Source organism: Thauera sp. 27, assembly GCF_000310125.2.
Classification (GTDB): Bacteria; Pseudomonadota; Gammaproteobacteria; order Burkholderiales; family Rhodocyclaceae; genus Thauera; species Thauera mechernichensis.
Genome location: NZ_AMXB01000002.1, coordinates 115,344 through 203,596 on the forward strand (window position 1 = coordinate 115,344; position 88,253 = coordinate 203,596).

General features: G+C 66.0%; 91 protein-coding genes and 1 tRNA gene (1 of these 92 only partly in view). 44 read left to right on the plus strand and 48 right to left on the minus strand.

What is annotated here, in order from left to right; genetic code table 11:
* The 3 genes in view from cydB to B447_RS01455 are tightly spaced (at most 27 nt apart) and all read left to right on the plus strand, a layout consistent with a single transcriptional unit that may run on beyond the window.
* On the plus strand, window positions 1-335 hold the final stretch of the coding sequence (cydB, locus tag B447_RS01445) for a cytochrome d ubiquinol oxidase subunit II (RefSeq protein WP_002935792.1). Its footprint begins 808 nt before the window's first position; the window shows 335 of its 1,143 coding nt (coding positions 809-1,143); the start codon falls outside the window, past its left edge; its stop codon occupies window positions 333-335.
* Between the two features lie 27 nt (window positions 336-362).
* Entirely contained in the window at window positions 363-533 is a 171-nt protein-coding gene (gene cydX / locus B447_RS01450) for a cytochrome bd-I oxidase subunit CydX (protein WP_002923724.1), read from the plus strand.
* 19 nt (window positions 534-552) lie between these two features.
* Window positions 553-864: a cyd operon YbgE family protein gene (locus B447_RS01455; RefSeq protein WP_002923722.1), complete on the plus strand. Its 312-nt coding sequence runs from the start codon at window positions 553-555 to the stop codon at window positions 862-864.
* A gap of 250 nt (window positions 865-1,114) precedes the next feature.
* Here the strand turns inward: B447_RS01455 and B447_RS01460 are convergent.
* Window positions 1,115-1,208, minus strand: a tRNA-Ser gene (locus B447_RS01460).
* 421 nt (window positions 1,209-1,629) lie between these two features.
* Between B447_RS01460 and B447_RS01465 the strand changes: the two genes are divergently transcribed.
* Window positions 1,630-1,923 carry a helix-turn-helix domain-containing protein gene (locus B447_RS01465; protein ID WP_002923721.1) on the plus strand — a complete coding sequence of 98 codons (294 nt, stop codon included), beginning with the start codon at window positions 1,630-1,632 and terminating at the stop codon, window positions 1,921-1,923.
* 17 nt (window positions 1,924-1,940) lie between these two features.
* On the opposite strand, the gene B447_RS01470 is transcribed toward B447_RS01465, so the two are convergent.
* Window positions 1,941-2,825 carry a radical SAM protein gene (locus B447_RS01470; RefSeq protein ID WP_002935793.1) on the minus strand — a complete coding sequence of 295 codons (885 nt, stop codon included), beginning with the start codon at window positions 2,823-2,825 and terminating at the stop codon, window positions 1,941-1,943.
* An 87-nt stretch (window positions 2,826-2,912) separates the two neighbouring features.
* Here B447_RS01470 and queD point away from each other — a divergent pair, with 87 nt between their 5' ends.
* The gene (queD, locus tag B447_RS01475; RefSeq protein WP_002923714.1) at window positions 2,913-3,356 is read left to right on the plus strand and encodes a 6-carboxytetrahydropterin synthase QueD; all 444 of its coding nucleotides are present in this window, start codon (window positions 2,913-2,915) and stop codon (window positions 3,354-3,356) included.
* A 25-nt stretch (window positions 3,357-3,381) separates the two neighbouring features.
* Here queD and B447_RS01480 read toward each other — a convergent pair whose 3' ends face one another.
* The 6 genes from B447_RS01480 to B447_RS01505 form a co-directional block, all read right to left on the minus strand.
* Entirely contained in the window at window positions 3,382-4,551 is a 1,170-nt protein-coding gene (locus B447_RS01480; protein ID WP_002923713.1) for a DesA family fatty acid desaturase, read from the minus strand.
* Between the two features lie 162 nt (window positions 4,552-4,713).
* Complete coding sequence (locus tag B447_RS01485; protein WP_002935795.1) at window positions 4,714-5,307, minus strand: phospholipase D family nuclease; 594 nt, start codon at window positions 5,305-5,307, stop codon at window positions 4,714-4,716.
* Complete coding sequence (locus B447_RS01490; RefSeq protein ID WP_002935797.1) at window positions 5,294-6,667, minus strand: RsmB/NOP family class I SAM-dependent RNA methyltransferase; 1,374 nt, start codon at window positions 6,665-6,667, stop codon at window positions 5,294-5,296. The genes B447_RS01485 and B447_RS01490 overlap by 14 nt, the downstream gene beginning before the upstream one ends.
* Window position 6,668: 1 nt before the next feature.
* Entirely contained in the window at window positions 6,669-7,418 is a 750-nt protein-coding gene (locus B447_RS01495) for a DUF3108 domain-containing protein (protein WP_002923707.1), read from the minus strand.
* On the minus strand, window positions 7,415-8,080 hold the full coding sequence (purN, locus tag B447_RS01500) for a phosphoribosylglycinamide formyltransferase (protein ID WP_002923706.1): 666 nt from the start codon (window positions 8,078-8,080) through the stop codon (window positions 7,415-7,417). Before purN ends, B447_RS01495 begins: the two co-directional genes overlap by 4 nt.
* Before the next feature lie 60 nt (window positions 8,081-8,140).
* A complete protein-coding gene (locus B447_RS01505) occupies window positions 8,141-8,893 on the minus strand; it encodes a hypothetical protein (RefSeq protein WP_232431421.1) in 753 nt (250 codons plus the stop codon).
* A 170-nt stretch (window positions 8,894-9,063) separates the two neighbouring features.
* Between B447_RS01505 and mutL the strand changes: the two genes are divergently transcribed.
* Entirely contained in the window at window positions 9,064-10,932 is a 1,869-nt protein-coding gene (gene mutL, locus B447_RS01510) for a DNA mismatch repair endonuclease MutL (protein ID WP_002935799.1), read from the plus strand.
* 52 nt (window positions 10,933-10,984) lie between these two features.
* On the opposite strand, the gene B447_RS01515 is transcribed toward mutL, so the two are convergent.
* Window positions 10,985-11,563: a YqaA family protein gene (locus tag B447_RS01515; protein WP_037982184.1), complete on the minus strand. Its 579-nt coding sequence runs from the start codon at window positions 11,561-11,563 to the stop codon at window positions 10,985-10,987.
* Window positions 11,564-11,763: 200 nt separating this feature from the next.
* Here B447_RS01515 and B447_RS01520 point away from each other — a divergent pair, with 200 nt between their 5' ends.
* The 4 genes from B447_RS01520 to B447_RS01535 all read left to right on the plus strand — a co-directional run bounded on the left by B447_RS01520 (window position 11,764) and on the right by B447_RS01535 (window position 15,802).
* Window positions 11,764-13,533 carry a diguanylate cyclase domain-containing protein gene (locus B447_RS01520; protein ID WP_002935809.1) on the plus strand — a complete coding sequence of 590 codons (1,770 nt, stop codon included), beginning with the start codon at window positions 11,764-11,766 and terminating at the stop codon, window positions 13,531-13,533.
* A 314-nt stretch (window positions 13,534-13,847) separates the two neighbouring features.
* Window positions 13,848-14,795, plus strand: coding sequence for a tRNA (adenosine(37)-N6)-dimethylallyltransferase MiaA (miaA, locus tag B447_RS01525; protein ID WP_002935819.1), 948 nt, complete (start codon window positions 13,848-13,850; stop codon window positions 14,793-14,795).
* Between the two features lie 62 nt (window positions 14,796-14,857).
* Complete coding sequence (locus tag B447_RS01530) at window positions 14,858-15,403, plus strand: DUF1415 domain-containing protein (RefSeq protein ID WP_002935821.1); 546 nt, start codon at window positions 14,858-14,860, stop codon at window positions 15,401-15,403.
* Window positions 15,404-15,580: 177 nt separating this feature from the next.
* Window positions 15,581-15,802 carry a YdcH family protein gene (locus B447_RS01535; protein ID WP_002935824.1) on the plus strand — a complete coding sequence of 74 codons (222 nt, stop codon included), beginning with the start codon at window positions 15,581-15,583 and terminating at the stop codon, window positions 15,800-15,802.
* 67 nt (window positions 15,803-15,869) lie between these two features.
* Here B447_RS01535 and B447_RS01540 read toward each other — a convergent pair whose 3' ends face one another.
* The 5 genes from B447_RS01540 to B447_RS01560 all read right to left on the minus strand — a co-directional run bounded on the left by B447_RS01540 (window position 15,870) and on the right by B447_RS01560 (window position 21,471).
* Window positions 15,870-18,944: an efflux RND transporter permease subunit gene (locus B447_RS01540; RefSeq protein ID WP_198291735.1), complete on the minus strand. Its 3,075-nt coding sequence runs from the start codon at window positions 18,942-18,944 to the stop codon at window positions 15,870-15,872.
* A 10-nt stretch (window positions 18,945-18,954) separates the two neighbouring features.
* Entirely contained in the window at window positions 18,955-20,079 is a 1,125-nt protein-coding gene (locus tag B447_RS01545; RefSeq protein WP_002935827.1) for an efflux RND transporter periplasmic adaptor subunit, read from the minus strand.
* A 160-nt stretch (window positions 20,080-20,239) separates the two neighbouring features.
* Entirely contained in the window at window positions 20,240-20,665 is a 426-nt protein-coding gene (locus B447_RS01550; protein ID WP_002935829.1) for a VOC family protein, read from the minus strand.
* A 10-nt stretch (window positions 20,666-20,675) separates the two neighbouring features.
* Complete coding sequence (locus B447_RS01555) at window positions 20,676-20,933, minus strand: hypothetical protein (RefSeq protein ID WP_002935830.1); 258 nt, start codon at window positions 20,931-20,933, stop codon at window positions 20,676-20,678.
* A 61-nt stretch (window positions 20,934-20,994) separates the two neighbouring features.
* A complete protein-coding gene (locus B447_RS01560; RefSeq protein ID WP_232431422.1) occupies window positions 20,995-21,471 on the minus strand; it encodes a hypothetical protein in 477 nt (158 codons plus the stop codon).
* A 267-nt stretch (window positions 21,472-21,738) separates the two neighbouring features.
* Here B447_RS01560 and B447_RS01565 point away from each other — a divergent pair, with 267 nt between their 5' ends.
* Window positions 21,739-23,823 carry a cation:proton antiporter gene (locus B447_RS01565; RefSeq protein ID WP_232431423.1) on the plus strand — a complete coding sequence of 695 codons (2,085 nt, stop codon included), beginning with the start codon at window positions 21,739-21,741 and terminating at the stop codon, window positions 23,821-23,823.
* A gap of 215 nt (window positions 23,824-24,038) precedes the next feature.
* Here the strand turns inward: B447_RS01565 and B447_RS01570 are convergent, their stop codons facing one another.
* Together B447_RS01570 and purM are read right to left on the minus strand one after the other, a co-directional pair.
* A complete protein-coding gene (locus B447_RS01570; protein WP_002935836.1) occupies window positions 24,039-24,398 on the minus strand; it encodes a DUF2784 domain-containing protein in 360 nt (119 codons plus the stop codon).
* Window positions 24,399-24,484: 86 nt separating this feature from the next.
* Window positions 24,485-25,543 (minus strand): phosphoribosylformylglycinamidine cyclo-ligase, encoded by a 1,059-nt coding sequence (purM, locus tag B447_RS01575; RefSeq protein ID WP_002923667.1) that lies wholly within the window; start codon window positions 25,541-25,543, stop codon window positions 24,485-24,487.
* A 141-nt stretch (window positions 25,544-25,684) separates the two neighbouring features.
* Here purM and B447_RS01580 point away from each other — a divergent pair, with 141 nt between their 5' ends.
* The 10 genes from B447_RS01580 to B447_RS01625 all read left to right on the plus strand — a co-directional run bounded on the left by B447_RS01580 (window position 25,685) and on the right by B447_RS01625 (window position 33,627).
* Complete coding sequence (locus B447_RS01580) at window positions 25,685-26,791, plus strand: AI-2E family transporter (protein WP_002935842.1); 1,107 nt, start codon at window positions 25,685-25,687, stop codon at window positions 26,789-26,791.
* Window positions 26,788-27,480, plus strand: coding sequence for a DnaA regulatory inactivator Hda (gene hda, locus B447_RS01585; RefSeq protein ID WP_002935849.1), 693 nt, complete (start codon window positions 26,788-26,790; stop codon window positions 27,478-27,480). Before B447_RS01580 ends, hda begins: the two co-directional genes overlap by 4 nt.
* A gap of 58 nt (window positions 27,481-27,538) precedes the next feature.
* The gene (locus B447_RS01590) at window positions 27,539-28,201 is read left to right on the plus strand and encodes an HAD family hydrolase (RefSeq protein ID WP_002935851.1); all 663 of its coding nucleotides are present in this window, start codon (window positions 27,539-27,541) and stop codon (window positions 28,199-28,201) included.
* An 83-nt stretch (window positions 28,202-28,284) separates the two neighbouring features.
* The gene (gene pcnB, locus B447_RS01595; RefSeq protein WP_002935853.1) at window positions 28,285-29,643 is read left to right on the plus strand and encodes a polynucleotide adenylyltransferase PcnB; all 1,359 of its coding nucleotides are present in this window, start codon (window positions 28,285-28,287) and stop codon (window positions 29,641-29,643) included.
* Between the two features lie 7 nt (window positions 29,644-29,650).
* On the plus strand, window positions 29,651-30,136 hold the full coding sequence (gene folK / locus B447_RS01600; RefSeq protein ID WP_002935855.1) for a 2-amino-4-hydroxy-6-hydroxymethyldihydropteridine diphosphokinase: 486 nt from the start codon (window positions 29,651-29,653) through the stop codon (window positions 30,134-30,136).
* An 80-nt stretch (window positions 30,137-30,216) separates the two neighbouring features.
* Window positions 30,217-30,600, plus strand: coding sequence for a DMT family protein (locus B447_RS01605; protein ID WP_037982186.1), 384 nt, complete (start codon window positions 30,217-30,219; stop codon window positions 30,598-30,600).
* A 14-nt stretch (window positions 30,601-30,614) separates the two neighbouring features.
* Window positions 30,615-31,253, plus strand: coding sequence for a deoxynucleoside kinase (locus B447_RS01610; RefSeq protein ID WP_002935859.1), 639 nt, complete (start codon window positions 30,615-30,617; stop codon window positions 31,251-31,253).
* Window positions 31,254-31,362: 109 nt separating this feature from the next.
* Window positions 31,363-32,178 carry a 3-methyl-2-oxobutanoate hydroxymethyltransferase gene (gene panB / locus B447_RS01615; RefSeq protein ID WP_002923649.1) on the plus strand — a complete coding sequence of 272 codons (816 nt, stop codon included), beginning with the start codon at window positions 31,363-31,365 and terminating at the stop codon, window positions 32,176-32,178.
* 60 nt (window positions 32,179-32,238) lie between these two features.
* Window positions 32,239-33,066 (plus strand): pantoate--beta-alanine ligase, encoded by an 828-nt coding sequence (panC, locus tag B447_RS01620; protein WP_002923645.1) that lies wholly within the window; start codon window positions 32,239-32,241, stop codon window positions 33,064-33,066.
* Window positions 33,067-33,180: 114 nt separating this feature from the next.
* The gene (locus tag B447_RS01625) at window positions 33,181-33,627 is read left to right on the plus strand and encodes a CBS domain-containing protein (protein WP_002923644.1); all 447 of its coding nucleotides are present in this window, start codon (window positions 33,181-33,183) and stop codon (window positions 33,625-33,627) included.
* A 97-nt stretch (window positions 33,628-33,724) separates the two neighbouring features.
* Here B447_RS01625 and pepN read toward each other — a convergent pair whose 3' ends face one another.
* Together pepN and B447_RS01635 are read right to left on the minus strand one after the other, a co-directional pair.
* Window positions 33,725-36,400 (minus strand): aminopeptidase N, encoded by a 2,676-nt coding sequence (pepN, locus tag B447_RS01630; protein ID WP_002935864.1) that lies wholly within the window; start codon window positions 36,398-36,400, stop codon window positions 33,725-33,727.
* Between the two features lie 135 nt (window positions 36,401-36,535).
* Window positions 36,536-37,057, minus strand: coding sequence for an RDD family protein (locus tag B447_RS01635; protein ID WP_232431425.1), 522 nt, complete (start codon window positions 37,055-37,057; stop codon window positions 36,536-36,538).
* A 248-nt stretch (window positions 37,058-37,305) separates the two neighbouring features.
* Between B447_RS01635 and B447_RS01640 the strand changes: the two genes are divergently transcribed.
* The 5 genes from B447_RS01640 (at window position 37,306) to B447_RS01660 (ending at window position 43,181) form a co-directional block, all read left to right on the plus strand.
* Entirely contained in the window at window positions 37,306-39,018 is a 1,713-nt protein-coding gene (locus B447_RS01640) for an acetolactate synthase 3 catalytic subunit (protein WP_002923639.1), read from the plus strand.
* 34 nt (window positions 39,019-39,052) lie between these two features.
* Window positions 39,053-39,544 (plus strand): acetolactate synthase small subunit, encoded by a 492-nt coding sequence (gene ilvN, locus B447_RS01645; protein WP_002923638.1) that lies wholly within the window; start codon window positions 39,053-39,055, stop codon window positions 39,542-39,544.
* A 74-nt stretch (window positions 39,545-39,618) separates the two neighbouring features.
* Window positions 39,619-40,635 (plus strand): ketol-acid reductoisomerase, encoded by a 1,017-nt coding sequence (ilvC, locus tag B447_RS01650; RefSeq protein ID WP_002923637.1) that lies wholly within the window; start codon window positions 39,619-39,621, stop codon window positions 40,633-40,635.
* A gap of 189 nt (window positions 40,636-40,824) precedes the next feature.
* Complete coding sequence (pssA, locus tag B447_RS01655) at window positions 40,825-41,643, plus strand: CDP-diacylglycerol--serine O-phosphatidyltransferase (RefSeq protein ID WP_002935866.1); 819 nt, start codon at window positions 40,825-40,827, stop codon at window positions 41,641-41,643.
* Window positions 41,640-43,181, plus strand: a complete 1,542-nt coding sequence (locus B447_RS01660; protein WP_002923631.1) for a 2-isopropylmalate synthase — start codon at window positions 41,640-41,642, stop codon at window positions 43,179-43,181. The genes pssA and B447_RS01660 overlap by 4 nt, the downstream gene beginning before the upstream one ends.
* 80 nt (window positions 43,182-43,261) lie before the next feature.
* On the opposite strand, the gene B447_RS01665 is transcribed toward B447_RS01660, so the two are convergent.
* The 4 genes from B447_RS01665 to B447_RS01680 form a co-directional block, all read right to left on the minus strand.
* Window positions 43,262-43,744, minus strand: a complete 483-nt coding sequence (locus B447_RS01665; RefSeq protein ID WP_002935868.1) for a cytochrome P460 family protein — start codon at window positions 43,742-43,744, stop codon at window positions 43,262-43,264.
* A 207-nt stretch (window positions 43,745-43,951) separates the two neighbouring features.
* Window positions 43,952-44,305: a DUF2069 domain-containing protein gene (locus B447_RS01670; RefSeq protein ID WP_002935870.1), complete on the minus strand. Its 354-nt coding sequence runs from the start codon at window positions 44,303-44,305 to the stop codon at window positions 43,952-43,954.
* Window positions 44,302-44,901, minus strand: a complete 600-nt coding sequence (wrbA, locus tag B447_RS01675; RefSeq protein ID WP_002923628.1) for an NAD(P)H:quinone oxidoreductase — start codon at window positions 44,899-44,901, stop codon at window positions 44,302-44,304. The genes B447_RS01670 and wrbA overlap by 4 nt, the downstream gene beginning before the upstream one ends.
* 81 nt (window positions 44,902-44,982) lie before the next feature.
* Window positions 44,983-46,497: a hypothetical protein gene (locus B447_RS01680; protein ID WP_002935871.1), complete on the minus strand. Its 1,515-nt coding sequence runs from the start codon at window positions 46,495-46,497 to the stop codon at window positions 44,983-44,985.
* 191 nt (window positions 46,498-46,688) lie between these two features.
* Between B447_RS01680 and rpsP the strand changes: the two genes are divergently transcribed.
* The 4 genes from rpsP (at window position 46,689) to rplS (ending at window position 48,823) form a co-directional block, all read left to right on the plus strand.
* A complete protein-coding gene (gene rpsP / locus B447_RS01685; protein WP_002923624.1) occupies window positions 46,689-46,940 on the plus strand; it encodes a 30S ribosomal protein S16 in 252 nt (83 codons plus the stop codon).
* 31 nt (window positions 46,941-46,971) lie between these two features.
* Window positions 46,972-47,490 carry a ribosome maturation factor RimM gene (gene rimM, locus B447_RS01690; RefSeq protein WP_002935874.1) on the plus strand — a complete coding sequence of 173 codons (519 nt, stop codon included), beginning with the start codon at window positions 46,972-46,974 and terminating at the stop codon, window positions 47,488-47,490.
* On the plus strand, window positions 47,484-48,323 hold the full coding sequence (trmD, locus tag B447_RS01695; RefSeq protein WP_002935879.1) for a tRNA (guanosine(37)-N1)-methyltransferase TrmD: 840 nt from the start codon (window positions 47,484-47,486) through the stop codon (window positions 48,321-48,323). The genes rimM and trmD overlap by 7 nt, the downstream gene beginning before the upstream one ends.
* A gap of 98 nt (window positions 48,324-48,421) precedes the next feature.
* A complete protein-coding gene (gene rplS / locus B447_RS01700) occupies window positions 48,422-48,823 on the plus strand; it encodes a 50S ribosomal protein L19 (protein WP_002923618.1) in 402 nt (133 codons plus the stop codon).
* Window positions 48,824-48,949: 126 nt separating this feature from the next.
* Here rplS and lptG read toward each other — a convergent pair whose 3' ends face one another.
* Together lptG and lptF are read right to left on the minus strand one after the other, a co-directional pair.
* On the minus strand, window positions 48,950-50,026 hold the full coding sequence (lptG, locus tag B447_RS01705) for an LPS export ABC transporter permease LptG (protein WP_002923616.1): 1,077 nt from the start codon (window positions 50,024-50,026) through the stop codon (window positions 48,950-48,952).
* Window positions 50,023-51,105 carry an LPS export ABC transporter permease LptF gene (gene lptF / locus B447_RS01710; RefSeq protein ID WP_002923610.1) on the minus strand — a complete coding sequence of 361 codons (1,083 nt, stop codon included), beginning with the start codon at window positions 51,103-51,105 and terminating at the stop codon, window positions 50,023-50,025. The genes lptG and lptF overlap by 4 nt, the downstream gene beginning before the upstream one ends.
* A gap of 182 nt (window positions 51,106-51,287) precedes the next feature.
* Between lptF and B447_RS01715 the strand changes: the two genes are divergently transcribed.
* The 4 genes from B447_RS01715 to B447_RS01730 all read left to right on the plus strand — a co-directional run bounded on the left by B447_RS01715 (window position 51,288) and on the right by B447_RS01730 (window position 56,944).
* Entirely contained in the window at window positions 51,288-52,793 is a 1,506-nt protein-coding gene (locus B447_RS01715) for a leucyl aminopeptidase (RefSeq protein ID WP_002935889.1), read from the plus strand.
* A 23-nt stretch (window positions 52,794-52,816) separates the two neighbouring features.
* A complete protein-coding gene (locus B447_RS01720; RefSeq protein WP_002935891.1) occupies window positions 52,817-53,257 on the plus strand; it encodes a DNA polymerase III subunit chi in 441 nt (146 codons plus the stop codon).
* Window positions 53,254-53,838 carry a hypothetical protein gene (locus B447_RS01725; protein WP_002935894.1) on the plus strand — a complete coding sequence of 195 codons (585 nt, stop codon included), beginning with the start codon at window positions 53,254-53,256 and terminating at the stop codon, window positions 53,836-53,838. The genes B447_RS01720 and B447_RS01725 overlap by 4 nt, the downstream gene beginning before the upstream one ends.
* Window positions 53,839-53,959: 121 nt before the next feature.
* Window positions 53,960-56,944, plus strand: a complete 2,985-nt coding sequence (locus tag B447_RS01730) for a valine--tRNA ligase (protein WP_002935895.1) — start codon at window positions 53,960-53,962, stop codon at window positions 56,942-56,944.
* Between the two features lie 97 nt (window positions 56,945-57,041).
* On the opposite strand, the gene B447_RS01735 is transcribed toward B447_RS01730, so the two are convergent.
* Window positions 57,042-57,272, minus strand: coding sequence for a sulfurtransferase TusA family protein (locus tag B447_RS01735; protein ID WP_002923597.1), 231 nt, complete (start codon window positions 57,270-57,272; stop codon window positions 57,042-57,044).
* Between the two features lie 93 nt (window positions 57,273-57,365).
* A complete protein-coding gene (locus tag B447_RS01740; protein WP_002935896.1) occupies window positions 57,366-58,805 on the minus strand; it encodes a M48 family metalloprotease in 1,440 nt (479 codons plus the stop codon).
* 167 nt (window positions 58,806-58,972) lie between these two features.
* On the opposite strand from B447_RS01740, the gene moaC reads away from it, so the two are divergent.
* Window positions 58,973-59,470 (plus strand): cyclic pyranopterin monophosphate synthase MoaC, encoded by a 498-nt coding sequence (gene moaC, locus B447_RS01745; RefSeq protein ID WP_002923592.1) that lies wholly within the window; start codon window positions 58,973-58,975, stop codon window positions 59,468-59,470.
* Between the two features lie 18 nt (window positions 59,471-59,488).
* On the opposite strand, the gene B447_RS01750 is transcribed toward moaC, so the two are convergent.
* From B447_RS01750 to B447_RS01820, 16 genes are all read right to left on the minus strand, one after another.
* Window positions 59,489-60,025: a response regulator gene (locus tag B447_RS01750; protein ID WP_002935901.1), complete on the minus strand. Its 537-nt coding sequence runs from the start codon at window positions 60,023-60,025 to the stop codon at window positions 59,489-59,491.
* Window positions 60,022-61,344, minus strand: a complete 1,323-nt coding sequence (locus B447_RS01755) for an HD domain-containing phosphohydrolase (RefSeq protein ID WP_002935903.1) — start codon at window positions 61,342-61,344, stop codon at window positions 60,022-60,024. The genes B447_RS01750 and B447_RS01755 overlap by 4 nt, the downstream gene beginning before the upstream one ends.
* A complete protein-coding gene (locus tag B447_RS01760; RefSeq protein WP_002935907.1) occupies window positions 61,341-63,074 on the minus strand; it encodes an ATP-binding protein in 1,734 nt (577 codons plus the stop codon). The genes B447_RS01755 and B447_RS01760 overlap by 4 nt, the downstream gene beginning before the upstream one ends.
* 14 nt (window positions 63,075-63,088) lie before the next feature.
* Window positions 63,089-63,850: an HDOD domain-containing protein gene (locus B447_RS01765; RefSeq protein WP_157384615.1), complete on the minus strand. Its 762-nt coding sequence runs from the start codon at window positions 63,848-63,850 to the stop codon at window positions 63,089-63,091.
* A 75-nt stretch (window positions 63,851-63,925) separates the two neighbouring features.
* Complete coding sequence (locus B447_RS01770; protein WP_002935913.1) at window positions 63,926-64,252, minus strand: hypothetical protein; 327 nt, start codon at window positions 64,250-64,252, stop codon at window positions 63,926-63,928.
* Window positions 64,239-65,060, minus strand: a complete 822-nt coding sequence (locus B447_RS01775) for a response regulator (RefSeq protein ID WP_232431433.1) — start codon at window positions 65,058-65,060, stop codon at window positions 64,239-64,241. The genes B447_RS01770 and B447_RS01775 overlap by 14 nt, the downstream gene beginning before the upstream one ends.
* A gap of 154 nt (window positions 65,061-65,214) precedes the next feature.
* On the minus strand, window positions 65,215-65,451 hold the full coding sequence (locus B447_RS01780; RefSeq protein WP_002935914.1) for a hypothetical protein: 237 nt from the start codon (window positions 65,449-65,451) through the stop codon (window positions 65,215-65,217).
* Window positions 65,448-65,645 carry a hypothetical protein gene (locus tag B447_RS22475; protein ID WP_157384616.1) on the minus strand — a complete coding sequence of 66 codons (198 nt, stop codon included), beginning with the start codon at window positions 65,643-65,645 and terminating at the stop codon, window positions 65,448-65,450. The genes B447_RS01780 and B447_RS22475 overlap by 4 nt, the downstream gene beginning before the upstream one ends.
* Entirely contained in the window at window positions 65,618-66,352 is a 735-nt protein-coding gene (locus B447_RS01785) for an ABC transporter ATP-binding protein (RefSeq protein WP_002923569.1), read from the minus strand. Before B447_RS01785 ends, B447_RS22475 begins: the two co-directional genes overlap by 28 nt.
* An 8-nt stretch (window positions 66,353-66,360) precedes the next feature.
* Window positions 66,361-67,065 carry an ABC transporter permease gene (locus tag B447_RS01790; protein WP_002935919.1) on the minus strand — a complete coding sequence of 235 codons (705 nt, stop codon included), beginning with the start codon at window positions 67,063-67,065 and terminating at the stop codon, window positions 66,361-66,363.
* Between the two features lie 69 nt (window positions 67,066-67,134).
* Window positions 67,135-67,443 (minus strand): hypothetical protein, encoded by a 309-nt coding sequence (locus B447_RS01795; protein WP_002923565.1) that lies wholly within the window; start codon window positions 67,441-67,443, stop codon window positions 67,135-67,137.
* A 3-nt stretch (window positions 67,444-67,446) separates the two neighbouring features.
* Window positions 67,447-67,716 (minus strand): sulfur carrier protein ThiS, encoded by a 270-nt coding sequence (gene thiS, locus B447_RS01800; RefSeq protein ID WP_002935920.1) that lies wholly within the window; start codon window positions 67,714-67,716, stop codon window positions 67,447-67,449.
* A 10-nt stretch (window positions 67,717-67,726) separates the two neighbouring features.
* On the minus strand, window positions 67,727-69,019 hold the full coding sequence (locus B447_RS01805; RefSeq protein ID WP_002935921.1) for an NAD(P)/FAD-dependent oxidoreductase: 1,293 nt from the start codon (window positions 69,017-69,019) through the stop codon (window positions 67,727-67,729).
* Window positions 69,020-69,078: 59 nt separating this feature from the next.
* The gene (locus tag B447_RS01810) at window positions 69,079-70,926 is read right to left on the minus strand and encodes an aldehyde ferredoxin oxidoreductase family protein (protein WP_002935928.1); all 1,848 of its coding nucleotides are present in this window, start codon (window positions 70,924-70,926) and stop codon (window positions 69,079-69,081) included.
* 12 nt (window positions 70,927-70,938) lie between these two features.
* Window positions 70,939-71,418 (minus strand): 4Fe-4S dicluster domain-containing protein, encoded by a 480-nt coding sequence (locus B447_RS01815; protein WP_002935931.1) that lies wholly within the window; start codon window positions 71,416-71,418, stop codon window positions 70,939-70,941.
* A gap of 133 nt (window positions 71,419-71,551) precedes the next feature.
* Entirely contained in the window at window positions 71,552-73,624 is a 2,073-nt protein-coding gene (locus tag B447_RS01820; RefSeq protein ID WP_002935933.1) for a sigma-54-dependent Fis family transcriptional regulator, read from the minus strand.
* A gap of 293 nt (window positions 73,625-73,917) precedes the next feature.
* On the opposite strand from B447_RS01820, the gene pedF reads away from it, so the two are divergent.
* On the plus strand, window positions 73,918-74,367 hold the full coding sequence (gene pedF, locus B447_RS01825) for a cytochrome c-550 PedF (RefSeq protein ID WP_002923553.1): 450 nt from the start codon (window positions 73,918-73,920) through the stop codon (window positions 74,365-74,367).
* On the plus strand, window positions 74,354-75,205 hold the full coding sequence (locus B447_RS01830; RefSeq protein ID WP_002935936.1) for a substrate-binding periplasmic protein: 852 nt from the start codon (window positions 74,354-74,356) through the stop codon (window positions 75,203-75,205). Before pedF ends, B447_RS01830 begins: the two co-directional genes overlap by 14 nt.
* Before the next feature lie 74 nt (window positions 75,206-75,279).
* Here B447_RS01830 and B447_RS01835 read toward each other — a convergent pair whose 3' ends face one another.
* The 3 genes from B447_RS01835 to B447_RS01845 all read right to left on the minus strand — a co-directional run bounded on the left by B447_RS01835 (window position 75,280) and on the right by B447_RS01845 (window position 78,247).
* On the minus strand, window positions 75,280-76,110 hold the full coding sequence (locus B447_RS01835; protein WP_002935937.1) for a cache domain-containing protein: 831 nt from the start codon (window positions 76,108-76,110) through the stop codon (window positions 75,280-75,282).
* A 189-nt stretch (window positions 76,111-76,299) separates the two neighbouring features.
* Window positions 76,300-76,947, minus strand: coding sequence for a response regulator (locus B447_RS01840; RefSeq protein WP_232431436.1), 648 nt, complete (start codon window positions 76,945-76,947; stop codon window positions 76,300-76,302).
* Window positions 76,922-78,247, minus strand: coding sequence for a sensor histidine kinase (locus B447_RS01845; RefSeq protein ID WP_002935941.1), 1,326 nt, complete (start codon window positions 78,245-78,247; stop codon window positions 76,922-76,924). The genes B447_RS01840 and B447_RS01845 overlap by 26 nt, the downstream gene beginning before the upstream one ends.
* Window positions 78,248-78,429: 182 nt before the next feature.
* Between B447_RS01845 and B447_RS01850 the strand changes: the two genes are divergently transcribed.
* From B447_RS01850 to B447_RS01860, 3 genes are all read left to right on the plus strand, one after another.
* On the plus strand, window positions 78,430-80,325 hold the full coding sequence (locus B447_RS01850) for a methanol/ethanol family PQQ-dependent dehydrogenase (protein WP_002923543.1): 1,896 nt from the start codon (window positions 78,430-78,432) through the stop codon (window positions 80,323-80,325).
* Between the two features lie 72 nt (window positions 80,326-80,397).
* Window positions 80,398-81,003, plus strand: coding sequence for a pentapeptide repeat-containing protein (locus B447_RS01855; RefSeq protein WP_002935943.1), 606 nt, complete (start codon window positions 80,398-80,400; stop codon window positions 81,001-81,003).
* On the plus strand, window positions 80,985-81,440 hold the full coding sequence (locus tag B447_RS01860) for a c-type cytochrome (RefSeq protein WP_002935946.1): 456 nt from the start codon (window positions 80,985-80,987) through the stop codon (window positions 81,438-81,440). The genes B447_RS01855 and B447_RS01860 overlap by 19 nt, the downstream gene beginning before the upstream one ends.
* Before the next feature lie 122 nt (window positions 81,441-81,562).
* Here the strand turns inward: B447_RS01860 and B447_RS01865 are convergent, their stop codons facing one another.
* Window positions 81,563-83,356, minus strand: a complete 1,794-nt coding sequence (locus B447_RS01865; RefSeq protein WP_002935949.1) for a methanol/ethanol family PQQ-dependent dehydrogenase — start codon at window positions 83,354-83,356, stop codon at window positions 81,563-81,565.
* Window positions 83,357-83,729: 373 nt separating this feature from the next.
* Between B447_RS01865 and B447_RS01870 the strand changes: the two genes are divergently transcribed.
* Window positions 83,730-84,527 carry a quinoprotein dehydrogenase-associated SoxYZ-like carrier gene (locus tag B447_RS01870; protein WP_002935951.1) on the plus strand — a complete coding sequence of 266 codons (798 nt, stop codon included), beginning with the start codon at window positions 83,730-83,732 and terminating at the stop codon, window positions 84,525-84,527.
* A complete protein-coding gene (locus B447_RS01875; RefSeq protein ID WP_002935952.1) occupies window positions 84,524-85,477 on the plus strand; it encodes a quinoprotein relay system zinc metallohydrolase 1 in 954 nt (317 codons plus the stop codon). The genes B447_RS01870 and B447_RS01875 overlap by 4 nt, the downstream gene beginning before the upstream one ends.
* Window positions 85,478-85,487: 10 nt before the next feature.
* On the opposite strand, the gene B447_RS01880 is transcribed toward B447_RS01875, so the two are convergent.
* Window positions 85,488-85,946, minus strand: a complete 459-nt coding sequence (locus B447_RS01880) for a tetratricopeptide repeat protein (RefSeq protein WP_002923529.1) — start codon at window positions 85,944-85,946, stop codon at window positions 85,488-85,490.
* A 66-nt stretch (window positions 85,947-86,012) separates the two neighbouring features.
* On the opposite strand from B447_RS01880, the gene B447_RS01885 reads away from it, so the two are divergent.
* Both B447_RS01885 and B447_RS01890 read left to right on the plus strand, forming a co-directional pair.
* Window positions 86,013-86,540, plus strand: a complete 528-nt coding sequence (locus B447_RS01885) for a DUF302 domain-containing protein (protein WP_002935960.1) — start codon at window positions 86,013-86,015, stop codon at window positions 86,538-86,540.
* Window positions 86,541-86,598: 58 nt separating this feature from the next.
* On the plus strand, window positions 86,599-87,168 hold the full coding sequence (locus tag B447_RS01890) for a cytochrome b (RefSeq protein ID WP_002935970.1): 570 nt from the start codon (window positions 86,599-86,601) through the stop codon (window positions 87,166-87,168).
* Window positions 87,169-87,201: 33 nt separating this feature from the next.
* On the opposite strand, the gene B447_RS01895 is transcribed toward B447_RS01890, so the two are convergent.
* Window positions 87,202-88,253, minus strand: a 1,052-nt coding sequence (locus B447_RS01895) for a sigma-54-dependent Fis family transcriptional regulator (protein WP_232431437.1), incomplete at its 5' end; no start/stop codon positions are given.

Below are 88,253 nucleotides of genomic sequence, written 5' to 3' on the forward strand. Positions count from 1 at the left end.
CGGCGCTGGGCTACGCCGGCGGCATTGCCGCGCTGTTGCTGGTCTGGAAGGGGCGCACCCTGGCCGCTTTCGTTGCTTCGTCGTTCGCCATCGTGGGCGTGATCGGCACCGCTGGCGTATCCATGTTCCCCTTCGTGATGCCCTCCTCGACCGTGCCGGGCGCCAGCCTCACCGTGTGGGATGCGGTCTCAAGCCAACGCACGCTGGGCATCATGTTCTGGGCCACGCTGATCTTCATGCCGATCATCGTTGCCTACACCAGCTGGGCCTACAGCGTGATGGCAGGCAAAGTCACCGCAGCCTACATCCGCGAGAACGAGCACTCCGCATACTGAGCGCGCACACGAAACAAGGAGAACGACATGTGGTATTTCGCCTGGGTCCTGGGCATCGGCTTCGCCGTGCTGCTGGCCATCCTCAACGCCCTGTGGGGCGAAAATGAACAGGCGCGCGAAGAGGCACGCGCCGACGCGCTGCGACAGCCCCGTCTCGACGCCGATCCGGTTCACCCGAACGGCAGCGGCGCACACTGAAGGCGGCAAGGAGGCAACGATGAACACGAAGGTCGCCCCCCACCCGCCCGCCGCGCCGACCGGCGGGATCAGCCTGCTGCCGCTGCTGACAGCCATCGCGATCATGCTCGGCATCACCGCCTGGCCCGCCGCCCTCTCCGGTCCGCAGGGCGGCGCGGACCACTGGGCCGCTATGGCACTGTTCTGGGCCATGAGCGCGGGCTTCGTGCGTGGCGTCGGCTTCGTACCACGACACCTGGCCTGGCGCCTGATGTTCTCGGGTACCGCCTGTCTGCTCGGCATCGCCCTGGCCGTCGTACGCCTGGCGTCCTTGCACGGCAGTCCTGTGTAACCTCGGTGACATAGCGCTGATCACGCCGCCTTTCTGCGCGAGAGCGGCTTTGCCAACGCACGCCACGTCATCAACGGTTTCCAGGGCGAAGTGATCAAGGAAGGGACACAGGCCGGATTCCGCCAAAAGAACGGCTGGCAGAACAGCGGCCTACCGTGGTCGCCCAAGATGAACGCTGACAAGGTCCATCGCCTCGACCTGCGCCGCGTAAACGCAAAAAAGCCCCTCGAAACAAGGGGCTTCAGTGCTCTGGCGGAGACGGAGGGATTCGAACCCTCGATGCGAGTTTTAGCCCGCATGCTCCCTTAGCAGGGGAGTGCCTTCGACCTCTCGGCCACGTCTCCATCAGGAAGGCGCGATCATAGCGAGTTCGGGGCTATCGGTCAAACACGTTCACGCGCCTTTTTCATGCATCGCACCATTGGCCGAATCGAGCCGCCACCCCCCGAAGGAAGGTCAGCACACGACGGCGTCAAGCTGAACTATTAGTGCCATTGTCGTATCCAATTTGACGTGAAAGTGCCTCGTCACTACCGTCGAAGGCGTCCGGACAGGAATTTGCCGGAGGACGCCGGCAGACAGAGCACATCAGGCAAAAAATCACAGATTTCAACTAAAACAACAAAAACCACATTGTATGAGGAAAGGATAGTGATCTATACTTCATACACCCTATGACTTAGGTCATAGGAAACCCATTCACCCCATGCCAGAGTCGACCCCGTTGCCGTGTCCACCTTGGTCAAGAGAAAAAGGAATACCGTAATGAAAGTCACCGAAAAAATCGATGTTCGCGAAATTCGCCGAAAGCTCGGCCTGAACCAGTCGCAGTTCTGGTCCAAGATCGGCGTGACCCAGAGTGGCGGGTCGCGTTACGAAAGCGGGCGCAACATCCCTCGCCCCGTGCAGGCGCTGCTGCGCCTGGTGCATGTCGAGCAAATCGACATCAACAAGGTCAAGCGCGACGACGTGGATGTCGCCGAGTACCTCAAGGCGACCAACCCCGAGCTTTACAAGACGCTCAAGAAGGAAGCCCGTGCCAAGCGCAAGGAGCGCTGATCACCGGGCAATCGAGCTCAAGGGCTGACGGATACCGTCAGCCTTTTTTTTCTGATGCGCTCGGCAATCGCTTCGAGTTCGTCGCTGGTCAAGGCGCTGAGTCGTGACGCCTCCGCCTGCATGGACGGACGTGCAACTCCGTACAGCAGCACCCCGCGCAAGTGCTCCAGTCCGGCCGCCTCGAGCACCCCGAGATAAGCCTCGATGTCCGCGTCCGCGGGTACCTGACCATCCCAACGGAACATGCAGGTCTGAACCCAGGTAGGACAGGCCAGCGCGCAGCGCTGCAAGTTGCGTGCGACGGCCTCCGGCTCCAGGTGTACGCCATTGATGCGCTCGATACCGTCCACCGTGCCTGCATCGACCTTGAACCACACTTCTCCCCCCGCATCCGCCAGCCGGCGCACTGCGGAGAGGACGCGCGCCTGACCCAACAGGCTGCCATTGGTGATCAACCTGAGCGGCACGGCATCCGCCGCAAGGCCAAACTCCGCCTTGAGCCCGGCAACCAGTTCGACCGCCTCGCCGAAGACCGCCGCACTCGTCGGCTCGCCGTTTCCAGAGAAGGCAATGTCGCGAATGACACGCGCACCATCGGGAACGTGGCGCGCCATCCAGCTGCCGTGGATGAGGTCGGCGAGGAAGCCGCGCAATTCGTCCTGCAGTCGGGCAAGATCGATCTCCGGTGCCTTGCCCCGCACCAGGCCAGGCACCTGGCAATACACGCAATGCCAGTTGCAGGCATTGTTCGGGTTGAGGTTGATGCCGATCGACACCCCACCCGCTCGCCTTGACAGCACCGGATACACATAGGTGAGCCCGGCGAGATCGCGGTCGTGGTTTCGGATGTCCAGGGTGCTGGCGCGGTTTGCCGGCGCCCCCGAAGAAATGGAAGAATTCATCGTCAGCTCAGAGACTTGCAATTTCCGTGGACACCGGCAGCAGCGCCCCCGGTGCTATAATCCGCGCCCCCACAAGAGAGAGTCGCCATGCGCATCACCCGCCGCCTCGAGTTCGATGCCGGTCACCGGATCCCCGACCATGCCAGCCAATGCCGCCACCTTCATGGGCATCGCTATGCGCTCGAGATCACCCTTTCGGGCGAGGTGATCAAGGCCGACGGCCTTCCGGTCAATGGCATGATCATGGACTTCGCCGACGTCAAGCGCATCGCCAAGGAGCTCGTCGTGGACCGCTGGGACCACGCTTTCCTGGTCTATCGTGGCGACACCCGGGTGCTCGACTTCCTCACCTCGATGCCCGAACACAAGACCGTCGTGCTGGACCTCGTTCCCACCGCCGAGAATCTCGCCGCGGAGGCATTCCGCCTGCTCGATCCCGCCTACCGCGACACCTACGGCAACCACCTGCGGCTCGAGCGCGTACGACTTTACGAAACGCCCAACTGCTGGGCCGACGCCGTACGCACCTGAAGCCCGGCCTGCCGGGCGCCGCTGTTCAGACAGCGTAGCGGCGCAGGCGCAGGGCGAACTCCTGCAGTTGGGCAATCCCGCTTTGCTCGGCGCGCGTAACCCAGTCCTGCAGTTGCGCCAGCAGCTGCTCACGCGATGCATTGGAGCGTGCCCAGATCGCCGCCAGCTCCTCGCGCATCGCAACCACGGTTGCCAGCGCCGGGCTCATGCCGACGGCGACGCGCACCTGCTCCTTCTGCGCGTCGCCAAGGTGGCGCTCCTCGCCGGACAGCACCCAGCGCCGCACTGCCCTGACGTCCAGACCGCTCACCGCATCGCGCTTGACGCGCTTCAACTCGGCAGCGCAAAGCTTGCGCAGCGAATGCATGTAGTTCGTCATCACGTCGTAGCGGTGGGTGACGACCGCCTGCAAGGTATCCAGGTCCGGCACCGCCTTGGCCTCGACCAGGCGCGGCTTGGGGATCGTCTTCTTGACCTTCGCCAGACCAAGCATCTCCAGCATGCGGATGTACATCCAGCCAATGTCGAACTCATACCAGCGCGCCGACAGCTTGGCCGACGTCGCGAAGCTGTGGTGGTTGTTGTGCAGTTCCTCACCGCCGATCAGGATGCCCCAGGGCAGGATGTTGCGCGATGCATCGCTGCAATCGTAGTTGCGATAGCCCCAATAGTGCGCGAGCCCGTTGACCACGCCTGCCGCCCAGAAAGGGATCCACACCATCTGCACCGCCCAGATCGTCAGGCCGATCGGACCGAACGCAATGAGATCGATGACCAGCATGATCGAGACGCCGAGCACGGAATGGCGATACACGTTGCGCTCGAGCCAGTCGTCCGGCGTACCGTGGCCGTAGCGTGCGAGCGTTTCGGCATTCTTGGCCTCGGCACGATAGAGCTCCGCCCCCTGCCATAGCACCTTCGCCAGGCCACGCGTCTGCGGGCTATGAGGATCTTCGACCGTCTCGCATTTGGCGTGGTGCTTGCGGTGGATCGCCGCCCATTCGCGCGTGACCATGCCCGTCGTGAGCCAAAGCCAGAAGCGGAAGAAGTGACTGGGCACAGGGTGCAGGTCCAGCGCACGGTGCGCCTGGTGGCGATGCAGAAAGATCGTCACCGCAGCGATGGTGACGTGGGTGAGCGCGAGTGCGACGACGACATAGCCCCACCAGGGAAGATCGAACAGCCCGTTATACATGCGTGACAACACCTCTGAGGAACACAGCGCTTGGATTCTACGCCAGCGCGCGCAGCAAACCAGAAACCACTACCCGGAACGCGCCGCCGCGCGCATACGCCAGCTTGAGACCGGCGCGCACGACCAAGCGTTCAATACGCTTTCACGCCGTCCACAATCGGGTCAAGGCCGCCATGGCAGCGACTTGACAGGCGCAGCTTCGGCACGGTGGCGCAGCCAATTGTCGCGGTAGGCGCGTGCCAGCTCGCAATGTCCGCGCACGATGAGCAGATTTTCCGCGTTGCGATTGTGTGCCGACCAGGTGAAGTTGTAGGAGCCGGTGAGCACCGCACAGGCCGGCCCCTCGGCATCGGCAATGATGAGCTTGTTGTGGGCGGCGTTGTACTTGGTCTCGAAAGCGACCGGCACCCCGCCCGCCAGCAAGCGCGGGATGGCATTGCCCTTCTCGCGGCGGTTCATCTGCGCGTCGGCCAGCACCTCCACCTTCACGCCACGCTGGCGCGCCGCCACCATGGCATCGGCGATGCTGCGGCTGGTAAACACGTAGGCCTGCACTTGCAGGCTTTTGCGCGCAGCCGCAATGAGGTCGATCACGACCTGCTCGGTATTGTCCCTGGGCGAGAAGGCCAGCTCAACCTCGCCCTTGGCGGCAAAGCGCTGGCTGGCCAGCGCCGGCGTAACGAATACCACACTGGCCGCGAGCAGCACTCCGGCGCAGATACCCAGGCCGCAGCGCGCGTGCTCAAGCCTCGGCACGGCGCTCCATCACCGCAGCAAAGAACCCGTCGGTGTCGTGCACATGGGGCATCAGGCGCAGGCGCTCGCCAGTGGCGACGGCCACCCCCTGCTTGTCGAGGATGTCCTGGGCCGACAGCTGCGCGAAACCAGGGTGCGCAGCCAGGAAGGCGTCGACGATGGCATCGTTCTCTTCCGCGAGCAGACTGCAGGTGGCATACACCAGGCGGCCGCCCGGGCGCACCAGACGCGCCGCCGCAGCCAGGATCGCCCCCTGCTTGGCGACCATCTCCTCGACTGCTGCAGGCGACTGGCGCCATTTCAGGTCCGGATTGCGGCGCAAGGTACCCAGGCCGGTGCATGGCGCATCGACCAGCACGCGGTCGGCCTTGCCGGCCAGGCGCTTGACCTTGGCATCGGCCTCATGGGCAATCAGCACCGGGTGCACGTTCGACAGACCGGCGCGGGCCATGCGCGGCTTGAGCTTGGCCAGCCGCTTGTCCGACACATCAAAGGCATACAGGCGGCCCGTCGAGCGCATCAGCGCCCCCAGCTGCAGCGTCTTGCCACCCGCGCCAGCGCAGAAATCGACCACCAACTCCCCGCGCCGCGGCTGCACCAGCAGGCCAAGCAGCTGGCTGCCCTCGTCCTGGACCTCGAAGCTGCCGTCCAGGAACAGCGGGTGCTTTTGCAGCGCCGGTTTGGCCGCGAGCCGGATGGCCTGCGGCGACAGCCTGCCGGGCTCGGCGGCAACACCACCGGCCTGCAGCTGCGCCAGCACCGCGTCGCGGTCGGCCTTGAGCAGGTTCACCCGCAGGTCGAGCGGCGCCGGCCGGTTCAGCCCATGTGCAAGCGCCACCAGCTCGGCTTCGTCCATCTGCTGCAGCAGTCGCTCGGCCAGCCAGTCGGGCAGGTCGACGCGCTCGGCGAGACTCATCTCGCCAGCGTCGGCAGCCTTGACGGAAGCAAGCCAATCGCTCTCGGTAGCGCTCACCAGGCCCTCGAAATTACGCATCGGCCAGCCTTCACCACGCGCGAACCAGGCCAGCAGCAGCATGCGCGGCGTGGCCTCCGCACCGGCCAGCCGGCGCAGCCAGCGCAAGCGGCGTAGCACGCCATACACCGCCTCGGCAATGAAGCCGCGGTCGCGATGTCCGAGCTCGCGGTTGTCACGGAAATGGCGCGACAACACCGCATCGGCCGGGTACTCGAAGGCGAGCACTGCCCCCAGGGCCTGGGTTGCCTGAATGAATAGCTGCCGCGAAATCCCCGCACCGGTGACAGCGCCGGCCTCTTGCGGGCGCGCCGCCCTGTCGGTTCGGCCGGTCGTGGCAGTTCTGCCTGCCGTGCGCGGGCGGCCGGGTTTGCTCGTCTTGGTCATGTCAGTTCTTGGTTCCTGTTGCGGTCGCCGCCGGGCGTCCCGTTTCAATCGCGGCGGCGCGCTGATCCAGCACTCCGCCCTTTTCGTCCTCGATGCGGATGCGCACCGGCAGCAGCCCATGGTCTACCGACAGCCAGATCCGGATGTTCAGCCCGCCATCCTCGGCGTGCGCGCGCAGGCGCAAGGTCTCCACCTTGCCGATGGGCAGGCTCAGAGACTCCTTGCCGTCCGGCTCCAGCACTGCGTCCTTGACGCTCTTGTTGGTGATGACCTGAAGACTGACAGGCCTTCCATTACGGGCGACGTGGCTGGCCTGGTGCCACAGGCTGAGCAGATCCTGCGCCCCCGCCTCGAGCGTACCGCTGCGCCGCTCCGCACCATCGCGGCGGATGCTGACACGCCCCGCCGGCCAGTCGAAATGCGCTGCCTCGCTCTTGCGTCCGCGCTGCTCGACACTGAACAGCTCGGGCCGCAAGCCCGCCCCGCTCAGCAGCCCACGGCTGTGCTGACGGTACTGCAAGCCGAACAGACCCGCGAGCCCGCGCGCCTCAAGCTCGAGTTCGAGCTCATAGCGTCCATCCGCAAGGGACCAGCTGTGCTGGGCACTGCCAACCTTGAAGCCTTGAGAGCCGTAATGAACGTCGAAACGCATGCTGCCAGTCGCCGGCGGATCGGCAAAACCCGCTGCTGCGGCCGCGGGCACCAGGCAGGCCAGGCAGAGCAGCACGACAAAGCGCAGGCTGCCGCTCACGACACGCCCCCACCCGAGGGCTCGAGGCGCGGCGAAACAAGTGCAGGCAGCGGCTCATCAGGCGCGTCGCGCAGGCTCACCCGTCCGTGCGCATCAATGGACAGCCGCCCGTCAACGAACCAGCGCACAGCCTGCGGATAGATGCGGTGCTCCTGCTCGAGAACGCGCGCGGCCAGTGCCGCCTCGTCGTCACCGCAGCGCACCTCGACCGCCGCCTGGACGACGATCGGGCCGCAATCGAGTTCGGCAGTTACGAAATGCACCGTCGTGCCGTGCACCCTCACCCCGGCCTCGAGGGCGCGGCGATGCGTGTTGAGCCCGGTGAAAGCAGGCAGCAGCGAAGGGTGGATATTGAGCAAACGGCCCTCGTAATGGCGCACGAAGCCGGCCGTGAGCAGGCGCATGAAACCGGCAAGCACCACGAGATCCGGACGGTGGGCATCAATGGCCTCGATCAGCGCCGCGTCGAAACCCTCGCGATCCGGATAGGCGGTGTGGTCGACCACCGCGGTGTCGATGCCGTGCTCACGCGCAAAGACAATGCCCGGCGCCTGCGGCCGGTTGCTGATCACCGCGGCGATGCGGGCGCCGGGTATGCGTGAACGCACAATGGCTTCCATGTTGCTGCCGCGGCCGGAGATAAGGATGACGATGGACTTCATGGCAATGAGGGAGTCGGGAAACAGGCTCCAGCACGGGCACTTTCAAAGTAGCTGGCTGGCTCAATACACAGGCAGGAAGACCGCGGTGCCGAGGTTCTGGACCACGCGTGTGACGGTGCGGTCGGTTTCGTCCTCGACGATATCGGCGAGCGCATCGAGCAGCCCGATGATGCGACCGAACTCGCGCTCGAAGCTCAGGTTGGCAACCTCGCCCATCTCGTTGGACAACAACAGCGGGCGCCCCGAAGGGTCGCGCGCCGTCGCGAGCTTCCACGCTGCAATCTCTACGTTACGGGCGGCATTGTAGATGTGCTGGGGCTCCAGATCATCCAGCATGTAAAAAACTTCGCGATCGCCGAGGGCGGCCTGCACCATGCTGGCGAGCCCGACGACGAGGGCCTGGACCCGGTCGCCGCGATACTCCGGATGCAGCGCAATCTGCATGGCGTCGAGGTCGCGACGGTTACCTAGCGATGCAAAACGCCAGCGATGCTTCTCGTCGAAGATCCTCGAGATCGCTGCCTCGGCACTGCCCGCACCACCCTTGCGCCACTCATCGGGATTGCGCTTGTACAGCTTGTCGGCAAGGCGGCGCAAGCTGGCGAACACATGTTGCTGATGGCGCTCGGCGACGCGGTTGATGTCGGTCTTGAGCAGCTGGCGCAGGTCGAAACCACGCGCGCGCTGCTCAGAAGGCGCCGTCCCCGGCGACGAGCAGCCTCCGAGCGCCACCGCTAGCACCAACATCAGGCAGACCACACCGAGGTGGACGCCTGTGGCCCGTGCCGGCAACCCCCGCTCAGCTTGATGCATCTGCCCTGCGCCCCCGCTATTGCCCCTGACCCTGGATCATAACCGAGCGCTTGCCGATCATGCCCTGCCCCTCGAGCCAAGGCGCGCACGGCCGGCGCCGCGGCCCGGCCTGCAGCTCAGCGCCTATAATGCGAGGCCGCCCAGCCGTCGGCTCATCATCCAAGCACGCCATGCCCCACATACACCGCCTTCCCGACCTGCTGGTCAACCAGATCGCCGCAGGCGAGGTTGTCGAACGCCCGGCCTCGGTCCTCAAGGAGGTACTCGAGAACGCAGTGGATGCCGGCGCGCGTGCGATCGAGGTCCAGCTCGAACAGGGCGGCGTGCGCCGCATCAGGGTCACCGACGACGGCTGCGGCATCGATCGCGAGGAGCTTGCCCTCGCCCTCGAACGTCACGCCACCAGCAAGATCGCGTCGCTCGACGACCTCGAGCGCGTCGGCACCATGGGCTTTCGGGGCGAAGCGCTCGCTGCAATTGCCGCCGTCGCCCGCACCACGATCACCAGCCGCGCCGAAGCTGCGACTCACGCCTGGCGCATCGACGGCAGCGATCGCAGCATCGCGCCTGCCGCGCTCAACCAGGGCACCGTGGTCGAAGTGGCCGACCTCTATTTCAACACCCCGGCACGACGCAAGTTCCTCAAGACCGAGGCCACCGAGTACGCGCACTGCGACGACGTGTTCCGCCGCGTCGCACTCGCCCGTCCGGACATCAGCCTGCAGCTCGCACACAACGGGCGCGTGACCCACCGCCTGCCGCCCTCACCTGCCGCGCAACGGGTCGCAGCCTTGATGGGGGACGACTTCGTTGCCCAGGCGCGCCAGGTGGAAGCAGATGCCGGGCCGCTGAGGCTGGCCGGCTTCGCCTCACTGCCCGCCTACTCGCGGTCGAGCCGCGACGCGCAGTTCTTCTTCGTCAATGGCCGTTTCGTGCGTGACAAGCTGCTCACCCATGCAGTGCGCGAAGCCTATGCCGACATCCTGCACGGCAGCCGCCATCCGGCGTATGTCCTTTTTCTTGAGCTCGACCCGGCGGGCGTCGATGTGAATGTGCACCCAGCCAAGATCGAGGTGCGCTTTCGCGAGGCGCGTGCGGTCCACCAGTTCATCTACCACGCGCTGAAGCGCACGCTCGCCGAAAGCGGTGCAAACCGCATCGAACCGGACGCGAGCTCGACTGCGCCGCATCATCGGGCAGTGTCCGCCGACAGCATGCTTGGCATGGCCGCCACGTCTGCGCTCACCGGCAGCAGCACGGGCAACGCCGGGACTCAGACCTGGCACGCCTGGTCTGCCGCCCCAGCGCGCCAGGGCCAGCTCGCCATGGAAGCCGCAAGCCGCAGCTACCTGGACTTCGCCGCTGGCGCCCGCCCTGTCGGCGGCGCTGCGCCAGTCCAGGCCGCGGCAAGCACAACCGCATGGCCAACCAGGACCCTGTCTGCAGACGAGGGCGCAGCGCCACCGCTCGGCTTCGCGCTCGCCCAACTGCATGGGGTCTATATCCTGGCGCAGAACACGCATGGCCTGGTGCTGGTGGACATGCATGCAGCGCACGAACGCATCCTTTACGAGCGCCTGAAGACGGTGCTCGATGGCCGGCCCGCCGTCCAGCGCCTGCTCATTCCAGCCGTGTTCTCGGTCAGCGCCAAGGACATGGCCGCCGCAGAGGAATGCCGCGAAGTCCTCGCCGGCATGGGGTTCGACGTGAGCACCGCCGGGCCGCAGGAACTCGCCGTACGCAGCGTGCCTGCCCTCCTCGCCGCCGCCCCCGTGGCCGAACTGATGCGCCAGCTCCTCCAGGAACTGCGCGAATACCCCGCCACCGAGGTGGTGACGACGCGCCGCAACGAACTGCTCGCTACGATGGCCTGCCATGGCGCAGTACGTGCCAATCGCCAGCTCACCCTGCCCGAGATGAATGCGCTGCTGCGCGACATGGAGGCCACGGAGCGCGCAGACCAGTGCAACCACGGACGGCCGACCTGGACGCAGTTCAGCATGGCAGAACTCGATCGCTTCTTCATGCGCGGCCAGTAGCGCCGGCACCCCAGTAGCGCCGGCGCGCCAAGACGCAAGCCCCTGCGCGTACCTATAAGCTGTAGATCAGCGCCCCCACCACGACCACGGCGACCGTCGCCCACCCCAGGCGGTCGACGTAGCGATGCAGCACGGCCTCCATGCGCTCGCCGCCCCAGGCCATCAGCCCGGCTACAAGGAAGAAGCGCGCCCCACGGCCCACCAGCGAGGCCAGCACGAAGGGCGCCAGCGCCATCGACGCCACGCCCCCTGCGATCGTGAACACCTTGTACGGAATCGGCGAGAAGCCCGCGACGAAGATTGCCCAGAAACCCCAGGTATCGAACCAGGCTACCGCCTGCTCGTAGGCCGCCCAGTAGCGTGTCTCGCGCAGCCACGGCTCAATCGCGTCGAATGCGAAGTACCCGATGAGATAGCCAAGCAAGCCGCCCGCAACCGAAGCCAGCGTCGTGAGCAAGGCGAACCACATTGCCCGCCGCGGGTTTGCCAGGCACATCGGCGCCAGCATCACATCAGGGGGAATCGGGAAGAATGACGACTCCGCAAAGCTGAGCCCACCTAGAAACCAGGGGGCGCGTCGATGCCGCGACCATGCCATCGTCCGCGCGTACAACGGCGAGAAGATCTTCAAGACAACACTCCGGGGGATTTCGAAGACGAACCCGGTTCCAGCAGCGACCGGGCGAGGCGCGATGATAACCGCAAGTCCATGACCTGCGCTTGTCGGCTTCGTCGGCACCGCCTTGCGGATGACCCTGGCTTGCGCACTTCCCCACAAGGTCCGAGAATCAGGGCCTTAGCGACTGCCAGTCTGTAACGCGAACCAACGCCATGCCGACCCGCCTCCTGCAATCCATCTCCCTGCGGCTCGTGCTGATCGTGCCCTATGTGCTGCTCCTCGTTGGCCTCGCCGTGGCCCTCGGGGTGCTCTCCTATTCGGCGGGAAGCCGCGCCCTGTCTACAGTCTCGGGTCAATTGCTGCTCGAAACCGTCGGTCGGATCACTCAGGCCGTCGACCGGCACGTCGTCGGTTCGAGCGCAGTGCTCGAGTCGGCCTTCCCCGAGGGCATGCCCGCACCACCGACCATCGAGCAGGACTTCCACGACATCCGCAACCGCTTCTGGGTGGCAACCTCCATCCATACCGACCCGAACGACTACGTTTACTATGGCAACGAAGCTGGCCAGGGGCTGGGGCTGTATCGCCGCTCGAGCGATGAGGTCGAGCTGCGCATGAAACTGCGCGCGGACGAACATCGCGCCATCTACCGCTACCAGGGTGTCGACGGCCACCTCGAGTTCGTCCGCCGGGAAACCACGCTGTTCGATCCGCGCACACGCCCGTGGTATGCAAACGGCAAGACGACCGACGGCCACACCTGGACGTCGGTTTACATCGATTTCGGCACCCTGCAGCTGGTGGCGACGCGTGCGCGCCGCGTGCTGGGACCCGAAAATGAATTCGCCGGCGTGGTCGCCACCGACGTCGCGCTCAAGGCGCTCAATGACTTCGTCGGCCGCCTCAAGGTATCGCCCAACGGCATCGCCTTCATCGTGGAGCCGGACGGCAATCTGATCGCCTCGTCAGCGAGCGCCAACGTGGTCGTGCTGCCCGATGGCAGCTACGGGCGGCTGCAAGCGGCGGAGAGCGACCACCCCTTGCTCAAGGCGAGCTACCTGACGGTACGCGACCGCATTGCGGTCGTCAGCGACGAGAAGCTGCCGCGGGTATTCGAGTTTGTCGACCCAGAGGGCAACCAGATCCATGCCGCCATCGACCGCGTACGCGATGCAGCAGGCCTCGACTGGGTTACCGTGGTCGCAATGCCAGCCAGCGACTTCCTCGGCGACGTCATCGAGAACGTACGCCGCACGGTCGTGCTGGCGACCATCGCCGTGATGGTCGCGGTCGCGATCGGCCTCGGCATCCTGAGCTGGGTGTCGCGCGATCTGCGCAGCTTGGCGGCAGTCGCCAGCCGCATCGGTGACGGCGACCTCGAGACGCCGGTCGGCATCGTGCGCCGTGACGAGATCGGCGAGCTTGCACGCAGCTTCGAGCGCATGCAGGACCGCCTGCGCACCGACCGCCTGACCGGGCTCGCCAACCGCGAGGCCCTGCTCCAGCAGTTGCAGCGCCGCATCGAGCACGCACGCAATGACCGGCGCAACCCACACGTCGGCGTGCTGTTCATCGACCTCAACCGCTTCAAGAGCATCAACGACAACCACGGTCACGAGATCGGCGACCAGGTGCTGCAGGAGATTGCCAACCGTCTCGCGCACAGCGTTCGCGCGGAAGACCTCGTCGCCCGCTACGCCGGGGACGAGTTCGTGATCGTCACCGACAACGTCACCGACCGCCCCGCACTCGATCAGGTTCGTCTCCACGTCGAAGCGGTACTGCGCGCGCCCCTCACCACACCCCAGATCGCAGGCCTCGGACTGAGCGTCGGCGGCGCGATCGGTGGCGCACTCTATCCCGACGATGGCGACAGCCCGGAGAGCCTGCTCCGCCATGCCGATCACGCGATGTATGCGGACAAGCTCGACCGGCGCAGATCCGAGCCCTCGGGCGTGGTCCGTTTTCCCCAGCGACCGTGAGCAGCCCTCGGGACAAGCTGTGGATAAATGTGGCAAGCCCTTGACGCATCGAGAGTCAGTCCCGCTGCCTCTATTTTAGGCAGCGGCATTCCAGGCATGTGTGTCCGCAACTGCAGCGTTCAACACCCATTCCTGGCACGGGTGGAGGATAATCCGCGCCAACGCACTCATCTCCAGCGCAGCATGCGTGCCCCGGCCTCCATGACCCGCACGCCGACTGCTGCTACCGGATCCACTTGAGCAACTCGACCCCCTGTCGCGCAGAAGCCGCGGACACCGCCCCCTCCTCCCTCGCCGCATGTGCAGTTGAGGGATTGCCGCGCCCACCCGCCCTCCTCCTCCTCGGGCCGACGGCCAGCGGCAAGACGGCCTGTGCGCTCGCGCTTGCGCAACGGCTCCCGGTCGAGATCATCAGTGTCGACTCGGCCCTGGTGTATCGCGACATGGACATCGGCACGGCCAAACCCAGTGCCGAAGAGCAGGCCTCCTGCCCGCATCACCTGATCGACATCATCTCCCCGGAAGAAAGCTATTCCGCGGCCCGCTTTCGCGCCGACGCGCTGCGTCTGATGTCAGAGATCACGGCGCGCGGGCATGTTCCATTGCTCGCAGGAGGCACCATGCTGTACTTCAAGGCCCTGCGCGACGGCCTGTCGGATTTGCCGGCGGCAGACGCGACCCTGCGCCGCGCCATTGACGACGAAGCGGCTGCGCGTGGCTGGCCAGCCATGCACGCCGAACTCGCCCGCCTCGACCCCGGGGCCGCGGCCCGCCTGGAACCCGGTGACGCCCAACGCATCCAGCGTGCCCTGGAGATCGTGCGCCTGACTGGCCGGCCGCTGGCCGAGAGTTATGAGCGCAAGGAAGACAGCGCCCTGCCCTGCAGACTGCTGCCCATCGCACTTGCACCCTCGGCTCGCGAGGTGCTCCACACTCGCATCGAACAGCGCTTCGACGCCATGCTGCATGCCGGTTTCATTGACGAGGTCCGCCAGCTGCGCCACGACTATCGGCTCGACCCGGCCATGCCGTCGATGCGCTGCGTCGGCTATCGCCAGGTCTGGGAGTATCTTGACGGTGACCTCGGCTACGATGAACTGCGCTTCAAGGGCATCGCTGCCACCCGCCAGCTCGCCAAGCGCCAGCTCACCTGGCAAAGACAGTTCCGCGAAACATGGCCGGACCTGATCGAGCTCGACTGCCTGCGCCCGGACCTCACCGAGGCCGTGCGCGCGGCGGCATTCAGCCTGCTCGACAGCTGAGCGCAAGTACCCCGCCGCCCCACTCCCTCCAGCCCATTTCTTACCCCAAGCAACGGAAACCCATGGACGAACAGATCATCAGCGACGTCGAGCAGTGGCTCGACGAAGTCGTCATCGGCCTCGAGCTCTGTCCCTTCGCCGCCAAACCACGGCGCGAGGGGCGCGTGCGCATCGCCGTCAGCCATGCGCGCGACGAGGAAGCGCTGCTCAACGACCTGCAGGCCGAACTCGAGCGCCTGTCGGACACCCCGGCGGAACAGCTCGAGACCACGCTGCTCGCCATCCCCGACATGCTCGAGGACTTCGCCGACTACAATGATTTCCTCGATGCCGTAGACCTCTGGGTCGAGCACTTCGGCTGGGAAGGCGAACTGCAGGTCGCAAGCTTCCATCCCCAGTACCAGTTCGCCGACACCGACAGCGATGACCCTGGCAACCTCACCAACCGCTCGCCGTGGCCGCTGCTCCACATCATCCGCGAAGAGAGCCTGGAGAAGATCATCGCCCACTACCCCGACGTGGATGCCATCCCTGAGCGCAACGTCAAGCGCATGAAGGCGCTCAGCGCCGAGGAGCGCAACAGACTCTTCCCCTACCTGTTCGGTTGAACGCCCGCGTCGCGCCCCACAGCTCAGCGGGGCCGCGTACAGGTCGGCTGCAGTGGGCGCGGCGCCAGCCGCGGGGGCTTTCAGGTCACGGGCAGACACTCGCGGAGGCACAGGGAGAGGAGTAGACTGCAGCTAACAGATCGCGACTTTTCCCAAGCCTGAAATGCAGGAGAGCCTATGTTTCCCGAATACCGCGAACTGATCACCCGTCTCAAGAACACCGACCGTCACTTCACCCAGCTCTTCGAGCGCCACAACGAACTGGATCACAAGATCAAGAACGTCGAGGCGAACATCGAGCTCGGCACTCACGAAGAAGTCGAAGTGATGAAGAAGGAAAAGCTGCTGATCAAGGATCAGATCTATGCGCACCTGAAGAAGGCCGAGACCGCAGGCTGACAACGGCACACACGGTCAACCGGGCCCGCACTCGCGCCACGGGCGGGGTGCGGGCCCGATCGCTTGTTCAGGTCTGGATCTGTGCCGATGCCCCGTCTGGCAGCGCCTCACGCTCACGACGCGCCAGCAGCGTGTAGACGGTCGGCACCACGAACAGCGTGAAGAAGGTACCGATCAGCAGCCCGCCGACAATCACCCAGCCGATCTGCTGGCGGCTCTCGGCACCAGCACCGGTCGCCAGCGCCAGGGGCACCGCCCCCAGCACCATCGCCCCAGTCGTCATCAGGATCGGGCGCAGTCGCAGCACCGCGGCTTCGACCACGGCCTCGCGCAGGGCTTGCCCCTGCTCGCGCAGCTGGTTGGAGAACTCCACGATCAGGATGCCATGCTTGGTGATGAGGCCGACCAGGGTGACCAGGCCGATCTGGCTATATACATTGAGGGTGCCGCCAGTCAGCCACAGCGCACCAAGCGCCCCGGTCATCGACAGCGGCACGGTGAGCATGATGATGAAGGGATCGCGAAAGCTCTCGAACTGCGCCGCCAGCACCAGGTAGATGAAAGCCAGCGCGAGCACGAACACCAGCGCCAGGCTAGCCGAGCTCGACTTGAACTCGCGCGACTGGCCGTCGTAGTCGGTACCGTAGCCCGGCGGCAGGAGGCGCTCTGCAGTCGCCTCCATCCACTTCAAGGCCTCGCCCAGCGTGTAATCGGGCGCCAGGTTGGCCGAAATCGTCACCGAGCGGCGCTGGCCGAAGTGATTGAGTTCGCGCGGCGCGACGCGCTCGCTCACCTTAACGACGCTCGCCAGCGGCACCATGTCGCCGTTGCGCGCCCGCACATAGATGTCGCGGATGTCACGCGGGTCGCGGCGATCATCCGCCGCCACCTGGACGATCACCTCGTACTGCTCGGCGTCCTGCTTGTAGCGCGTGACCTGGCGGCCGCCGAGCATGGTCTCCAGCGTACGGCCGATGACATCGACGGCCACCCCGAGGTCTGCAGCGCGGTCGCGATCGACCTCCACCGCCAGCTCGGGCATGGTGAGCTTGAGGTCGGTGTCGGGCGACACCAGGCCAGGGTTGTCGCGCATCGCATCGAGAAAAGCCTCGGCGACGGCGGCAAGCTCCTCGTAGCTGTCCGAGGTCGACACCACGAAGCTCACCGGCCGCGAACGTGCCCCCTGACCGAATGACGCCGGCAGGCTGGGAAAGGCATTGACCCCGGTCACGGCACGCATGCGCGGCTGCAACTCGGAGGCGATCTCGGATGATCTGCGCGCGCGCTCGCTCCAGTCGGCGAACCCGACAAAGGAGATACCCTGCGACACCGTCGGGTTGCCGGTGATCACGAGGTAGCGGTCTACTTCCGGAATGCTGGCGTAGATCTCCTCGAGCTCGCGTGCGTAGCGCGCCATGTAGTCCAGCGTCGCGCCTTCCGGGCCGTTGAACAAGCCGACCACGCGCCCTCGATCCTCGAGCGGAGCGAGCTCGGTCTTGAGCTGCCCCATCAGCCACACCGAGCTCCCGGCAACCACGGCAAACACCAGCATCACCAGCCAGCGCAGCTCCAGCGAGGCCGACAACACGCCACGGTAGCCATGAGTCAGCCCGCTCAGGAAACGTTCGATGGCGTTGTACACCGGTCCATGCGTGCGCTCGTGGCGCAGCAGCTTCGCGCACATCATCGGCGACAGGGTGAGCGCGACAAAGCCCGACACCAGCACCGCCCCCGCCAGAGTGAGTGCGAACTCGGTAAACAACTTCCCCGTGCGCCCGGTCATGAAGGCCACCGGCGCATAAACCGCGGCCAGGGTGATCGTCATCGCCACGATCGCGAAACCGATCTCCCTGGCACCCTGGAAGGCTGCCGCCAGCGGCGCCATGCCTTCTTCGATATGGCGATAGATGTTCTCCAGCACCACGATCGCATCGTCCACCACCAGCCCGATCGCCAGAACCAGCGCCAGCAGGGTCAAGGTGTTGATCGAGAAGCCCAGGGCATACATCAGCGTGAAGGCGCCGACCAGCGACACCGGGATCGTTACCAGCGGCACCAGCATCGCACGCCAGCTGCGCAGGAAGAACAGGCACACGCCGGCCACCAGCAGCACCGCCTCCCAGATCGTGGCGAACACCGCATCGATCGAGCGCTCGATGAACACCGTGGTGTCGTTGGCAATCGTCATCGACATGCCTTCCGGCAGCTCCGCCTGCAGGCGTGGCAGCATCTCGTCAAGGCCGCGCTTGAGGTCGAGCGGATTCGCAGTGGCCTGCTTGATGAGGCCGATAGAGATCGCCGGCCGGCCCATGAAGCGTACCGAAGTGCGTTCGTTCTCGGGCGCCACCTCGACACGGCCGACGTCGCGGATACGCACCGGGTAGGCGTCGGGCGTGCCGGCCTGGCGCAGCACTACCGCCTCGAACTGCGCCGGCTCGACCAGGTCGGTCTGCGCCACCACCGCGAACTCGCGCTCGCGACTCTCGATGCGTCCGGCGGGCAGCTCCACATTCTGGCGCCGGATGGCGTCTTCCACATCCTGCACGGTGAGCCCGAAAGCCGCCATGCGGTCGCGGTCGAGCCAGATCCTCATCGCATAGCGACGCTCACCGAACACGCGCGCATCCGCTGCGCCAGGCAGGGTCTGCAGGCGCGGCTTGATGATGCGGCTGGCAAAGTCGCTCATCTCCAGCGGCGAGTGGCGGTCTGACGAGAACGCAACCCATATGATCGGGCTGGCGTCAGCCTCGACCTTGGCGATCACCGGCTCATCGATATCGTCGGGCAGGCGCTGGCGTACGCGCGAAACGCGGTCGCGCACGTCGGCCGCGGCGCTGTCGGCATCGCGCTCGACGCGGAAGCGTACGGTGATCTGGCTGCGCTCCTGGCGGCTGATCGAGGACAGCACATCCACGCCCTCGATACCGGCGAGCGAATCTTCAAGCGGCTTGGTGACCTGGGACTCGACGATCTCTGCGCTCGCACCGCGGTAACGGGTATCGACCGTCACCACCGGCTCATCGATATTGGGGTACTCGCGCACGGTAAGCCGCGAGTACGACATCATCCCGACCAGCAGCACGAGCAAGGAAAGCACGGTGGCGAACACCGGACGGCGAATGCAGATGTCTGAGATGCGCACGCTGCCTGCCTCAGTCCGCCGCCAGCGCCACGCCGCTGGGCGCATCCGCGAGCGTCACCTGCGCACCGTCGCGCAGCTTCAGTTGGCCGGCCGTCACCACGACCGCACCTGCGGACAAGCCCTCGGTGATCTCGACGACAGCATTGCGGCGCACCCCGGTACGGACATCCACCCTGCGCACTGTGTCATCGACGACCTGATAGACGTACTGCACATTGCCCGGCGCCGGCACCAACGCCGCCTCCGGCACCACCAGCACGCCACTACGCTCGGCGAGGATCAGGCGCACACGCGCGAAAACCCCGGGGCGCAGACGGCCGTCGGGGTTGTCCAGGTTCGCACGTAGCCGCACTGCCCGCCCCTGGGCGTCCACGAGCGGATCGACTGCATCCACGACAGCATTGAAGCGCTCGCCCGGCAGCACGTCGCTCGATACCTCGACCACCTGGCCACGACGCACACGGTCCAGATACTGCTCGGGAAGGCGGAAATCCACCTTGAGCGTCGCGATATCCTCGAGGTTGATCAGCGCATCGCCGTCCTTCACGAAATCGCCCGGGCTCACGCTGCGAATGCCCACTACGGCGTCGAAGGGCGCACGGATCTGCATGCGCTCGAGCCGCGCCTGCGCCAGCGCCACACCCGCGCGTGCCACCTCAAGTTGAGCACGCGCGGTATCGAGGCTGCTCTGACTGACGAACTTGCGTGCAAACAGATCCTGGGTCCGACCGAAATTGGACTCAGCAAGGGTCAGGTTGGCGCGCGCCTGTTGTAGTTCGGCGCGCTGCACCGCGGCATCGAGCTCGACCAGCACCTCGCCACGCTCCACTGCCTGGCCGTCGCGAAAGCGGATCGCTGCGATCCTTCCCGACACTTCGGGGCGCAGCACGACCGACTCGTTCGACACCAGCGAGCCCACCGCCGCTACATCGTCTGCGAGGGCCAGCGCCCGTACCGTCTGCGCCTCGACCCGCACAGGCGCGGCGGCGCCCGTTGCAGTCACGGTCGCCGCGAGGCCCGGACGATCGGCCTTCAGCCCCCCCGACTGCTCGCGGTTGACATACCAGGCGAGCGCAGCCACGACGGCAAGGCCAGCGAGGCTCAGTGCCAGGACGGGAGTACGACGTGAAGACATGATGCCTCTATGGTTTTCATTGCAAAGCGCAGGCGGGCTGGGATGCTACGCCGCCAACGGCGCCCGGCGCCATCTTGGCACCAGCCCAGAAGACGGACCGGCCTGTGCGCCATTGGTTTCCCGGCACGCAAGGGCCTCTCGGTGCCGCAACACAAAGTATTCAATCCTCGGGAAGCGGCCACTGCGGGTTCCAGGCCACTTCCCAGAGGTGACCGTCGGGGTCCTGGAAGTAAGCGGCGTAGCCCCCCCAGAATGTGTCGCGCGCGGGTTGCGGAATGGGCGCACCGGCCGCCTTCGCCTGCGCCACCACGGCGTCGACCGCATCGCGACTGGCCACGTTGTGGCTGAGCAGGCACTCGGTGGAACTCCTCGCGCCGACTGTCACGCCCGCATCGTGGGCCAGGCTCGCGCGCTCAAAGAGCGCCAGCTTCAAGCCCGGCTGGAGGTCGAAAAAGACTACGGCGCCATGCTCGAACTCGGTGCCGACGATCCCCTTGGTCGGCCAGCCCAGGCCATCGCGGTAAAAGCGCAGCGCGCGCTCGAGCTCATCCACCCCGAGGGTGATCACCGTGACGCGCGGCTTCATGAGGCAGACCTCATCGACATTGCAGGTGGCCCGACTGTACATGTACAACGCACTGCATCGCACCGCACTGGCAGTTGCGCAAGGTGGACACGGCAGCGCCCGCGGCGCCGAGCTCGACACCGCGCGAGCACACGCAGTCGAGCGGCTCCAGGCTGGGCAGGCCCTGCGCCCGGCTTTCGGCGGCCGACGGCGCAGCGCTGAGCACGACGACCGACGCCGCGGTCGCAAGCACTGCGGCACCACTCATGAGCAAGGTCCGGATGTTCATGGTCTGATACTCCCTGATGTTGAGGGCTGGACTGGCGGACAGCGTAGCAGCAATCCCCGCCTCAGTCCTCGCCGCGGGCGCACGCCCACAGGAGCAGCGCCGCAAACACGAACAGCAGCGCCCACTTCAGGGACGAACATGCGGTCGACAACAGGTAGGTCAGCGGCGTATCGAATCGCGGCACCTCCGTGAGCCAGGCATGAAAGGCATTCTCCGCCGCATCGAAGGCAGCCGCCAGCGGCAGGCACACGCGCGCAAACGCCCTCCCTGCCCGCCCCAAGGGCTCGAACGCACGGGTACGCGTGGCGAGCAACCAACCGAACGCCGCGTAGGACAGCAGCAAGACATGATCGACGACGAGATGGCGGCGGTAACGTTCAAGATCCTCGGGCGGCCAAAGGTGAATGATCTCGCCGAACGTGCGCGGCGACCAGGCGAACTGCAGTGCCAGGACACCCGGGCTGAGCGGCCAGAGGTAAACCGTGATGGCGGCAGACAGGACCAGCGCAAGCAGACCGCTCATCCAGACCCATCTCATCGAGCTAGCGCCTCCCCGGGGCGTCATGCGGCATCCTCCGCGCTCGGCAGGTCGCACGCACCCCTCACCACTTCGATCACATCGCCCGATACGCTCAGCATCCCGCCCTCTCGCTGCAGATCCGCGGCCGAGTCTAACCGACGACACCGCAACGTGCAGGGCGATTGCCTTCTTTGCGCGGCGCCCTCCCACGCGACACCAGGCTTGCTTGCGAGCGCCGGAGCGGCGCTATGATGCAGCCTTCGCTCCCGGATGGTGCGGCGCAAAATGAACGACTATCTCCCGATTACGGACCCCGTCCTGGTGTTCGCACTCGTCGCGTTGCTGATCCTGCTTGCCCCCATCGTTATGGGGCGCTGGCGCCTGCCTGGCACGATCGGTCTGCTGCTGGCGGGCGCCATACTCGGCCCCAATGCCCTCGGCGTACTCGCCCGCGACCAGTCGTTCGTGCTGTTCGGTACCGTCGGCTTGCTGTACATCATGTTTTCCGCCGCGCTCGAGATCGACCTCGTCGTGCTCAAGCGCTACCGCATGCACAGCCTCGTCTTCGGCCTGCTCACCTTCGCCATTCCGCAAGGTGTGGGCACGCTGGTGGGGTACTACGTCCTCGGCTTCAGCCTGCCCGCAGCGATTCTGCTCGCAAGCCTGTTCGCATCGCACACACTGCTGGCGTACCCGGTCACCCGACAGCTCGGCATCGCACACAATCAAGCCGTCACCACTGCCATCGGCGGCACGATCATCACCGACACCCTCGCCCTGCTCGTACTCGCCGTGATCGCCGCGTCGACACGTGGCGACACTGGGGACTACTTCTGGCACACGCTGGTCGGCAGCCTCGTGCTCTATGGCGTGATCGTGCTGTTCGGCCTGCCCAAGCTCGCACGCTGGTTCTTCCGCAATGTCGGACGCAACGGGGTGTCGGAGTTCGTCTTCGTGCTGTCGACGGTGTTCGGCTGCGCCGGCATGGCGCACCTTGCCGGTTCGGAACCGATTGTCGGCGCCTTTCTCGCCGGCCTCGCGCTGAACCGGCTGATCCCGCACAACAGCGCACTCATGAACCGGATCCAATTCACCGGAGAAGCGATCTTCATCCCCTTCTTCCTGCTTTCGGTCGGCATGCTGCTCGATGTCAGCGTGCTTGTCGCAGACGTGCGCTCACTGTCGATCATGCTCGCCATGCTCACCTCCGTGCTGGTGACCAAGTGGCTTGCCGCCGCCGCCACTCGCGTGTTGCTCGGCTACAGCCGCGAGCAGGCCGGCCTTGTATTCGGTCTGAGCGTCGCTCAGGCCGCGGCTACGCTGGCGGCAACGATCGTCGGCTACGATCTGGGCCTTTTCGACGATGCGGTGGTCAACGGCGCGATCATGATGATGCTGGTGACCTGCATCGTCGCCCCACTGCAGGTCGATCACCACGGCCGCAAGATCGCCCGCCAGAGTGCAAGCAACGACAACGCGGTGATCGGCTCGAAGCAACGCATCCTCGTCAGCCTGTCCAGCCGTGCGCCACACAAGGCCTTGCTCGACCTGGCGATGATGCTGCGCGAACCGGACCAGCAGCAGCCCATATTCCCGTTGACGGTCATCGAGGACAGGGAGGACGCGAACGAAAAGGTCGTAGCGGCAGAACGTGTCCTGTCACGCGCAACGAGCTACCTCTCCGCTGCGGACGTGGGCTCGCAGCCGACCACACGCATCGACCTGAACCTTGCATCGGGCATCCTCAAGGCGAGGCGCGAGCTAAGTGGAACCGACGTCATCGTCGGCTGGAGCGAACGCACCACGGCACCCGAGCTGTTCTTCGGCTCGCTGGTCGAGAACATGTTGACCGAGCGCGAATACAACCTGATCGTAAGCCGCCCCAGGACACCCCTGAACACCTGCAGCCGGCTGCTTTTCGCCATTCCACCCGACGCCCGCCACGAACCCGGCTTTCCGCTCGCCGTGCGTCTGGTCAAGCGCCTTGCCAGACAGCTCGACGGCACGCTCGTGATCCTCACCGAAACCAAACAGGAGACCGAGGTCAGCAAACGCGTCAAGGGCATTGCACCACAGTGCGAGGTACGCACGCTGGGGCTGGCGAAGTGGTCGAATCTGATCCGCGTCATCAGCGACAAAAAGGGCCCGGGAGATGCCCTCGTCCTTTATGGCGCGCGCGTCGGCGGTCTCGCCTGGCGCCCCGCGATGCGCTTGCTGCCCGGGCGTCTGGCCGGCATCTTTCCGGAGACGAACATCCTGCTCGTCTATCCAGCCATACCGCGTGACGAGCGTGGCGACGACCTCGCCCTGGGGGCGGGCGCGCAAACGGTGATCGATGTCAGCGATTCGAACCGGAGAGTAAGCATCTGAACGCCCCGCCCCTCGGTAGGAGCGGCGCAAGCCGCGAGGGGTTGAAGGCGACCACGCCGGATGACCGCTCAAAAAAGCTCGCGGCTGGCGCCGCTCCTACAGGAGAGCGCCGCAGCGTATGTTCCCGCCGTAGGAGCGGCGCAAGCCGCGAGGGGTTGAAGGCGGATATGCATCTATCTGCTGCGGGCGGCCGACGCTGCACCTGGCCGACCGGATCAATGCCGCCGCCTCAGCACGAAGGCATAGATGAGCACATTGGCAACGATCACGACGCCTGCGAGCACAACCTGGATCTGCGGCGTCAACCCGGGCGGGTAGATCAGCGCCAGCAGGTAGTGCTCGATGAAGCCGGCCGTGTAGCCCGCTTGACCGGCCTTCGCGCGCAAGAGATTTTCCAGCGGCGTGAGCGGGCAGATACCCCCGCTCAGCTCGATGAACACGCCCCAGGCCACGGCCGGCAGGTGCAGAAGCGGCGCCCACCGCCAGCGCAGCGTAAACAGCCCGCCCAACACCACGAACAGGATGAAGCCGAGGTGCAGTACCAGCACGCCGTCGGCCGCCACGCGGTAGATCACGGTCGAGCCTCCTCAGGCATCCTGCCCGGCACACGGCGCCCGCCGGAGTGCCATGCGCCGGCCCCCCGCCGCCGCCGCTGTCGACCTCAGCCGACGATGGTCTGCGCCTCTCCAGCCTTGCGCGCATCGATGCGGCCGATCCGGTACACCGCCTCGCCCGCCGCCTTGAGCGCAGCCTCGGCCGCATCCGCATCCGCCGCTGCAACGACGACCGCCATGCCGATGCCGCAGTTGAACACGCGGTACATCTCCTGCATGTCGACGTTGCCTTCCTTCTGCAGCCACTGGAACAGCGGCGGCAGCGTCCAGCTCGCGGCGTCGATGCGGGCGGTGAGCTCGTCGCGCAGGATGCGCGGCACGTTCTCGGTGATGCCACCGCCTGTGATGTGGGCCATGCCCTTCACCACACCGGGTTGCGCCTGCATCAGCGCCAGTAGCGGCTTGACGTAGATGCGGGTCGGCTCCATCACCACGTCGCGCAGCTTGCGGCCGTGGAAGTCGGCGTCGAGGTCGGGCTGGGCGACGTCGATGATCTTGCGGATCAGCGAGTAGCCATTGGAGTGCGCGCCGCTCGAGGCGAGGCCGAGAACCACGTCGCCCGGTACGATCCTGCTGCCGTCGATGATGTCGGCCTTCTCCACCGCGCCAACGGCAAAGCCGGCGAGATCGTACTCGCCGGCCGGGTACATGCCCGGCATCTCGGCGGTCTCGCCGCCAATCAGCGCGCAACCGGCCAGCTCGCAGCCCTGGGCGATGCCCTTGACCACGTCGGCGGCAGTGTCTACGTCGAGCTTGCCGCAGGCGAAGTAGTCGAGGAAGAACAGCGGCTCGGCACCCTGCACCAGGATGTCGTTGACGCTCATTGCCACCAGATCCTGGCCAACGGTGTCATGCTTGTCGAGCTGGAAGGCGAGCTTGAGCTTGGTGCCGACGCCGTCGGTGCCCGACACCAGCACCGGCTCCTTGTACTTCTTCGACAGTTCGAACAGTGCGCCGAAACCGCCGATGCCGCCCAGCACCTCGGGACGCATGGTGCGCTTGGCGAAAGGCTTGATGCGGTCGACCAGGGCGTCGCCGGCTTCGATGTCCACACCGGCGTCGCGGTAGGAAAGGGAGGCTTGATTGGGAGAGGTGGGTGCGCTCAAGGTCGGTCCTCTGGGCTCGCAAGAAATGCAGGGCGGGGCCACCCGGCGGCGCACTCAACTTGAGGCCGCCACGCCAAGTGGCTACATTTACGGGTTCCGCGGGCGGCTGACGCCCGCGCCAAGTCCGCGATTTTACTTGAAATGAACACTGCCCGCGCCGATCGCCTGCAAACCCGCGTCTGGATGGCGACCGGTATCGCACTGGTCGGCCTGTTCTGGCTGCTCGGCCCGATCCTGACGCCCTTCGTGATTGCCGCGGTGTTCGCCTACATCTGCGACCCCGCCGTCAATTGGATGGTCGCGCGCCGCGTGCCACGCGCGCTCGCCGTACTGCTGGTGATCATCGGCCTCGGCCTGCTACTGGTGGCCCTGGCCTTGATCCTGCTGCCAATGGTGTATCGCGAAGGCGTACTGCTGGTGCGCCGCCTGCCCGAGCTGATCGAGCTCTTCAATGCCGAGGTCGCCCCCCTGCTGCAGGCCCGGCTGGGCGCAGAGATCAAGCTCGATGCCGAGCAGTTCCGCAAGCTCCTGACCGACCACTGGGACAGTGCGCAGGACCTGCTGCCGATCATGCTCGGGCACCTCAAGACCGGGGGCATGGCGGTGATCGCCTTCGTCGCCAACCTGTTCCTGATTCCACTGGTAATGTTCTATCTGCTGCAGGAGTGGCCGCGCATCCTTGCCGAACTGCAGCGCATCGTGCCGCGGCCGATGCTCGAGCGCACGCTGCGCATCATCGGCGACATCGATTCGGTGATGTCCGAGTTCCTGCGCGGCCAGCTCTCGGTGATGCTGCTGCTCGCGGTCTTCTACAGCGTCGGGCTGTGGCTGGCCGGACTCAAGTTCGCCCTGCCGGTGGGCGTGCTCACCGGCCTGCTGGTGTTCATCCCCTTCGTCGGTTTTGGTGGCGGCCTGTTGCTGGCGATCATGGCCGCGCTACTGCAGGGCGAGGGCATCACGCCGCTGCTCGGGGTTGCCGTGGTGTACAGCCTCGGCCAGCTGCTCGAGAGCTTCCTGCTCACCCCCTACCTGGTCGGCGAGCGCATCGGCCTGCACCCGCTGGCGGTCATCTTTGCGCTCATGGCGTTCGGCCAGCTGTTCGGCTTTGTCGGCGTGCTGGTGGCGCTGCCAGTGAGTGCAGCATTGCTGGTGGGTCTGCGCGAGATACGAGGTGCCTGGTACGCCAGCCCGGTTTACCTGGGCCGCGACGGTGCTACGCCACCTACCGCTGACGAGGGCGAAAAATGAAACAGCTCGTCCTCGACATCCGCCCTGACACGCCACCGACCCTGGAGAATTTCGTCGCCGGCACCAATGCCGAGCTGGTCGCAACCGTGTCGCTGCTCGCCAGCCTGGGTACGGCGCGGCAGCTGCCGGTGCGCCATGTCTACCTCTGGGGCGCGCCCGGCAGCGGACGCAGTCATCTTCTGCGCGCAGCGGCGGCCCTCGCGCGCGAAAGCGGCCGCCCCGCTCACCTGTTCACCGCTGCCGACATCGACGACAACCTGCCCGAAACGCCCGACGCCATGGTGGCGGTGGACGATGTAGACCAATTGGGCGCCGAGGCCCAGATCGCGCTCTTCAACGCCTTCAACCGTGCCCGCGGCAACGGCCAGTCGCTGCTGCTCGCCGGTCCGTCAGCCCCGCTCGGCCTGCACTTGCGCGAAGACCTGCGCACCCGCATCGGCCAGTGCCTGATCTACGAGGTACAGCCGCTCGACGACGATTCGCGCGCAGGCATCCTTGGCACGCTCGCCGAGCGGCGCGGCCTGCGTCTGTCGGACGAAGTGATCGACTTCCTGTTGCGCCATGGCCGCCGCGACCTCGCCAGCCTGCGCACCGTGCTCGATGCGCTCGACGCCGCCTCGCTCGAACGCAAGCGTCCGATCACCCTGCCCCTGCTGCGCGAGATGATGCAGCACGGGCTCGAGATCTGAGCCCTCTCACGCACTCAGCCCCTCACCAATACGACCTACCAGCCAACGGAGCACCGCCTTGAACCTCGCCCTCTTCGACCTCGACAACACCCTGCTTGCCGGCGACTCGGATTTTGCCTGGGCCCAGTTCCTGATCGGCAAGGGCGTCCTCGACCGCGAAGTCCAGGAAGCGAAGAACATCGAGTTCTACGAGCATTACAAGGCCGGCACGCTGGACATCTTTGCCTTCCTCGACTTCCAGCTCGCACCGCTGGCGCGCCACCCGCGCGCCCAGCTCGACACCTGGCATCGCGAGTTCATGGACGTCGTGATACGCCCGATGATCACGGCCAAGGCACGAACGCTGGCCCGCCAGCACATGGACGATGGCGCTCTGGTTGCGGTGGTGACCGCAACCAATGCCTTCGTCACCGGACCGATCGTGCGCGAGTTCGGCATCCCGCACCTGGTCGCGACGATCCCCGCCCAGGAGGGCGGCGCCTTCACCGGCAAGCCCCGCGGCACGCCGGCCTTCAAGGCCGGCAAGATCGAACGTGTCGAAGCCTGGCTGGAATCGCTCGGCCTGCACATGGGCAGCTTCGAGCACAGCTGGTTCTACAGCGACTCGCACAACGACCTGCCGCTGATGGGGCGCGTGTCCAACCCGGTCGCGGTCGATCCGGATGACACCTTGCGCGCCCATGCCACCGCGCAGGGCTGGCCGGTGATCTCGCTGCGCTGAATGCGCGGGCGGGGGAAGGCGCACCGCCGCAACGGGGCGATCGGTTATCATTGGCGGCTTATGCAAGCACGACGCCTTCCCCAATGATCCGCAAGCTGCTGCGCAAGGTCTTCAAGCGCCCGGCGCCCACCGTCCGCCACCAACCCGCCCGCATCCCGCTCGAACGCCACGGCATCCGGCGCGAGCAGCTGTCGCCTGCCGCGCGCAAGGTGTGCATGACACTGCAGGAGCAAGGCTATACGGCCTTCGTCGTTGGCGGCGCGGTGCGCGACCTGCTCATCGGCCAACCGCCGAAGGATTTCGATGTCGCCACCAGCGCCACCCCCGAACAGGTGCGCGCGGCTTTCCGGCGTTCGCGCATCATCGGCCGCCGCTTCAAGATCGTGCATGTGATGAGTGGGCCGGAGACCATCGAGGTCTCCACCTTTCGCGCCAGCCAGGACGCCGAATCGGCCGAAACCGACGAACACGGCCGCGTGCTGCGCGACAACGTCTTCGGCAACCAGGAAGAAGACGCCACCCGCCGCGACTTCACGGTCAACGCCCTGTACTACGACCCGGGCACCGAGACCATCATCGACTACCACCACGGCGTTGCCGACATCGAGCAGCGCACCCTGCGCATGATCGGCGACCCGCGCACACGCTACCGCGAAGACCCGGTTCGCATGCTGCGCGCCGTGCGCCTGGCCGCCAAGCTCGGTCTGACGATCGACCCTGCCGCGCGCCACCCCATCCGCGAGATGGGCGTGCTGCTCGAGAACGTCCCGGCGGCGCGGCTCTTCGACGAAATGCTCAAGCTGCTGTTCTCGGGCCACGCCGTCAAATGCCTGCAGCAGTTGCGCGAAGAAGGCCTGCACCACGGCCTGCTGCCCCTGCTCGACGTCATCCTCGAGCAGCCTATGGGCGAACGCTTCGTTTGGCTGTCGCTGCAGAACACCGACGAGCGCGTCCGCCAGGACAAGTCGGTGTCGCCCGGCTTCCTGTTCGCCACCCTGCTCTGGCATGAGGTCCTCGCCGCCTGGGAGCGCAGGAAGGTGGCAGGCGAGGCCGGCCAACCTGCACTGTTCGAGGCCATGGACGAAGTCCTCGACGCTCAAGCCGGCAAGCTGGCGATCACGCGCCGCATCGCGGGCGACATCAAGGACATCTGGGCGCTGCAGCCGCGCTTCGACAAGCGCAGCGGCAAGACGCCCTACCGCCTCATCGAGCAGCCGCGCTACCGCGCCGGATGGGACTTCCTGCGCCTGCGCGCGCAGGCAGGTGAGATCCCGATGGAGATCGTCGACTGGTGGAACGACTTCGCCCATGCCGGTCATGATGAGCGTGAGGCATTGCTGCGCCAGGCGCCTGCCGAAACCAGTCCGGCGAAGAAGAAGCGCCGCCGCCGGCGCAAGCCCGCGGGGGGCGGCGAGGCCGGCACGGCGCCGGAAGGCGCCTGAACGCCTCATGAGCCCCCCGGTACGCGCGTTCGTCGCCTTCGGCGCAAACCTCGGCGACCCTGTCGCCGCTTTTGCACTTGCCCTACAGCGCCTGGACGCGTTGCCATCAACGCAGGTCCTGGCCCGCTCCGCGCTGTACCGCAGCGCACCGGTCGGGGTGGTAGGCCAGCCCGACTACATCAACGCGGTCATCGAACTGTCCACCAGCCTCGAAGCACGCGTCCTGCTCGAGGCCTTGCTGATGATCGAGCGCGAGGGCGGACGCACGCGCGATTTTCACATGGCACCGCGAACGATGGATCTCGACCTGCTGCTGCATGGCGAGGCGATCATCGACGAGCCCGACCTGCAAGTCCCGCATCCGCGCATGCATCTGCGCGCGTTCACGCTCGTGCCGCTCGCCGAGATTGCGCCGGGCCTGCACATTCCGCGCCGTGGCGCGGTCAGCGACCTGCTCGCGGGCGTTGCCGACCAGGCCATCAGCCGCCACTGAACAGCCGCCGCCACCGCAGCAGCACGCCCCCCACCCCGCCCAAGAAATACCGACGCACCACTGCGCCTTCCGAGGTTCCCATGCCTGTCTGGCTCCAGTCCGCTACATCGGCCGCAACCGCTAGCCCGGTATGGTTGCAGACCGCCCTGCTGCTCACCGCCTCCAACGTGTTCATGACCTTCGCCTGGTACGGACACCTCAAGAACATGCAGAGCAAGGCGTGGTACGTAGCCGCTCTCGTGAGCTGGGGCATCGCACTGTTCGAGTACCTGCTGCAGGTGCCGGCAAACAGGATCGGTGCAACCACATTGAGCCTCGCGCAGCTCAAGATCATGCAGGAGGCGATCACGCTGCTCGTGTTCATCCCCTTCGTCGTGCTGTACATGAAACAGCCGCTCAAGCTTGACTATCTATGGGCGGCGCTGTGTATGCTCGGTGCCGTCTATTTCATCTTTCGCAGCTGACGAAGGCGCCCCGCATGCTCGACAAAGCCCGCTACATCGTCGTCGAAGGCCCTATCGGCGCCGGCAAGACCTCTCTCGCCCGTCGTCTGGCCGAACGCCTTCAGGCCGAAACCCTGCTCGAGCAGGCCGAACACAACCCCTTCCTCGGGCGCTTCTACCAGAACGCGGAGCGCTGGGCGCTGGCGACGCAGGTGTCCTTCCTGTTCCAGCGCCTGGACCAGCTCGCCGCACTCGGCCCGGTCGACGGCGACCGCCGCGTGGTGTCGGACTTCCTGCTCGACAAGGACCGCCTGTTTGCAGAGCAGAACCTGGGGGCGGACGAACTCGCGCTCTACCAGCGCGTGCACGACAGCGTGCAGCAGGTCGAACCGCCCCGGCCCGACCTCGTGATCTATCTGCAGGCGCGCCCGGACACCCTGATGGAGCGCGTCCGCAAGCGCGGACTGGACGCCGAGCGTCGCATCACCGAGCTCTACCTCGAGCAGGTCGCCAACCGCTACACGCGCTACTTCTACCAGTACGACGCCGCACCGCTGTTCATCGTCGACGCTGGCGTCCTCAACCCGGTCGACAAGGACGAGGATTTCGAGCTCCTGCTCGAACGCCTGCGCGAGATGCGGGGCTATCGCGAGTTCTTCGGCTACGCGGGCTGAGCCCCCTGCCCGGGCCCGGATTCGCCACCGGACACCCAGCCGGCGCAGCGTCACACTTGTGCAATGCACCACTTTGGTGAAAACTCCGGGCTCCCTTCAGGAGTGACCCATGAGCTACCTCCAGGACCAGAAACCCGTCAGTCTGTTCGAACTTGGCAAGATGCGCGCCGAAGGCCGCAAGATCGCCATGCTCACCTGTTATGACGCAAGCTTTGCCGCTCTGCTCGGCCGCGCCGGCGTCGACAGCATCCTCATCGGCGACTCGCTCGGCAACGTGCTGCAAGGCCAGAAATCCACGCTGCCGGTCACACTCGAGCAGATGGCCTACCACACCGAGTGCGTGGCGCGTGCCAATGCCCGCCCGTTCATCGTCACCGACATGCCCTTCGGCAGCTATCACGAGAACCGCGAGCAAGCCATGCGCAACGCCGCACGCCTGATGGCGGCCGGAGCCCAGATGGTGAAACTCGAGGGTGGCGAGTTCATGGCCGACACGATCCGCTTCCTGGTCGAGCGCGGCGTACCCGTCTGCGCCCACATCGGCCTCACCCCGCAGGCAGTACATCAGCTTGGCGGCTATCGCGTACAGGGTCGCAGCGAGGAAGGCGCGGCGCGGCTCAAGGCCGACGCCCTCGCCCTCGAGCAGGCCGGCGCGGCGCTGATGGTGATGGAGATGGTGCCCGCCGAGCTTGCCAGCACGATCACGCGCAGTCTGAGCAGTATGGCCACCATCGGCATCGGCGCGGGGGCAGGCTGCGATGGCCAGGTGCTGGTGCTGCACGACATGCTCGGCGTATTCCACGGCAAGACCGCACGCTTTGTGCGCAACTTCATGGACGGCGCGACCAGCATCGAGGACGCCGTGGCGCGCTACGCCGCCGCCGTCAAGGACGGCAGCTTCCCGGCCGCCGAACACTGCTACTGAACGGCCGGTTCGCCGGCCTCGCCCCCCTTTCCAGCACACCCTACGCAAGACCAGGACGCAATGCAGATCCACCACACCATCGAGAGCCTGCGCAGCGCGCGCGCACAGGCAGGCCGAGTGGCCTTCGTGCCGACCATGGGCAACCTGCACGAGGGCCATATTGCGCTGATGCGACAGGCCCGCGCGCACGCCGACTGTGTGATTGCGAGCATCTTCGTCAACCGCCTGCAGTTCGGCGCCGGCGAGGACTTCGACCACTACCCGCGCACCTTTGCCGCCGACTGCGAGAAGCTCGAAGCGGCCGGCGTGGCGCACCTGTTTGCGCCCGACGAGCAGGTCATGTACCCGCAGCCCCAGCGCTACCATGTGGAACCCGCGCCGGCACAGGTCTCCATCCTGGAGGGCGAATTCCGCCCGGGCCATTTCCGTGGCGTGGCGACCGTGGTGATGAAGCTGCTCAACATCGTGCAGCCCGACGTCGCCCTGTTCGGCAAGAAGGACTACCAGCAACTGATGGTGTTGAGCAACATGGTGCGCGAGATGGCGATGCCGGTCGAGGTGTTGCCGGGAGACACGGTGCGCGCCGACGACGGCCTTGCGCTGTCCTCGCGCAATGGCTACCTGAGCGCCGAAGAACGCCGCCGCGCGCCCCTGCTCCACCGCCTGCTGTGCCGCATCCGCGACGCGGTGCGCAGCGGCGACCATGACCTGCTCAAACTCGAGACCGAGGCCATGGCAGAACTCGAGGCCGCTGGCTGGCAACCGGACTACATCGCGGTGCGCCGGCGTGCCGACCTGCAACCGCCGGTGCACCTGGACGATGCACTCGTGGTCCTCGCAGCCGCGCGTCTGGGCAAGACACGGCTGATCGACAACCTGGAGATCTGACGCCCGTCAGGGTTCCTCCGGCCTTGCGTCCATGCCCAGTTATGGTTAAAAACGGGGTACAAGAACACCGCGCACCTGCGGCCTGCACATAAACAAGGATGGGGGATTGAAAAGATGGCGACGAGCGTAAGACAGATCCTGGAACAAAAGGGCGCAACCTTTCATGCGGTGCGGCCCACCGATTCGGTCTTCGATGCCCTCTCCCTGATGGCGCAATTCGACGTTGGCTCGGTGCTGGTCATCGACAACGATCGCCTGGTCGGAATCTTCACCGAGCGTGACTACGCCCGCAAGGTCGTGCTCAAGGGCCTGATGTCGCGCGACGTGAAGGTGGGCGACCTGATGACGGCAAACCCGCACACCGTCTCGCTCAGTCACCAGGTGGACGAGGTGATGTCGATCATGACCGAACGCCGCTTCCGTCACCTCCCCGTGGTCGAGGAAGGCAAGGTGCTCGGCATCGTGACGATCGGCGACATGGTCAAGTCCATCGTCAGTCACCAGAAAGAGACGATCAAGCATCTCGAGAGCTACATCGCCGGCGACCTCGCCGCCGAGTGAGAGCGCTCGAGCGGGTTTGATACCCCGCTGAACGCAACCAGCAAGACGCCGGACACCGTCCGGCGTCTTGCTTTGCACCCTGGTGTTGCAAGCAGACCTACTGCTGCAGCGCCTTGCCGACGATCTCCGCCACGTCAGGCGACAGCCCCGGGCTTGCAAGCACACGCTCGAGCTGAGGCCGGATACGCGCCTGCAGCGCAGGCGCATAATGGCGCCAGTTCTCGAGCGCACGCGCCATACGCGCGGCGACCTGCGGATTGCGCGCATCGAGCGCGATCACCTGGTCGGCCCAGAAGGCATAACCGCTACCGTCGGCGAGGTGGAATTCACCCGGGTTTGCACGGAAGTAGGTGCCGAGCAGGGCATAGACCTTGTTCGGATTGGCGAGACTGAACGCAGGATCGCTCAGCAGTACCCTGACCCGATCCAGCGCCGGCTCTCCGCCCTCTTCCCAACGCCATGCACCGGCCTGCAGTGCGAACCACTTGTCGAGCACCAGCGCGTCATTGCGATAGCGCGCATGGAAGGCAAGCAGCGCCGCGCCGCGTGCCGGGCTGCTGCTCTGCACCAGCGCCGCGAGCGCGCCAAAGCGCTCGGTCATGTTGGTCGCCGCCGCGAAGCGCGCCTCGGCGAGCGCCAGGCCACTCGCCTGCCCACCCGCGCACAGGTAGCGCAAGGCCAGGTTGACCAGCGCACGCTTGCCAGCGTCACCGGGGTGGTAACGATAAGGGCCGCTCACCTGCATGCCATCGACCACTCGCAGCCAGTCGCCTGCGAGCTCGCGGCCAAGTGCTCCCATCACCGCGATCAGCGCCGTGCGCAGCGCCCCCGGATCAGCCGGGGACATGCGCTCGAGCAGATAGGGCTCGGCCGGCAGGGCGAGCGCCTGGGCGCGGAAGGCCGGATCGAGGCGCGTATCGGCAAGCAGCGCCCGGAAGGCATTGACGAAGGCCTGCGGCAGGCCGGCACTGGCGCCGCCCGCCATCGCCAGGACGACGCGCTCGGCATAACGCTGGGCGGCATCCCAGCGGTTGAAGGGGTCGGCATCGTGCGCCATGCGGAAGGCCAGGCGGGCGTCGTCCTCATCGAGCTCGAGGATGACCGGCGCCGAGAAGCCGCGCAACAGCGAGGGCACCGGCTCTGCAGCAAGGCCGATGAAGCGGAACACCTGTGCTTCCTCGGTCAGCTTGAGCACCCGCGTCGTAGCGCCCGCCTGGGTCTCGCCTTCGAGTCGCAGCGGCAGGTCACGGCCGTCCGGACCGATCAGCCCGACCGCGACCGGGATCACCAGCGGCAGCTTGTCGGGCTGGCCAGGCGTCGCCGGGGTGTGCTGCGACAGGGTCAGGGCGTAGCAGCCATCGGCCGCGTTCCATGTCCCGCTCGCCTTCACCCGCGGGGTGCCGGCCTGGCTGTACCAGCGCATGAACTGATCGAGATCGAAGCCGTTGTTGGCCTCGGACATCACCTCCACGAAGTCGTCGCAGGTCACCGCCTGGCCGTCGAAATAGCTGAAGTAGAGATCCATGCCATTGCGAAAACCTTCCTGCCCGAGCAGGGTGTGCAACATGCGGATGACCTCGGCACCCTTTTCGTACACGGTGGCGGTATAGAAGTTGTTGATCTCCTGGTAGCTGTCGGGGCGGATCGGATGCGCCATCGGGCCGCCATCCTCGGGGAACTGCGCCGCGCGCAGCACACGCACGTCGTCGATGCGCTTGACCGCGCGCGCCGAGGCCGCGCCCTCCGGCCCGGCAGCGCGCGCCAGCATGTCGGCCGAAAACTGCTGGTCTCGGAAGACGGTGAGACCTTCCTTGAGGGTGAGCTGGAACCAGTCGCGGCAGGTGACGCGGTTGCCCGTCCAGTTGTGGAAGTACTCGTGCGCAACGACGCTCTCGACGTTCTCGTAATCGACGTCGGTGGCGGTGTCCGGTTTGGCGAGGACGAACTTGGTGTTGAAGATGTTCAGCCCCTTGTTCTCCATCGCCCCCATGTTGAAGTCGGCCACGGCCACGATCATGAAGCGGTCGAGATCGAGTTCCAGGCCGAAGGTCTCCTCGTCCCAGCGCATCGAGTTCACCAGCGCCTCCATCGCATGCTCGCAACGGTCGAGGTTGCCCTCCTCCACCCACACCTGCAGCAGCACCTCACGGCCGGACAGCGTGCGCACCTTGCGCTCGAGCGCGACCAGCCTGGCCGCCACCAGCGCGAACAGGTAGGACGGCTTTGGAAAGGGGTCTTCCCACTTTGCGTAGTGACGCCCGTTGGGCAGCTCGCCCTGCCCCACCAGGTTGCCGTTCGACAACAGCACCGGGCAAGCCTCGCGGTCGGCCTCCAGCGTCACCGTGTAGCGCGCCATCACATCCGGCCGGTCCGGGAACCAGGTGATGCGGCGAAAGCCCTCGGCCTCGCACTGGGTGAAGAAGCCGCCTGACGACAGATACAGGCCGGACAGCGTTGTATTGGCGCGCGGATCGACTCGCGTGCGCACTTCGACCATGACGGACTCGCCGGCGGCATCGATCTCGAGCAGCGCCCCCGTCTCGCGCAACGCCACCGGCTGCGCGCCATCGACGGTCAGCTCGAGGCGCTCCATGGCCTCGCCCCAGAGGCGGATCGGCCCCGGCGCGGCATCAGGATTGCGCACGCAGCGCATGCGGTTGGTCACCACTGTCGCACCGGCATCGAGGGCGAAATGGAGGTCAACGGTGTCCACGGTCCACGAAAGCGGCTGGTAGTCGGCGCGCTGGATGGTCTGGGGCTGATCGTTCTGCATATTGTTCTCCGTGCAGCCAGGACTGCGGTCCGCAGGCTGGCGTTGGGGTCGGTTCCGGGGCGCTTGCCTGGCGCCGGACACCAGCGTCGAGCGGACCGACTGGTTGCGCCAGGGGAGGCCCCGAAGATCACTGCATCAGGTTTTGGGCGAAGACGGCAGGAGCACGATACAAGTCCCGGCCAGGCGGTCATGCAGGAACTGACGGTCACGATCGATCAACGCCCACACCAGGCCACCACCGAACAGCATCAGCGACGGCCACGCAAGCGCATAGCGCAGCCAGGCCTGCCCACGGCCCACCGCACGGCCATCGTCGGCGCGCACGAGCTTGAGCCGCCACGTCTGCATCGACAGGGTCTGGCCGTTACGGCGCCAGTACCAGACGAAATAGGCGCCGAGTACGGCGAAGATGTGTGCCCAGGCAAACCAGCCCGGCGGCGCGAACTCGAACACCACGCCAAGCACCAGATAGGGGATCAGGAAAGTCAGCGCAAGCACGCCGAGCAGCAGCAAGGACTCATAAAGCATTGCTGCCAGCCGTCGGCGCAACCCGGCAAGCTCGACCACCGGCCTTCCGGCCCGCGCCGAGCCCTCTGCCACCCCACCCTGGACTGGTTCAGGGCGGACAACGGCAGCCTTGCTCTTCCTACGTGTCATGAGGTCATCCGCAAAGCGCGCCTGGCCGATGGCACGGCAAGGCTGAAACAGAAAGGTGGAGCTCAGGACGGACCCGAGGCGGCCCGCCGACAGCGTGCCGGCCGCCCTGAGACGGGGTCGGACGCGCCCCGCCCATCGGAAAACCCGGATTTACAGGCACACGCACCAGGGACGCAGCCTTGACCAAACCGCGGACGGCCGGTAACGTTCTGCGTTTATTCAAACCCCAACAAACAAGCGAGCTTTCGATGGTGCTGTCCGGAGCCGAAATTGTAATCAGGTGCCTGCAGGAAGAAAAGGTCGAGTATGTCTTCGGCTATCCGGGCGGTGCGGTGCTGTTCCTTTACGACGCGCTGTTCCAGCAGGATCAGGTGCGCCACGTGCTGGTGCGCCACGAGCAGGCCGCGGTGCACGCTGCCGACGGCTTCGCGCGCAGCACCGAAAAGGTCGGCGTCGCACTGGTGACCTCCGGCCCTGGCGCCACCAACGCAGTCACCGGCATCGCCACTGCCTACTGTGATTCGATCCCGATGGTGATCATCTCCGGCCAGGTGCCCACGGCGGCGATCGGCCAGGACGCCTTCCAGGAAGTCGACACCGTCGGCATCACCCGTCCCTGCGTGAAACACAACTTCCTCGTCAAGGACGTGCGCGACATCGCGGCGACGATGAAGAAGGCCTTCTACCTGGCGCGCACCGGGCGCCCCGGGCCCGTGCTGGTCGACATTCCCAAGGACGTGTCGATGCACAAGTGCGAGTTCGAGTATCCGCGCGAGATCTCGATGCGCTCGTACAACCCGGTGGTCAAGGGCCACTCCGGCCAGATCAAGAAGGCCGTGCAACTGCTGCTCGAAGCCAAGCGCCCGATGATCTACACCGGCGGCGGCGTGGTGCTGTCCAACGCCGCCGAACAGATCACCCGCCTCACCCGCCTGCTCGGCTACCCGATCACCAACACCCTGATGGGCCTGGGCGGCTACCCCGCCAGCGATCGTCAGTACCTGGGCATGCCGGGCATGCACGGCACTTTCGAAGCCAACATGGCGATGCACTACTCCGACGTGCTGCTCGCCGTCGGCGCCCGCTTCGACGACCGCGTCATTGGCAACCCGGCGCACTTTGCCGAAGAGCCGCGCAAGATCATCCACGTCGACATCGATCCCTCCTCCATCTCCAAGCGCGTCAAGGTTGACGTCCCCATCGTCGGCGACGTCAAGGAAGTGCTCGAGGAGATGATCCGCCAGCTCGAGGCAGGCGAGGCTCGCCCCAACCCCGATGCGCTCGCCGCATGGTGGAAGCAGGTCGACGAGTGGCGCAGCCGCAAGTGCATGGTGTACAAGAACTCGGACGAGATCATCAAGCCGCAGTTCGTCATCCAGAAGCTCTGGGAAGTAACCGGCGGCGAGGCCATCGTCACCTCCGACGTTGGCCAGCACCAGATGTGGGCCGCGCAGTACTACGCCTTCGACAAGCCGCGGCGCTGGCTCAACTCTGGCGGCCTCGGCACCATGGGCGTGGGCATGCCCTACGCCATGGGCGCCAAGCTCGCCAACCCGGACCGCCAGGTGGCCTGCGTGACCGGCGAGGCCTCGATCCAGATGAACATCCAGGAACTGTCGACCTGCAAGCAGTTCCGCCTGCCGATCAAGATCTGCAACCTCAACAACCGCTACCTGGGCATGGTGCGCCAGTGGCAGGAACTGTTCCACGGCGGGCGCTACTCCGAGTCCTACATGGATTCGCTGCCCGACTTCGCCAAGCTGGCCGAGTCCTACGGCCACGTCGGCATCCGCGTGGACCGCCCGGCCGACGTCGAAGGCGCGCTGCGCGAGGCCTTCACCACGCACAAGGACGAACTCGTCTTCCTCGACTTCCAGGTCGACCAGACCGAGAACGTGTACCCGATGGTGCAAGGCGGCAAGGGTCTCACCGAGATGATCCTGTCGGCCGAAGACCTCTGAACGCCCTCCCGCTGAACCCGGACCCGAACACACCATGCGTCACGTCATCTCCCTCCTGATCGAAAACGAAGCCGGTGCGCTGTCGCGCGTGTCCGGCCTGTTCTCGGCGCGCGGCTACAACATCGAATCGCTCACGGTGGCCCCCACCGAGGACGCCTCGATGTCCCGCATGTCGATCGTCACCACCGGCTCGGACGACATCATCGAGCAGATCACCAAGCAGCTGAACAAGCTGATCGAGGTGGTCAAGGTGGTCGACATCTCCGAAGCGGCTCACATCGAGCGCGAGCTGATGCTCATCAAGGTGCGCGCCACCGGCAAGGACCGCGAGGAGATCAAGCGCACCACCGACATCTTCCGCGCCCGCATCATCGACGTCACCGACACGTCCTACGTCGTCGAACTGACTGGCAACCAGGGCAAGCTCGACGCCTTCATCGGCGCGATCGACCCCTCGCTGATCCTCGAGACGGTGCGCTCGGGCGTGTGCGGCATCGGCCGCGGCGACCGCGTACTCAAGCTCTGAGGCTGCGCGCGCTCGCATCCACACTCGCAGAACCCCGCACCACCTCCAGACCCGCTAAGCAAGAAAGGAAAGACATGAAGGTTTATTACGACAAGGACGCCGACCTCTCCCTCATCAAGGGCAAGAAGGTCACCATCGTCGGCTACGGCTCGCAGGGCCATGCCCACGCCCAGAACCTGTCCGACTCCGGCGTCAAGGTCACCGTCGGCCTGCGCAAGGACGGCTCGTCGTGGGACAAGGCCAAGGCTGCCGGCCTCAAGGTCGAAGAGATCGCCAAGGCCGTCAAGGGCGCCGACGTCGTCATGATCCTGCTGCCGGACGAGAACATCCCGCAGGTCTACAAGGACGAAGTCGAACCGAACATCAAGAAGGGCGGCGTGCTCGCCTTCGCCCACGGTTTCAACGTGCACTACAACCAGGTCGTGCCGCGCGAGGACCTGGACGTGATCATGGTCGCCCCGAAGGGCCCCGGCCACACCGTGCGTTCCGAGTACCTGCGCGGGGGCGGCGTGCCGTCGCTGATCGCCGTTTACCAGGACAAGTCCGGCAAGGCGCGTGACATCGCCCTGTCCTACGCCGCAGCCAACGGCGGCACCAAGGGCGGCGTGATCGAGACCAACTTCCGCGAAGAGACCGAGACCGACCTCTTCGGCGAGCAGGCCGTGCTGTGCGGCGGCGCCGTCGAGCTGGTGAAGATGGGTTTCGAGACCCTGACCGAAGCCGGCTACGCGCCCGAGATGGCCTACTTCGAGTGTCTGCACGAGCTCAAGCTGATCGTCGACCTGATGTACGAAGGCGGCATCGCGACGATGAACTACTCGATCTCGAACAACGCCGAGTACGGCGAGTACGTGACCGGTCCCGAGGTCATCAACGAGCAGTCGCGCGAAGCCATGCGCAACGCGCTCAAGCGCATCCAGACCGGCGAATACGCCAAGATGTTCATCCTCGAGGGCCGCACCAACTACCCGAGCATGACCGCCCGCCGCCGCCTGAACGCCGCCCACCCGATCGAGCAGGTCGGCGCCCAGCTGCGCGAGATGATGCCCTGGATCAAGGCCAAGGCCCTGGTCGACAAGTCGAAGAACTGATCTTCGCCTTCGGCTGACAGAGGCCGGTGCCGCGCAAGCGGCGCCGGCCTTTTTCATTGCATCGGACCGTGGCCCCACACAGAAGCAGCGGACGCGCCCGGCCCCTTGTCCGCATGCGCTAGAATCCAGGCTTCGGAACTCCACGAAGCGACGCCGAACGTGTCCTACCCAGATCAAGAGCCGCTGCCGATGCTAGACAAGCGCCGCCGCGGCATCTACATCCTGCCCAACCTGTTTACAACCGCAGCGCTGTTCGCCGGCTTCTATGCGATCGTGCAGGCCATGAACGACCGCTTCGAGTATGCCGCGGTGGCGATCTTCGTCGCCATGGTGCTCGACGGACTGGACGGCCGCATCGCCCGCCTCACCAACACCCAGAGCGAGTTCGGCGCCGAGTACGACTCGCTGTCGGACATGGTGTCCTTCGGTGCCGCACCGGCCCTGGTCATGTACGAATGGGCCCTGCAGGACCTGGGCAAGCTGGGCTGGATCGCCGCCTTCATCTATTGCGCTGGCGCCGCGCTGCGCCTGGCGCGCTTCAACACCAACATCGACGTCGTCGACAAGCGCTTCTTCCAGGGCCTGCCCAGCCCGGCTGCCGCTGCGCTGATCGCAGGTATGGTCTGGGTCGGCCTGGACAACGGCTTCGCCGGCCCCGAACTGCAGTGGTACGCCTGCGGTCTCACCATCTTCGCGGGCGTTTCCATGGTCAGCAACGTGCTGTTCTGGAGCGGCAAGGATATCAACCTGCGCAAGAGCGTGCCCTTCATCGTGTTGATCGCGCTGGTGCTCGCCTTCGCACTCATCTCCAGCTATCCGCCAGGCATCCTGTTCGCACTCTTCCTCGCCTACGCAGCGTCCGGCTACGTCTTCGCACTGGTGCGCTGGCGCCGACGCCGTCAGAATCGGTTGGAGGCGACGACGACAAGCACCACGCAGGCGGTCGAATCCGCCACGCCTGCAGCGCCCGAGCAGGGCGATTCCTCCGACCCCGGGAGCAAATCATGAAAGACAAGCTGATCATCTTCGACACCACCTTGCGCGACGGCGAGCAAAGCCCGGGCGCGTCGATGACGCGCGACGAGAAGCTGCGCATCGCCCGCCAACTCGAGCGCATGCGGGTCGACGTCATCGAGGCCGGCTTCGCCGCCGCCTCGAATGGCGACTTCGAGTCGGTGCGCGCGATCGCCGAAGCGATCAAGGAGTCCACCGTCTGTTCGCTGGCGCGCGCCAGCGAAGCCGATATCCGGCGCTCGGGTGAAGCGATCGCCCCCGCAGCACGCGGCCGCATCCACACCTTCATCGCCACCAGCCCGATCCATATGGAGAAAAAGCTGCGCATGACGCCCGACCAGGTGGTCGAGCAGGCAGTCAAGGCGATCGGCTGGGCGCGCCAGTTCACCGACGACGTCGAGTTCTCGGCCGAGGACGCCGGGCGCTCGGAACTCGACTTCCTCGCGCGCATCTTCGAAGCCGTGATCGCAGCCGGCGCCAGGACCATCAACGTGCCGGATACGGTCGGCTACAACGTGCCCGACCAGTTCGCCGCGACCCTGCGCAGCCTGATCGAACGCGTACCCAATGCGGACAAGGTCGTATGGTCGGTGCACTGTCACAACGACCTCGGCCTCGCGGTGGCGAACTCGCTCGCCGCCGTGCGCGTCGGCGCACGCCAGGTCGAATGCACGATCAACGGGCTCGGCGAACGCGCCGGCAACGCCTCGCTCGAGGAAATCGTCATGGCGGTACGCACGCGCGCCGACATCTTCCCGGTCGAAACCGGGATCGACACCACCCAGATCGTACCCGCCTCCAAGCTGGTGTCTCAGATCACCGGCTACCCGGTGCAGCCCAACAAGGCCATCGTCGGCGCCAATGCCTTCGCTCACGAGTCGGGCATCCACCAGGACGGCGTGCTCAAGCATCGCGAAACCTACGAGATCATGCGTGCCGAGGACGTCGGCTGGGGTGCCAACAAGCTGGTGCTCGGCAAGCTGTCCGGGCGCAACGCCTTCCGCGCCCGCCTGATCGAGCTCGGCATCGAGATCGAGAGCGAGGAGCACCTCAACCACGCCTTCGCGCGCTTCAAGGAACTCGCCGACAAGAAGCACGAGATCTTCGACGAGGACCTGACCGCGCTGATGCGCGACGAAGCCGTCACCCCAGAACTCGAGCACTACCGCCTGCTGTCGAGCCGTTTCCACTCCGAAACCGGAGAGACCCCGCTGGCGGCAATCACGCTGGCCGTCGGCGGCGCCGAGAAGCACGCCGAAGCCGAAGGCTCGGGACCGGTGGACGCGGCTTTCAAGGCCATCGAGTCGGTGGTGTCGAGCGGCAGCGAGCTGCTGCTCTACTCGGTCAATGCCATCACCACCGGCACCGACGCCCAGGGCGAGGTCACCGTACGCCTGTCAAGGAGCGGACGCGTCATGGACGGCCAGGGCGCCGACACCGACATCATCGTCGCCTCGGCCAAGGCCTACCTGAACGCGCTCAACAAGCTGCACGCCGGTACTGCACGCCTGAACCCCCAGGTCGGCCCCTGACGGAGCACAGGACGCCTGCAGTTCCGCTCGGAGGGCCCGTTCGCCGCTGACCCTCCGGGCGTGCCGGGCGCGGCCCGTCCTTAGCCCGCGTTGCGCGTGATGACGAAATCGTTGTCCTGGTACGGAATGTGGCAAGAGAAGCAAGCTGTGCCGCCGTCCTTGACGGCCTTGACGTTCGGATCGCCGCCCTTGAAGGCCTGGAATCCCCAGCCGCCGGTTCCGGGGTATTTCGCGGCATCCTTGATCATCACTGCCACGACCTTGAGCTTGCCCTGCGAGATCGAGCTATTGAGACCTTCGACGTAGGCGAAGCGGTCGACGACGAAGGTCGCACCGTCCTCGAACTTGCCCGCCTTCAAGCCGGCGACGGCTGCTGGGTTGGCATAGACATGCTGGATGCCGACGTTGCCCTCTGGCTCGTGGCCCTGCATGTTCAGCGTCGAATGATGGTGGAACCAGCTGCGGTAACCTTCGGGAGCGGCGATGTCGCTGGTGTCCTGCGCGGCGAATACGGGTGCGGTCAGACAGCCGGCGATGCAGCCGGCGAGAATCAGGATTTTCATGTCGGTCTCTCTCTCACAGGTGGCCGACGCGAGGTCGGCATCGTGTATGTGCAGAGATCGGCCATGACCGATCTCTGGAGACAGGATCGCCCGCCGGGCGCAGGACGTCATCATGATCGGCTGTGCCCGCGACTCGCGAAAATCTTGAACCGGCCACTACGCGTGCACAGGGGCGTGCGAGTACCGGCGTGCCCGTGCCGCGCGTGCTCAGTCTCTACGCTGGCGGGACGGCGCGGTATAGCGCGCATGGAAGGTCGTGCTGACGAACAGCGCTGTGGCCAGCGTAGCCTCGATGATCGCGAACACCCCCATCAGGCCTGGATCAGTGGCGCGCAACACACCCTCGGTGAAGTACAGCAGCGACAACATCGACACCCACTGCGAGGTGTAGCGCTTGCCGCGCAGGATACCGAACACCGCGGGCAGCAAGGGCACGGCCTTGAGAATCATCCACGAGCCGCCGGGGCGCAGCGGCGCAAGCCAGCCCTCCCACACCACGCTCAGCACGATCAGACCGAGCAGTGCGAAGCTGGAAACACGTACGAAGATCTGCGGGTTCATGCGTTCCTCCCCAGCCGAAGCGCGACTTCAGCGAGCCGGCGCCCCTGGGCCCTGGCCAGCGTGATCTCCTCAGTGCTCAGCAGCGGCGCGCCATCGATGCCGGCCACGTGGGTCGCCCCATAGGGCGTCCCGCCACTTCGCGTATGCGCGAGCGCGGGCTCGGTGTACGGCAGGCCCATGAGCAACATGCCGTGGTGCAGCAGGGGCACCATCATCGTCAGCAAGGTGCTCTCCTGTCCACCATGCAGCCCGCCGCTCGAAGTGAACACACAGGCCGGCTTGCCTGCCAGGACGCCGCCGACCCAGGCGCCGGCCAGGCCGTCGAGGAAGTACTTCATCGGTGCAGCCATGTTGCCGAAACGGGTCGGACTGCCCAACGCCAGGCCGGCGCACTGCTCGAGGTCAGCCGCTTCGACGTAGGGCGGACCGTCGGCCGGGATGTCGTCCTCGACCGCCTCGCATACCGTAGACACCCGTGGCACCGTCCTGACCCTGGCGCCAGCGCCAGGAACCTGATGGATACCGAGCGCGATCTGCTCGGCGAGCGCACGCACGGAGCCACGATGGCTGTAATAAAGAACAAGGATCTCTTGCATCGGCATCTGCATTCCAGGGCGGGGGGCCGAATTATACCCCTCACGCGCGTGCGCCTCCGGCGTTCCAGACCGCTCGTCGGTTCAGATCGGATAGGGGTCGATCTCGTACTGGAACAGTTCGACGCTGGGCGTCTGCATGTCCAGGCCCAGCGCGCGCGCCTGTGCCACATAGACATGCCCCAGATCGCGTACGAACACAAAGCGCCGCGATGCGTAGGTACCAGCCAGCGCCAGCATCGCCGGATGCCGCCGCACCGGCTCCATGACCGGCAGAGAAAGCGCTGGTGAAGGATGGAGCGCCGCCGTGCCGCGGAAACCGACCTTCACGGACTGGAATGAAGGGCCGATGAGTTGCAGACCGAGTTCAAGCTGTCCGGGATGCTCGCTGCGCACCCAACGCACGACGCATACCGACCACGGCTGCCCGTGCTCGCGCCGCAGCGCCACCGCACTGCCCGCCTCGACCTCGCAATCGACACCCGCAGCGCTCATGATCGCGTAACCACCGGGGCTCTCGTTCAGCACCACCCACTCGTGCACCCGCCCCTGCTCGCGCAATCCACATCCGAGCTCCCACACGGTCTTGAGGCCAACGCTGACCTGGATGACGTACTGCTGCGCCCGCCGCGGCTGCTCGCGCACAGGCGTTGCCATCCAGTGCATGCGCAGGCGACGCAGCAAGGCAAGCATCTCCAGCGGCGCAAGCCCGGCAGGAAATCCCCCCTCCTCCGCTGCGAGCGGCTCGATATCGCAACTGCTGCCTGCCAACTCAGCCGCAGTCATGTGTGCTGTTACCCAGTCGATGCACTCGCTGAGCTTCTGTGCCATCGCCCTCGGGTTGAACGCCCACGCCCGCCCTTCGGCCTGCAGTTCCGCGGGTACTGCACGACGGGCGAGCGCCACCGGCGGCGCGTCGGCGCCGGGATCGATCCACCACACGGCACCGCCTTCGGTCGCTGCATCGGGCGCCAGCAAGGCGACCGCGAGGACGCGCTCATCGAGAAAATCGAACAACCAGGCAAGCTCGCGCGCAGTAAGCCCCTCGGGCTGCGAAACCGCGACCGCAAGAAGGCGGAGATAGGCAGTGCGCGCTGCGCTGGCCTCGCCTGCCGCAAGATCGACCGCGCTCGCCAGTCGGTGCGCCAGACGCCAGCCACCTGCGGGCGTCTGCATGGCAGCCAGTCCCGACAGCGCACAGGCCTCGGTGACGAGCCCGAGCGCACTGGCAGCCAGCGTCTGGCGCGCAGCGCTGGCCCTCAGCAGCGAGCGCCGGCCGGCATCGACCAGCTCTGCATAGGCCCCCGCAACATCGAGCAGGGCGACACAGACCTGCTCGGTAAGCTCGAACACCGTGGCGGCGAGCGGCAGGTGGGCCGCAAGCAACTGCGGCCGCAAGCGCTCTGCCAGGTCCATCACCCGCTCGGACACCTCATCGACCAGCACCTGCTTGCGCTCGGCCGCGATGCCCGGCGCAGCCAGGATCGGCATATGGCGCTTGAGCGCAACAAGATCCGCCGCAGGATCGTCAGCCGGCTCGCCACCCAGCCAGTCGCTCAGCGCCTGCAAGGCATCGGAAAGTGCTCGAGGGTCGTCCATCATCCTGCTCAATCAACGGGCTCGACCTGCATTCTAGCCGCTTGTGGGATCGCCGCGCGCACGCAGAGCACGACCATCGAGCATGCTGCCAGACCATGAACGGCAGAAGGAAAGACGTGCAAGTCCTTGCTCTTGCGGGAACGTTCCCATATAATCCGACGTTTTTCGCATCTACCGATCAGGAAAATCAGATGGTCGTCATTCGCCTTGCCCGTGGTGGCGCCAAAAAGCGCCCGTTCTTCAACATGGTTGTTGCCGATTCGCGCAACCGCCGCGACGGTCGCTTCATCGAGCGCGTTGGCTACTACAACCCGATCGCCTCGGGCGCCGAAAAGGGCCTCGTGGTCAACACCGAGCGCCTGGCCTACTGGGAGCAGAACGGCGCCCAGCTGTCGCCGACGGTCGCCCGTCTGGTCAAGCAGGCCGCCAAGGCCGCAGCCTGATCAGCGCCAGTCTGCTACGGCGGAATACGGCATGATCGTACTGGGGCGCATCGTCGCCCCTTTTGGCGTTCAGGGCTGGATCAAGATCCATCCCTTCGGCGACGACCCCGCTGCCTGGCGCAAGATGTCGCACTGGTGGCTGAGTCGTGACGACAATGCGCCTGCAGCGCAGTGGAAGCAATACACGCTGAGCGCCTGCCGCACGCACGGCAAGGGACTGGTTGCCACGCTGGCCGAAGTCCCCGACCGTAACGCGGCCGAGGCGATCAACGGCTTCTACATCGCCGCTCCACGCGAAGCCCTGCCCGCAACCGAAGACGGCGAGTACTACTGGGGCGACCTTGTCGGGCTCACGGTCGATAACGAGGCAGGCGAGGCCCTTGGCGTCGTCAGTGGACTGTTGTCGACCGGTGCCCACGACGTGTTGCAGGTGCGCGAAGGCGCGGGCGAAGATGCCGTCGAACGGCTGATTCCCTTCGTCGCCGCCTACGTGCTCGACATTGACCTCGCCGCCCGGCATATCCGGGTGAGCTGGGAGAAAGATTGGTAGACGTCAGCCAGGAGGATGCGGGGCGGTCTGCCGGCATAGAAGGTGGCCAGCGTCGCTACGACGTGATCACGCTCTTCCCCGAGATGTTCTCTGCCCTCACGGCAAGCGGCATCACGCGGCGAGCGAAGGACAAGGGGCTGTACGAACTCGGGTTCCACAACCCGCGCGACTACACCCACGACCCGCACCGCACGGTCGATGACCGTCCCTACGGTGGCGGGCCGGGCATGGTGATGCTTGCCGAGCCGCTGGCACAGTCGATCGCCGCTGCGCGCGCGGCACAGCACGCAGCCACGGGCAAGCAGGCCCGGGTGATCTACCTGTCGCCTCAGGGGCGCCGGCTGGACCAGGCGGTAGTGATGGAGTTGGCGGCAGAGGCGGGCCTGGTGTTGCTGTGCGGTCGCTACGAAGGCGTTGACCAGCGCCTGATCGATCGCGAGGTCGACGAAGAACTCTCGCTCGGCGACTTCGTGCTGTCGGGTGGGGAACTGCCGGCGATGGTGCTGCTCGATGCAATCGTGCGCCAGTTGCCCGGCGCACTGAATACCGCCGGATCGGCACAGGAGGACTCCTTCGCCGACGGCCTGCTGGACTGTCCGCATTACACGCGGCCAGAGCTGTACGAGAACGAACGCGTGCCCGACGTGCTGCTGTCGGGCAACCATGCGGCGATCCGCCGCTGGCGGCTGAAGCAGTCCCTGGGCCGCACCTGGCTGCGCCGGCCCGAATTGCTGGCTGCGCGGCCACTGAGCAAGACCGAATTGAAACTGCTTGACGAGTTCAGGCAGGAGCAAGCCGGGGCAGAAGGCGACCTGCATGCGCAGGGCGTCTGAAAGCCCGATCACAAACGGCAGGCATCAGGTTTCGACCTGCTCTGCTGCCAGGCCGATGCAACAAGGCAGAGGCCGATAACATAGATGGAGTTAGTCCAATGAACCTGCTTCAGCAACTCGAACAAGAAGAGATCGCCCGTGTTTCCGAAGGCAAGACCATTCCCGAGTTCGGTCCCGGCGACACCGTGATCGTCCAGGTGAAGGTCAAGGAAGGTAACCGCGAGCGTCTGCAGGCCTATGAAGGCGTCGTCATCGCCAAGCGCAACCGTGGCCTGAACTCGTCCTTCATCGTCCGCAAGATCTCCTCGGGCGAAGGCGTCGAGCGTACGTTCCAGACCTACTCGCCGCTGGTCGCCGGCGTTGAAGTGAAGCGCCGCGGCGACGTCCGCCGTGCCAAGCTCTACTACCTGCGCCAGCGTTCGGGCAAGTCGGCTCGTATCAAGGAAAAGCTGGACTACAAGGCGGTCGCTGCACGGCGCGCTGCCCAGCAGCAAGGCTGATTGCCGTCTATCCGGCAAGACGACAAAAAACGGGCTTCGGCCCGTTTTTTGTTTTTGCGCATCCCGTTTTCGCGCGCGCCATCATCTCCTGCAGCCCGGCGCCCGGTCCGCGACGCAAATCCTCGCTCAGCGCCGCTCGACGCGATGCAGCATGTAGCCTGCCGCAGCCAGGAAGATCAGGCTGGGCGTAAGCGCCGCAAGCAGGGGCGGCCAAGCGTTGATCATGCCAAGATTCGAGAACAGGCCGTTGAGCAGATGGAAGGCAACGCCGAGCATCACGCCGACGAAGATGCGCGCACTCGCGCCGCCCATGCGATCGTGAATGAAGCCGAAGGGCATCGCCAGTGCCATCATCACCAGCACCGCGAACGGATACACCACCTTCTTCCACAGCGCGATCTCGAAACGATCGGCACTCTGGTTGTTGTCACGCAGGTGGCTGATGTAGGCCCACAGCTTGTCGAAGGGCATGTGCTCCGGCGACACCATCAGTACGCCGAGCACCTCCGGCGTCAGATCCGATCGCCAGCCGATCTCGGGCAGCACCTCGACCTCGGTACGATCGCCCAGGAAGCGGGTGCGTGACACCTCGAGCAGCTTCCATTCGCCTGAACCGTCATACACGCCGCGCTTGGCCTCGGCAATCGATACCAGCTCGTAGTTGTCGTTGAAGGTGTAGACCCGGGCATTGCGCATGCTGCGATCGGGCATCAGCGTGCGCACGTTGATCACCAGGCGCCCATCCTTGACCCACAGCCCGGAGCGCAACTGCTGCGACACGGTGGCATTGGTTGCGTTGAGCTTCCACTCCTGCGCCGCGGTCGCAGCGGGCGGCGCGAGATACTCGCCGACGAGGAAGGTGAACGCAACGAACACCCCGCCAATCAGGCCCAGCGTACGCATCAGCACCAGATTGGACATGCCCGAGGCACGCATCACCGTGATTTCGGAGTGCCGCGCCAGGGTTGCGAGCGCATACAGGCTACCGATCAGCACCGCGATCGGCATCAACTCGTAGACCAGCGCGGGCAGGCTCAGCAGCACATAGACGAAGGCCTGGTAGAGCGTGTAGCCCCCCTTGCCCACATCCTCGAGCTCGTTGATGAAGTCGAAGAAGGCGAACAGGCCGACAAAGGCGAGCAGGACAAGTGCCGTTGCCGACAGGATCTCGCGCGCCAGATAGCGCAGCAGCACGCCGCTCATGACCGCCTCCGCCAGAACGGTGAGATTGCCAGCCGCTTGTAGAACAACAACCCGAGCACACCGGCCACAACCAGGTGCGGCAGCACGAGCCCGAGCGTAAAGCCGATTCGACCCTGCGCGACCCAGGACTGGAATACGGAGATGGCGTTGCTGTAGAGAAGGTACACGAGCAGGGCCACCAGCATGTTGTTGGCACGACCGGCACGCGGATTGACGAAGGACAGCGGAATCGCCATCAAGGCAAGCAGCAGCGCGGTGAGCGGCGCGCTGAAACGCGCCAGCAACTCACCCAGGGCGCTCGAGCTGTCCAGGGCAAGCAGCACTGCCGTTGGCAAGGCGCGCGTACGCGACGGCTGCCCCGCCATCTGGCGTTGTTCGACCAGGACCTCGTAGCGCTCGAACTCCATCACCCTGTACTGGGGTGTGCCGGGCCGACCGTCGTAGCGCCTGCCCTTCTCGAGCACGACATAGCGACGCCCCTCCTCGTCGCTGCGCAGGAAACCCTCGGCCGATACGATGACGACAAGCCCGCCATCGCGCGCCTGCTCGCTGACGAACACATTGCGCACGCGACCATCCTCGCCTGCCCCCACCTCGACGAAGAACACGCGCTGAGCGCTCGAAGACTCGCGAAACACGCCGGGAGCGACCCGGTGGGTGTCGTCGCGACTCTCCAGCAACTGGCGATACTCGGCGCTCTTGAGCTGCGACCAGGGCGTCAGGTACAGCGCCCCCGCCCCGATCACGATCACCATCGGCAGCGCGAACATCAGCACCGGCCGGATCCAGGCCGTGAGCGGCACGCCAGCCGCGAACCAGACCACCATCTCGGAATCGCGGTAGCTGCGCGACAACGACACCAGGATGGCGATGAACAAGGTCAGCGTCAGCACTGTCGGCAACTGTGCGAGCGCACCGAAGCCGATCAATGCCATGACCGCGTCGGCCGGAACACGGCCGCCCGCCGCCTGCCCGAGCAAGCGGATGAGGACGGTGGAGATCAGGATCGCGAACAGCGCCACGAACACCGCGGCTGCCGTTTGGGCGAATTCCCGTTGCAGGGCGCGCCGGAAGATCATCGGGCGAAGGTCAGGAACCGAGTTGCAAGACAGCGTTGTGGTCTGGATCTCGCCAGCGTTGACGGAACCGCCGCTGGGGCGGCCACGACGGCGGTGGCGGGGAGGCGGTTTTGACGCCCTGCTCGGGTACGGGCCATAATCGGCGACGATCCGAAGCAAGCGTTCATCAAAGGAAAAAGCGGATGGAATTTACCATAAAGACCGGCAGCCCGGCGAAGCTCAAGACCGGCCTCCTGGTGCTGGGCGCCTTCGCTGGCGGCAAGCTGAGCGCACTCACGGCGGCCGTGGATGGTGCGACCGAAGGCCGCATCGCGGCGCTGATCAAGCGTGGCGATCTCGACGACAAGGCCGGCTCGACCCTGCTCATCCCCGACCTCGCGGGCACCCAAGCCGAGCGCGTGCTGCTGGTCAGCCTCGGCAAGGCCGAGGACTTCGGCGACAAGGCCTACCGCGACGCCCTCGGCGCAGCGGCCAAGGTCATCAGCAGCAGCGCAGCCAAGGATGCCGTGCTGGCGCTGGCCGACATCGAGCTCGAGGGCCGCAGCCTGTCGTGGCGGTTGCAGCAGGCGGCCCGCATCGTCGCCGACGGCGCCTACCGCTTCGATGCGCTCAAATCCGACCAGGGCAAGAAGACGCGCAAGGAGCGCGGTGCGCGCAAGCTTACCCTGCTCGTCAGCAGCGAGCTTTCGGCCGAACTGGACACTGCCGTACTGCAAGGGCACGCAATCGCCACCGGCATGGCGCTAGCCAAGGACCTCGGCAACCTCCCCGGCAACATCTGCACCCCCACCCACCTCGCCGAAACGGCCCAGGCGCTCGGCAAGCAGTACAAGTTCGGCGTCGAGGTGCTCGAACGGGCCGACATGGAGAAGCTCGGCATGGGCTCCTTCCTGTCGGTGGCCCGCGGCTCGCACCAGCCGCCCAAGTTCATCGTCATGGAATACAAGGGCGGCAAGGCGAAGGCCAAGCCGATCGTACTGGTCGGCAAAGGCATCACCTTCGACACCGGCGGCATCTCGCTCAAGCCCGCAGCCGAGATGGACGAGATGAAGTACGACATGTGCGGCGCGGCCAGCGTGATCGGCACCTTCAAGGCAGTTGCGCAGATGGGTCTGCCGATCAATCTCGTCGGCCTCATCCCCACCACCGAAAACATGCCCGGCGGCGGAGCGACCAAGCCGGGCGACGTCGTCACCTCGATGTCGGGCCAGACCATCGAGGTACTCAACACCGACGCCGAAGGGCGCCTCATCCTGTGCGACGCGCTGACCTACGCCGAGCGCTTCAAGCCCGAGTGCGTGATCGACATCGCCACCCTCACCGGCGCCTGCGTGGTCGCGCTGGGCAAGATCCCCAGCGGCCTGCTGGCCAACGACGACGACCTTGCCGCCGAACTCCTCAAGCGCGGCACGGAGTCTGGCGATCGTGCCTGGCAGCTGCCACTGTGGGACGAGTACCAGGAGCTGCTCAAGAGCAACTTTGCGGACATGGGCAACATCGGCGGCCGCTACGCCGGCACCATTACCGCAGCCTGCTTCCTCGCGCGCTTCACCAAGGCGTACAAGTGGGCGCATCTGGACATCGCCGGCACCGCCTGGGTGTCGGGCGAGGCCAAGGGCGCAACCGGCCGCCCGGTACCGCTGCTGTCCAGCTTCCTGATCGGCCGCGCTCAGGCAGCAGCGCGCTGAGCAGCCGCCAGGCCACAGCCGGCATGGGCACGCGCATCCACTTCTACCACAACACCCCCGACCGCCTCGCCCTCGTAGGCGAGCTGGTCGGGCGGGCGCTCGAGCGCGGGCGCAAGGCAGCGGTGCGTTTTCCCGATGGCACGATGCTCAAGCGCTTCGACCAGTTGCTGTGGACCCGGGAACCTCAGTCCTTCACGCCCCATGTCGCGGTCGACTCGCCACTCGCTGGCGAAACCCCCATCGTGCTGGCGGAGGCTGGTACCGCTACCCCCTGGCCGCACACCGACATGCTGCTCAACCTGGCCGACGACATCCCCCCCGGCTTCGAGCACTTCCGCCTGCTGATCGAAATCGTCGGCCAGACGGAGGCCGACAAGGCACCCGCGCGCGCGCGCTGGGGCCACTACCGGCAGCGCGGCCTGGAGTTGAAGGCTTTCGATTCGGTAATGAGGGCGCCCTTGTGAACCAGGATTGGCAGGGACTTTCCCCTGAAGACGAGCTCGAGCGTGCCGACGATCTGCTCAACCAGGCCGACGCCCTGCTCAAGCGCCACCAGGCAAAGGACGACGCCGGCGGCATGGACTGGTATCCAACCCCTGAGCTGGACGAGGACGACCTGCCCATCCTCACCGAGGTCGTCGAGGATTTTGCGCTGCCGCCAGACTGGCCCGCGACGTCGGCACCCCATGCAACCGGCTTCGAGCGCCCGCCGACACCCCCTCCGAAGGCCCACGCTTCCTCGGTGCAGGCGCCCACCAGTGCCGGCGCCGACCACAGTGCAGCGCTGCAGGCGGCGCTGTCATCCCGGCTGGCGGAAAAGCTGGTCGAACTCGACACCGAGATCGCGCGCGAGATCGGCCTCTGGGTTTCCACCGAGATGCCTCAGATCCTCTCCCGCGAGCTCGATGGCCTGGCCAGCCGCCTGCAGGCCGAGATGCAGGCGCACCTGCGCGCCACGCTTCTGCCCGAGCTATCCGCCCGCGTCGGCCGCCTGCTCGACGACGCCGGCGCGCCCCAGGCCGTCAAACCGCCCTCACGCACCTGAGGCGCTGCCGACGCAACGATAGCGGCGCAGGCACGCGCCCCGGCCGCGTCACGCCAACAGGCCGGGCGGCAGCTGCGCATCCGCTATAATCCGCGCTTTGCCTTCAAGCGCGTAGAACACCATGGAACTGGCCAAGAGCTTCGAGCCCGCCGACATCGAACGTCGCTGGTACCCGGAATGGGAATCCCGCGGCTATTTCGACGCCGGACTCGACAAGTCGAACCCCAACGCCTTCTGCATCCTGCTGCCGCCGCCCAACGTCACCGGCACGCTGCACATGGGGCACGGCTTCAACCAGACGATCATGGACGCGCTGACGCGCTACCACCGCATGCGCGGCGACAACACGCTGTGGCAGCCGGGCACCGACCACGCCGGCATCGCCACCCAGATCGTCGTCGAGCGCCAGCTCGACGCCCAGGGCATCTCGCGCCACGACCTTGGCCGCGAGAAGTTCCTGGAAAAGGTGTGGGAGTGGAAGGAGTACTCCGGCGGCACCATCACCCGCCAGATGCGCCGCCTCGGCACCAGCCCGGACTGGAAGCGCGAACGCTTCACCATGGACGAAGGCCTGTCGAAGACGGTCACCGAGACCTTCGTGCGCCTCTACAACGAGGGCCTGATCTACCGCGGCAAGCGCCTGGTGAACTGGGACCCCAAGCTCGGCACTGCGGTGTCCGACCTCGAAGTGGTGTCCGAGGAAGAGGACGGCAAGCTCTATCACATCCTCTACCCCTTCACCGATGGCCCGATCGGTGAGTTGCGCGGCCTGACCGTCGCCACCACCCGCCCCGAGACCCTGCTCGGCGACGTCGCGGTGATGGTGCATCCCGAGGATGAGCGCTATGCCCACCTCATCGGCAAGACGGTCGCGCTGCCGCTCACCGGCCGCCACATCCCGATCATCGCGGACGACTACGTCGACCGCGAGTTCGGCACCGGCTGCGTCAAGGTCACCCCGGCGCACGACTTCAACGACTACGCGGTCGGCCAGCGCCACAAGCTCGACATGATCGTCGTGCTCAAGCTCGACGGCAGCGTGCCCGCAGTCGCCGAACGCTACACCAGCGACGGCATCACTCTGGACGGCGTGGCCATGCCGGCCACGGTCGCCGGCCTGGATCGCGTGCCGGCGCGCGATGCGGTGGTCACAGAACTGGAACAGCTCGGCCTGCTGATCGAGGTCAAGGCGCACAAGATGCAGGTGCCGCGCGGCGACCGCACCAGCGTCGTCATCGAACCCATGCTCACCGACCAGTGGTTCGTGGCCATGTCCAAGCCGGGCGCGGATGGCAAGTCGATCACGCAGAAGGCGCTCGAGGTCGTCGCCTCCGGCGAGATCAAGTTCTACCCCGAGAACTGGGTCAACACCTACAACCAGTGGCTCAACAACATCCAGGACTGGTGCATCTCGCGCCAGCTGTGGTGGGGTCACCGCATCCCGGCGTGGTACGACGAGGAAGGCAAGATCTACGTCGCCAGCTGCGAAGAAGAGGCCATCCACGCCTGGAAGGCCGACCTGCAGGCCGAGATCGACGCCCTCACCGCCGAGGTTCAGGCGCGCCAGAGCCAGGGCCAGACCGCCGCCGACTACCCGGCCATCGCCGAACGCCTGGCCGTGCTGCATGCCCGCCACGACGCCGGCCACCTGCGCCAGGAAGACGACGTGCTCGACACCTGGTACTCGTCCGCACTGTGGCCGTTCTCAACGCTGGACTGGACCCCGGAGTGGCCGGGCAAGAGCAACGACGCGCTCGACCTCTACCTGCCCTCGACCGTGCTCGTCACCGGCTTCGACATCATCTTCTTCTGGGTGGCGCGCATGGTCATGATGACCAAGCACATCACCGGCAAGATCCCGTTCAGGCACGTCTACGTGCACGGCCTCATCCGCGACGCGGAAGGCCAGAAGATGAGCAAGTCCAAGGGCAACGTGCTCGACCCGATCGACCTCATCGACGGCATTGCCCTCGACGAACTGGTCGGCAAGCGCACCTACGGCCTGATGAACCCCAAGCAGGCGCAGAGCATCGAGAAGAAGACACGCAAGGAATTCCCCGAGGGCATCCCCGCCTTCGGCACCGACGCGCTGCGCTTCACCTTCGCCAGCCTGGCCAGCCCGGGCCGCGACATCAAGTTCGACCTCGCGCGCTGCGAGGGCTACCGCAACTTCTGCAACAAGCTGTGGAACGCCACCCGCTTCGTGCTGATGAACTGCGAGGGCCAGGACTGCGGCATCGGCGACAACGTCGCCTGCTCCACCGAGGTGCTCGACTTCTCCTTCGCCGACCGCTGGGTCGTGTCGCGCCTGCAGCGCACCGAGGCCGAAGTCGCAACCCAGTTCGAGGCCTACCGCTTCGACCTCGTCGCGCGTGCGGTCTATGAGTTCGTGTGGGACGAGTACTGCGACTGGTACCTGGAACTCGCCAAGGTGCAGATCCAGACCGGCACCCCGGCCCAGCAGCGCGCCACCCGGCGTACCTTGCTGCGCGTGCTCGAGACGGTGCTACGCCTGGCCCACCCGCTGATTCCCTTCATCACCGAGGAGCTGTGGCAGACGGTCGCCCCGCTCGCCGGGCGCAGGGATGGCGACAGCATCATGCGCGTACGCTACCCGCAGGCCGACATGAGTCGGATCGACGAGGCCTGCGAGGCCAAGGTCGCCGAGTTGAAGGCGATGGTCTATGCATGCCGCAACCTGCGCGGTGAGATGAACATCTCGCCCGCCCAGCGCCTGCCGCTGGTCGCCGCCGGCGACAAGGCGGCGCTGGCCGTGTATGCCCCCTATCTCGCCGGCCTGGCAAAGCTCTCGGACGTACAGATCGTCGACGAGATCGGCGCCGACGAACTCGCCCCGGTCGCAGTGGCCGGCGCGACCCGCTTGATGCTCAAGGTGGAGATCGACATCGCTGCCGAGCGCGAACGCCTGGGCAAGGAGATCGCCCGCCTCGAGGGCGAGATCGCGAAGGCCGAAGGCAAGCTCGGCAACGCCAGCTTCGTCGATCGCGCCCCGGCCGCGGTGGTACAGCAGGAACGCGACCGCCTCGCTGGCTTCAAGGTCACGGTGGACAAGCTCAAGCCGCAGCTCGCCAAGCTCGGCGGCTGAGCCGAACAGGGCCGGGCAAGGCCGGCCTGAACGGCAAGAAGGGGCTGCCCGGCAACACGGGCAGCCCCTTCAGTTTCCAGCGCCGTACCGGGAAGACTTACTTGCGCTTGAGGAAGAACTCGAAGGCCTTGTCCGCCGTCTCGCCCTGGCCAACCAGCTCATTGCCCGTCTGCCGTGCAAAAGCCTGGAAGTCCTTCACCGCGCCCGGATCGGTGGCAAGCACGCGCACCACCTGCCCGGACTGCATCTCGGCCAACATCTTCTTGGCGCGCAGGATCGGCAACGGGCAGTTCAGTCCACGGGCATCCACTTCCTTGTCGAAATCCATCCCTCGTCCTCTGTCATGGCTAATTGCTTGAATCCAATATTCTAATGGATCAAGGCAGGCGCAGGAAGGCGGACACCGCCGCACACCTTGGTATCAGCGCTCGCGCCGCTCCTCCAGCAGGCGCTGCTGCAGCTCGCGCATGCGCGCATCCACTGCCGACAGCGTGTAGAAATCGCCATCGCCCGCACGGCGCGCAATCTCGAGCTGCTCGATGGCCGCAGGCAGGCTGCCGCGCAACACATAGACCTCGGCCTGCGCCCTGTGCTGCTCGGTGCGCTGGCCAAGCTCGGCTTGCGCACGCGAGAGCAGCTGCCACAGGCGCGGATCGGCACTTCGGGTATCGATCATCCGGCGCACGCCGGCAACGGCCTGCGCAGCCTGGCCGCCACGGATCTGTGCGTCGGCCAGCGCGTAGGCCAGGCTGCGACTCGCCGGAAAACGCTGCTGAGCGGTCTCGAGCGTGCGGATCGCGCTGCTCGGGTCTCGCCGTGCAAGGCTGATCTCGGCCGCGAGGGTCTCGATCCAGGGCGACGGCGCTGCACGCGCGCGCAAGCTGCCCAGCCTGTCCGCAGCCTCTGCCGTGCGCCCTGCCCGCAGCAAGGCACGCGCAAGACCGTAAAGCGCTGCATCGTCGCGCCCATCGCGGGCAACACGATCCTCCAGATCGCGCACCGCATCGGCCGGCTGGCCCACACTGGCGCGCAGCTTGGCGCGCGCATAGCGGAAGTCGTCCGAATCGAGCACCTGGCGGAATGGCATCGTAGCCACCCGGTTTTCCATGTCGGCAATCCGCTCGGTGGTGAGCGGGTGGGTGCGCAGGTAGGCCGGCGCGTTGTTCTCGTACATCCGTGTCGAACGCTGCAAGCGCTCGAAGAAGCTCGGCATGCCGCGCACGTCCAGCCCGGCACGATCCAGGGTATCGAGACCAACGCGATCGGCCTCGCGCTCGAAGGCACGCGTGTAGCCGAGCTGCGACTGGATCGCCCCCGCCTGCCCGGCCGCAATCGCCGCCTGGCTGACATCGGAATTGCTGCGCGCAGCCAGCACTGCGACCAGCAGCGACGCCATCATCAGCATCGCCGACTGGCTCTGCTTGCCGACGATCTGGGCGATATGGCGCTGGGTGACGTGCGCGATCTCGTGCCCGAGCACCGAGGCGAACTCCGACTCGGTTTCGGCTGCAAGCAGCAATCCCGTATGCACACCGATATAGCCGCCAGGAAGCGCAAAGGCGTTCAGCGAGGGGTCGCGCACGACAAAGAAGTCGAAATCGAGCGACGCGTTGTTGCCAACCGCAGCCAGGCGATGGCCGAGCCGGTTGACGTACTCCTCGACCTCGGGGTCGTCCAGGTAGGCGGCATCACGCCAGCGGATCTCGCGAATGATCTGCTCGCCAATCCGCCTTTCAGCGGCAGGCGAGAGTTCGGAAGCCGCTACATCGCCCAGGTCGGGCAGATCGAAGGCGAGCACGGGAAGCGGCGCGGGCAGGGCCAGCGCCAGGCTGAGCAGGAGGGCAAGGGGTCGGCGCATCATCGGGTGCTATGATACGCGCGACCTTGCGCGCGTTCCCGTCCGAGTGCATCGATCTGTTGCCACTCGTCATCCGTGCCCGCGCAGCTCCGTCACCGTGCGCACTCGAGCGCGCACCGGCGGGCGCTCTAGATCCGCTCTACACCCTTACCCACTGCTCTGCGACTGCCATGACCACGACGTCCTCCGCCAGCCCGACCCCGCTCACCCATTTCGATGCCGACGGCCAGGCTCACATGGTCGACGTCGGCGCCAAGGCGGAAACCCGTCGTGTCGCCGTCGCCACGGGCTGCATCCACATGCAGCCCGAAACTTTCGCGATGGTGAAGGCGGGCAGCGCGAAGAAAGGAGACGTCATCGGCATTGCGCGCATCGCTGCTATCCAGGCCTCGAAGCGCACCAGCGAACTGATCCCGCTCTGCCACCCGATCCCGCTCACCCGCGTCGCCGTCGATTTCGAACTCATCGAGCACGACGCCGCCATCCGCTGCACGGTCACGGCAGAGACGGTAGGCCGCACCGGGGTCGAGATGGAGGCACTGACCGCGGTGAATGTGGGCCTACTGACGATCTACGACATGTGCAAGGCCGTCGATCGCGGCATGCGCATGGAAGGCATCCAGCTCATGGAGAAGCTGGGCGGCAAGTCGGGGCACTGGAAGGCGTGAGCGCGTCACCCGGACGGCTCAGTCATCGTCCAGCAGCAACTCGCCTCCCGGGCCCCACTTCACCTTGGTGATGCCGGGGCTCTCCGCCTCCAGCCTCCTGCGCTCCTTGTCCTCGGACGTGATGCTGCCGCGCTCGGCGCGCTTCTCGTCGGCAAGCAGTCGATCCTCGAGCAGACGGTCATAGCGCTCCAGCGCTTCGCGTACGGTGTCGACCAGTTCGTCACGGCTCCACGGCTTGACGAGGTAGCGATGGACCTCGGCCTGATTGACCGCAGCCATCGCCGCATCGAAATCCGTGGTTGCCGACAGCATCAGGCGGATGCTGTCGGGCTGCAGTGCGCGTATGGCCTTGAGCAGCGTCACACCATCCATGCCCGGCATCCGATAGTCCGAAATGACCACCTCGTAGCGGATGTACTGGCAACGGCCGAGCGCGGCCAATGGCGAGGCGTGCGACTCGACACTGACATCCTGCCCGCTGAAAGCGCGCTCGAGCACACGCTGCAGCGCCAGCAACACGTTGGGCTCGTCGTCAATGAGCATGATGCGCTTCATACCATCCTCCCCTCGTCGCGCACGTGAATCACCAGCCCCTCCAGGCCCTCCTGGCTCGCATACTCCTGGATCTGGCGGATGATCCCTGCGGTCAGGACAAAGTCGGTCGCCAGGAGCAGGTAGCCCTGTCGAGTGACCAGGTCGCGTGACAGTATCATCCCGGGCATCAGGCGCGCGACGCTCAGCCCGGCCTCCTTCAGATCGTTTCGCTCCGACTCGGCGACGACCTCCAGGAACAGATCGAGGATATCCGGATCGTAACTCCGGCCACGGCCGGCTTCGAGCAGCTCCAGCGCCTCCCTGGCGGTGCGCTTGCGCGCTGCAAGGGTGCCGATCTGCAGCCCGTCATAGTCGTTCGCAACCGCCACGATACGCGCACCGAGCGGAATCTGCTCGCCCGCCAGGCCATCGGGATAGCCTTTGCCATCAAAGCGCTCGTGGTGGCTTCGCACCAGGCGTGCCGCCTGCGCGAGTTCGGAAAGCGCCATCAGGGCGTGCTCGCCGGCCTGCGGGTGCTTGCGGTAGCGCAGCAACTCCGGCCCCGACATCTCCGCGACTGCACGCGACAACAAGGTATCGGGCAGGCCAATCTTGCCGATATCGTGCAGCAGCCCGGCGAGAAACACGTCCTGCACCGCAGCGGCATCCATGCCTGCGCGCTTGGCCAGCTTGCGTGCCAGCTCCGCTACCCGGCGCGAATGGCCTGCAATCGCGCCCTCGCGCAACTCGATGAGGTTGGTAAACACCTTGATCGAGGTGATGAAGCTCGCCTTGATGTGCTCATTGGCCTTGCGCAGCTCGACCGTACGCTCCATCACCTTCAGTTCCAGGCTGGCATTGACGTCCTTGAGCTCTTCGTTCTGCTGCGCAGTCAGCGCCTCGAGCCTCGCCTTGTCGCGCTCGAGCTGCTTGCGTTCGAGCGCATGGCGGACGATGAGCAGGAGTGCCTTGTCATCCCAGGGCTTGCTGACGTAATGAAAGATGCGCCCCTTGTTGACGGCATCGATGGTCGAGTCGATGTCGGCGTAGCCGGTGAGCAGTAGCCGCATGGTGTCCGGCCAGCGCGTGCTCACTTCTTCAAGGAACTGGGCGCCGGACATCCCGGGCATGCGCATGTCCGAGATGACGAGATCGAACGGCGCCTGATCGAGTATGGCCAGCCCTTCCTCGCCGCTGGCCGCCACCGTCACCGCGTAGCCGCAAGGCCTGAACAGGCGGCGCAGCGCCGACAGGATGTTGGCTTCATCATCGACACAGAGCACCCGCCAGGCCGGCACCTCGTCCGCGCCAGGCGATGCGGCCTGGATGGCATCGCTCATGCTTCGCTCCGCGTCTCGACATGATGCACGGGCAGGACGACGCGGAACAGCGTCCCCACCCCCGGGGTGCTCTCGAGCTCGATGCGACCGTTGTGATTCTTGACGATGCCATAGGACAAGGACAGGCCGAGCCCGGTCCCCTTGCCAACGGGCTTGGTGGTAAAGAAAGGATCGAAGATCTTCATCTGCAGCTCGGGCGCAATGCCGCAACCGTTGTCGGCAACCTCGACGCACACCTGCCCTGCATCCAGCACCCGGGTGGCCACACGGATGCGGCCGCGTGCCTCGCCGATTGCATGTGCTGCGTTCACCAGCAGGTTCATGAACACCTGGTTGAGCTGCGACGGCAGGCACTCGATCTCGGGCAGCCCGGCGAACTCGCAGACGACGTCAGCCTTGTACTTGATCTCGTTGCTCACGATATTGAGGGTCGACTCCAGGCCCGCCTCGATGTTCGCCCACTGCCACTCCTGCTTCACGTCGACATGCGAGAAGTCCTTCAGATCCTGGACGATCTTGCGTACGCGGGTGATGCCCTCCTTGGACTCCTCCACCAGCTTGGGGATATCCTCCCTCAGGAACTCGACGTCGAGCTTCGCCCCCAGTGCCTGCAAGGCTTCGCGCTTGTCCTCGGCCAGGCAGGAAGACATCGCCTGCTCGTAGGCGTCGAGCATCTCGAACAAGTCGCCCATGTAGCCTTCCAGTGCGCCGATGTTGGAATGGACGTAGCCGATGGGGTTGTTGATCTCATGCGCGACACCTGCCGCCAACTGCCCGATCGAGGCCATCTTCTCGGACTGCACGAGCTGCGCGCTGGCCGACTCGAGCTGTGCGGTACGCTCCGCCACCAGGCGCTCGAGTCCGGCCTGCTGTTGACGCAGCGCCTCCTCTGCCGTGCGCCGTGCCGTCATGTCCTGCAAGGTCTCGATCGCCCCCACCACCTGGCCCCGGGCGTTGCGCAGCGGCGCCGCCGTGAAGTAAAGCCAGCGCCCCGAGTCGCCAAAATGCGGGAAGAAGGCTTCCGCCTCGTAGGCGCCGTCGATGAGTTCCGAGCGGCGCAGCTTGCCGCGGTACAACTCTTCGAAACCACGCTCGAGATCGCCGCTCAGCACCAGGTCGGCCAGGGTCGGACGCTCGGTACGATAAAAGGGATACCACTGCCGCGTCGTGCCCACGATCTCGGCCGCTGCGGTGCCCGTGATGGCCGCGCAGGCCTTGTTCCAGTGCGTTACCTGATGCTGGGCATTGAGCACGAAGGTGGGCACGGGGTCGCCATCGATGATCTGCGCGAAGAGACGGAACAGGGACCGTTCACGTGCCTCTCTCCGTTTGTAGTCCGAGAGGTCGTAAATGAAACAGACGAGCAGCGGATCGTCGTCGATGTCGATTCGGCTCGGCGCGATCTCGACCGTGCGTTGCTCTCCACCACCGGACAGCAAGCACAGCTCGAGTCTTGCCGGTGCGGCCTCGCCGGCGAGTACGGCCGCGGCGAGCGCCTGCCAGCGTTGCCGATCGCCGTCGAGCACGAGCGCATCGAAGGGCATCCCGAGCAAGCTCGCCTGGTCGCGCTGCAGCAGTTGCTGGCAGGCCTCGTTGGCGTACAGCACCGGCCCATCCCGGTAGGCCAGCATCGGCGCGCCCACCGTATCGAGGAGATTGAGCGCCAGTCGGCTGTCAACCCCGCAGCCGCGCTCGCGTGCGCAAGAGTGAAGGACGATCCGCTTGCCCATTCCGTGCTCCTTGCTCAAGGCGCCTGCAACAACCCGGCGGCAGACTCGATCTGCTCGTCGATGTCGTGCAGGAGGTGCAGCAAAACCTCCGGCGATGCGACGAAACGCCGCCACGCCCCCTCATCGATGCACGGCACCATCGCATCGCGCTCGGGCACGACATCGAGCGCGATCACCACGGCATCCGCAACATGTACCAGCGCTGCATAGGGGTCCTGGGCGATGCGCACAGGATCCTGATGGCCTCCTATTGCCGAAACGAGAGCGGCGGGGAATCGCCAGCGCTCGGCCAGCAGTTGCCCGACCTCCAGATGATCCAGCCCGAGCACAGCGCGCTCAGCCTCATGCTGCATGCAGTCGTGCTCGCGACGCCAATCCTCGACCACCGCACACTGCGCGGGGAATGCCCTCGCCAGCAACAGCCGCCCCAGACCATGCATGAGCCCGGCGGCAAAACACACATCCGGGTTCAGGTGCGCAGCACGGCCCAGTACCTGCGCGACCACACCTGCGGCAAGGCCCTGCCGCCAGAAGCCACCCGGTTGCCCGCCCTCGCCGGGCAAGGCACTCGACAAGCTCGCAGCAATGGCCAGCGAGCGCAGCCCGCGGTAGCCAATCAGCACCAGCGCATCGCGGATCGAATGGATACGCCCCTGCATCCCGTAGAAGGACGAATTCGCGACCCGCAACAGGCGTGCGGTCAGAATCTGGTCGGTGGCGATCAGGCGCTCCAGCTGTTCGGAATCCGCATCCGCCCCATCCAGTGACTGCAGCAACTGCAACGCCACCTCAGGAAACGGCGGCGTGCCACAGCCTCCATGACGGCGTCGAGTTCGAGCGGGAAGATCGACTCAGCGCTCATCCGTCCCTCCTGTGCGCAAAGCCAGGACTACCGTCATCAGTTCGCGGGCCGCCTCCCCCGTACCTGCCACCCGGAACAGATGTTCCAGCCGTTCCTGCAGCGCAGCCTCGCGCGCGCCACGTGCTGCCGCAGACTCGGGCACCACCAGTTGCAACCGCTCCACACCACGAACACGCAAGCGCTCGAGGATCGCCTCATCAAGGGTGCAGCCTGCCGGCAGAAGGATCATGCCACTCGCGTCGCAAAGCTGGACCGCCAGGACTGCGCCGGGCTGCACCTCATCCAGGGCAAGAGTTTCGGTCTCAACGCGCTGCATGGCTCGTCTCCGGCAACAGAACGAGCAGGCGACCGATCGAGCGCGAATCGCGCCCCATCTCGCTTGCCCTGGCAACAAAGCCCTGACCACCGATCCGAACACTGCGGACCTGCGTCCCACCGACACCCAGGAGCGATTGCAACTCCGAGCTCAGGACTTCGTCATACGCCATCCCAAGCAATGGGCCCCCTGCTCCAAGCACACGCTCCGCCTCGGCGTTCGCGAACACGATCAGACGATCCATATCGACCCCGACGACAGGCAGCGGCAGTGCCTCAACCACCTCGCGCGCCACCTCGAGGGCTGCGCCATCGATGAGCAACTCGCGCTCGGTAACGGCCAGGTGCGCCTTGAGACTCTCGTTGGCGCACGCGAGCTGTTCGTTCGACAACGCCAGTTCGTGCGCGAGACGGCGATTCTCATCAGCCAGCGCCTTGTGACGGAAGGCCTCGGCAATGTTCGCCCGCAGGTGGTCGTCGTCCCATGGCTTGGTGAGGAACTTGTAGATGGCGCCCTCATTGATGGCATCGGTAACCGACTTCAACTCGGTGTATCCCGACAGCACCATGCGCACGGTATGCGGATAGGCCTTCTTGACGCTGCGCAGGAAATCAGTGCCGCTCATGCCGGGCATGCGCTGATCCGAAACCACCACATCGACATGCCGCTCGGCAAGAATCCTCAAGCCTTCCGCACCACTGTTCGCGACCAGCACCGTGTAGGGCTCCCGCCTCAGCGTGCGGCGCAACGCAGCGAGAATGTTCTCCTCGTCGTCGACCACCAGGAGACTACCTGTCGTCTCGTCCACTCTCGGCACCTCGCACACCGGCCGCAAATCAATTAAGTTATTAATCGCATATTATTTGATTGTGTCACTTTTTCCCAGATAACGAAGATAGGCCGTGACACGCTGCACACTCAGGTAATACGCATGGAAAACGGCCACCGTCACGCGAGCAGACTCAGCGCGGCCTCTCGTCACGCGCGGCGAGTCGTGCAAGCACGAGCGGAAACGCGCCGGAACCCGCCAATGCGACTGCCGTAACCAGGAAAGCGAGGCCCGCCATCGGGTCTGACAGCGCAGGATGCAGTTGCGTGCCAAAGCCGGCGAAACACAACAGCGCAGGAACGAGCGCAACTGCAGCGAGCGCGAACAACACGACCGCGCTGACCGGCACCCGCGGCCCGATCGCCTTCATCGGGTAACACGCCCCGGCAACAAGCCTTCTTCCGCAGGCTCGGCGACGGGCGCCAGCGCCTGGCTCGAAACCGGCTGGACATTGGACGCCTCACGCACCACGAAACCACAGTTCGCACCGAAGCTCCCCAGCAGCACCACCGCAGCCGTGGCCAGCAGCGTGCTTCTCAAGCGCCTTGAAACCGCATTTTCCATGGCAACTCTCCCTGGATGAACAACCGCGCCTCTTCGGAGCGCGGGCGGCTGAAGAACTCGCGGACTGCAGTATGTTCGCACACACGCCCACCGGACACAAAGACGATGTCATCGCCGAGACGGGTCGCCTGGGCCAGGTTGTGGGTCACCATCAGGATGCGCGTACCATCGGTACGGATCTCACGAATGATGCGCTCGACCTCGGCGCTCGCCGACGGATCGAGACTGGCCGTCGGTTCGTCGAGCAGCAGCAGCCGGGGCTTGGTCAGCCACGCGCGTGCGAGCCCGAGTCGTTGCTGCTCGCCCCCTGACAGGTGACGGGCACTGTCGGCGGCACGATCGGCCAGGCCCACGCGCTCGAGCATCGCCAGTGCCCGCCGCCGCCGCTCATCGGCGCGCAGACCGAGCGGCTTGAGACCCAGCGCCACGTTGTACAGTACCGAAGCACGCAACATCATCGGGCGCTGGAACACCATCATCACCCCCTGCTCCGGCCGGCGTGCGCCCTCGTCGCCCCAGGCCATGCTGCCACCGCTGGCCTCGACCAGACCGCAGATCGCCCGCAGCAATACGCTCTTGCCCGCGCCGTTGGGGCCCAGCACCAGGGTAATGCCCTCGTCGCCGAGTTCCAGGTCGATGCCGGCGAGCACCTCCCTGCCGTTGGGTCGGAAGCGCAGTCCAGAGATTCGCAGCGGAAAGATCGCCATGGCCCTGCCTAGCCGAAGCGGCGCATCGCCCAGTGGCGCAAGGCGAACGCCAGCGCGTTGAGCACGAGAATGATGACGATCAACATCAGGCCAAGCGCGATCGCCAGCGGCAGATCGCCCTTGCTGGTCTCGAGCGCAATTGCAGTGGTCATGACGCGGGTAGCACGATCGATGTTGCCGCCCACGATCATCACTGCCCCAACCTCGCTCATTGCCCGTCCCAGCCCGGCCAGCACCGCCACGACCAACGAATGGCGACAGTCATACAGCAGCGTGGTGACACTGTCCCACCACGAAAAGCGCATCAGTGCCAGCTCCTCGGCGTAGCGCTGCCACACGTCCTCGACGACCTGGCGGGCGATCGCGGCCATGAGCGGGATCACGAGCAAGGTCTGCGCAATGATCATCGCCACCGGGGTGTATAGCAGGCCGAAGCTCCCGAACGGCCCGGAGCGAGACAAAAGCAGGTACACCACCACGCCCACCACCACCGAGGGCAAGCCCATCAGGCCATTGATCAGCACGGACAGCGTACTCTTGCCGGGGAAGCGCCCCACCGCGATACAGGCGCCGAGCGGCAGTCCGATCAGGGTGCCCAGCACGACCGCCCCGCCGCTCACCTGAAGCGAAAGCAGCACGATCTCGGCCACCGCATGGTCGAAGGTGGCCAGCAGTGCCAGGGCATCGGAGAAGGTGGTGGCAAAAACGGACATCGGCAGGGAGCATACCCGAAACGCGGCACAGGCCTGAACGCTGGCGCGGTCGGGCGCGCTGTGTCGCGATCAGCCGCCGCCTTTCTGCATCGCCCGATCAAGACGTTCGAGCAGGGCGCGGCGCGCGGGCTCGGTCCCGGCGCCGAAGCGATAACGCACGATCAGCTGCGGCAGCTCCAGCAGGCCGAGACGGCGCAGGCCAGCGGGCTCGATCTCGATCGCGAGATGCTGCGTCCCATCCTGCAGCCCGAAGGCCGAGGCGTCGGCGCCGCCCTGTACCTGCGGCCAGGCCTGGCGCAGGTCGCGCTCGAATTCACGCGGCGTCGCGGTGACCCGGCGCTCGAAGGACTCGGGCACCGGGCCGTTGATGAAAGCCACCGTTCAGCCGCCGGCGATCGGCGGCCAGATCGCGAGTTCGTCACCTTCGGCCAGGCGCCGGCGGGCGCGCTCGGCCGGCGGCACGAAGTGGCCGTTGACCAGCACCAGGTGGGCGCTGCGCTCGGGCACGCGGTAGCGGTGGATCATGTCCGCCACCGTTGTGCCCTCGTCCACCTCGAGCTCCAGCCGGTTGCCGCGGTGGCCGTCGGGCAGGTAGTCGGACAAGGACGCAAACAGCTTGAAGGCGATGCGAATCGTCACCCGGGTCTGCATTCGCCCCCCCTCAGCGCGCAAGCGCCATCGGCTGCTGGCTGCACGCCACGTAGGCGTCGACGAAGGCCAGCGGGCTGGCAAGCAGACGGTCCTTCCAGTCTCCGAGCTTCACCTGACCGTGGATCAAGCCACGCAGCGCGCCCACATGCTGGGTGAGACCGATCGAGGTGGCGCCGATCAGCACGTCGTCCTTGAACTGCAGGCTCAGGTAGCGGTAGCGCGCCTCATCGACCAACTCGACACCGCTGCCACCGGCGTCCGACTGCTCGCCCCACCACTGCCCGAAGGACGAGGAAATCAGGCCCAGCGTGTCGAGCACGTTGATCGCCAGCACACCGTTGAGCTTTGTATCCCTGGCGGCGGCTGCGCGCGCCATGTTCATCGCCGCGATGCGCGCCTGGTCGGCGGCATTGGGCTGGATGGCGGCGACCAGGTGCGCACCGGTGAAGAGATCCGGCGCCTCGGCCACGTCCCCCGCGGCGAAGATGCCGGGCACGCTCGTCTCCATGCGCTCATCGACCAGCACGCCCTTGGCGACATGCACCGGAGTGTCCTCCAGGAAGCCGACATTGGGCGCAACCCCCGCGGCCACGATGACCAGGTCGCAGTCGAGGCGATCGCCCGTCGACAGCGTCACCACGAGCGGCGCATCGCTCGCCGCGTCGCCCCCGCGATCGATACGCTGCACGCCCGCAGAGGTGACGACCCGGATGCCCTTCTCCTCGACCCAGCGCTTTATCATGCCGCCGGCCTTGGGTGTCATCATGCGCGGCACCATGCGGTCGCCCATCTCCACCACGGTGAGCTGCACGCCGCGCTTGGCCAGCGCCTCCATGATGATGCAGCCGATGAAGCCAGCGCCGAGCTGCAGCACGCGCGCGCCCGGTTTGGCCAGCGCGGCGATCGCACGGGCGTCGGCCAGCGTCCAGCAGGTCTGCACCTCGGGCAGGTCCACACCGGGGATGGGCGGCCGCACCGGGTGCGAGCCGGTGGCAATGAGCAGGCGGTCGTAGCTTTCGAAGTGGCCGTCGTCGAACAGCACGGTGCGCTTGTCAGTGTTGAGCGCCACCGCACGCCCGCGCAGCTGGCCGATGCGCAGGCGCTCGAAGTGGTCCGCACCCTTGCGCAGATACGTGCCCGCCTCGTCGATGTTGCCTTCGAGCAAATAGGGGATGGCCATGCGCGAGTATGGGGGCGCGTCCTCGTGACCGACCATCAGGATGTCGTCGGTGGGCGCGGCCTTGCGCAGGGCTTCGGCGGCAACAACCCCCGCGGGACCATTACCGAGAATCAGGTGTTTCATTTGGGAACCCTCGAACGAAGCACGGGCGCCCTCGAGGGCGCCCGCGTACGCTTACACGATCACAAGCCCAGGCGTGCCCGCGTCTCGGCGGTCGGCTGGCCCTCGGGCGTCCACCCGCGCACCTGATAGTACTCGGGCAGCATCTTCGCCAAGCCGTTGACCAGGCCCTTTGCCGGACCGGTCTTGGCCGGTTCCTGCGTGAGGCGCGGCGGCAGGTTGTCGTCCTTCGCGGTGAAACCGGCGGCATTGTTGAACATGCGCTCCATGTTCCAGATGCGCTCGCCCACCTCGTTCAGCTTCTCCATGCTCCAGTCGCCCTCGCAGGCGGCAGCGACCTGCGGCTGCACGTCGGCCAGGGTCCACGCGAAGCTGGTGAACACGCAGATGCCGGCCGAATCGAACACCGCCGTGGCGTCCTGGAAGGCCTTCACCAGCTCGGGCTTGCCGTCGGTCGTGAGCGGGTCGGTCTTGACCGGAATGCCGAGCACTTCGGAGGCAACCGTATAGCCGCGCAGGTGGCAGGCGCCACGGTTGGAGGTGGCGTAAGCCAGGCCCATGCCCTGGATGCCGCGCGAATCGTAGGCCGGGAATTCCTGCCCCTTCACGCTCATCGACAGCTCGGGGCGGCCGTACTTCTCGCACAGGCGCTTGCTGCCCAGGCCAAGCTCCTTGCCAAAGCCCTCGCCCACCGCCGTCATCTCCACCATCTTCGCCAGTGCTTCGGCCGAGCCGAAGGGCGCCGAGATGCCGATCTTCTCGTCGTTGAGGATGCCCAGCTCGTAGAGCTCCATCGCCGCACCCACGGTGGCGCCGAAGGAGATCGGGTCCATGCCCTGCTCGTTGCAGATCAGGTTGGCATACTGCAGCGCCTCGAGGTCGCCAACGCCATTGGCCGCACCGAGCGCCCACGCGGCTTCGTACTCCAGGCCGCCGGAGGCGCCCCAGTACTTCGGGCTGTTCTTGACCGTGAAGTGGCCCTTGTCGATCTCCGAGATGCGACCGCAGGCGATGGTGCAGCCGAAGCATGCAGCATTGGTGACGAGGTGGGTCTTGCCGTCCGATTCGCGCTTCTCGTGCATGGCCTCGGCGGAGATCTTCGAGGCATCCTCGAACTGCACGTCGCGGTGGTTGCGGGTGGGCAGCGCACCGATCTCGTTGATGACGTTCATCAGCACCTGCGTGCCGTACTTGGGCAGGCCCTGGCCGGTGACCGCGTTGTCGGCAAGCACCTTCTTGGCGTCATTGGTGGCTTTCAGGAAAGCGCCGAAATCCTTGATCCCCGCCACCCCCTTGGTGCCGCGGATGGCCACCGCCTTGAGGTTCTTCGACCCCATCACCGCACCCACGCCTGAACGGCCGGCTGCGCGATGCAGGTCATTGACCACACAGGCGTAAAGCACCTGGTTCTCGCCCGCCTTGCCGATCGAGGAGATGCGCACCAGCGGATCCTGCAGCGCCTCCTTGATCTGCTCCTCGGTCTCCCAGCAGCTCTTGCCCCACAGGCCCGAAGCATCGCGCAGTTCGGCCTTGTCGTTCTCGATGTAGAGCCACACCGGCTTGGCAGAGCGCCCTTCGAAGATCACCATGTCCCAGCCGGCGAACTTCATCTCGGCGCCGAAGAAGCCGCCCGAGTTCGAACAGGCAATGGCGCCCGTGAGCGGGCCCTTGGTGACGACGGTGTAGCGCCCTCCGGTCGAGGCCATGGTGCCGGTGAGCGGCCCGGTGGCCATGATCATCTTGTTGTCCGGCGACAGCGGATCGACCCTGGGATCGATCTCGGACACCAGATACTTGGTGGCGAGGCCGCGCGAGCCGAGGTATTCGTCGGCCCACTGCATGTTCAGCGCTTCTTCGGTACAGGTCCCTGCGGTGAGGTTCACGCGCAGGACTTTGCGATTCCATCCCATGACGCATCCTCCTCAGGCTGCGGCCGAAGCCGGGGTGTTGGCCTTCGCGGCCCAGGCGCGCATCTTGTCGATACCGGTCCAGTCGGCATCGACATAGGTGATGGCGCCGGTCGGACAGGCGCTGGCACAGGCGGGGTTGCCCTCGCACAGGTCGCACTTCTGTACCTTGCCTGAGTCCTGGTTGTAATTGATGGTGCCGAACGGGCAGGCGATGGTGCATACCTTGCACCCCACACAGGTGTCCTCGAAGACCATCTTGGCGCCGGTTGCCAGGTCGATGCGGATCGCATCGACCGGACAGGCGTTCAGACACCAGGCTTCGGTGCACTGCGTACAGGTGTAGGGCACCTTGCGGCCCTCGTGTTCGAAGTTGAACACCTTGATGCGCGACTTGCTCGGATTGATGACCCCGGTGTGCTCGTACGAACAGGCCATCTCGCATTGCAGACAGCCGGTGCACTTGGCGGGATCAATGTGCAGTGCCTTCCACATCGATCGTCTCCTCATTCGTTGTTGGTCGTGGTCATCGGCCTGGAGGCTGCCGAGCCACCCACAAGCAACTCGGGAACCGAGTCGCCTATGCAGCTACGAGCATATGTCGTGCCAGACGAAGGTCAACCCGGGATTACCCTCCTGCCGCCTGCCGCGCCCCCGCACGTCCGAGCTTGCGGTAAAGGCGGTTGCGACTGACGCCCAAGGTGCGTGCCGCAGCCGACAGGTTCCCGCCCACCTCCCGCATCACTCGCTCGATGAGTTCGACCTCGAGCTGATCGAGCCTGCGCGCGCCGGGTTCGAGCGCGGCCAGGCCACCAGCCGTCGCCGCCACTGCCGGCGGCATGCCGGGGCCAGGCCCCTGCGGGGATGGCTTTGCGTCATCTACCGGGTCGGCCAGGAACAGGTCTTCGGGCAGATGGGAAGGCAGGATTTCGTCCTCGTCGGGGTCGAGCAGCGCAACCGCAACCCGGATCACGTTGTGCAGTTGCCGGACATTGCCCGGCCAGGCATAGCGTTCGATGAAGCGCATGACGTCATCGCCGATACTCAGCTCGCCACGCCCGGCCTCGGCAGCCTCCAGCCGCAGCAGACGGTCCACGATGCAGCGGATGTCGCTGCGCTCGCGCAGCGGCGGCAGCGCCACCGTCAGGCTGTTGACCCGGTAATAGAGATCCTCGCGGAACTCCCCGCGCGCCACGGCATCGCGCAGCACCCGGTGCGTGGCACAGACAAGCGAGATATCGACCGGGATCGACTTCAACGAGCCGACCGGCGTCACGCAGCGTTCCTGCAGCACGCGCAGCAGGCGCGCCTGCATGCCCAGGGGCATGTCGCCGATCTCATCGAGGAAGAGCGTACCGCCGTGGGCCTGCTGGATCTTGCCGATCGAGCCTTCCTTGCGCGCGCCGGTGAAGGCGCCGCCCACATAGCCGAAGAGCTCCGACTCGATCAGGGATTCGGGGACCGCCGCACAGTTGAGGGCGACAAAAGCCCCGCTGGCGCGCGGTCCGCTGTTGTGGAACGCAGTGGCGAACAACTCCTTGCCCACGCCCGACTCGCCCTGGATGAGCAGGGGAATGTCCTTGCCGAGGATGCGCCGCGCCCGGTCGACCGCACGCGCGATCCCGGCGTCGCCGGTGGCCAGCGTCTCGAGCACGATCCTGCCCTTGTCAGCAGGCGCCCGATTGCCCCCAGCCTCCGCAAGCACGGCCGGGCGCCCCCCATCGGCCGCTGCCGGCGCGTCCATGGCCGACCTGACGTGCGCCCTCATCGAGCGCAGCTGGACATAGAGATCGGAGCCATCGCGCAGATTGAGCCGGACCAGGGCATCGCTCGAACTGCGGACGCGGTCGGCGATCTTGCCCAGCCCCTGGCGGAACAGTTCGGCAAAGGTACCACCGGTCCCGGTTTCCAGCCGCCGGTGGATCCACTCGCGTGCAATCGAGTTCGCACCCACGACCATGCCATCGGCGGTGACCGCGATGAGCCCCTCCTGCAGGCTGCCGACGTACTCCGGACGCTCATGGAAGGCAACCAGGATCTCGTTGGCGAACTCGGTCTCGAACAGGCGCCGTTCGATCAGCTGCACCGACAGACGCACCAGCCCGAGCGAGTGGCGCTGGTGTGCCCGCTGGTCGCACGAGACATCGAGCACGCCCGCCAAGGTACCGCGCGGATCGAGAATGGGCGCAGCCGTGCAGGACAGGAAGGCGTTGTGATCGAGGAAGTGCTCGCCACCGAGCACGACCGTAGGCGCACTGGCCGCAATGGTGGTACCGATCGCATTGGTGCCACGCGCGGCCTCGCTCCAGCATGCCCCGGGCTGCAGCGCGACGCGACTGGCCTTATCCACGAACTCGGCATCGCCCAGGCTATGCACGATCGTTCCGCGCGCATCGGACAGGATCACCAGGCTGCCCGAGGCGCGGATCTGCTCGAATACATGCTCCATAACGCCGCTGGCGTGTTCTACCAGGCGGGCGCTGCGGTCGCGCGCCTCGGCGAGCCGCAACCGGTCCGCATGGTCCCTCGCCTCACTGGACGCACGATCGAGACCCAAGTCGCGACAACGCACCCAGGAATCCACGATCTGCTCCGGGACACCGTCCTCGGGCAGAACCCCCTCTTCAAAGAACTGGCTGCGCGCCCGCTGCAGGCGATACTCGCGCGCCACCGGCTGCGCCAGCGCATGCTCTGTTGCCATCACGTCTCCTCCGGGCCGCCTTGCCGGAACAACCGACAGGCCGCCATCTTTTCTAGTGCTTCGGTTCGAAACGTAGCATTTGATTCGCTTCGAAACAAATCGACTGCTCCGTTTGCCCGAATGTAAGCACAAAGCCTGCCAGCACCTCGCAGCCGACCTCACCCCACAAGCCGTCCAGACTCCTGGCTCAGACCCCTTCGAGCATTGGGTGGCACGGCGATTGCAGTGCAAGACTTGTCCGGAGGCACCGGAAACACGCACCCAATCGAACCACGCACAAGAGGATACACAAGGTGAAGACACGTACCTTGAAGGAGACACTGATCAACCGTTTCGCACTTGGCGCGGCAAGCCTTGGCATCGTTGCCGCGGCAACGCTGGCACACGCACATGGCGACGTGGTGCCGCAGGCGGTCGATACCAGTTCATTGCCGCAACTGGGCGAACAATGGGTCGAGAAGAACCCCTACCGCGGCAACGCCGACGCGATCCGCATCGGCGACTCGGCCTTCAACCAGAACTGCGCACGCTGTCACGGCCTGGGCGCGGTATCGGGCGGCATCGCGCCCGACCTGCGCTACCTCGAGCACGACGACTACATGGACGAGTTCTACATCGGCAAGGTCCGCAACGGCGTCACTCGCAACGGTGCGGTATACATGCCGCCGTTCGAAGGTATCCTGTCGCAGGAAGCCATGTGGGCCATCCGTGCCTGGCTGGAGACGGTCTATGAGCAACAATGAGCGCCGACGCTTTCTGCGCGCCGCGGGGGCCCTGGCCCTCGCGGGCCTGATCCCGCCCGCCACCGCGGCAGCTGCCGAGCTCGAACTGCAGCAGCCCGGCACCCTGAGGGTGGCGGTTTACGCAAACTTCCCGCCCTATTCGTCTGCAGGCAAGGGTGTCGACATCGCGCTCGGTCGTGCGCTTGCCGAGCACCTCGGCCTGCAGCCGCAGATTGTCGAGTTCCCGGCCGACGAGGACATGAAGGACGACCTGCGCAACATGGTGTGGCGCGGGCACTATCTCGGCACCAAGCCGGGCGACGTGATGCTGCACGTACCGGTCGACAACCACTTCGCGACCATCAACCCGCAGGTACGCATCTTCGGTCCCTATCACCTCGAGACACTGGCGATGGCGCGCCTGCCCGAGCGCGTACCGCAGCCGTCGAATTCGGTCGCTGAGACTTTCGAAGTCTTCACCACGGAGAAGATCGGCGTCGAACTCGACACCCACTCGAGCGACTTCCTGCTCCATATCCTGGATGGCCGCCTGCAGCCCAACATCGTGCACTTCCCCAGCCTCGCCGCAGCAGTCGAGGCCATGCGCCGCGGCGAGATTGCGGCTGCAATGGGCACGCGTACCGAACTCGAGGGCGCCATCGGCGGCGGCGGCGACATCGCGCTCGACCCCCTCGGGATGCCCGAACTGCGCATCAGGCCATGGCCGCTCGGCATGGCCGTGAAGAAGGACAGCGGCCAGCTTGCCGACGCCCTGTCGAACGCACTGGCCGAACTGCAGCGCTCGGGAACGCTGGCCAGAATCTTCGCCGACCACGGCCTCACCCACCGCCTGCCCTGAACAGCGGGCCTATCGGCCCCTGCTCCATTGCTCCGCTGCGGAACAAATGCTCCGCAGCGGAGCATCTGTTCGACTTACTCGATGTAGTGCCCGACGCCGATCAGCGAACGGCCTTCACGGCGCACATACGAGCGCTTGTTTTCCACCGCATTGGTCACCGGATTGCGCCAGACGTAATCGACCGTCGCCTCTTCGGCATCCTTGAGCTTGGAGATCATCTCCGCCACCAAGGCATTGCCGGCTGCATCATGCAAGCCCAGTGCATCGGTGTCCGACAGGGCCGGATTCATGCCCATGGCCTCGAAGCGACCGCTGTCCATGTTGATCATGAACACGTAGAGATCGTTCTTCACGAACTCGCCACGCCGGTCGTTGAAGGCTGCTGCCGCACGCGCATGGCCTTGTTCCTTGGCCAGCTTGGCCGCACGCTCCAGCATCGCGCGGGCATCGTCTGCACCGGCGCGCGGTGCGGAGTAGCCAACGCCGACGACGTAGTTGCCCACCTTGCGCACGTAGCTCACCTTGGGCTCGACCTTGTTGGTCACCCTGTTCAGCCACATGTAGCGCACCGTCCCTTCCTGGTTCACCCGCGTGGTGTCGATCATCTCGCGGAACAGGGGGTTACCGGCCGCGTCGGTGGTGTTGAGCACGGTCAGCCCCACCAGCGCCTCGGGCGCAGCACCACTGGCGTGATAGACCCCCTTGTCGTCGATCACGAAGACATAGAGATCCTTGCGCACGAACTTGCCCGTGCGGTCATTGAAGGCCGCGAAGGCTGCCTCGGCGCCGTTCTGCTCCATGTAGCCGACCGCCTGCTCGAACATCGCCCGCGCCTCGCGCGGCGTCGCGCGTTCGCCTGCGTGGACGGCCGTTGTGACACCGGCGGCACACAATACCGCCACCATCAACCGAGAGATCCTTGGGTCATTCATCTTCATCATTCCATCCTTGCAAGGTGCGGATATTCAAGGGGCAACAATCCCGATTGCCAAATTGCAAGAAACAGGCCCGCGGGCAGACGCCTCAGCGAGGCTTCACACCGGGCATGTGGAGCATCCGGCATGGAGCATCTGTTGCGGTTCGGCACGTATCGGTCAGGCCCGCAACTGCTCTCCCAGACTCACCAGGCCATGCCTCACGGCAAGGTGGAGCAGCCTGAAGTCGTTCTCGGCGCCAAGTTTCTGGCGGACTGCCGACAGATGGTTGAGCACGGTCTTCTGGCTCAGGTGCATCGACTCGGCAATGCTTGCAACCGGGTCGCCACTGGCTACGAAGCGCAGCACCTCGAACTCCCGCGGCGTGAGGCGCTCGAGCATCACCTCCGAATCGAAGGCTGCGGTCATGGTCGAGTGCGCCAGCCCCTCGGCAAGGACGCGCCGCCCCGAATGCACCGCGCGCACGGCGGCCATCAGCTCATCGGGGGCGCAATTCTTGGTCAGGTAGCCGAGCGCACCGGCACGGATCGCCTGGCGCACGAAGCCGGGCTCGTCGTACATCGACAGCACCAGCACGCGAACACTGCGATCGCGCTGGAGGATGCGCGCAATCGCATCGATACCGCTCGCACCGCGCAGGCTCAGATCGACCAGCGCGACATCGATCTCGTGCGTCCGCAGGCAGGCACAAGCCTCATCCGCCCCGGACACATCGCAGACCACCTTCATGTCGGGCTCGGCATCGAACATCCGCCGATACCCCGTGCGCACCAGCGCGTGGTCATCCAGCAACATCAATCGGATCATGTCTCCCCTCCTCCAATCCAGCGACAGGCAGCCGCAGGCGCAACGCGAGCCCGCCTGCACGCCCCTTCTCGAATACCAGCTCGCCACCGGCGATGCGTGCGCGCTCTCGCATGCCAAGCACTCCACCCGATGACCTCGACAGCTGCTCCTCGGTGCAGCCGCGGCCATCGTCCTCGATGCGCAGCGCCACGAAGGCGCCGGCGACGGCAAGCTCGACATCCACATGCGTCGCCTCTCCATGCCGATGCGCATTGGTCAGCGCCTCCTGCACCGTGCGATAGATGGACAGCGCCGCCACCTCGGGCAGGGCCGGCAGCGCTGTCGGCAACCGGGCGAAAATCGCCGCAGTACCCTGACGCCCCTGCCAGAAATCGAGCAGGTCGTTGAGCGCTTCCAGCAGGCCAAGCTCATCGAGGCCATGCGGCCGCAGGCGCTTGAGGATGCCCGACACTTGGCCCGAGACCGTCGCCACGCCCTCGCGGATCTCACGCCCGCAGTCGGCGATCGCCTCGCGCTCAGCCGTCCCCGCATGGCGCTCGATGTAGGCCGCTGCAAGACCAAGCGCCGCCAGGGTCTGGCCGATCTCGTCATGCAGCTCGCGCGCCAATGCCCGGCGCTCCGCCTCCTGGACCTGGATCAGCCGTCGCCCCATCTGCCGCTCGGCCTCGCGCGCCAGTGCCAGTTCGTGCGCGATCGACTCCATCGTTCGCGCGATACGGTCGAACTCGCGCAGCTCGAAGGCCGGCAGCGTGCGCGGAGTCTCATCGAGCAGGCCAACCAGCCCTCGCTCCAGCTCCACCCCCGGGCGCAGGGCCAAACCGACGGTGCGCCAGGCGGCGAAACCGGCCACGAACACGAACAGCACGAAGAGCCCGAGCATGCGCGCAGACTCTGCAAGGATCTCGCTCGTCTCGCTCGCCGGATCGGGCTTGATGACCACCGTCGCACCGTCGATCCGGATGCGCTGTTCGGCAAGGTCGAACACCGCGTGCGGAAGGACAGCTGCAAGCCAGCGCGGCACGCCTCCAGCCGCCGCCTCCTGCGCAACAGGCTCTCCGTCGCGCTCGAGCGTGACCGCCAGATGTCTCATACCGCCCTCGGCAATCAGGGACTCCACGCGCGCCAGGCGATGCTCGCCGGCATCGGACATCGCGAGCATCAGGTCGACGAGTCGGGACGAAGCGTCCACCTCCTCGAGGACGTCCTCACGCAATGCGAGCGCGATCAGCACGCAGGCCAGCACGATCAAGAGCACGAAGTACCCGACCAAGCCGCCAACCAGCCTCGCCCGCAGATCCATTCCGCCTTCTCCCATGCTCCTTAGCTGCCTCGGGCTACGCAAGTCACATGCCAGCTCGGGAAAAACTCCCGGCTTCATCGGGAAGACCGCCCGGGCGATCGACGCCCCCGGCCCGCAGACTTGGCTCCGCAATGGCGCAGGCGGTCTGCGCCACATAGCAATAAAACAGGAGACGCCAACAAATGACTCGCACGCATTTTCCAACCCCCGTCCTGCGCCCGCTGCGGATGGCCGCTCTCGCGGCCTCGCTCGCCGTCGCCTTTCCGGCGTCGAGCCTGGCAGCAAGCACCGTCACCTGGGACGACATCGTCCGCGACCACGAGACGACGAGCGACGTGCTCACCTACGGGCTCGGCCTGAAGGCCCAGCGCTATTCGCCGCTGACCCACGTCAACACCAAGAACGTCGCCGGCCTGGTACCGGCGTGGTCGTTCTCCTTCGGCGGCGAAAAGCAGCGCGGCCAGGAAGCCCAGGCCCTGGTGCATGACGGCGTGCTCTACGTCACCGCCTCGTACTCCCGCCTGTTCGCGATCGATGCCCGCACCGGCAGGCAACTGTGGAGCTACGAGCACCGCCTGCCCGACGACATCCGCCCCTGCTGCGACGTCGTCAACCGGGGCGCAGTCATCTTCGGCGACAAGATCTTCTTCGGCACCCTCGATGCGGCGATCGTCGCGCTCGACAAGAAGACCGGCAAGGTCGCCTGGCGCAAGAAGTTCGGCGACCACAAGGTCGGCTACACCATGACCGGCGCACCCACGATCGCGCGTGACAAGGAGTCCGGTCGCGTCATGCTGATCCACGGCGACTCGGGCGACGAGTTCGGCGTAATCGGCCACGTCTACGCCCGCGACCCGGACACTGGCGAGGAGATCTGGAAGCGCCCGATGGTCGAAGGCCACATGGGCACGCTGAACGGCAAGCCCAGCACGCCGACCGGCGACCCGAAGGCCCCCTCCTGGCCCAACGACCCGACGCGCGAGACTGGCAAGGTCGAAGCCTGGAGCCATGGCGGCGGTGCCCCCTGGCAGAGCGCAAGCTTCGATGTCGACACCAACACCATCGTGATCGGCGCCGGCAACCCGGCACCCTGGAACACCTGGGCGCGCACCCCCCCGGGCGACGACCCGCGCAACTGGGACAGCCTGTTTACCTCCGGCCAGGCCTACGTCGATGCGGCCACCGGCGAACTCAAGGGCTTCTATCAGCACACCCCGAACGACGCCTGGGACTTCTCCGGCAACAACGAGATCATCCTCTTCGAATACAAGGACCCGAAGACCGGCAAGCAAGTCAAGGCCGGCGCGCATGCGGACCGCAACGGCTTCTTCTTCGTCACCGACCGCGAGAAACTCGCGGCCCGAGCCGACCACCCGAACAAGCCCACCGCCCTCATCAACGCCTGGCCGTTCGTCGACGGCATCACCTGGGCCTCGGGCTTCGACCTGAGCACCGGCAAGCCGATCGAAAAGGGCAATCGCCCGCCGCCGGTCGCAGAGGGCCAGGAAAAGGGCGAGACCGTGTTCGTTTCGCCCCCCTTCCTCGGCGGCAAGAACTGGAACCCCATGGCCTACAGCCCCGACAGCGGCCTGTTCTACATCCCCGGCAACCACTGGGCGATGGACTACTGGACCGAGAAGGTGCACTACAAGGCCGGCTCGGCCTACCTTGGCCAAGGCTTCCGCATCAAGCGCCTGTTCGACGACCACGTCGGCATCCTGCGCGCCATCGACCCGCTGACCGGCAAGATCGCCTGGGAGCACAAGGAAACCTTCCCGCTCTGGGCCGGAACGCTCACCACCGGCGGCGGCCTCCTCTTCACCGGCACCTCCGACGGCTATGTGAAGGCCTTCGACAAGCGTAGCGGCAAGGAGCTGTGGAAGTTCCAGACCGGCTCGGGCATCGTCTCCAGCCCGATCACCTGGGAGATGGACGGCGAGCAGTACATCGCGATCCAGTCCGGCTACGGCGGCGCCGTTCCGCTCTGGGGCGGCGACATGGCCGAGCTCACCAAGCAGGTCACGCAGGGCGGCAGCGTCTGGGTGTTCAAGCTGCCCAAGCAGGTGGCAAGCCGCTGAGGCACTGAAGCGGCAGACCGGTCGCGGGCCAGCCTCCTCCCTGGCCCGCGACACCTCACGGATGAACACACCATGAACACGTTCCACACCTGCTATCGGCACGCCCTGCGCTTGCTTCTCGGCTGTGCGGTGCTGCCGGGCGCCCTCATGTCATCGAGCGCTCAGGCCGGACCGGAGCCGGTCCACGAGATCAATGGCTGCGGCATCTGGCCCTACACCCGCTGCCCGGGTGCGGACCTGCGCCATGCCGACCTGGTCGGGCGCAATCTTGCCGGCGCAGACCTGCGCGGAGCCAATCTGGTCCGCGCCGATCTGCGCGGCGCCAATCTCGCGGGCGCGAACCTCGATGGCGCAGATCTCAGCGGCGCCCGCCTCAACAAGGTGAACGCCCCGGTCGCCTCCTTCGTCGGTGCGCGCTTCGTGGGCGCCGATCTCGAAGCGGCACGGCTGATGCGCTCCGACTTCACCAATGCCGACCTGAGCGCCGCGCGACTCGAGATCGCGCGCGCCAACCACGCACGCTTCCGCGGCGCACGCCTGGTCGGCGCCGATCTTCAGGAGGCCAAGTTCCAGAGCGCCGAACTGGACGACGCCGACCTCGACGGCGCGTTGACACGCTTCACCAATTTCAACGAAACCTACATGAAGGGGTGCAACAAATGCCCGCACGACTGGTGAAGACAGGCGGCTGGGCGCACACGCTCCGATTGATCGCCACCCTCTCGGTCGCGGCCCTGGCCGCCTGCGCGACGCCGCCGCAACGGCAGGCCACGGACGAGCCCAAGGCCGAGCGCATCAACCCCCTGCGCGGTCAGGCAGAGGCAATCGCCAGCGGCGAGAAGCACTACGCTCGGCATTGCGCGAGCTGTCATGGCGAAGGCGCCACCAAGCCCGGGCCGGCCGCCGACCTGCGCAACATCGGCCGTACCTGCCGGCGCTTGACGGACCCCGGGCTCCAGCAGCGCTGCCATCTGGACGCAGACGTCTATTTCCTGAAGACGGTCGAGGAAGGCAAGCTCAGGCTCGGCATCCGTCACATGCCGGCCTGGAAGGACCTGATCTCCACCGAAGAGGCGTGGGCAATCCAGGCCTTCATCGAGACGCGCCCGCGATGACGCCCGCAACCCATGCGACGACTGGGCAACGCTCCCGAGTCCGTCCGCCGCAGCGTTCACGGCAAAAGCCCGGCGGCTTGCGCCGCCGGGCTTCTCACCGGCAATGGGAAACGGCCTGCAGCTCAGTTCTTGTGCAGCTTGAACACCCAGACCATGCCACCCTGCTCGAGGAAGTTCACACGCTTGGCAACGTCACCACCCCACAGCGGCACGGCGCCGCCCCAGCCCGACACCACGGCGACGTACTGCTCGCCGTTGTCGTCCCAGGTGACCGGCGGGGCGATCACGCCAGAGCCCGTCTGGAACTGCCAGACTTCCTCGCCGGTCTTGGCGTTGACCGCCTTCAGGTAGCCCTCGGGCGTGCCGTAGAACACCAGGTTGCCGCCGGTGGTCAGCACACCGCCCCACAGCGGCGCGTTGTTCTTCACTTCCCACACGATCTTGCCGTTCACCGGATCGACCGCGCGCATGGCGCCAATGTAGTCCTCGTACAGCGGCTTGATGGTGAAGCCTGCGCCCAGGTAGGCAGCGCCGCGCTTATAGCTCACCGGCTCGTTCCAGATGTCCATGCCCCACTCGTTGGAGGGCACATAGAACAGGCCGGTGTCCGGGCTGAACGCCATCGGCATCTGGTTCTTGCCACCCAGGAAGGACGGCGCGTTGAACACCACCTCGCCCTTGCCGGCATCCTTCACGCTATCCAGGAAGGGGTTGCCGGGGCGCTTCTCGTCGTTCCAGATCGGGCGACCGGTCTCCATGTCGATGCCCTTGGCCCAGTCGATCTGGGTCACGAAGGGGAAGGCATTGAGCAGCTTGCCGGTGGCGCGGTCATTGACGAAGAAGAAGCCGTTGCGGTCGGCCTTGCCGCCCGCCTTGACCAGCTTGCCAGTCTTCGGGTCGTTGTACTCGAACGAGATGAATTCGTTCACACCGTCATAGTCCCAGCCGTCGTGCGGGGTGCTCTGGTAATGCCAGACGATCTTGCCGGTATCGGGGTTGATGGCCACCGTCGCCGCAGAGTAGAGGTTGTCGCCCGGACGCAGCCACGAGTTCCACGGCGCCGGGTTACCGGTACCCATGAAGATCAGGTTGACGTCAGGGTCGTAGTAGGCCGCCTGCCAGGTGGCGGCGCCACCGGTCTTCCACAGATCGCCCGGCCAGGTCGCGTTGACCGTGCCCGACACCCCGTTCTCGATCGCCTTGCCATCCTTGTCGTAGGTGTAGCCCATGTGGCCCTCGACCACCGGACGCATCCAGATCATCTTGCCGGTGAGCGGGTCACGGGCCTCGACGCGTCCCATCACGCCGAACTCGCCGCCCGACACGCCGGTGATCAGCTTGCCCTTGACGATCTGCGGCGCCGCGGTCATCGAGTAGCCGGCCTTGTAGTCGTCGATCTTCTCGCGCCAGACCACGCGGCCAGTGTCCTTGTTGAGCGCCACGAGCTGGGCGTCGAGCGTGCCGAAGATCACCAGGTCGCCATAGATCGCCGCACCGCGGTTGATCACGTCGCAGCAGGGCATGATGCCTTCGGGCAGACGGTGCTCGTACTTCCACAGCTTCGCGCCGGTCTTGACGTCGAGCGCGTAGATCCGGCTGTACGACCCGGTGACGAACATCTTGCCGTCATGGATCAGCGGCTGCGACTGCTGGCCGCGCTGCTTCTCGCCACCGAAGGAGAAAGCCCAGGTCGGCACCAGATTGCGCACCGTCTCGGGATTGATCTGCTTGAGCGGGCTGTAGCGCTGACCCTTGGTACCCAGGCCGTGCGTGACGATCTGGTGGGTCAACTCCGCATCCTTCAGGATGTCCTCGTCGGTCACGCCCTTGGCCTGTGCGCTACCGATGCCCGCCAGCGCCACGGTCAGCGCGGTCAGCATCACGGGTAGGGCACGCTGGCGCTTGATTTTGCTCATCATCGACTCCTCCTTGGTGTCTCTCGGACGTATGGTTTATTGATCCACTTCTTCTCCGGCACGGACCCGGACCGGACACATGGACAACTGCAATCGCCATGCCAGCATCGGGGAGGCTCCAAATCACGCGCTCCGGTGTTCCAGCGCCTGCCCAGGCAGCAACGCCGGATGTAACACTTGGGCACAATCGTTGCGCTTCGGAACAGCCCTGCACGCAGCCGGCTGGAGCAGCGCTGCGGCAAAACGCCAGATCAACCGCCCCCGACGACATGAGCGGAGCTTGGCATGACGTTTGCTGCCCGACAGGCACAAAACACGCAACGGGGCGGCCCGGACACCTTCCGGCGCCGCACCCATGCAACGAGGAGACCGCATGATCCGCCACACCCTTGTTCTTGCCGGCCTGTTGTGGGCAGGTACGTTCGCACTCGGCCTGCCATACGCTGTCGCCGCCCCCGCAGGCGAGCAGACGGCGAATGACCCGCTCAACTCACCACGCTGGGGAGACATGGCAAAGGCCTTCTTCGACGGACAGGAGGTCGTGTTCGACCCGCGCATCAGCGTCAGCGGCCCGCTGGTGGCAGAAGATTCGCTCAATGTGCCGATCACGGTCGATGCCAGCGCGCTGCCCGGCGTGGAAGAGATGATCGTCTTCGCCGACTTCAACCCGATTCTCAAGGCCTTGCGCTTCGAGCCCGGTGCCGCACAGGCGCGGCTCGGCTTCCGCCTCAAGCTGCAGCAATCCTCCCCGGTGAGGGTCGCCGCACGCACGGTGGACGGTGTCTGGCGGGTGGGCGGCGCCTGGGTCACTGCAACCGGCGGCGGCTGCACCCTGCCCTCGGTCGGCTCCGGCTCGCCGGAATGGCAGGAACGCCTCAACGAGGTCAGCGGCCGGTTGTGGGCGCGCATCGATGGCGGCGAGCGCCTGCGCATGCGCGTCATCCACCCCATGGACACCGGGCTCGCGGCCGGCATTCCGGCCTTCCACATCGAGGACATCGTGATCAGCGACGAAAACGGCCGCATCCTCAGCCGCATTCAGCCGCTCGAGCCGGTGTCCGAGAACCCCAGCTTCACCATCGACCTGGCCGAGGCGGCAAGCGGCGGAAGGCTCCACGTGAGCGGCCGCGACAACAACGGCAACCGCATCGATGCATGGGTGACACGATGAGGCACCCTCTTTCGTTCGCCGGCCTGCTGCTGGCCCTGCTCATCGCGCTGCCGCTCGCTGCCCAGCAGCGCAGCAGTTTCGACTACGGCCTCGTCGCACAGGAGATCGCCCCCGGCGCCTACGTCATCGTCGGCCTGCGCGAGGACTTCTCCTTCGACAACGGCGGCAACATCGTCAACACCGGCTTCATCGTCGGCCGCAGCGGGGTCATCGTCATCGATACCGGCCCGTCGCGGCGCTATGGCGAACAGATGCTGGCTGCCATCCGCGCGGTGACGCCGCTACCCGTCGTGCTCACGCTCAACACCCACCACCACCCGGACCACTTCCTCGGCAACCAGGCCTTCCCGCAGGACACGCTCGCTGCACTGCCCGAGACGATCGCCGGCATCCGCAGCGAGGGCGAAGGCTTCAACGACAACATGTATCGTCTCAATGGCGACTGGATGCGCGACACCGAAGTGGTCATTCCCACCCGCGCCCTGAGCGCGGGCAGGCAAGACATCGGCGGGCGTGATGTCGAGTTCCTCGCCCTCGGCGGGCACACGGCGGCGGACCTCGTCGTGGTCGACCACGACAGCGGCACGGTGTACGCCGCCGACCTGCTGTTCAATGGCCGCGCCCCGACCACGCCACATGCCGACATTCCGCGCTGGATCGCCGCGCTAGAGCAGCTTGCGCGCCTGCCAGCCCGCCTTTGGGTGCCCGGCCACGGCGACGTCAGCGCCAGCCTCGCCCCCGTGCACGAGACCCGCGACTACCTCGAATGGCTGGCCGGCACGATGCGCGATGCGGCCGAGGCCGGAATGGACATGACCGAAGTCTTCGCGCTCGACATCCCCGCCCGCTTTGCCCAGCTTGCCCTCGTCGACACCGAGTTCCGCCGCTCCGTGGTGCACCTGTTCCCGGCAGCGGAACAGGCCGCCCTGAGCGGCGGCCGGCGCGACTGAGGCGCCGGCGTCAACGCGCATGGCCGGCGTCGAGCGCTTCGAGCCTGCGCGCAGCCTCCGCGTCTCCCGCGCCTGCCGCAAGGGAAAGCCAATGCCGGGCCTGCTCGAGGTCGGCTGCAACAAGGCGGCCGTCGAGATGCAGCAACCCCAGGCGGTACTGCGCCTTCACCGAACCCGCCTCGGCACCACGCCGATAGCGCTCCAGTGCAAGCGCAGCATCCTTCGGTTCGCCCAGTCCGTCCTCGGCCAGGATACCGAGATTGAACCAGGCCTCGGCCACGCCGCGCTCGGCGAGCGCCTGCCAGATGCGGCGCGCGCTGTCGTAGTCGGCCATCTTGAACTCGGCATAGGCCTTGTAAAGGCCGATGCTCGGACGCTCGACGAGTTCGGCAAGCTCTGCCTCCCCGACCGCATGTACGACAGAGGACTGGAGCAGCAGCGCCAGGGCAAGACTGGTTCTTGAACGCATTTACTTCGTCTCCGGGCGAAGAAGGCCACATACGTCAGAAGCAACAAACGCACCTGGAGCAAGAACTTGCCCGACCTGCACAACTCGCCGCCTGCCAGCGCCACAGCAAGCCTGCTCCGGGTCGCACGCCTTGCCATGGCGCTTGCCGTGCTCACCCCGGGCCTGGCCGCATGCGCAGACGGCAATGCCGAGGGTATCGTCACCCGCCATTTCGTTGCTGTCGAGTTCACCGATGCACGAGAGGCACTCGCCGAAGCCATCGCCAACGAGGGCATTGCACGGCCGGTCGAGAGTCATTTCGCCCGCATGCTCGATCGCACCGCGGCCGACCTCGGCCACGCACACGGACTCTATGCAGAGGCCGAGATCCTCACCTTCTGCAGCGCGCCGGTCGCCGCTGCGCTGGTGACCGAGGCAAGGGAGCACATCGCGCTCTGCCCACTGTCGATCGCCGTATACACCTTGCGAGAGGGCGAGGCCGCGGCCGTCCTTGCTTACCGTCCGCCTTCGCTGCACGGCGCAGGCGGAGACGCCGCGCGCGCGCTCATGCAGCGCATTGTCTCACGCACTGCTCGACTGCTAGGGCAGGAGTGAGCCTTCGCAAGCAGCGTCCTTGGCGCCGAACACGCACACCAGAGAGGATCGTCCCGGAATGAACTCCATGAACAAGACCTATCCGAATCCCTTCGTGGCATCGCACTGGCTACTCGCCCTTCTCGTCATCGCCGCTGCGGCGCTGGGCTGGTACATGGTCGACATCCCGCAGAGGACACCCGAGCGCGCCTACTTCTTCAACCTTCACAAGTCGTTCGGCCTGCTTGCGCTCATCATGATCCTGTTGCTGACGATGCTGCGCAGGCGGTTCTCGCCATCGCCGCTGCCGGCAACGCTCCCGCCCTGGCAGCACCGCGCGGCTACCTGGGGCCACCTTGCGATGTACCTGCTGTTGCTGGGCTCGGCGTTGAGCGGATATGTGGGAACGAACTTCTCACGCTGGGGAATAGACTTCTTCGGGCTCTTCTCGCTGCCCTCATGGGGTCCCGAAAATCGCGAGGCCTACCAATTCCTGAAGATCGTCCATGTCTGGACCACGAACCTGCTTGCCGCCCTGGTCGCCCTTCATGTGGCAGCCGTCATCAAGCACGCCGTTCACGGCGAGGGTGTATTGAGGCGCATGTGGTTCCGGCATCCCGTCCCCGAGCGCTCGGCCGACGCGGAATGAGATGGCAAAAAGCCGGCTGGCCGACACCGAACTTCAGCTCATGCGCCCGAGCTTGCGATAAAGCGTGTTGCGGCTCACGCCCAGCCTGCGTGCAGCGGCCGAGACATTGCCCTTGACTTCCTGCATGACCTTGGCGATCGCTTCGAGCTCGAGTTCATCCAGGCTGCGCGCAACACCGGGCTCGCTCGGCGGCAACACGCCCTCGCTCGGCGCAGGTGACGCGCCGCCATGCTGGGTGGGAACGAACGGCTCGGGTCCGAACAGCTCCTCGGGCAGATGAACCGACTCGATCTCGTCCTCATCATCCTCCAGCAGCGCCGCCGAGACCCGGATCACGCTGTGCAGCTGCCTGATGTTGCCCGGCCAAGGGTAGGTCTCGAAGAAGCGCCGCACCTCGGCGCTGATCGAGATCGCCTCGCGCCCCGAGTCCTGCGCCTCGGCACGCAGCAAGCGGTCAACCAGCGTGCCGACATCGCTACGCTCGCGCAGCGGCGGCAAGGTCACCGTCAGGCCATTGACGCGGTAGTACAGATCCTCGCGAAACTCACCATTCGCCACCGCATCACGCAGCACGCGGTGAGTCGCGCAAACCAGCGAGATATCGACCGGAATCGCCTTCATGCCCCCGACCGGGGTGACGCTGCGTTCCTGCAGCACGCGCAGCAAACGCGTCTGCATGGCCAGCGGCATGTCACCGATCTCGTCCAGGAACAGCGTCCCCCCATGGGCCTGCTGCACCTTGCCAACCGCGCCCTCGCGCCGCGCGCCGGTGAACGCACCGCCAACGTAGCCGAACAGCTCGGACTCGATCAGGTGCTCGGGAATGGCCGCGCAGTTGAGCGGTACGAAGGGGCCGTCCGCTCTCGCGCTCGAGTTGTGGAAAGCGCGCGCAAACAACTCCTTGCCGACACCGGACTCGCCCTGGATCAGCAGCGGAATGTCCTTGCCGCCAATCCGCCGGGCGCGGTCGATCGCCCGCTGCAGGCGCTCGTCGCCGGTCGCCAGCGACTCGAGCGTCGGCCCTGCCGCCTCGCTGCGCTCGGCCGCACGCGCCGCCGGCGCTGCCCCGGCCTGGGCGCGCAAGC

Excerpts from the sequence above, each read along its gene's own strand:
- B447_RS01580 (WP_002935842.1), top strand. The coding sequence starts at position 25,685 with ATGAACACTGCCCGCGCCGATCGCCTGCAAACCCGCGTCTGGATGGCG.
- B447_RS01875 (WP_002935952.1), top strand. The coding sequence starts at position 84,524 with ATGAGGCACCCTCTTTCGTTCGCCGGCCTGCTGCTGGCCCTGCTCATC.
- B447_RS01820 (WP_002935933.1), bottom strand. The coding sequence starts at position 73,624 with ATGGCAACAGAGCATGCGCTGGCGCAGCCGGTGGCGCGCGAGTATCGC.
- B447_RS22475 (WP_157384616.1), bottom strand. The coding sequence starts at position 65,645 with ATGGAAAATGCGGTTTCAAGGCGCTTGAGAAGCACGCTGCTGGCCACG.
- B447_RS01625 (WP_002923644.1), top strand. The coding sequence starts at position 33,181 with ATGGCGACGAGCGTAAGACAGATCCTGGAACAAAAGGGCGCAACCTTT.
- B447_RS01845 (WP_002935941.1), bottom strand. The coding sequence starts at position 78,247 with ATGGATCTGCGGGCGAGGCTGGTTGGCGGCTTGGTCGGGTACTTCGTG.
- B447_RS01840 (WP_232431436.1), bottom strand. The coding sequence starts at position 76,947 with ATGATCCGATTGATGTTGCTGGATGACCACGCGCTGGTGCGCACGGGG.
- B447_RS01550 (WP_002935829.1), bottom strand. The coding sequence starts at position 20,665 with ATGAAGCCGCGCGTCACGGTGATCACCCTCGGGGTGGATGAGCTCGAG.
- hda (WP_002935849.1), top strand. The coding sequence starts at position 26,788 with ATGAAACAGCTCGTCCTCGACATCCGCCCTGACACGCCACCGACCCTG.
- B447_RS01565 (WP_232431423.1), top strand. The coding sequence starts at position 21,739 with ATGAACGACTATCTCCCGATTACGGACCCCGTCCTGGTGTTCGCACTC.
- B447_RS01560 (WP_232431422.1), bottom strand. The coding sequence starts at position 21,471 with ATGAGATGGGTCTGGATGAGCGGTCTGCTTGCGCTGGTCCTGTCTGCC.
- B447_RS01665 (WP_002935868.1), bottom strand. The coding sequence starts at position 43,744 with ATGAAAATCCTGATTCTCGCCGGCTGCATCGCCGGCTGTCTGACCGCA.
- B447_RS01555 (WP_002935830.1), bottom strand. The coding sequence starts at position 20,933 with ATGAACATCCGGACCTTGCTCATGAGTGGTGCCGCAGTGCTTGCGACC.
- cydX (WP_002923724.1), top strand. The coding sequence starts at position 363 with ATGTGGTATTTCGCCTGGGTCCTGGGCATCGGCTTCGCCGTGCTGCTG.
- B447_RS01860 (WP_002935946.1), top strand. The coding sequence starts at position 80,985 with ATGCCCGCACGACTGGTGAAGACAGGCGGCTGGGCGCACACGCTCCGA.
- B447_RS01505 (WP_232431421.1), bottom strand. The coding sequence starts at position 8,893 with ATGCATCAAGCTGAGCGGGGGTTGCCGGCACGGGCCACAGGCGTCCAC.
- B447_RS01470 (WP_002935793.1), bottom strand. The coding sequence starts at position 2,825 with ATGAATTCTTCCATTTCTTCGGGGGCGCCGGCAAACCGCGCCAGCACC.
- B447_RS01720 (WP_002935891.1), top strand. The coding sequence starts at position 52,817 with ATGGGCACGCGCATCCACTTCTACCACAACACCCCCGACCGCCTCGCC.
- B447_RS01890 (WP_002935970.1), top strand. The coding sequence starts at position 86,599 with ATGAACTCCATGAACAAGACCTATCCGAATCCCTTCGTGGCATCGCAC.
- rpsP (WP_002923624.1), top strand. The coding sequence starts at position 46,689 with ATGGTCGTCATTCGCCTTGCCCGTGGTGGCGCCAAAAAGCGCCCGTTC.
- wrbA (WP_002923628.1), bottom strand. The coding sequence starts at position 44,901 with ATGCAAGAGATCCTTGTTCTTTATTACAGCCATCGTGGCTCCGTGCGT.
- B447_RS01880 (WP_002923529.1), bottom strand. The coding sequence starts at position 85,946 with ATGCGTTCAAGAACCAGTCTTGCCCTGGCGCTGCTGCTCCAGTCCTCT.
- B447_RS01480 (WP_002923713.1), bottom strand. The coding sequence starts at position 4,551 with ATGTATAACGGGCTGTTCGATCTTCCCTGGTGGGGCTATGTCGTCGTC.
- panB (WP_002923649.1), top strand. The coding sequence starts at position 31,363 with ATGAGCTACCTCCAGGACCAGAAACCCGTCAGTCTGTTCGAACTTGGC.
- rplS (WP_002923618.1), top strand. The coding sequence starts at position 48,422 with ATGAACCTGCTTCAGCAACTCGAACAAGAAGAGATCGCCCGTGTTTCC.
- B447_RS01850 (WP_002923543.1), top strand. The coding sequence starts at position 78,430 with ATGACTCGCACGCATTTTCCAACCCCCGTCCTGCGCCCGCTGCGGATG.
- B447_RS01455 (WP_002923722.1), top strand. The coding sequence starts at position 553 with ATGAACACGAAGGTCGCCCCCCACCCGCCCGCCGCGCCGACCGGCGGG.
- pepN (WP_002935864.1), bottom strand. The coding sequence starts at position 36,400 with ATGCAGAACGATCAGCCCCAGACCATCCAGCGCGCCGACTACCAGCCG.
- B447_RS01490 (WP_002935797.1), bottom strand. The coding sequence starts at position 6,667 with ATGACCAAGACGAGCAAACCCGGCCGCCCGCGCACGGCAGGCAGAACT.
- B447_RS01755 (WP_002935903.1), bottom strand. The coding sequence starts at position 61,344 with ATGAGCGATGCCATCCAGGCCGCATCGCCTGGCGCGGACGAGGTGCCG.
- B447_RS01635 (WP_232431425.1), bottom strand. The coding sequence starts at position 37,057 with ATGACACGTAGGAAGAGCAAGGCTGCCGTTGTCCGCCCTGAACCAGTC.
- B447_RS01785 (WP_002923569.1), bottom strand. The coding sequence starts at position 66,352 with ATGGCGATCTTTCCGCTGCGAATCTCTGGACTGCGCTTCCGACCCAAC.
- B447_RS01790 (WP_002935919.1), bottom strand. The coding sequence starts at position 67,065 with ATGTCCGTTTTTGCCACCACCTTCTCCGATGCCCTGGCACTGCTGGCC.
- B447_RS01835 (WP_002935937.1), bottom strand. The coding sequence starts at position 76,110 with ATGGTGGCGGTATTGTGTGCCGCCGGTGTCACAACGGCCGTCCACGCA.
- thiS (WP_002935920.1), bottom strand. The coding sequence starts at position 67,716 with ATGCAGACCCGGGTGACGATTCGCATCGCCTTCAAGCTGTTTGCGTCC.
- pssA (WP_002935866.1), top strand. The coding sequence starts at position 40,825 with ATGCTAGACAAGCGCCGCCGCGGCATCTACATCCTGCCCAACCTGTTT.
- pcnB (WP_002935853.1), top strand. The coding sequence starts at position 28,285 with ATGATCCGCAAGCTGCTGCGCAAGGTCTTCAAGCGCCCGGCGCCCACC.
- ilvC (WP_002923637.1), top strand. The coding sequence starts at position 39,619 with ATGAAGGTTTATTACGACAAGGACGCCGACCTCTCCCTCATCAAGGGC.
- B447_RS01805 (WP_002935921.1), bottom strand. The coding sequence starts at position 69,019 with ATGAAACACCTGATTCTCGGTAATGGTCCCGCGGGGGTTGTTGCCGCC.
- lptG (WP_002923616.1), bottom strand. The coding sequence starts at position 50,026 with ATGAGCGGCGTGCTGCTGCGCTATCTGGCGCGCGAGATCCTGTCGGCA.
- B447_RS01535 (WP_002935824.1), top strand. The coding sequence starts at position 15,581 with ATGTTTCCCGAATACCGCGAACTGATCACCCGTCTCAAGAACACCGAC.
- folK (WP_002935855.1), top strand. The coding sequence starts at position 29,651 with ATGAGCCCCCCGGTACGCGCGTTCGTCGCCTTCGGCGCAAACCTCGGC.
- B447_RS01670 (WP_002935870.1), bottom strand. The coding sequence starts at position 44,305 with ATGAACCCGCAGATCTTCGTACGTGTTTCCAGCTTCGCACTGCTCGGT.
- B447_RS01465 (WP_002923721.1), top strand. The coding sequence starts at position 1,630 with ATGAAAGTCACCGAAAAAATCGATGTTCGCGAAATTCGCCGAAAGCTC.
- B447_RS01830 (WP_002935936.1), top strand. The coding sequence starts at position 74,354 with ATGAGCAACAATGAGCGCCGACGCTTTCTGCGCGCCGCGGGGGCCCTG.
- lptF (WP_002923610.1), bottom strand. The coding sequence starts at position 51,105 with ATGATCTTCCGGCGCGCCCTGCAACGGGAATTCGCCCAAACGGCAGCC.
- B447_RS01605 (WP_037982186.1), top strand. The coding sequence starts at position 30,217 with ATGCCTGTCTGGCTCCAGTCCGCTACATCGGCCGCAACCGCTAGCCCG.
- B447_RS01865 (WP_002935949.1), bottom strand. The coding sequence starts at position 83,356 with ATGAGCAAAATCAAGCGCCAGCGTGCCCTACCCGTGATGCTGACCGCG.
- B447_RS01750 (WP_002935901.1), bottom strand. The coding sequence starts at position 60,025 with ATGAAGCGCATCATGCTCATTGACGACGAGCCCAACGTGTTGCTGGCG.
- B447_RS01680 (WP_002935871.1), bottom strand. The coding sequence starts at position 46,497 with ATGGACGACCCTCGAGCACTTTCCGATGCCTTGCAGGCGCTGAGCGAC.
- B447_RS01810 (WP_002935928.1), bottom strand. The coding sequence starts at position 70,926 with ATGGGATGGAATCGCAAAGTCCTGCGCGTGAACCTCACCGCAGGGACC.
- moaC (WP_002923592.1), top strand. The coding sequence starts at position 58,973 with ATGACCACGACGTCCTCCGCCAGCCCGACCCCGCTCACCCATTTCGAT.
- B447_RS01640 (WP_002923639.1), top strand. The coding sequence starts at position 37,306 with ATGGTGCTGTCCGGAGCCGAAATTGTAATCAGGTGCCTGCAGGAAGAA.
- B447_RS01610 (WP_002935859.1), top strand. The coding sequence starts at position 30,615 with ATGCTCGACAAAGCCCGCTACATCGTCGTCGAAGGCCCTATCGGCGCC.
- B447_RS01735 (WP_002923597.1), bottom strand. The coding sequence starts at position 57,272 with ATGGATTTCGACAAGGAAGTGGATGCCCGTGGACTGAACTGCCCGTTG.
- B447_RS01855 (WP_002935943.1), top strand. The coding sequence starts at position 80,398 with ATGAACACGTTCCACACCTGCTATCGGCACGCCCTGCGCTTGCTTCTC.
- B447_RS01730 (WP_002935895.1), top strand. The coding sequence starts at position 53,960 with ATGGAACTGGCCAAGAGCTTCGAGCCCGCCGACATCGAACGTCGCTGG.
- B447_RS01520 (WP_002935809.1), top strand. The coding sequence starts at position 11,764 with ATGCCGACCCGCCTCCTGCAATCCATCTCCCTGCGGCTCGTGCTGATC.
- purN (WP_002923706.1), bottom strand. The coding sequence starts at position 8,080 with ATGAAGTCCATCGTCATCCTTATCTCCGGCCGCGGCAGCAACATGGAA.
- B447_RS01870 (WP_002935951.1), top strand. The coding sequence starts at position 83,730 with ATGATCCGCCACACCCTTGTTCTTGCCGGCCTGTTGTGGGCAGGTACG.
- B447_RS01545 (WP_002935827.1), bottom strand. The coding sequence starts at position 20,079 with ATGTCTTCACGTCGTACTCCCGTCCTGGCACTGAGCCTCGCTGGCCTT.
- B447_RS01530 (WP_002935821.1), top strand. The coding sequence starts at position 14,858 with ATGGACGAACAGATCATCAGCGACGTCGAGCAGTGGCTCGACGAAGTC.
- B447_RS01660 (WP_002923631.1), top strand. The coding sequence starts at position 41,640 with ATGAAAGACAAGCTGATCATCTTCGACACCACCTTGCGCGACGGCGAG.
- panC (WP_002923645.1), top strand. The coding sequence starts at position 32,239 with ATGCAGATCCACCACACCATCGAGAGCCTGCGCAGCGCGCGCGCACAG.
- B447_RS01815 (WP_002935931.1), bottom strand. The coding sequence starts at position 71,418 with ATGTGGAAGGCACTGCACATTGATCCCGCCAAGTGCACCGGCTGTCTG.
- ilvN (WP_002923638.1), top strand. The coding sequence starts at position 39,053 with ATGCGTCACGTCATCTCCCTCCTGATCGAAAACGAAGCCGGTGCGCTG.
- B447_RS01760 (WP_002935907.1), bottom strand. The coding sequence starts at position 63,074 with ATGGGCAAGCGGATCGTCCTTCACTCTTGCGCACGCGAGCGCGGCTGC.
- B447_RS01770 (WP_002935913.1), bottom strand. The coding sequence starts at position 64,252 with ATGCAGCGCGTTGAGACCGAAACTCTTGCCCTGGATGAGGTGCAGCCC.
- B447_RS01715 (WP_002935889.1), top strand. The coding sequence starts at position 51,288 with ATGGAATTTACCATAAAGACCGGCAGCCCGGCGAAGCTCAAGACCGGC.
- B447_RS01780 (WP_002935914.1), bottom strand. The coding sequence starts at position 65,451 with ATGAAGGCGATCGGGCCGCGGGTGCCGGTCAGCGCGGTCGTGTTGTTC.
- rimM (WP_002935874.1), top strand. The coding sequence starts at position 46,972 with ATGATCGTACTGGGGCGCATCGTCGCCCCTTTTGGCGTTCAGGGCTGG.
- queD (WP_002923714.1), top strand. The coding sequence starts at position 2,913 with ATGCGCATCACCCGCCGCCTCGAGTTCGATGCCGGTCACCGGATCCCC.
- B447_RS01740 (WP_002935896.1), bottom strand. The coding sequence starts at position 58,805 with ATGATGCGCCGACCCCTTGCCCTCCTGCTCAGCCTGGCGCTGGCCCTG.
- mutL (WP_002935799.1), top strand. The coding sequence starts at position 9,064 with ATGCCCCACATACACCGCCTTCCCGACCTGCTGGTCAACCAGATCGCC.